The 110,853-nt window shown below is 58.4% G+C and carries 119 protein-coding genes, 4 tRNA genes and 3 pseudogenes (2 of these 126 only partly in view); 84 read left to right on the top strand and 42 right to left on the bottom strand.

Annotated features, from left to right (window positions below):
* The 5 genes from trmD to WDO70_11085 form a co-directional block, all read right to left on the bottom strand.
* Positions 1–725 carry the 5' portion of a tRNA (guanosine(37)-N1)-methyltransferase TrmD gene (trmD, locus tag WDO70_11105; GenBank protein ID MEJ0063712.1) on the bottom strand. The gene continues 22 nt to the left of window position 1, outside the view, so 725 of the gene's 747 nt are visible here — the first part of the coding sequence; it begins with the start codon at positions 723–725; its stop codon lies off the left edge, out of view.
* On the bottom strand, positions 722–1,261 hold the full coding sequence (rimM, locus tag WDO70_11100; GenBank protein ID MEJ0063711.1) for a ribosome maturation factor RimM: 540 nt from the start codon (positions 1,259–1,261) through the stop codon (positions 722–724). Before rimM ends, trmD begins: the two co-directional genes overlap by 4 nt.
* Before the next feature lie 15 nt (positions 1,262–1,276).
* Complete coding sequence (gene rpsP / locus WDO70_11095) at positions 1,277–1,708, bottom strand: 30S ribosomal protein S16 (GenBank protein ID MEJ0063710.1); 432 nt, start codon at positions 1,706–1,708, stop codon at positions 1,277–1,279.
* Positions 1,709–1,734: 26 nt separating this feature from the next.
* A complete protein-coding gene (ffh, locus tag WDO70_11090; GenBank protein ID MEJ0063709.1) occupies positions 1,735–3,090 on the bottom strand; it encodes a signal recognition particle protein in 1,356 nt (451 codons plus the stop codon).
* 179 nt (positions 3,091–3,269) lie between these two features.
* Positions 3,270–3,518, bottom strand: coding sequence for a hypothetical protein (locus WDO70_11085; protein ID MEJ0063708.1), 249 nt, complete (start codon positions 3,516–3,518; stop codon positions 3,270–3,272).
* Between the two features lie 173 nt (positions 3,519–3,691).
* On the opposite strand from WDO70_11085, the pseudogene rpmE reads away from it, so the two are divergent.
* From rpmE to WDO70_11070, 3 genes and pseudogenes are all read left to right on the top strand, one after another.
* Positions 3,692–3,901, top strand: a pseudogene (rpmE, locus tag WDO70_11080) (50S ribosomal protein L31).
* Between the two features lie 362 nt (positions 3,902–4,263).
* Positions 4,264–4,695, top strand: a complete 432-nt coding sequence (locus tag WDO70_11075) for a hypothetical protein (protein MEJ0063707.1) — start codon at positions 4,264–4,266, stop codon at positions 4,693–4,695.
* An 88-nt stretch (positions 4,696–4,783) separates the two neighbouring features.
* Positions 4,784–5,365, top strand: a complete 582-nt coding sequence (locus tag WDO70_11070; protein MEJ0063706.1) for a hypothetical protein — start codon at positions 4,784–4,786, stop codon at positions 5,363–5,365.
* A 50-nt stretch (positions 5,366–5,415) separates the two neighbouring features.
* Here the strand turns inward: WDO70_11070 and WDO70_11065 are convergent, their stop codons facing one another.
* Positions 5,416–5,868 carry a DUF1465 family protein gene (locus WDO70_11065; GenBank protein MEJ0063705.1) on the bottom strand — a complete coding sequence of 151 codons (453 nt, stop codon included), beginning with the start codon at positions 5,866–5,868 and terminating at the stop codon, positions 5,416–5,418.
* 250 nt (positions 5,869–6,118) lie between these two features.
* Between WDO70_11065 and WDO70_11060 the strand changes: the two genes are divergently transcribed.
* Positions 6,119–6,193 (top strand) — tRNA-Gln (locus WDO70_11060).
* Between the two features lie 174 nt (positions 6,194–6,367).
* Here WDO70_11060 and WDO70_11055 read toward each other — a convergent pair.
* Positions 6,368–6,856 carry a hypothetical protein gene (locus WDO70_11055; protein ID MEJ0063704.1) on the bottom strand — a complete coding sequence of 163 codons (489 nt, stop codon included), beginning with the start codon at positions 6,854–6,856 and terminating at the stop codon, positions 6,368–6,370.
* The gene (locus tag WDO70_11050; GenBank protein MEJ0063703.1) at positions 6,849–7,367 is read right to left on the bottom strand and encodes a response regulator; all 519 of its coding nucleotides are present in this window, start codon (positions 7,365–7,367) and stop codon (positions 6,849–6,851) included. Before WDO70_11050 ends, WDO70_11055 begins: the two co-directional genes overlap by 8 nt.
* A 217-nt stretch (positions 7,368–7,584) precedes the next feature.
* Between WDO70_11050 and WDO70_11045 the strand changes: the two genes are divergently transcribed.
* The 4 genes from WDO70_11045 to WDO70_11030 all read left to right on the top strand — a co-directional run bounded on the left by WDO70_11045 (position 7,585) and on the right by WDO70_11030 (position 9,677).
* Entirely contained in the window at positions 7,585–7,881 is a 297-nt protein-coding gene (locus WDO70_11045; protein ID MEJ0063702.1) for a hypothetical protein, read from the top strand.
* Between the two features lie 127 nt (positions 7,882–8,008).
* Positions 8,009–8,299 (top strand): hypothetical protein, encoded by a 291-nt coding sequence (locus WDO70_11040; GenBank protein ID MEJ0063701.1) that lies wholly within the window; start codon positions 8,009–8,011, stop codon positions 8,297–8,299.
* An 80-nt stretch (positions 8,300–8,379) separates the two neighbouring features.
* Positions 8,380–9,141 carry a hypothetical protein gene (locus tag WDO70_11035; GenBank protein MEJ0063700.1) on the top strand — a complete coding sequence of 254 codons (762 nt, stop codon included), beginning with the start codon at positions 8,380–8,382 and terminating at the stop codon, positions 9,139–9,141.
* A 209-nt stretch (positions 9,142–9,350) separates the two neighbouring features.
* Positions 9,351–9,677, top strand: coding sequence for a DUF1153 domain-containing protein (locus WDO70_11030; GenBank protein ID MEJ0063699.1), 327 nt, complete (start codon positions 9,351–9,353; stop codon positions 9,675–9,677).
* On the opposite strand, the gene ubiA is transcribed toward WDO70_11030, so the two are convergent.
* Entirely contained in the window at positions 9,678–10,373 is a 696-nt protein-coding gene (ubiA, locus tag WDO70_11025) for a 4-hydroxybenzoate octaprenyltransferase (GenBank protein ID MEJ0063698.1), read from the bottom strand.
* On the opposite strand from ubiA, the gene WDO70_11020 reads away from it, so the two are divergent.
* Together WDO70_11020 and WDO70_11015 are read left to right on the top strand one after the other, a co-directional pair.
* On the top strand, positions 10,354–10,668 hold the full coding sequence (locus WDO70_11020; GenBank protein MEJ0063697.1) for a hypothetical protein: 315 nt from the start codon (positions 10,354–10,356) through the stop codon (positions 10,666–10,668). The genes ubiA and WDO70_11020 overlap by 20 nt on opposite strands.
* Positions 10,669–10,722: 54 nt before the next feature.
* Positions 10,723–11,520, top strand: coding sequence for a glycosyltransferase family A protein (locus WDO70_11015; GenBank protein MEJ0063696.1), 798 nt, complete (start codon positions 10,723–10,725; stop codon positions 11,518–11,520).
* 146 nt (positions 11,521–11,666) lie between these two features.
* On the opposite strand, the gene WDO70_11010 is transcribed toward WDO70_11015, so the two are convergent.
* Complete coding sequence (locus WDO70_11010; protein ID MEJ0063695.1) at positions 11,667–11,981, bottom strand: hypothetical protein; 315 nt, start codon at positions 11,979–11,981, stop codon at positions 11,667–11,669.
* 76 nt (positions 11,982–12,057) lie between these two features.
* Complete coding sequence (locus WDO70_11005) at positions 12,058–12,207, bottom strand: hypothetical protein (protein MEJ0063694.1); 150 nt, start codon at positions 12,205–12,207, stop codon at positions 12,058–12,060.
* 164 nt (positions 12,208–12,371) lie between these two features.
* On the opposite strand from WDO70_11005, the gene WDO70_11000 reads away from it, so the two are divergent.
* The 26 genes and pseudogenes from WDO70_11000 (at position 12,372) to nuoN (ending at position 34,406) form a co-directional block, all read left to right on the top strand.
* A complete protein-coding gene (locus WDO70_11000) occupies positions 12,372–12,632 on the top strand; it encodes a glycosyltransferase (protein MEJ0063693.1) in 261 nt (86 codons plus the stop codon).
* Positions 12,633–12,650: 18 nt separating this feature from the next.
* The gene (locus WDO70_10995; GenBank protein ID MEJ0063692.1) at positions 12,651–12,773 is read left to right on the top strand and encodes a hypothetical protein; all 123 of its coding nucleotides are present in this window, start codon (positions 12,651–12,653) and stop codon (positions 12,771–12,773) included.
* A gap of 67 nt (positions 12,774–12,840) precedes the next feature.
* Entirely contained in the window at positions 12,841–13,275 is a 435-nt protein-coding gene (locus WDO70_10990; GenBank protein MEJ0063691.1) for a glycosyltransferase family A protein, read from the top strand.
* A 489-nt stretch (positions 13,276–13,764) separates the two neighbouring features.
* The gene (locus WDO70_10985) at positions 13,765–13,983 is read left to right on the top strand and encodes a glycosyltransferase (GenBank protein MEJ0063690.1); all 219 of its coding nucleotides are present in this window, start codon (positions 13,765–13,767) and stop codon (positions 13,981–13,983) included.
* Positions 13,984–14,671: 688 nt separating this feature from the next.
* Positions 14,672–14,962: an oligosaccharide flippase family protein gene (locus WDO70_10980; GenBank protein ID MEJ0063689.1), complete on the top strand. Its 291-nt coding sequence runs from the start codon at positions 14,672–14,674 to the stop codon at positions 14,960–14,962.
* Positions 14,959–15,690: an oligosaccharide flippase family protein gene (locus tag WDO70_10975; GenBank protein MEJ0063688.1), complete on the top strand. Its 732-nt coding sequence runs from the start codon at positions 14,959–14,961 to the stop codon at positions 15,688–15,690. Before WDO70_10980 ends, WDO70_10975 begins: the two co-directional genes overlap by 4 nt.
* Positions 15,691–16,419: 729 nt before the next feature.
* Entirely contained in the window at positions 16,420–16,674 is a 255-nt protein-coding gene (locus WDO70_10970) for a hypothetical protein (GenBank protein MEJ0063687.1), read from the top strand.
* A complete protein-coding gene (locus WDO70_10965; protein ID MEJ0063686.1) occupies positions 16,611–17,192 on the top strand; it encodes a WecB/TagA/CpsF family glycosyltransferase in 582 nt (193 codons plus the stop codon). Before WDO70_10970 ends, WDO70_10965 begins: the two co-directional genes overlap by 64 nt.
* 18 nt (positions 17,193–17,210) lie before the next feature.
* The gene (locus WDO70_10960) at positions 17,211–18,587 is read left to right on the top strand and encodes a UDP-glucose/GDP-mannose dehydrogenase family protein (GenBank protein MEJ0063685.1); all 1,377 of its coding nucleotides are present in this window, start codon (positions 17,211–17,213) and stop codon (positions 18,585–18,587) included.
* A gap of 88 nt (positions 18,588–18,675) precedes the next feature.
* A tRNA-Asp gene (locus tag WDO70_10955) sits at positions 18,676–18,752 on the top strand.
* Between the two features lie 129 nt (positions 18,753–18,881).
* Positions 18,882–19,262, top strand: a complete 381-nt coding sequence (locus WDO70_10950; protein MEJ0063684.1) for an NADH-quinone oxidoreductase subunit A — start codon at positions 18,882–18,884, stop codon at positions 19,260–19,262.
* Between the two features lie 20 nt (positions 19,263–19,282).
* Positions 19,283–19,788, top strand: a pseudogene (locus tag WDO70_10945) (NADH-quinone oxidoreductase subunit B family protein).
* A gap of 6 nt (positions 19,789–19,794) precedes the next feature.
* Complete coding sequence (locus tag WDO70_10940) at positions 19,795–20,427, top strand: hypothetical protein (GenBank protein MEJ0063683.1); 633 nt, start codon at positions 19,795–19,797, stop codon at positions 20,425–20,427.
* Positions 20,427–21,053 carry an NADH-quinone oxidoreductase subunit C gene (locus tag WDO70_10935; GenBank protein ID MEJ0063682.1) on the top strand — a complete coding sequence of 209 codons (627 nt, stop codon included), beginning with the start codon at positions 20,427–20,429 and terminating at the stop codon, positions 21,051–21,053. The genes WDO70_10940 and WDO70_10935 overlap by 1 nt, the downstream gene beginning before the upstream one ends.
* Positions 21,054–21,106: 53 nt before the next feature.
* Positions 21,107–22,256, top strand: a pseudogene (locus tag WDO70_10930) (NADH-quinone oxidoreductase subunit D).
* Positions 22,253–22,897 (top strand): hypothetical protein, encoded by a 645-nt coding sequence (locus WDO70_10925; GenBank protein ID MEJ0063681.1) that lies wholly within the window; start codon positions 22,253–22,255, stop codon positions 22,895–22,897. The pseudogene WDO70_10930 and the gene WDO70_10925 overlap by 4 nt, the downstream one beginning before the upstream one ends.
* Positions 22,894–23,490: an NADH-quinone oxidoreductase subunit NuoE gene (gene nuoE, locus WDO70_10920; protein ID MEJ0063680.1), complete on the top strand. Its 597-nt coding sequence runs from the start codon at positions 22,894–22,896 to the stop codon at positions 23,488–23,490. The genes WDO70_10925 and nuoE overlap by 4 nt, the downstream gene beginning before the upstream one ends.
* Positions 23,490–24,770: an NADH-quinone oxidoreductase subunit NuoF gene (gene nuoF / locus WDO70_10915; protein ID MEJ0063679.1), complete on the top strand. Its 1,281-nt coding sequence runs from the start codon at positions 23,490–23,492 to the stop codon at positions 24,768–24,770. The genes nuoE and nuoF overlap by 1 nt, the downstream gene beginning before the upstream one ends.
* 7 nt (positions 24,771–24,777) lie before the next feature.
* Positions 24,778–26,832, top strand: a complete 2,055-nt coding sequence (nuoG, locus tag WDO70_10910; protein ID MEJ0063678.1) for an NADH-quinone oxidoreductase subunit NuoG — start codon at positions 24,778–24,780, stop codon at positions 26,830–26,832.
* A gap of 6 nt (positions 26,833–26,838) precedes the next feature.
* Positions 26,839–27,912: an NADH-quinone oxidoreductase subunit NuoH gene (gene nuoH, locus WDO70_10905; GenBank protein MEJ0063677.1), complete on the top strand. Its 1,074-nt coding sequence runs from the start codon at positions 26,839–26,841 to the stop codon at positions 27,910–27,912.
* Between the two features lies 1 nt (position 27,913).
* Positions 27,914–28,399, top strand: coding sequence for an NADH-quinone oxidoreductase subunit NuoI (gene nuoI / locus WDO70_10900; protein ID MEJ0063676.1), 486 nt, complete (start codon positions 27,914–27,916; stop codon positions 28,397–28,399).
* A 5-nt stretch (positions 28,400–28,404) separates the two neighbouring features.
* Complete coding sequence (locus WDO70_10895; GenBank protein ID MEJ0063675.1) at positions 28,405–29,001, top strand: NADH-quinone oxidoreductase subunit J; 597 nt, start codon at positions 28,405–28,407, stop codon at positions 28,999–29,001.
* Positions 29,002–29,033: 32 nt separating this feature from the next.
* Complete coding sequence (gene nuoK, locus WDO70_10890; GenBank protein ID MEJ0063674.1) at positions 29,034–29,324, top strand: NADH-quinone oxidoreductase subunit NuoK; 291 nt, start codon at positions 29,034–29,036, stop codon at positions 29,322–29,324.
* A 5-nt stretch (positions 29,325–29,329) separates the two neighbouring features.
* A complete protein-coding gene (gene nuoL, locus WDO70_10885; GenBank protein MEJ0063673.1) occupies positions 29,330–31,306 on the top strand; it encodes an NADH-quinone oxidoreductase subunit L in 1,977 nt (658 codons plus the stop codon).
* A 137-nt stretch (positions 31,307–31,443) separates the two neighbouring features.
* On the top strand, positions 31,444–32,943 hold the full coding sequence (locus WDO70_10880; protein ID MEJ0063672.1) for an NADH-quinone oxidoreductase subunit M: 1,500 nt from the start codon (positions 31,444–31,446) through the stop codon (positions 32,941–32,943).
* A complete protein-coding gene (gene nuoN / locus WDO70_10875; protein ID MEJ0063671.1) occupies positions 32,940–34,406 on the top strand; it encodes an NADH-quinone oxidoreductase subunit NuoN in 1,467 nt (488 codons plus the stop codon). Before WDO70_10880 ends, nuoN begins: the two co-directional genes overlap by 4 nt.
* 3 nt (positions 34,407–34,409) lie before the next feature.
* On the opposite strand, the gene WDO70_10870 is transcribed toward nuoN, so the two are convergent.
* Entirely contained in the window at positions 34,410–34,679 is a 270-nt protein-coding gene (locus tag WDO70_10870) for a helix-turn-helix transcriptional regulator (protein MEJ0063670.1), read from the bottom strand.
* A 73-nt stretch (positions 34,680–34,752) separates the two neighbouring features.
* Between WDO70_10870 and WDO70_10865 the strand changes: the two genes are divergently transcribed.
* The 5 genes from WDO70_10865 to WDO70_10845 all read left to right on the top strand — a co-directional run bounded on the left by WDO70_10865 (position 34,753) and on the right by WDO70_10845 (position 38,684).
* On the top strand, positions 34,753–35,490 hold the full coding sequence (locus WDO70_10865) for a biotin--[acetyl-CoA-carboxylase] ligase (protein ID MEJ0063669.1): 738 nt from the start codon (positions 34,753–34,755) through the stop codon (positions 35,488–35,490).
* An 88-nt stretch (positions 35,491–35,578) separates the two neighbouring features.
* Positions 35,579–37,264, top strand: a complete 1,686-nt coding sequence (locus tag WDO70_10860) for a ribonuclease J (protein ID MEJ0063668.1) — start codon at positions 35,579–35,581, stop codon at positions 37,262–37,264.
* 1 nt (position 37,265) lies between these two features.
* Positions 37,266–37,853 (top strand): hypothetical protein, encoded by a 588-nt coding sequence (locus WDO70_10855; GenBank protein ID MEJ0063667.1) that lies wholly within the window; start codon positions 37,266–37,268, stop codon positions 37,851–37,853.
* A 46-nt stretch (positions 37,854–37,899) separates the two neighbouring features.
* Positions 37,900–38,448: a hypothetical protein gene (locus tag WDO70_10850; GenBank protein MEJ0063666.1), complete on the top strand. Its 549-nt coding sequence runs from the start codon at positions 37,900–37,902 to the stop codon at positions 38,446–38,448.
* A complete protein-coding gene (locus WDO70_10845) occupies positions 38,445–38,684 on the top strand; it encodes a DUF1467 family protein (GenBank protein ID MEJ0063665.1) in 240 nt (79 codons plus the stop codon). Before WDO70_10850 ends, WDO70_10845 begins: the two co-directional genes overlap by 4 nt.
* Positions 38,685–38,690: 6 nt before the next feature.
* On the opposite strand, the gene WDO70_10840 is transcribed toward WDO70_10845, so the two are convergent.
* Both WDO70_10840 and WDO70_10835 read right to left on the bottom strand, forming a co-directional pair.
* Complete coding sequence (locus WDO70_10840; protein ID MEJ0063664.1) at positions 38,691–38,951, bottom strand: type II toxin-antitoxin system RelE/ParE family toxin; 261 nt, start codon at positions 38,949–38,951, stop codon at positions 38,691–38,693.
* A gap of 2 nt (positions 38,952–38,953) precedes the next feature.
* Positions 38,954–39,175: a hypothetical protein gene (locus tag WDO70_10835; GenBank protein MEJ0063663.1), complete on the bottom strand. Its 222-nt coding sequence runs from the start codon at positions 39,173–39,175 to the stop codon at positions 38,954–38,956.
* 121 nt (positions 39,176–39,296) lie between these two features.
* Here WDO70_10835 and alaS point away from each other — a divergent pair, with 121 nt between their 5' ends.
* The gene (gene alaS, locus WDO70_10830) at positions 39,297–41,963 is read left to right on the top strand and encodes an alanine--tRNA ligase (protein ID MEJ0063662.1); all 2,667 of its coding nucleotides are present in this window, start codon (positions 39,297–39,299) and stop codon (positions 41,961–41,963) included.
* 118 nt (positions 41,964–42,081) lie between these two features.
* A complete protein-coding gene (locus WDO70_10825; protein MEJ0063661.1) occupies positions 42,082–43,347 on the top strand; it encodes a hypothetical protein in 1,266 nt (421 codons plus the stop codon).
* Positions 43,348–43,430: 83 nt separating this feature from the next.
* Here WDO70_10825 and WDO70_10820 read toward each other — a convergent pair whose 3' ends face one another.
* Positions 43,431–43,748, bottom strand: a complete 318-nt coding sequence (locus WDO70_10820; GenBank protein MEJ0063660.1) for a hypothetical protein — start codon at positions 43,746–43,748, stop codon at positions 43,431–43,433.
* A gap of 587 nt (positions 43,749–44,335) precedes the next feature.
* Here WDO70_10820 and WDO70_10815 point away from each other — a divergent pair.
* Positions 44,336–44,986: a hypothetical protein gene (locus WDO70_10815; GenBank protein MEJ0063659.1), complete on the top strand. Its 651-nt coding sequence runs from the start codon at positions 44,336–44,338 to the stop codon at positions 44,984–44,986.
* A 3-nt stretch (positions 44,987–44,989) separates the two neighbouring features.
* Here WDO70_10815 and WDO70_10810 read toward each other — a convergent pair whose 3' ends face one another.
* Genes WDO70_10810 through rfaD form a run of 4 tightly spaced genes read right to left on the bottom strand, consistent with a single transcriptional unit; the run spans position 44,990 to position 48,547 of the window.
* A complete protein-coding gene (locus WDO70_10810; GenBank protein MEJ0063658.1) occupies positions 44,990–45,694 on the bottom strand; it encodes a glutathione S-transferase family protein in 705 nt (234 codons plus the stop codon).
* Entirely contained in the window at positions 45,687–46,082 is a 396-nt protein-coding gene (locus tag WDO70_10805; protein MEJ0063657.1) for a prepilin peptidase, read from the bottom strand. The genes WDO70_10810 and WDO70_10805 overlap by 8 nt, the downstream gene beginning before the upstream one ends.
* On the bottom strand, positions 46,079–47,560 hold the full coding sequence (gene rfaE1 / locus WDO70_10800) for a D-glycero-beta-D-manno-heptose-7-phosphate kinase (protein MEJ0063656.1): 1,482 nt from the start codon (positions 47,558–47,560) through the stop codon (positions 46,079–46,081). The genes WDO70_10805 and rfaE1 overlap by 4 nt, the downstream gene beginning before the upstream one ends.
* A 3-nt stretch (positions 47,561–47,563) precedes the next feature.
* Positions 47,564–48,547: an ADP-glyceromanno-heptose 6-epimerase gene (gene rfaD, locus WDO70_10795; protein MEJ0063655.1), complete on the bottom strand. Its 984-nt coding sequence runs from the start codon at positions 48,545–48,547 to the stop codon at positions 47,564–47,566.
* A gap of 89 nt (positions 48,548–48,636) precedes the next feature.
* Here rfaD and fabD point away from each other — a divergent pair, with 89 nt between their 5' ends.
* From fabD to WDO70_10775, 4 genes are all read left to right on the top strand, one after another.
* Positions 48,637–49,578 (top strand): ACP S-malonyltransferase, encoded by a 942-nt coding sequence (fabD, locus tag WDO70_10790; protein ID MEJ0063654.1) that lies wholly within the window; start codon positions 48,637–48,639, stop codon positions 49,576–49,578.
* A 23-nt stretch (positions 49,579–49,601) separates the two neighbouring features.
* Positions 49,602–50,342 carry a 3-oxoacyl-[acyl-carrier-protein] reductase gene (fabG, locus tag WDO70_10785; protein ID MEJ0063653.1) on the top strand — a complete coding sequence of 247 codons (741 nt, stop codon included), beginning with the start codon at positions 49,602–49,604 and terminating at the stop codon, positions 50,340–50,342.
* Between the two features lie 70 nt (positions 50,343–50,412).
* Entirely contained in the window at positions 50,413–50,802 is a 390-nt protein-coding gene (locus WDO70_10780) for a hypothetical protein (GenBank protein ID MEJ0063652.1), read from the top strand.
* A 3-nt stretch (positions 50,803–50,805) separates the two neighbouring features.
* Entirely contained in the window at positions 50,806–51,429 is a 624-nt protein-coding gene (locus tag WDO70_10775) for a DNA-3-methyladenine glycosylase (GenBank protein ID MEJ0063651.1), read from the top strand.
* Here the strand turns inward: WDO70_10775 and WDO70_10770 are convergent.
* The 3 genes from WDO70_10770 to WDO70_10760 form a co-directional block, all read right to left on the bottom strand.
* Positions 51,426–52,145: an ATP-binding cassette domain-containing protein gene (locus WDO70_10770; GenBank protein MEJ0063650.1), complete on the bottom strand. Its 720-nt coding sequence runs from the start codon at positions 52,143–52,145 to the stop codon at positions 51,426–51,428. The genes WDO70_10775 and WDO70_10770 overlap by 4 nt on opposite strands.
* Positions 52,142–53,077 (bottom strand): ABC transporter permease, encoded by a 936-nt coding sequence (locus tag WDO70_10765; protein MEJ0063649.1) that lies wholly within the window; start codon positions 53,075–53,077, stop codon positions 52,142–52,144. The genes WDO70_10770 and WDO70_10765 overlap by 4 nt, the downstream gene beginning before the upstream one ends.
* Before the next feature lie 168 nt (positions 53,078–53,245).
* A complete protein-coding gene (locus WDO70_10760; GenBank protein ID MEJ0063648.1) occupies positions 53,246–54,214 on the bottom strand; it encodes a substrate-binding domain-containing protein in 969 nt (322 codons plus the stop codon).
* 119 nt (positions 54,215–54,333) lie between these two features.
* On the opposite strand from WDO70_10760, the gene WDO70_10755 reads away from it, so the two are divergent.
* From WDO70_10755 to WDO70_10725, 7 genes are all read left to right on the top strand, one after another.
* Positions 54,334–54,630: a type II toxin-antitoxin system RelE/ParE family toxin gene (locus tag WDO70_10755; protein MEJ0063647.1), complete on the top strand. Its 297-nt coding sequence runs from the start codon at positions 54,334–54,336 to the stop codon at positions 54,628–54,630.
* A 2-nt stretch (positions 54,631–54,632) separates the two neighbouring features.
* Positions 54,633–54,932 carry an addiction module antidote protein gene (locus tag WDO70_10750; GenBank protein ID MEJ0063646.1) on the top strand — a complete coding sequence of 100 codons (300 nt, stop codon included), beginning with the start codon at positions 54,633–54,635 and terminating at the stop codon, positions 54,930–54,932.
* Positions 54,933–55,174: 242 nt separating this feature from the next.
* Positions 55,175–56,518: an AarF/ABC1/UbiB kinase family protein gene (locus WDO70_10745; GenBank protein MEJ0063645.1), complete on the top strand. Its 1,344-nt coding sequence runs from the start codon at positions 55,175–55,177 to the stop codon at positions 56,516–56,518.
* An 87-nt stretch (positions 56,519–56,605) separates the two neighbouring features.
* Positions 56,606–57,745, top strand: a complete 1,140-nt coding sequence (locus WDO70_10740) for a Re/Si-specific NAD(P)(+) transhydrogenase subunit alpha (GenBank protein MEJ0063644.1) — start codon at positions 56,606–56,608, stop codon at positions 57,743–57,745.
* 9 nt (positions 57,746–57,754) lie between these two features.
* Positions 57,755–58,102, top strand: coding sequence for a hypothetical protein (locus WDO70_10735; GenBank protein MEJ0063643.1), 348 nt, complete (start codon positions 57,755–57,757; stop codon positions 58,100–58,102).
* Between the two features lie 20 nt (positions 58,103–58,122).
* Positions 58,123–58,542 (top strand): NAD(P) transhydrogenase subunit alpha, encoded by a 420-nt coding sequence (locus WDO70_10730; GenBank protein ID MEJ0063642.1) that lies wholly within the window; start codon positions 58,123–58,125, stop codon positions 58,540–58,542.
* Positions 58,543–58,561: 19 nt separating this feature from the next.
* Positions 58,562–59,959, top strand: coding sequence for an NAD(P)(+) transhydrogenase (Re/Si-specific) subunit beta (locus WDO70_10725; protein ID MEJ0063641.1), 1,398 nt, complete (start codon positions 58,562–58,564; stop codon positions 59,957–59,959).
* Positions 59,960–59,974: 15 nt separating this feature from the next.
* Here WDO70_10725 and WDO70_10720 read toward each other — a convergent pair whose 3' ends face one another.
* The 3 genes from WDO70_10720 to trpD form a co-directional block, all read right to left on the bottom strand.
* A complete protein-coding gene (locus WDO70_10720; protein ID MEJ0063640.1) occupies positions 59,975–60,544 on the bottom strand; it encodes a hypothetical protein in 570 nt (189 codons plus the stop codon).
* A 132-nt stretch (positions 60,545–60,676) separates the two neighbouring features.
* Positions 60,677–61,468, bottom strand: coding sequence for an indole-3-glycerol phosphate synthase TrpC (trpC, locus tag WDO70_10715; GenBank protein ID MEJ0063639.1), 792 nt, complete (start codon positions 61,466–61,468; stop codon positions 60,677–60,679).
* Complete coding sequence (gene trpD, locus WDO70_10710; protein MEJ0063638.1) at positions 61,468–62,481, bottom strand: anthranilate phosphoribosyltransferase; 1,014 nt, start codon at positions 62,479–62,481, stop codon at positions 61,468–61,470. Before trpD ends, trpC begins: the two co-directional genes overlap by 1 nt.
* 83 nt (positions 62,482–62,564) lie before the next feature.
* Here trpD and WDO70_10705 point away from each other — a divergent pair, with 83 nt between their 5' ends.
* Together WDO70_10705 and WDO70_10700 are read left to right on the top strand one after the other, a co-directional pair.
* Positions 62,565–63,359 (top strand): divergent polysaccharide deacetylase family protein, encoded by a 795-nt coding sequence (locus tag WDO70_10705; protein ID MEJ0063637.1) that lies wholly within the window; start codon positions 62,565–62,567, stop codon positions 63,357–63,359.
* Complete coding sequence (locus WDO70_10700) at positions 63,259–63,564, top strand: divergent polysaccharide deacetylase family protein (protein MEJ0063636.1); 306 nt, start codon at positions 63,259–63,261, stop codon at positions 63,562–63,564. The genes WDO70_10705 and WDO70_10700 overlap by 101 nt, the downstream gene beginning before the upstream one ends.
* Before the next feature lie 15 nt (positions 63,565–63,579).
* On the opposite strand, the gene WDO70_10695 is transcribed toward WDO70_10700, so the two are convergent.
* Positions 63,580–65,520, bottom strand: coding sequence for a peptidyl-prolyl cis-trans isomerase (locus WDO70_10695; GenBank protein ID MEJ0063635.1), 1,941 nt, complete (start codon positions 65,518–65,520; stop codon positions 63,580–63,582).
* Positions 65,521–65,658: 138 nt separating this feature from the next.
* Here WDO70_10695 and tpiA point away from each other — a divergent pair, with 138 nt between their 5' ends.
* From tpiA to WDO70_10680, 3 genes are all read left to right on the top strand, one after another.
* The gene (tpiA, locus tag WDO70_10690) at positions 65,659–66,405 is read left to right on the top strand and encodes a triose-phosphate isomerase (GenBank protein ID MEJ0063634.1); all 747 of its coding nucleotides are present in this window, start codon (positions 65,659–65,661) and stop codon (positions 66,403–66,405) included.
* Between the two features lie 149 nt (positions 66,406–66,554).
* Positions 66,555–66,944: a preprotein translocase subunit SecG gene (gene secG / locus WDO70_10685; GenBank protein MEJ0063633.1), complete on the top strand. Its 390-nt coding sequence runs from the start codon at positions 66,555–66,557 to the stop codon at positions 66,942–66,944.
* Positions 66,945–66,965: 21 nt separating this feature from the next.
* Complete coding sequence (locus WDO70_10680) at positions 66,966–68,594, top strand: CTP synthase (GenBank protein ID MEJ0063632.1); 1,629 nt, start codon at positions 66,966–66,968, stop codon at positions 68,592–68,594.
* 10 nt (positions 68,595–68,604) lie between these two features.
* Here the strand turns inward: WDO70_10680 and WDO70_10675 are convergent, their stop codons facing one another.
* Entirely contained in the window at positions 68,605–69,099 is a 495-nt protein-coding gene (locus tag WDO70_10675; protein ID MEJ0063631.1) for a helix-turn-helix transcriptional regulator, read from the bottom strand.
* 184 nt (positions 69,100–69,283) lie between these two features.
* On the opposite strand from WDO70_10675, the gene WDO70_10670 reads away from it, so the two are divergent.
* A complete protein-coding gene (locus WDO70_10670) occupies positions 69,284–69,685 on the top strand; it encodes a hypothetical protein (protein ID MEJ0063630.1) in 402 nt (133 codons plus the stop codon).
* A gap of 13 nt (positions 69,686–69,698) precedes the next feature.
* Here WDO70_10670 and ribA read toward each other — a convergent pair whose 3' ends face one another.
* Positions 69,699–70,280, bottom strand: a complete 582-nt coding sequence (ribA, locus tag WDO70_10665; protein ID MEJ0063629.1) for a GTP cyclohydrolase II — start codon at positions 70,278–70,280, stop codon at positions 69,699–69,701.
* Between the two features lie 8 nt (positions 70,281–70,288).
* Positions 70,289–71,242, bottom strand: coding sequence for a bifunctional diaminohydroxyphosphoribosylaminopyrimidine deaminase/5-amino-6-(5-phosphoribosylamino)uracil reductase RibD (gene ribD, locus WDO70_10660; protein MEJ0063628.1), 954 nt, complete (start codon positions 71,240–71,242; stop codon positions 70,289–70,291).
* A gap of 79 nt (positions 71,243–71,321) precedes the next feature.
* Here ribD and eno point away from each other — a divergent pair, with 79 nt between their 5' ends.
* The 8 genes from eno (at position 71,322) to WDO70_10620 (ending at position 79,986) form a co-directional block, all read left to right on the top strand.
* Positions 71,322–72,599, top strand: coding sequence for a phosphopyruvate hydratase (gene eno / locus WDO70_10655; GenBank protein ID MEJ0063627.1), 1,278 nt, complete (start codon positions 71,322–71,324; stop codon positions 72,597–72,599).
* A gap of 68 nt (positions 72,600–72,667) precedes the next feature.
* Positions 72,668–72,743, top strand: a tRNA-Phe gene (locus tag WDO70_10650).
* Between the two features lie 231 nt (positions 72,744–72,974).
* Positions 72,975–74,144 (top strand): efflux RND transporter periplasmic adaptor subunit, encoded by a 1,170-nt coding sequence (locus tag WDO70_10645; protein MEJ0063626.1) that lies wholly within the window; start codon positions 72,975–72,977, stop codon positions 74,142–74,144.
* A gap of 33 nt (positions 74,145–74,177) precedes the next feature.
* Positions 74,178–77,429 (top strand): efflux RND transporter permease subunit, encoded by a 3,252-nt coding sequence (locus WDO70_10640; protein MEJ0063625.1) that lies wholly within the window; start codon positions 74,178–74,180, stop codon positions 77,427–77,429.
* 29 nt (positions 77,430–77,458) lie between these two features.
* Entirely contained in the window at positions 77,459–77,782 is a 324-nt protein-coding gene (locus WDO70_10635) for an ETC complex I subunit (GenBank protein MEJ0063624.1), read from the top strand.
* Between the two features lie 57 nt (positions 77,783–77,839).
* A tRNA-Arg gene (locus WDO70_10630) sits at positions 77,840–77,916 on the top strand.
* A gap of 39 nt (positions 77,917–77,955) precedes the next feature.
* The gene (locus tag WDO70_10625; GenBank protein MEJ0063623.1) at positions 77,956–78,522 is read left to right on the top strand and encodes a hypothetical protein; all 567 of its coding nucleotides are present in this window, start codon (positions 77,956–77,958) and stop codon (positions 78,520–78,522) included.
* Positions 78,523–78,654: 132 nt separating this feature from the next.
* The gene (locus tag WDO70_10620; protein ID MEJ0063622.1) at positions 78,655–79,986 is read left to right on the top strand and encodes a D-alanyl-D-alanine carboxypeptidase family protein; all 1,332 of its coding nucleotides are present in this window, start codon (positions 78,655–78,657) and stop codon (positions 79,984–79,986) included.
* Position 79,987: 1 nt separating this feature from the next.
* Here WDO70_10620 and nusB read toward each other — a convergent pair whose 3' ends face one another.
* Both nusB and WDO70_10610 read right to left on the bottom strand, forming a co-directional pair.
* Entirely contained in the window at positions 79,988–80,437 is a 450-nt protein-coding gene (nusB, locus tag WDO70_10615; protein ID MEJ0063621.1) for a transcription antitermination factor NusB, read from the bottom strand.
* The gene (locus WDO70_10610) at positions 80,434–80,955 is read right to left on the bottom strand and encodes a 6,7-dimethyl-8-ribityllumazine synthase (protein MEJ0063620.1); all 522 of its coding nucleotides are present in this window, start codon (positions 80,953–80,955) and stop codon (positions 80,434–80,436) included. The genes nusB and WDO70_10610 overlap by 4 nt, the downstream gene beginning before the upstream one ends.
* Before the next feature lie 134 nt (positions 80,956–81,089).
* Here WDO70_10610 and WDO70_10605 point away from each other — a divergent pair, with 134 nt between their 5' ends.
* On the top strand, positions 81,090–82,205 hold the full coding sequence (locus WDO70_10605) for a hypothetical protein (protein MEJ0063619.1): 1,116 nt from the start codon (positions 81,090–81,092) through the stop codon (positions 82,203–82,205).
* Between the two features lie 7 nt (positions 82,206–82,212).
* Here the strand turns inward: WDO70_10605 and ribB are convergent, their stop codons facing one another.
* From ribB to WDO70_10570, 7 genes are all read right to left on the bottom strand, one after another.
* Entirely contained in the window at positions 82,213–83,325 is a 1,113-nt protein-coding gene (gene ribB, locus WDO70_10600) for a 3,4-dihydroxy-2-butanone-4-phosphate synthase (GenBank protein MEJ0063618.1), read from the bottom strand.
* On the bottom strand, positions 83,322–83,915 hold the full coding sequence (locus WDO70_10595) for a riboflavin synthase (GenBank protein MEJ0063617.1): 594 nt from the start codon (positions 83,913–83,915) through the stop codon (positions 83,322–83,324). Before WDO70_10595 ends, ribB begins: the two co-directional genes overlap by 4 nt.
* A 14-nt stretch (positions 83,916–83,929) precedes the next feature.
* Entirely contained in the window at positions 83,930–84,241 is a 312-nt protein-coding gene (locus WDO70_10590) for a HigA family addiction module antitoxin (protein ID MEJ0063616.1), read from the bottom strand.
* 10 nt (positions 84,242–84,251) lie between these two features.
* Positions 84,252–84,530 (bottom strand): type II toxin-antitoxin system RelE/ParE family toxin, encoded by a 279-nt coding sequence (locus WDO70_10585; protein ID MEJ0063615.1) that lies wholly within the window; start codon positions 84,528–84,530, stop codon positions 84,252–84,254.
* Positions 84,531–84,579: 49 nt separating this feature from the next.
* Entirely contained in the window at positions 84,580–85,038 is a 459-nt protein-coding gene (gene nrdR / locus WDO70_10580) for a transcriptional regulator NrdR (protein ID MEJ0063614.1), read from the bottom strand.
* A 15-nt stretch (positions 85,039–85,053) separates the two neighbouring features.
* The gene (gene glyA / locus WDO70_10575; protein ID MEJ0063613.1) at positions 85,054–86,376 is read right to left on the bottom strand and encodes a serine hydroxymethyltransferase; all 1,323 of its coding nucleotides are present in this window, start codon (positions 86,374–86,376) and stop codon (positions 85,054–85,056) included.
* An 88-nt stretch (positions 86,377–86,464) separates the two neighbouring features.
* Positions 86,465–86,920, bottom strand: a complete 456-nt coding sequence (locus WDO70_10570; protein ID MEJ0063612.1) for an RpiB/LacA/LacB family sugar-phosphate isomerase — start codon at positions 86,918–86,920, stop codon at positions 86,465–86,467.
* Positions 86,921–87,055: 135 nt separating this feature from the next.
* Here WDO70_10570 and tig point away from each other — a divergent pair, with 135 nt between their 5' ends.
* From tig to clpX, 5 genes are all read left to right on the top strand, one after another.
* Positions 87,056–88,423 (top strand): trigger factor, encoded by a 1,368-nt coding sequence (gene tig / locus WDO70_10565; protein ID MEJ0063611.1) that lies wholly within the window; start codon positions 87,056–87,058, stop codon positions 88,421–88,423.
* Between the two features lie 17 nt (positions 88,424–88,440).
* Entirely contained in the window at positions 88,441–88,926 is a 486-nt protein-coding gene (locus WDO70_10560) for a GNAT family N-acetyltransferase (GenBank protein ID MEJ0063610.1), read from the top strand.
* 138 nt (positions 88,927–89,064) lie between these two features.
* A complete protein-coding gene (gene clpP, locus WDO70_10555) occupies positions 89,065–89,718 on the top strand; it encodes an ATP-dependent Clp endopeptidase proteolytic subunit ClpP (GenBank protein ID MEJ0063609.1) in 654 nt (217 codons plus the stop codon).
* A 30-nt stretch (positions 89,719–89,748) separates the two neighbouring features.
* Positions 89,749–90,597: a hypothetical protein gene (locus tag WDO70_10550; protein ID MEJ0063608.1), complete on the top strand. Its 849-nt coding sequence runs from the start codon at positions 89,749–89,751 to the stop codon at positions 90,595–90,597.
* Positions 90,598–90,819: 222 nt separating this feature from the next.
* The gene (clpX, locus tag WDO70_10545; protein ID MEJ0063607.1) at positions 90,820–92,088 is read left to right on the top strand and encodes an ATP-dependent Clp protease ATP-binding subunit ClpX; all 1,269 of its coding nucleotides are present in this window, start codon (positions 90,820–90,822) and stop codon (positions 92,086–92,088) included.
* A 12-nt stretch (positions 92,089–92,100) separates the two neighbouring features.
* On the opposite strand, the gene WDO70_10540 is transcribed toward clpX, so the two are convergent.
* A complete protein-coding gene (locus tag WDO70_10540; GenBank protein ID MEJ0063606.1) occupies positions 92,101–93,414 on the bottom strand; it encodes a sigma-70 family RNA polymerase sigma factor in 1,314 nt (437 codons plus the stop codon).
* A gap of 141 nt (positions 93,415–93,555) precedes the next feature.
* A complete protein-coding gene (locus tag WDO70_10535) occupies positions 93,556–95,442 on the bottom strand; it encodes a hypothetical protein (protein ID MEJ0063605.1) in 1,887 nt (628 codons plus the stop codon).
* Positions 95,443–95,738: 296 nt separating this feature from the next.
* Here WDO70_10535 and WDO70_10530 point away from each other — a divergent pair, with 296 nt between their 5' ends.
* From WDO70_10530 to odhB, 4 genes are all read left to right on the top strand, one after another.
* Positions 95,739–98,684 carry a 2-oxoglutarate dehydrogenase E1 component gene (locus WDO70_10530; GenBank protein ID MEJ0063604.1) on the top strand — a complete coding sequence of 982 codons (2,946 nt, stop codon included), beginning with the start codon at positions 95,739–95,741 and terminating at the stop codon, positions 98,682–98,684.
* 6 nt (positions 98,685–98,690) lie between these two features.
* On the top strand, positions 98,691–99,221 hold the full coding sequence (locus tag WDO70_10525; GenBank protein ID MEJ0063603.1) for a hypothetical protein: 531 nt from the start codon (positions 98,691–98,693) through the stop codon (positions 99,219–99,221).
* 48 nt (positions 99,222–99,269) lie between these two features.
* Positions 99,270–100,352, top strand: coding sequence for a M48 family metalloprotease (locus WDO70_10520; GenBank protein ID MEJ0063602.1), 1,083 nt, complete (start codon positions 99,270–99,272; stop codon positions 100,350–100,352).
* A gap of 78 nt (positions 100,353–100,430) precedes the next feature.
* Entirely contained in the window at positions 100,431–101,651 is a 1,221-nt protein-coding gene (odhB, locus tag WDO70_10515) for a 2-oxoglutarate dehydrogenase complex dihydrolipoyllysine-residue succinyltransferase (GenBank protein ID MEJ0063601.1), read from the top strand.
* A 20-nt stretch (positions 101,652–101,671) separates the two neighbouring features.
* On the opposite strand, the gene WDO70_10510 is transcribed toward odhB, so the two are convergent.
* Positions 101,672–102,310, bottom strand: a complete 639-nt coding sequence (locus WDO70_10510; GenBank protein MEJ0063600.1) for a hypothetical protein — start codon at positions 102,308–102,310, stop codon at positions 101,672–101,674.
* A gap of 256 nt (positions 102,311–102,566) precedes the next feature.
* Between WDO70_10510 and ppdK the strand changes: the two genes are divergently transcribed.
* On the top strand, positions 102,567–105,266 hold the full coding sequence (gene ppdK, locus WDO70_10505) for a pyruvate, phosphate dikinase (GenBank protein ID MEJ0063599.1): 2,700 nt from the start codon (positions 102,567–102,569) through the stop codon (positions 105,264–105,266).
* A 202-nt stretch (positions 105,267–105,468) separates the two neighbouring features.
* Here the strand turns inward: ppdK and WDO70_10500 are convergent, their stop codons facing one another.
* On the bottom strand, positions 105,469–105,930 hold the full coding sequence (locus WDO70_10500; protein ID MEJ0063598.1) for a hypothetical protein: 462 nt from the start codon (positions 105,928–105,930) through the stop codon (positions 105,469–105,471).
* Positions 105,931–106,094: 164 nt separating this feature from the next.
* Between WDO70_10500 and WDO70_10495 the strand changes: the two genes are divergently transcribed.
* The 4 genes from WDO70_10495 to WDO70_10480 all read left to right on the top strand — a co-directional run.
* Positions 106,095–107,042, top strand: a complete 948-nt coding sequence (locus WDO70_10495; protein ID MEJ0063597.1) for a hypothetical protein — start codon at positions 106,095–106,097, stop codon at positions 107,040–107,042.
* A gap of 117 nt (positions 107,043–107,159) precedes the next feature.
* Complete coding sequence (gene efp / locus WDO70_10490) at positions 107,160–107,726, top strand: elongation factor P (GenBank protein MEJ0063596.1); 567 nt, start codon at positions 107,160–107,162, stop codon at positions 107,724–107,726.
* Between the two features lie 8 nt (positions 107,727–107,734).
* A complete protein-coding gene (locus WDO70_10485) occupies positions 107,735–108,520 on the top strand; it encodes an inositol monophosphatase family protein (protein ID MEJ0063595.1) in 786 nt (261 codons plus the stop codon).
* A gap of 113 nt (positions 108,521–108,633) precedes the next feature.
* Positions 108,634–110,853, top strand: partial view of an OmpA family protein gene (locus WDO70_10480; GenBank protein MEJ0063594.1) — the 5' portion only. 1,305 nt of this gene lie beyond the right edge of the window; 2,220 of the gene's 3,525 nt are visible here — the first part of the coding sequence; its start codon is at positions 108,634–108,636; the stop codon falls past the right edge of the window.

Below are 110,853 nucleotides of genomic sequence, written 5' to 3'. Positions count from 1 at the left end.
AAGCTTGGTTGAATGGATTGATAACGCCGCCATAGATCGGGGCGGCGATATTGCGTCAGGCGCTCGGACTCGCTCCGGCGCCAGGCGCGAATTTTCTCGTGATGGCCGGACATCAGCACGGGCGGCACGGCGCGGCCTTCCCATACCGCCGGCCGGGTATAATGCGGATATTCGAGCAATCCGTGCTCGAAGCTTTCCTCCGCCGTCGTCTCGTCATTGCCCACGACGCCGGGCAAAAGGCGGGCGCAAGCCTCGATCAAGGCCATCGCCGCGACCTCGCCGCCTGCCAGGACGAAATCGCCCAGGCTGACCTCTTCAAGATTTTCCGCTTCAATCACCCGCTCGTCCAGCCCTTCATAACGTCCGCATAATAGCATGACCGAACCGGCGGCGGCTAAATCTTTCACCATCGCCTGATCGAGCAATTTGCCGCGCGGCGACAGGTAAATCCGCCGCGCTGCCTTGCCATGACGCTCCTCGGCCCCGCGCATCGCCGCCGAAACGATATCGGGCCGCATCACCATGCCCGCGCCGCCGCCATAGGGCGCGTCATCGACGCTCTGGTGATTATCGGTCGAGAAATCGCGGATATTCACGGTATCCAGCGTCCATAATTTCTCCGCCAGCGCCTTGCCCGGCAGGCTGTGCCCGGCGGTTCCGGGAAACATTTCCGGGAACAGCGTCAGCACCGTAAAGCGCAGGGCGGGACTTGATACGTTCGTCATGCAGCCCCCTTTCCCTGGCTTTCCTGCTTCGGCGTCTCCAGCCAGTCGGCGGGCGGCGTGACCACCACGCGCCCGGCGGCGATATCAACCGTCGGCACGAAGGCGTCGCGGAACGGCAGCATCGCCGTATTGCCGCCCGTCAGCTTGATTTCAAGAAAGCTGCCCGCCCCGAAATCATGCAGCGCGATGATCGTGCCGATGGCCGCGCCCGCCGCATCCTCGACCCGAAGGCCGACAAGATCGGCGCGGTAATATTCGCGCTCTCCGGCGGGCGGCAAAGCATCGCGGTCGGTGAAAAGCTCCGCGCCGCGCATGGCCTGAGCCGCATGACGCGTATTCACGCCCTCGATCTCGGCGATGAACTCCTCGCCCATCGGCGATTTCAGCGTCACCTTCACCGGCTTGCCGTCCGCGCCGGTCAGCGCATAGGCGGCGATGGCTTCAGGATTTTCCGTAAAACTGCGCAGGCGCACCAGGCCGCGCAAGCCATGCGCGCCCGTGATTTTTCCTACGCAGATTTTACGTTGCCGATCCATCGTCTCTTTCCGCGCTTAGGCCTGAGCTTCTTCCGCCGGAGCTTCGGCGGCAGGAGCCTCGACAGGAGCGGGAGCCGGAGCAGGAGCGGCGGCGGCTTCAGCGGCGGCCTTCGCGGCTTCGGCTTCCAGCTTTACGCGTTCCTGCGCCTTGGCCTTGGGCGCGGATTTCTTGGGCGATTCCGAGAATTTCGGCTTCGGCCCCAGGCTGGCGGCGAACAGGAAGCGGGCGACGCGGTCGCTCGGCTGCGCGCCCTTGCTGATCCAATGCTTGACGCGCTCGGCGTCGAGCTTCACGCGCTCGGGATTGTCGTTCGCGAGCGTCGGGTTATAGGTGCCGATCTTCTCGATGAAGCGGCCGTCGCGCGGGCTGCGGCTGTCGGCCACGACGATGTGATAAAAGGGACGACGCTTGGCGCCGTGACGGGTCATACGCATAACGAGTGGCATTGTTGTACTCCTTCAGTGGTTGAAATTCAGTTTTTAGCTTTCCCCAGCATTTGCGGCAGATTGCGCATAAAGCCCTTCTGCCCCATTTTCTTCATCTGCTTCATCATGTCGCGCATTTGCAGATATTGTTTCACGAGACGATTCACGTCGGCGACATCCACGCCGGAACCCAAGGCGATGCGGCGGCGGCGCGAGGCGTTCAGCACGCCGACATCCCGCCGCTCGATCCTGGTCATGGAGCCGATGATCGCTTCCTGGCGCTTGAGCATGCTGTCATCGACATTGGCGCTCTTCATCTGCTCCTTGATCTTGCCGACGCCGGGCAGAAGATTGAGCATGCCGCTCATGCCGCCCATGCGGCGCATCTGCTTGAACTGCTCCGCCATATCGTCGAAATCGAAATCACCCTTTTGCAGCTTCGCGGCCAGCTTTTCTGCGGCGTCGCGATCGATGCTCTCCGCCGCCTTCTCGACCAGCGACACGACATCGCCGAGATCGAGAATCCGGTTCGCCAGGCGGTCGGGATGGAATACTTCCAGCGCATCGGTTTTTTCGCCGGTGCCGAGGAACTTGATCGGCTGCCCCGTGACCGAGCGCAGCGACAGCGCCGCGCCGCCGCGCGCATCGCCGTCGATGCGCGTCAGCACGATGCCGGTGATGCCGACATCCTCGTGGAAACGTTGCGCGACATTGACCGCGTCCTGGCCCAGCATCGCGTCGGCCACCAGCAAAACCTCTTGAGGTTTCACGCCGGCCTTGATCGCGGCGACTTCGGCCATCAGCTCGGTGTCGATGGAAAGGCGTCCGGCGGTATCGTGAATGACGATATCGAAACCCTCGCGCCGCGCGGTATCGATGGCGCGCATCGCGATTTCCTGCGGCGCTTGTCCGGCGATGATCGGCAGCGTGGCGACGCCGGTCTGTTGGCCGAGAATGGCCAACTGCTCCTGCGCCGCCGGACGGCGCGTATCGAGCGACGCCATCAAGACTTTCTTGCGTTCCTTGTCCTGCAGATGACGCGCCAGCTTGGCCGCCGTCGTGGTCTTGCCCGCGCCCTGCAAGCCGACCAGCATGATCGAAACCGGCGGCACGGCGTTGAGGTTGAGCGGAACGGATTCTTCGCCGAGCAGTTCGCGCAGGCAGTCATGGACGATCTTGACGACCTGCTGCCCCGGCGTGATCGAGCGCAGGACTTCATGCCCTATCGCGCGCTGCGTGACCTTGGCGGTGAAATCCTTGACCACCGGCAGGGCGACATCGGCCTCCAGCAGCGCGATGCGGATTTCGCGCATGACTTCGGCGACGTCGGCTTCGTTAATGCTGCCGCGTTTCGTCAGGCGCGAAAAGATATCGCCCAGTTTGCCGGTTAAATTCTCAAACATTCTCTAGCCTTAAACCACGCAAAAACGGGCCAGTGCGCGATCACGCGGACTGGCCGAGATTCCCGTTCCAGGCGAACCCGGAGACGGCAACCCTCAAAACTCGAAAGTCTTGGGATATGTCTAGTTTCTAGCGATGAACAGGGGATGGAGTCAATGACGGCGTGGGACGCCGTGGCCGATCAGCCCGCCAGCGGGTAGGTTACCTTAACCAGCGTCTCGCCGCGCTCGACATTCATCAAAACGGCGGTGTAGAGCTTCAGCCCGGCAGGCCATTGACTTTCTTGAGGCGGAACAGATAGATAGGAGACATTCTTGAGGGAAAACTGCCGTTTGTTATCATTGGCGAGGCCCTTAAGTTCGGCCCGTACGGCAACGGCGCAGCCCACTAAGCCGCCCGCGACGATCGCTAATTTGTAATTTTTGGCCATGATGCTCTCCCTCTTTTGTCTGTTTCCATACCTTGAAAGCGTTCTGAAGGAACCAGTTTAGTTAAGGGATATTAACACAGATTTCCGAAAGTATAAAACATCTGTGAGTAATTTCTTGCAAAGGATTACGGCTGTGGCCTAAAAGACTCATAAATCTAACGAGGATCAAGACTATGAAATCAGAAATTCACCCCGCTTATCATGAAATTACCGTCGTCATGACCGACGGCGTCGAATTCAAGACTCGTACCACCTGGGGCAAGCCGGGCGACACGATGCGTCTCGACATCGACCCCAAGACGCATCCGGCATGGACGGGGCAGCATCGCATGGTCGATCGCGGCGGCCAGCTGGCGAAGTTCAACAAGCGCTTTGCGGGCATCACCGCTTCCAAGGACGCGGCCAATGCCGACGAAGCTCCGGTCGCCGCCGCGGCAACAGCCGAGCCGAAAATCAAAATGACCACCGGCCCGGTGAAGAAGAAAGAAAAAAAGACGTCATAAAATCGCGATGACGCGGCGGACACATTAATGTCCGCCGTGACGGCCTGTTCCGGCAAACGATATTGCAGAGTTTTATTATGAACGATTACGCATCCGCCCATCAGGCCCAGGCTGCCGCGAACGTGGCGACAGTTACAGCGCCCTATACGGTTCCTTATGGGCGAGATCATTCTCGCATGGGCGGGGAAGATATTCATTTTCAAGAATGGAAAAATAAAAAAAGGGCTTTGGAGCATCTCCAAATGTCGGCGCGCGCCGCAGCAGGAGACGATGAAGGCGGGTCCGCCACTTTCACGCCGGCCCTTGCCAACCAGCTTATGGACTACGCCGCGCAGCAGGCAAGCTTCAGCATGCGCGCGATACCAAGCAGCGGCCAAGATCCAAGGAACCAGGAAACGATCGACGGCGAATGCGAATCTGCCGAAGCACAAACCATGACGTGCCGCGTGCTGAGCACGCTCGGCGAATTCATCAGAGCGAATCCCGCCATCATCGCCGACCAAAATTTCGCGTCGAAGGCCGTGGATTTTAGCGAAAGATTTCCCTGGCTTCTGACGACCGATTTCGTCGAGCGCAGCGAAGCGGCGGCGAATCCTCCCGAGCGCCCGGCCCCGGAGCGGGTGCGTTCGGTATTCGGCCCGAGAGCCAATGGCGGAAATCCTCGGCCTGCTTAAGGCGCTTTAAGCGCATCTTAAAATAATATGGGTCATTATTGAGCGTCGAATTTCGGCCGCGTGCGTTTATATTTGAAATAAAGCCATTATGAGCGACATCCAGCAAAAATCCATAACCCGTTTTTCGGTCGCGGCTTCCGAACACATGGCTGTGGTCGAACGCCCCTATACCGGCCCCTATGGCGAAGATTCTCACGGCCAGGAATGGATGGGTAAAATCTATGCCATCGAGTCCATGAAGATACTGGCCGCGGAAATGACGGGACGCGAGGAAGCCGGGGCGGCATGCACGCCGGCCTTGGCGAACCGGGTCTTAGGCTATGCGGCGCGGGAAGCGGAGCTGGCCTCGCGCGGCGCAAGCGGCGCGAATGCCGGCTCCCCGTCGCGCGCAAGCCCTGAAGCCAAACGTCTCATGAGCGAATCCAGCCAGGCGCGGGGATTGGTTATCAGGACTATGAACATGCTCGGAGAAATCATCGGAGCCAATCCCGCGATTATCGACGATCCGGCATTCGCGGCGAATGTCATGGCCTTCAGCGCGAAATTTCCCGACTACGTCACGCCGGGTTTCGCCGAGCGCAGCGAAGCGGCGGCGAACCGCCCGATCCCGGAGCGGGTGCGCTCGGTATTCGGGCCAAGAGCGAATGGCGGAAAGCCTCAGCCCGCTTAATCATCAAGAGCGCGCGCAATCCGGACAATAACAATGAGGCAGGACGAGGATCAGGCTAGCCGCAAGCCGAATTTGCTTTTGCTTTTTTCGGCTTCTTCATCCGCCATGCGCGAACGCACCATCTCGTCGAGGCGCTGGACGCGGCTGTATAATTTATGGCTGCGATCGAGCAGGCTGCGCAATCCCTGCGGCAATTCGTCGACAAGCTCAGGCCCGCTGGGGTCTATGCATTCATTGCCGCCCGCCAGCGCGAATTGCGGCGAGATGAACTGCTCGCGGGTAATCTCGCCCGACAAATACGCCTTCATCGCCAGCAGCCAGGTCATCACCTGAATCAGCCGGGCCGAAACCCGCGTATGCTGATAGCCGACATGCAGGCAGCCGGGAAGGTCAAGCATCCGCCGATCCGCCTGCTCGTGAAAGGCGATATAATTGCGCGCTTCCACCGTAAGGGCCATGCCCTCGGCAAACGTCTTATCGATAAGGCTTTCAGGCTTGGCCATCGTTTTCCCAAGATATTGTGTGTCATGTTTTTTGTTTTCTGGATTGGAGCCACTATGACATGGAATGCTTAAGATTGTCTTAGATGACAGCGCCATTCGTAAGAAATCCATGCCCCGAAAGCGCATTTTTCATTGAAATGCTTGCGCCAAGTCCTTGACCGGGCTAGTTTCCGCGCTTCTATGCTTCTTAGCGAAGAATGGTTAATTCATCGGTCGAATCGAGCCATAATTTGCAAAGAATCGATTCTATTGGGGCGTCGCCAAGCGGTAAGGCAACGGATTTTGATTCCGTCATTCGGAGGTTCGATCCCTCCCGCCCCAACCACGCTTCGCCCTTACGGGCTACGCGTGGCGCAGCCACCGTAGACCGTTAGGGCGAAGCAGTGGCGCTACTGCTGACTTAAAGCAGCGGATTGCAGATCATAATGATCGAAAATCCCAACATACGGCCAATCGCATTCAGGAAGAGCCTTCGCAAAGAAGCGACTAATCTTACCCCTCACCCCAGCTTCTGAATCTCTCCCATGATGGCGGCGCCGATGGATCCGCCCGTCCCCTTGATTTTATTGTTCAGCAGATGCCGGATGCTTGAAATATGCCAGGCGATGACGTCCATATTTTTCGGCGAAAGCTCGGCGAATCCGAGATTCTCGCAATGCAGATGCAAAGATTTCGCGATGGCCGAGGCGAGATCGTAACCGCTCTGCGCCGCCGCGATTTTGATCGAGAAAGCCGCGTCGATCACCGGCGCCAGCAGCACCGCATCCATCTCCGGGCTCTGCTGCAGGGCGGCATAGCTGGCTTCCAGGGCTTCGAGCCGCTGCTTGCACTCTTCGGCGAACTTGTCCGATGACTGCTGAATCGCTTGTTCGGCGTGAGCGACAGCTTCCTTCGACAATACCTGGTCGAGCGTGCCCTTGCCGATCCTATTATGCAACGAATGGTCCGGTTCATAGACTTTGACGCTATCGTCATTCTGTTCAGCCATATCGTCCTCCGGACGGTTTAGGTTTTCTCTTGCGGCGATCTCGGCCCTGGGGCGGCGGCTGGTTGCTGCGCCGCCTGTCGGGTCCGCTATATGTCGGCGTCACGACGAAGCTGCGCGGCTTCTCGATGATCGAGCGAATGCGGCGCACCAGTTGCTCGGCGGAAAAAGGCTTGATCATATATTCGTTGACACCCGCGTCGCGCGCTTCAAGCACGTAATGCGCTTCGGTGTTTCCGGTAAGCAGAATGATCGGTACGTGCGGGCAGCGGCATTGCGGCGAACGGCGGACGTAACGGATAAGATCGATGCCATCTAAATCCTTCATGCGCCAGTCGGTGATGATAAAATCGAATGAAAAGGTCGAGACGGCGTCTATCGCCTGGCGTCCGCTGTTCAATTGCGTGATGTCGCGAAACCCGAGACTCATGAGCACGTCGCGCACGAGATCGCGAATGAGCCTTTCGTCGTCGACCGTCAAAACGCGGATGTCTTTAAGGCTGTCTTGATCCATGCCGTTTTGGCCTGAGTGGCATATTTGTTAGGCATCGTGCGGGGATATTTATTGTAAAAGGCGCTGGTTAAGAAATGCTAACGGCATGGTTTTCATGCTGCGCGATCCGCGGCTCGCAACTCATGCGCGAAGCAAAGCGGCCCATTTTCACCTCGAAATTTTCACCATGGCATGATTAGGGTTATGCGCCTTCGGAAATCATGCGCTGGATGTCTTCATGCTCCATGCCCCGCAAGCGGCGTCTCCGGACTCTTTGGAAGAAGCCGCCGTCTTCATCAGCGAAAACGGCCAGCTTGTGCTTCTTTCCCAAGCTCTGAGCGCCGCGCCCAAAAGCTACGCGCTGACGGGACAAATTCTGACCATCTATGACGAATCGCATTGCCCCATGCATCAGCGCTTCACTTTGGGCGCCAGCGCCATCGAATCGCTACGGGCGGGCTATGACCTGATCGTCGCGGAAATCGAAGAGAAAAGGCCGGTGCGCATCACCGACGGCCTTCACAGGCTGCGGTAACAGAAAATGGCCAGGCAGCTTTCCGCGCAGAAACGCAAGGCGGCCTCCGAAGAAACCACCCACCCCCAAAAATCGCTATATCGGGCACCCTTTCATCCAGCGCCTATGGCGCATCGCCGCTCCGGTTTTGCTTGCGGCGACAACGGCGAATTGCGCCCATTTCAGGAAGTCCGCTCCTCCCCCCAGCCTTAGCCTCGAAGACCGTATCCTGGAGATCAATTCCGGCGCTTATGACGATCCCGACAAGCTTATCGCCGATGTCGAAAAAAAACTTTCCAAACGCGGGGCGCGACAAACCGAGGTCAATGCTATCACGACCACGCTGCGCCAGATGAAAACCCGCGCATCGGAAAATTCCGTTCTCAATAACGACCAAGCGCTTCATAATCTTTCGGTTACGCTGTCAAGTCAGTATTAGACCCTGCCGACCCTTCTTACCGCTGCGTTGCTCTATCGAGCGGGAAGCCTCTTTCGGCACTTATCGAAAAAAATTCCATCGTGCCGATATCCCCGGCATTCAAGCTCAGGCTCGATATCGCCGACAGAGGCCAATTCATTCGCCTGCATGAGTACGGCCATTGCCTAAAAGGGTTTATGCGGCCCTCATGGGAAACCGACCTTATGTATAATCGCCGCATTGAAGCGATCAGCGATACCTATTGGGGATTAATCCGCATTAAAAACGACGAAGAAGACATGGCGGAAAAACTGGAAACCATGGCTGATACGCGCGATTTTCTTATAGTCGGCTTCGGCGATACAGGCCACAATACGGGAACTTCCCTGAGGCTTCTAGCCAATGATATGAGGACAAAACCAGGTTTCGGCGCGGCAGTGAAGGCTCAAAATCGCGCCACCTTGATGAGGATGGCATCCGACTACGCCCGGCAAAGCATCGATCTGGATTATCCCATACTCGACACGCCTCTTTTCTCGCCCGCCGACGCCGAAACCCGCGATGACGGGGTTGTCGCTTACGCTCGCAGCCTGTTTCAAGGCGTCACTCTAACGGCGCCGAGAAATCTCACCGGGCGAAGCGCCGGCTTGCTCATCCGCATGAGTCGCGCCGTCGATCTGGCCTCGACTTTCGGACCCGCCAACAATCTCAGCAATGCCTTGCCACGCCTAAGATGCGAGAACGCGCAAGCCTTCTCCAGGGGCGATGAAATACTGAGCGATAGCGGCCTGCCCGCCCAAAAGGCGGCGACATGGGGCGACAGCCGGTTCCGCGTAAGCCATATCGGCGGATTATGCCTCTAGGCTGTCCCCCTTTTTAACCAAAACTACATGAATGATCGCGGCAATCCGGCCTATGCGGCATGGCGTGGAAACTCTATTTTTCCATGATTTCCGCGTAATTACGGCCAATTCGATTGTATTTGCGGCAGGATTAGTTTTTTTTTAAGCGGCTCAGGATAGGCTTAATCTTGATTTCATCACGTTGCGTATTTTTAAGGGAGCATAGTGTCATGTCTCATTTCAACGCCGCCATTCCTGCATCTGGCGAAACCGTCCGCATTGTGCGCATTTCGGAGCATAAGCGTGAACTGGGCAAGCTGCCCCCTCCCGACACCAAACGCTGGGTCATGCGCCGCAAGGCCGCTGTGGTCGCGGGCGTGCATGACGGCCTGCTGTCGGTCGAGGAAGCCTGCTCCCGCTATCAGATATCGGAAGAGGAATTCAAATCCTGGGTGCGGCTGATGGACAATCACGGCGAGCGGGCTTTGCGCGCCACGCGGCTGAAGGATTACCGCGATTCCAGAGAGATCGCCCATCAAGCGGTCGCGGCGGAGTAATCAGAAGAACTTGCCGAGCATGATCGCGGCCAGCACCAACAGGCCGAAATCGCGGCTGGAGCGGAATCTTTTCAGGCAATCCGCCGGATCGTCGATTTTCCATGCCCGCAAATGCCGCAGCAGAAAAATCGCCGCCCCGCCCAATCCCGCATAGAAACCCCAGCCTAATCCGGCGATCGCGCCCGCCGCCGCCAGCAAACCCAGGCTAAGCGCCGCGAATCCGAATAAAATCGGCCGCGACCATTTGCCGAACAACAGGGCGGTCGATTTGACGCCCGCCAGCCTGTCGTCTTCCTTGTCCTGGTGCGCGTAGATCGTATCATAGACCATCGTCCACATCACCGCGCCGAGATAGAGCGCATAGGCGGCGGGCGACAGACTGCCGGTCGCCGCCGCCCATCCCATCAGAACGCCCCAGTTGAAAATCATGCCCAGCACAAGCTGCGGCCACCAGGTGAAGCGCTTCATCAACGGGTATATCGCAATCAGCGGCAGCGATGCCATGCCGAGCCATATCGTCAGCCGCGGCAATTCCGCCAAGATCATGACAGCCGGCAAGGCCTGGAAGGCGAGAAAAGCCACCGCCTGCCAGACCGTAATCTTGCCGCTCGGCAAAGGGCGGGATTTCGTGCGATCGACCCGCGCGTCGATGTCGCGGTCCAGGATGTCGTTGATCGTGCAGCCCGCCCCCCTCATGGCGACAGCGCCCGCCCGCGAACAGCATCATCAAATCGATGTCGGGCCATCCGTCAGCCGCCAGGGCCATCGCCCACCAGGACGGCAGCAGCAGCAGCCAGGTGCCTATCGGACGATCCCACCGCGCCAGAAGCGCGTAGGGCCGCAAGGCGGACGGCATAGCGTCCAGAAGCCAGTGGCGCTGGTTGATATCGGTGTGAACCGCCGTCAAGCGGTCTCCTTCTGCTGCCAGAGCGGATTCTTGATCTTCGCCAGCATCGCGATGTGCGCGGCGATTTCTTCGGGGAAGGCCTGATATGACGAATCTCCGCATCTCCATCTGCATCCCGACTTATAAAGACCGGAGAGTCTGAGTCTGCTGCTGCGGTCGCTCGAAAGGCAGGAATTCGCCCTCAAACGCAGGCCGGAGTGGGAAGTCGTCCTCATCGATAATGATGGAGAAGGTTCGGCGCGCGCGGTCTATGAAGATTTTCTGAAGCGGGGCGCATTGAAGCTTCGCTATGTCGCGGAAGCACGGCAGGGGCTTTCGCATGTTCGCAACACGGCTATCGAAACAGTCGTAGGGCAGGCGGATTTCCTGTGCTTCATCGACGACGATGAGACGGCGAGCGAGCGTTGGCTGGACGAAATGATCACAACCCAAAGGGAAGCCAATGCAGAATGCGTGTGCGGCGCGATCCGCTACGCGATGCCGTCCGAGACGCCGGACTGGGTGCGCAAGGGGCATTTCTTCGACGCGCCGCCGATCCTGAACGACGGCAGCGAAGCCCTCTCTCGCGGCAGCAACAATATCATGATCTCCTGCAATTTCCTGCGCCGCACCGGACACCGCTTCGATCCGCGCTTTAACCATGCGGGCGGCGAGGACGAGTTCTTCCTTTATACGGCGCAGGAGAAATATGAGCTGAAAATCGCCGGCGCGGCGCGGGCCGTCGTGACGGAAAACGTCTTTCCTAACCGCGTTAACCTTGAATGGATCGTGCGCCGGAAGTTCCGCTACGGCAACACGCTGGCCCTGTGCGAACGGCTGAATCATGCGCCGTTTTCCCGGCTGCTGCTGCGCGCGGTCAAGGGAACCGGGCGGATTGCCTTGGGTTTTATCATGCTGCCTTCTTATTTTGTGCCGCATTCAAGCATGTTGGCGTAAAAGCGCTTTCCATGATCGCCTTCGGCTCGGCATGTGGGCGGGACTTTGCGGCGTAACGTATAACGCATACGCGCCTATACGCATGAAGGCAGACGGGCATATATAAAAATGAAAACAGTTCTCGTCGTTCGCTCCAATTGCCTGGGTTATTCGGAGACCTTCATCCGGAGCAGATGCTCGCCTGCAGGCGGTGGAAAGCCGTTCTCGTCGGCAATGAAAATGTGCATGGCCTGCCGCTGGACGGGCTGAACCCTCATATCGTCGAAAACTTTTTTCCCGGCAAGCTCGGCAAGCTGTTCTGGAAGATGGGCATCATGTCTCCAGGCATTGCGGCCCGGTTGAAATCGTTCTCCGCTTCCCTTGTCCATGTGCATTTCGGCATTGATGCGGTGGTGTGGTGGCCCGTTCTCCGCAAGCTTGGGCTGCCCATCGCCGTGACCCTGCATGGCTATGATATTCATACTTATCGTGAGTTCTGGGAGAGCCAGGTTTTGAAGGGCATGAGCCGGTATCCCAAGAAATTGCTCGACCTCGCCATCAGCTGGCGTCTCCTTCATTGCCGTGAGCGAAGCCGTCCGTCTCCGCGCGATAGAATTCGGGCATTCCGGCCGAGCGCATCACGGTGCGGTATATCGGCATCGATCCGAACAAATTCAGCCCTGGCACGGTCCCGGTCGCGCAACGCAAGCGCCGCATTCTCTATGTCGGCAGGATGGTGGAAAAAAAAGGCGGACAATATCTCATAGACGCGTTTTGCCCGCGTCCGCGCGGAAGTGCCTGATGCCGAATTGGTTATGGTCGGCACCGGTCCGATGATGGAATCTTTCAAGGAAGCGCGCCCGCCAGCCTGAATGTTTCCGTTGACTTTCACCGGGAGCATGTCTTCCGATGATGTCAAACGGCAATTGGACGAAGCGCGGATATTCTGTCTGCCCAGCGTTACAGCGAAGAATGGCGATGCGGAAGGATTGCCTATTGTCATTCTCGAAGCGCAGGCTTGCGGCGTGCCGGTCGTAACATCGGCAAAGGGAGGGGCTACCGAGGCATTATGCACGGTTCGACCGGTTTCGCTTTTGCCGAAAAAGATGTCGATGCGCTGGCGGGATGTCTGACGCGTCTGATAACGGACGATGTCTTGGCTGAATCCATGTCGCGCGCCGCGCCGGATTTATGCGCAGCCGTTTCGATATTGGAAATGCACGGCGGCGCTCGAGGATTATTATGACAGCATCGCGGCGGCGGGTGCGGCATGAGCATCACGGTCGTCATGGCGGCCTATAACGCCGAGCGATTTTCTGCGCGAAGCCATAGACTCGGTTATTGCCCAGACGCATAAGGGACTGGGAGCTTATCGTCGTCGATGATTGCTCGACCGACGGCACGGCCGCGATCGCCCAAGCCTATGCCGATCCGCGTATCCGCCTTTTGAAGCAAGCCAAAAACAGCGGTCCGGGCGCGGCGCGCATGGCCGGAACGGTAGCGGCATCGCACGGGCTGATTTGTTATCTCGATTCCGATGATCGCCTGACGCCGCGCGCCATGGAAGTCCTGGGCAAAGCCCTTCAACACGCGCCCGAGGCCGTGTTGGCTTATGCCGATTTCGTTCGCATAGACGCCCAAGGGCAGCGTTATGGCCTGCGCCGCTTTGTCCGGCCGTCCTGCCGTTCGTCCGGTGATATGCTGGAGCAGTCATTGCAAAAGACCCTGATTGCCGAACGGCGGCTGCGCTTTGGTGCGGCGGCAATCGGCCATTGATAGCCATTGCTGGATTGAAACCTTGCGTTGTGCGGAGGATTGGGGTTGCATGGACGATCCTGGCGGCAACCGGGCCTTTCATTTATGTGCCGAATTTTACGGCGCTCGAATATTCGGGAACTGGCTTCGGGGCTTAGCCAGCAAATCAATATTGACTTTGATAAGGTTTTGCCCAGCTTAGAGCGGGTTTTCAACGACCCGCGGATCAAGATGAGATTTTCGCCGCAGAAGTTAGGCGAGATTCGCCGCCGGCGGGAGTCTCAGATGTGGTCCTATATGGCGTCGCTTAATATACGCAAAGGGGCGTGGAAAGAATCCCTGGTCTGTTTGAAAAAATCTGTTTTGGGAAATCCGCAACAGATACCCGAGTTGGTCTTCAAATATGTTCTGACGATTGCCGACAGATTCCTGTGAATTCGCAAATTTAGTGAGAAATTCGATGTCCGTTTCCGTCATTATGCCTTGCATACAACGCCGAACGCTTCTTGCGTGAAGCTATCGATTCCGTCATTGCCCAGACGGTGCAATGATTGGGAACTCATCATCGTGGACGATGGGTCGACCGACAGTACGACAGATATTATCAAGAGCTACGCGGATCCGCGAATTCGTTTGATCCAGCAAAAGAAGGCGGGGCCGTCCGCGGCGCGCTGGGCCGGGGACGCTGGCGGCTTCTCGCGACTTGCTGAGTTTTTTCGATGCCGATGACTGTCTGTGCCCTCGCACCTTTGAGGGTCTTGCAAGAGGCGCTGGCGAAAGCGCCTCACGCCGTTCTCGCCTATGCGGATTTCGTGCGCATCAATGAGCGCGGAAGGCGATTTGGCATTCGGCGCTTTTTACGGAATCCTAACCGTCCGTCGGGAGACGTGCTTGAGAATTTTCTGACCGGGCAATCATATGCCTAAGGAGGATGCGCCTTGATCCGGCGCCATGCCGCTCTCGATACGAAATGCTGGGAGAAGAATCTGCGTTCCTCCGGCGATTGGGTTGCATGGACTCTGGTGGCCACGGCGGGCCCGTTTGTATATGTCCCGAATTTCACGGCCCTTGAATATCGTGAGCTTTCCTCCGAATCAGCCAGACGGTCAGCACCTCCTACGACAATTTCATTCCTGCCCTGGATACTGTCTATACCGATGCGCGCATAACCAAAAGATTTTCAGAAGAGCATCTCGCCGATTTACGCGCGCAGAGAATTTCGCATATATTGGTTTTTTCATCGCGTCGCTGCATGTTCGCAAGGGACTCTTCATTCAATCGTTGTCTTACATGAAAGAGTGCATAAAGGCCGCTCCGAAAAACGCTTGCTCATCTATTATCAGATACGGAATAGCCGTTGCCGACACCCTCATTTGATAGCATGGGTTTTTAATGTCCATCCGTAAAAAAATGGCGCATGGAGCGTTCTGGGCGCTGCTGGAGAAGGGCGCGCAGCAAGGATTTTCCCTTCGTTGTTTTTATCGTCATCGCGCGCATCGTCGGTCCCGAAGAGATGGGCCTGGTCAATCTGTGCTACATATACATAACATTCTGTTATTTCGTTATCATGGATATCGTCGACGGCATCGTGAACCTTCAGCTGCGCGATGATCGAAGGCTCTCGACCTTGTTCTGGACGGTGATAGCGGCCGGGATTGTGATGGCGATGCTTGGCAAGCCGCCGCCGCGCCTTATGCCGCGATCATGAATCATGCCGATCTCGAACCGCTGCTGCGGTGGTTCGCCGTAATACCGCTTCTCATCGCCGGATCGTCAGTGCCGACGGCGCTGGTCTATAAGTCCATGAATTTCAGGGTCTTTACCATTCGCACGATCATCGCCAATTTTATTGGCGGCGTGACCGGCATTGTGATGGCGGTGAAGGGCTTCGGCGCCTATGCGCTGGTGGCGCAACAGATCGTCATGTATAGCGTGACGAATGCAATCATATGGCCGGGCTGCGGCTGGCGTCCCCGCCTGATGTTCAGCCCGCGCGGATTTGCCTACCGTGCTGGCGCCCGGCATCAAGATGACGGGATCGTCTTTCGTGCAATTTTTTTGAACAGCAATCTCCCGCCTGCTGATCGGCAATTTTCTCGGCCCGGCCTCGGTCGGGCATTTCGGCATGGTCGAACGCATTCGCCAGTCGATGTACGACGTACTGATTCATCCGTTCGCGGTCGTTCTATACCCCGCTTTTTCGAACATCAAAGACGACCATCAGGAACAGAAAAAGATTCTCGGCCAGATTATCGTCGTGACAGGCACCTTGGTGTTTCCTGCCATCGCGGGAGCCGCTATTACCGCTTCGATGTATGTGCCGCTGTTTTTCGGCGAAGCATGGAAGCCGGCCATACCCGTCCTTCAGCTGCTGCTCATAACCGGAGGAACTACCCCATTCATCATCATCATGCGCGATATTCTGCGCGCGCATAATCAAACGGGGACCTACCTTCGTGTCCAGACGATCCTTGTAGCGGGAAATGTCATGTTGATGTTTTTTCTGGCCCCCCATGGGCTGGTGCCCTTATCCTGGGATTGGTCGGCATGTCGGCCCTGGCCGTGCCGATTTACATATATATAGTGGCGCGCAAGGCGTCTCTTAAGCTATGGCGTGAGTTCCGGCGTCTATGGGCTCCGCTGGCCGCGTCGGCGGCGATGCTGCTGGCGATACATTTTTTCGGGGAGTCTGATTTTCGGCCTCAAAAACCCCTGGCTGCATCTTTCGGCATCCATTCTTTTAGGGGGAGGCGTATATTTGATAACCTCCGTAGTCGTCCAATGGCAGCAAATGAAGTTTCTTTTTGCTTTCATCCAAAAGATTGCTAAACAGAAAGCGGCTCCGCCGGTATCTATAGTCGATCCTGAGTCTGCCTCTATAATTAACCCCGAAATATAGAACAGGGGATAAATTAACTTATATTAGCAATAATTTGATAAATATAGGGATATAGACCCTATAATGAAGGTAAAAGAAACCGGACTGTTAATAACTTTGCTGCAATTGCAAAAAAATATTGCAACTGCGTTCAATATGGTATAAAAAAAGCAGTCATTTGTTGAATCATCTATTTTTTACAAAGTCAACCATGATTATGAAAAAGCAGACCGACTTTTTAGGTGTTGCCCCTCAGTCTTGGTATAACGATAGAAAACGTCTGCCGATTGCTGGATGAAAAAGACCCGCAGCGTTTTATCACTTTCGTAAATCCCTTCGCATGGGCGGTGGCCAAGAAAGAGCCTCAGTATCTGTCGGCGCTCAAGCAAATGTCCGTTGTATTGCCGGACGGAGAGAGCGTGGCGAGCTTTGCCGGGTTATCAGCGGCGACAATTCATGCCAGCGCATCAGTTTCGATATGTCTTCGCTCGCCGGGCCGTTTTTTGAAACGCTGGCCCGCAACAATCATAAGCTTATGCTGATTGGCGGGCAGCCCCGCGCTGGCCGAGGAAGTCGGCAAAAAAATCTCCGGAAACTATCCCGGTCTGCAAGTCGTTGCGCGGATCATGGCTATGGCGATATAGCCCCTAAAGTGGCCGCCATCATGAACCAATCGCCGGATGCCGTCATCGTGGCCATGGGCGCTCCGCGGCAGGAAATGCTGCTTCTGGCGCTTCGTGATGCCGGATATAAAGGCGTCGCCATCACCTGCGGCGGATTTCTCAATCAATATCTGGAAAAAGAAAGCTATTATCCGAAGTGGATCGATAAACTCAATTTACGGTTCGCCTACAGGCTCTATAAAGAGCCTCGCCGCTGTGGCGCCGCTATTTTATTGATTATCAAGTATTCGTATGGCGTGCGATTAATGCCCTGGCGGCAAAGCATATCGTCGGCCTCGTGCCTGCCTTCAGACGATAGGCATGCGATAGCGGCGAAAGATGCGGGCGGGGCTTTGAGAAAAGCTTGCCGCTACAACAATTCAAACACTAAAATATGATCTCAGGGGGATATATCAATGCGTATCGTTATTCTTGGTGCCGGTTATGTGGGTCTGGTTTCCGGAGCCTGTTTCGCTGAATTCGGTGTATGGGTCTGCTGTGTCGATCCCGATGCGGGCAAGATCGAGCGGCTGAAAAAGGGCCAAATCCCGATTTATGAGCCGGGTCTCGATGATCTGGTCGCCAAGAACATGGCGGCAGGCAGGCTGGAATTCGAAACCAGCCTCTCTGACGCGATGCAGGAAGGCGCGGACGCGATCTTTATCGCCGTCGGCACGCCAAGCCGCCGCGGCGACGGTCATGCCGATCTGAGCTATGTCTATCAGGCCGCGCGCGACATCGCGGCAGTGATCGGCAAGCGGTTCACGGTCGTCGTGACCAAATCCACGGTTCCCGTCGGCACCGGCCGCGAAGTGGCGCGGATCATCCGCGAAGCCAATCCGACCGCCGATTTTGCGATGTGCTCGAATCCGGAATTCCTGCGCGAAGGCTCGGCGATCGGCGATTTCATGCGCCCCGACCGGGTCGTGATCGGCGTCGAGGACGAACGCGGCGGCGCGGTGATGCGCGCGCTATACCGGCCGTTGTATCTGCTGGAAACGCCGATCCTGCAAACCGGGCTGGAAACCTCCGAACTCACCAAATATGCGGGCAACGCTTTCCTGGCGGCCAAGATTACCTTCATCAACGAAATCGCCGATTTGTGCGAAAAAGTCGGCGCGGACGTTCAGGACGTGGCGAAGGGCATCGGCCTTGACGGGCGGATCGGGCGTAAATTTCTCCATGCCGGTCCCGGCTATGGCGGTTCATGCTTTCCGAAGGATACCAAGGCATTGGTCAAGACGGCGCAGGATTTCGGCGCGCCGATCTCGATCATCGAAGCCGTCGTGGAGGCCAATGAAAACCGCAAGCGCGGCATGGCCGGACGGGTTATCGCGGCCTGCGGCGGCGATGTGAAGGGGAAAACCGTCGCCGTGCTGGGCGTGACCTTCAAGCCCAATACCGACGATATGCGCGATAGCGTCGCCCTCAACCTGATCCCGGATTTACAGGCCGCGGGCGCTGTCATTAAGGCTTACGATCCTGTCGGCATGAAGGAAGCGGCCAAGCTGCTGCCAGACGTGAACTGGGCGCAGGATACTTATGACGCGTTGGCCGGCGCTCATGCGGCGGTGATCCTGACCGAATGGAACGAGTTCCGCGCGCTGGACTTTGCCCGCGTGCGCGAACTGATGGCTGAATCCCTGCTGGTCGATTTCCGCAATGTCTATAATCCCGTGGAAGTTGCCGAATCCGGATTCCAGTATGTTTCCATAGGGCGGATAAGCCAGCCACAGGCGATTATCCAGGCGAATTCCGACCGCGAACATCAAAGACGCGCGGTCGCCGTCTAATTTCGCGACCCCGCGCTGCGATAGGCATTTGACACCGGCCTGGGTTTTGCCCTATCACAGCGCAACCTTATACCTAATTAAGCCCTGCGCGGGCGTAGCTCAGTTGGTTAGAGCGCCGGCCTGTCACGCCGGAGGTCGCGGGTTCAAGTCCCGTCGCTCGCGCCATTTATTTCAAGAAAAAGCCCATCTTTGAGGGAAGCTCGGCGGGGCCGCTTACCGCTTGATTTTCTTAATCAAAAGGCTCAATTTGCGGCTGCTGGCGCAGAAATCACGCGCCGTATGCAGGTATCGTCGATGTCGCCCATTGTTTCTCCCGATCTGGCCGCTTCTTATTTTCCGGTGTTGCTGTTTATCGGCATCGCCATCGTGGTCGCGTGCACGGCGGTCGGCTTGTCATTCATTCTCGGCGCGCATAAGCCCGACAGCGAAAAAAATTCGGCCTATGAATGCGGCTTCGCTCCATTTTCCGATGCCCGCCGTCGTTTCGACGTGCGGTTCTATCTGGTTTCGATTCTGTTCATCATCTTCGATCTTGAAATAGCGTTTCTGTTTCCGTGGGCGATTACGCTGGGCGCTATTGGCTGGTTCGGATTCGGTTCGATGGTGCTGTTCCTGGCCGTGCTGACGGTCGGTTTTATCTATGAATGGAAGAAAGGGGCGCTGGAATGGGAATAATCGCGCCTGCCGTGCCGTTGATGCCGAATGACGTCGCCCGGCAAATCGGCGAGAAAGTCCAGGACAAGGGCTTCGTGCTCGCGAAGATCGACGATCTGCTCACATGGGCGCGCACCGGCTCGATGTGGCCGATGACGTTCGGCCTCGCCTGCTGCGGCGTAGAGATGATCCATGTCTATATGAGCCGCTACGACCTCGATCGTTTCGGCATGATGCCGCGCGCCTCGCCGCGCCAGTCGGACGTGATGATCGTCGCCGGCACTCTATGCAACAAAATGGCGCCTGCCTTGCGCAAGGTATATGATCAGATGCCGGAGCCGCGCTGGGTTATCTCGATGGGGCAGCTGCGCCAATGGCGGCGGTTATTACCATTATTCCTATTCCGTGGTGCGGGGGCTGCGACCGGATCGTGCCGGTGGATATCTATGTTCCAGGCTGCCCTCCGACCGCGGAAGCCCTGCTTTACGGCATCATGCAGTTGCACCGGAAAATCAGGCGCGGCAACCGCGTCATCCAGAGAGGGTAGACGCTTATGCTTCCTGAACTTAACGACCGGGTAAAGACCGCCGCTAAGACTATCGAAAAGGCGATGCTCGATATGCATGCCGATGATCTCGGCATTCACGTCAACACGCTGATCAGCACCGTAGCGGCGATAACGGCGGAAGCGGCGTTGCGCGCCACGATCCCCGAAGGCGAGCTTTACAGCAAGCGCGGCGTGATTTTCTCCGGACAAGTCAACGGCATTATCTGCGAAGAAAAAGGCGGCAATATTCTCGATTACATTCTCTTCACGGGCAAAAAAGTCGGGCTGTCCGAGCATAAATTTCCCAACATCGACGATATTTTTCGCGCCGCCGTCATCGGAATCGACAAAAACCAGTTGCCCGTATTGTCAATCCCGATGGAGCACCGCCCTAATTTCTGGGCCATGGCGGGCGCCGCCTATGCGCGCGACAAGATACTGGAAATCTATCGCAGGAACCGGCTTTCTTCCGGCGAGGCGGTGCTGGCCATGACCTTGGTCTTATGCCGCATTCTGACCGTCACCAAGGATACCCTGGCGCCGGAGATCGCTTTCCGATTGGCTCTGGAAACCCTGATCGGCGTCGCGAAACTGCATCCGATCGCGGTCGAGGACTTCGAGCAGATGGCGCAGCAATGATGGCGGAATATACTCAATTGCCGGACGAGGCAGCGATCCGCAGTATTCTCGGGAGCGCCGTGCTGGCGTCCGGCGTCGAACTCGGCGAGCTTGCCGTAACGGTCGGACGCGACCGCATTGCCGAGGTGCTGCGCGCATTGAAAGACGATCCTGCGACCCGATTCACCATGCTGATCGATATTTGCGGCGCCGATTATCCGGCGCGTCCCGAGCGTTTCGAGGTCGTCTATCATTTGTTGAGCCTGTCGAAAAATCTGCGCATCAGGATCAAGCTGACGGCGAGCGAGGCGACGTCCGTGCCGAGCGTAACGAGCGTCTATAGCGCCGCCGGCTGGTTCGAGCGCGAGTGCTGGGATTTGTTCGGCGTGGTTTTCACCGGCCATCCCGATCTGCGCCGCATTCTTACGGATTACGGCTTCGATGGGCATCCGATGCGCAAGGATTTTCCGCTTACCGGCTATACCGAGGTGCGCTATGACAACGACCAGAAGCGCGTCGTCTATGAGCCGGTCAAGCTGGCGCAGGATTTCCGCAATTTCGATTTCATGAGTCCCTGGGAAGGCATGACGAACGTGCTGTTGCCTGGGGATGAAAAAGCCGCACCGCAAGCGAAGGCGGAGAAATAATGAAGATCAGCCCCGAACAGCCCGCCGAAGGCAAGCGCCAAGTGCCGTTCACGATGAATTTCGGGCCGCAGCATCCGGCGGCGCACGGCGTGCTGCGCCTGATCCTGGAAATGGACGGCGAGGTGGTAGAGCGCGCCGATCCGCATATCGGTTTCCTGCATCGCGGCACCGAGAAGCTGATCGAGCACAAGACCTATCTCCAGGCTTTACCCTATTTCGACCGCCTCGATTACGTGTCGCCGATGTGCCAGGAGCATGCGTTCGCTTTGGCCATCGAGAAACTGCTCGGCATCGAAGCGCCGCCGCGTGGCCAGTATATCCGCGTGCTGTTCTCGGAAATCACCCGCATCCTCAACCATCTTTTAAACATTACCACTTTCGCCATCGATGTCGGCGCGGTGACGCCTTCGCTGTGGGGCTTCGAGCAGCGCGAAGAGCTGATGGAATTTTACGAGCGCGTGTCTGGCGCAAGAATGCATGCCAACTATTTCCGGCCCGGCGGCGTGCATCAGGATATGCCTGACGGCATGACCGACGATATCTGGGCCTGGACCGAGCGTTTTCCCAAATTCTGCAACGATCTCGAAAATCTTCTGACCAATAACCGCATCTTCAAGCAGCGCACCATCGATATCGGCGTGGTGACGAAGGAGCAGGCGCTCGACTGGGGTTTCACCGGGCCGATGCTGCGCGCCAGCAATGTCGCCTGGGATTTGCGCAAGGCGCAGCCTTATGACGTGTATGACAAGATGGATTTCGACGTGCCGGTGGGGGCTGACGGGCGATTGCTATGCCCGCTATCTGGTGCGCGTGGAAGAAATGCGGCAGTCGCTTAAAATCATGCGCCAATGCCTCACGGAAATTCCGTCCGGCCCGGTCATGACCGAAAACCGCAAGATCGCGCCGCCGCCGCGCGCGGAGATGAAAAGCTCGATGGAGTCGCTGATCCATCACTTCAAGCTTTATACCGAAGGCTATCACGTTCCCGCAGGCGAAACTTATACGGCGGTGGAAGCGCCGAAGGGCGAATTCGGCGTCTATCTGGTGGCAGACGGCACCAACCGGCCCTACCGCTGCAAAATCCGCTCGCCCGGCTTCCCCCATCTGCAAGGCGCGGAATTCATGTGTCCCGGCACCATGCTGGCCGACACCGTGGCCATCGTCGGCAGCATGGATATCGTGTTCGGGGAGATTGATCGATGAAAAATGATATCGTCACCGAAGAGATGCGTTCCATACTTGATTTGTTTCAGATCGGGAGCAAGATAGTTTTCGACAGGCCGCGTCAACGGGACGTGCATCCGGTAAGAAAAAGTGTGGAGTATGTCGTCGTGGGCCAGATGCTAGGTGGGGCGGACAGGCTTGCGATTTCATTTTTATCGACTGGAAAATTCAATCGTTTCATGCATGGCAATCGGTTTGAGCCGCTGTCTGAAGGGAGCGGTATCGATACGCGCATGACGCCTTCCGACGACGAGCGGCACGCGGTCTATCGCAGCCTGGAAGAATGCCGGGAAGACCAGCCCCGCCGCACCGGCAACATTCTGACGGGTCAGAATGCGGTGAATGGGGACGCGCAGTCTTTTCGTATGACGGGACAATCTATCGTCACGCGGCGAAATCTGTTTGTGTGCGATACCTATTATATTAGTGAAACAAGCCTATGCCTTAATGTTCCTGAAGGTGGCCAGCCTGTTTTGGCTCCCGCGTATGAGCTTCTTACACCCACCGCCGCGCATTTGTTTATGAGCGCCGATCCGATGCGGCATGTGAACCGGATTGTGCGTGGGGAATATCAGTTCTATCCCGGATGGGATAGGCCGATGGGAGGCCTGAGCCTATGACCGGCTATCCTCAACCCTCTGATTTCGCCTTCACGCCCGAGAATATCGAACGGGCGCGGAAGATCATCGCCAAATATCCAGAAACCCGGCAGCAGAGCGCGGTCATCCCGCTGCTCGAACTGGCGCAGCGCCAGCATGACAATTGGCTGCCGCTCGCGGCGATGAATTACGTCGCCGACATGCTTTCGGTGCCGCGCGTAAAAATCTACGAAGTCGCCAGCTTCTACACGATGTTCAACCGCCAGCCCGTCGGCAAGAATTTCATCCAGGTTTGCACCACGACGCCTTGCTGGCTGCGCGGCTCGGACGACATCAAGCGCGTCTGCCGGGAGAAGCTCGGCGTCGGCCTCAACGAAATGACGGCGGATGGCAAATTTACGGTGGTCGAGGTCGAATGCCTCGGCGCCTGCGTCAACGCGCCGATGGTGCAGGTCAACGATGATTTCTACGAAGACCTGGACGCGGCGCGGATGGAAAAGCTGATCGACGATCTCGCGGCGGGCAGAAAACCGGAAGCAGGCTCCATGACCGGGCGGCGCGGCAGCTGCGCGCAGACCGGCCCGACGAGTTTGAAGGACAGGAAGGCATCGTAATGCTCGACGATAAAGACCGCATCTTCACCAATCTCTACGGCTTCGAGCCATGGCAGCTCGACGGCGCGAAGGCGCGCGGCGTATGGAACGGCACCGCGGCGCTGATCGGCTTGGGCCGCGACAAGATCATCGAAGAGATAAAAGCTTCCTGCCTGCGCGGACGGGGAGGGGCCGGTTTCCCGACCGGCATGAAATGGTCGTTCATGCCTAAGGAGTCGAAGGACGGCAGGCCGAATTATCTTGTGGTCAATGCCGATGAATCCGAACCGGGCACCTGCAAAGACCGCGATATTCTGCGCTATGAGCCGCATCGTTTGCTCGAAGGCATGCTGATCGCCGGGTTCGCGATGAATGCGCACACGTCTTACATATATATTCGCGGCGAATTCTATAACGAAGCCTTGCATGTTCAGCAGGCCATCGACGAAGCCTACGCCGCCGGTCTGCTCGGCAAGAACGCCGCCGGTTCCGGCTGGGACATGGATATCTATCTGCATCGCGGGGCGGGCGCGTATATCTGCGGCGAAGAGACCGCGCTGCTCGAAAGCCTGGAAGGCAAAAAGGGCTATCCGCGCAACAAGCCGCCGTTCCCGGCGGGCGCGGGGCTATATGCCTGCCCGACGACGGTCAATAATGTGGAAACCATCGCGGTCGTGCCGGAAATTCTGCATCGCGGCGGCGCATGGTTCGCGGGCATCGGCCGCGCCAACAATACCGGTACCAAGGTTTTCTGCATTTCGGGCCACGTCAACCAGCCCTGCAACGTCGAAGAAGCGATGGGCATCCCGCTCAAGGAATTGATCGAAAAACATGCGGGCGGCGTGCGCGGCGGGTGGCACAATCTTCTGGCCATCATTCCGGGCGGATCATCGACGCCGCTATTGCCACGCGAGATTTGCGATACCGTGCTGATGGATTTCGACAGCCTGAAAGCCGTCAAATCCGGCCTCGGCACGGCGGGCGTAATCGTCATGGATCAATCGACCGACATTATCTACGCCATCGCGCGCCTCAGCCGCTTTTACATGCATGAAAGCTGCGGCCAATGCACGCCGTGCCGCGAGGGCACCGGCTGGCTTTACCGCATGATGCAGCGCATGGTGCGCGGTCAGGCGAAGGTGGAAGAAATCGACAGGCTGCTCGAAGTCACGCGCCAGATCGAGGGCCATACCATCTGCGCCCATGGCGACGCGGCGGGCTGGCCGATCCAGGGACTGATCCGCCATTTCCGCCCGGTGATGGAAGAGCGCATCATGCAATACCGCAAGCAGGCGGCGTGAGGACGAGATGCCTAAGCTAACCATAGACGGCACGGAAATCGAAGTCGCGGGCGGCACCAGCGTCCTGCAGGCCTGCGAGCAATTGGGCATCGAAGTGCCGCGCTTTTGCTATCACGACCGGCTGAGCGTCCCGGCGAATTGCCGCATGTGCCTGGTTGAAGTCGAGAAAGCGCCCAAGCCGGTGGCGAGCTGCGCCATGCCATGCGCCGACGGCATGATCGTCAAAACGACGACCGATCTGGTCAAGCGCGCGCGGCAGAATGTCATGGCGATGCTGCTGATCAATCATCCGCTGGATTGCCCGATCTGCGACCAGGGCGGCGAATGCGACTTGCAGGATCAAGCCGTCGGCTACGGCTTCGACCACAGCACATACAATGAAGAAAAGCGCGCGGTGACGGATAAAGACCTCGGCCCGCTGGTCGAAACCCATATGACCCGCTGCATCCAATGCACGCGCTGCATCCGGTTCTGCGACGAGATCGCGGGCGTATCGGAACTCGGCGGCTTCGAGCGCAGCGAGCATCTCGAAATCGGCACTTATGTCAAACGCGCGATCACGTCGGAACTGTCCGGCAATCTGATCGACGTGTGCCCGGTCGGCGCGCTGACCAACAAGCCTTATGCTTTCCGCGCCCGTCCGTGGGAATTGCAGACCACCGAGAGCATCGACGTGATGGACGCCGTCGGCAGCAATATCCGCATCGACGCGCGCGGCAACGAAGTCATGCGCATTCTGCCGCGCCTGAACGAAGATGTGAACGAGGAATGGATCGACGACAAAACCCGTTTCGCCTGCGACGGCCTGACCAGGCAGCGTCTCGACCGGCCCTATGTGCGCCGCGACGGCAAATTACAGCCCGTCACCTGGGACGAGGCGCTGGCCGCGATCGCGGAAAAACTGCGCGGCCTGTCCGGGCAGAAAGTCGCCGCCATCGCGGGCGACCTCGCCGATTGCGACAGCATGTTCGCGCTGAAGGATTTGATGGCGGGCATCGGCTCGCCGCATCTCGATTGCCGCCAGGACGGGGCGACTTATGACGTAACCCAGCGCGCCGGCTATGTCATGAATAGCGGCATCGCGGGCATCGATGACTCGGATTGCATCCTGTTGGTCGGCACCGATCCTCGCCACGAAGCGGCTATCGTCAATGCGCGTATTCGCAAACGCTGGCTGGCGGGCGGGCTGCGCGTCGGCGTCATCGGCCCCAAGCTCGACCTGACCTATCCCTATCAGCATCTTGGCGATGGCGCTCTGGCTCTCGGCGACCTGCTGGACGGAAAGAACGCCTTCGCGGCGATACTGGCGGCGGCGAAGCGTCCCATGCTGATTGCAGGAGCCGGACTGCTGGCCCGTGCCGACGGGGCGGCGATGCAAATCCTGCTCAGCAATGCGGCGGCGAAATTCAATATGATGCGCCCGGACTGGAACGGCTTTAACGTCCTGCAAAACGCGGCGTCGCGCGTCGGCGGCTTGGATATGGGCTTCCTGCCGCAAGGTGGCATGGCGACCAATCAAATTCTCGCGGCGGCGGAACAGGGCAGTATCGAAGTGCTGTATCTGCTCGGCGCCGACGAAATCGACATGTCGAAGCTGGGCAAGACCTTCGTGATCTATCAGGGGCATCACGGCGATCGCGGCGCACATCGCGCCGACATTATCCTGCCGGGAGCCGCCTATACCGAAAAGACAGCGCTCTACGTCAATACCGAAGGCAGGCCGCAATTGGCGCGCCAGGCCGTGTTCCCGCCCGGTGAAGCCAAGGAAGACTGGAAAATCATCCGCGCTTTGTCGGAGGCCGTCGGCAAAAAGCTGCCTTACGACTCTCACCATGAATTGCAGCGGCGCATGATGTCCAAGATTCCCCATTGGCAAAAACTGGACATGGTGATGCCCGCGCCATGGGGGAATTTCGGCCGGGAAGGGGAGGTCGGCTCTTCGCCTTTTGCTCTGCCGGTAAAAAATTTCTATCTGACCAACGCCATCTGCCGCGCCTCGCCGACGATGGCGAAATGCGTCGAGGAAATCCTGTCGCCCGCGACAGCCGAAGCGGCGGAGTGAGGCGACATGATCGAACTCCTCACCCCTTATACCCCGGCATTCCTGCTGCCGTTCCTGCCCTACGCGATCATGATCGCCGCCATCCTGGTCATCGTCGTCTTGGTGCTGCTCGGCGTGGCCTATCTCACGTATGCCGAGCGCAAGGTCATGGCCTCGATGCAGCTGCGCCGGGGGCCGAATGTCGTCGGGCCGTTCGGCCTGCTGCAGCCGATTGCCGACGGCATCAAACTGCTCGGCAAGGAGACGATCATCCCAACCGGCGCCGACGCCGTTCTGTTCATCGGCGCGCCGATACTGACATTCTTCCTGGCGCTGTCGTCATGGGCGGTCATTCCTTTCGACGCCAAGCTGGTCTTGGCCGATATCAATGTCGGCATCCTGTATCTGCTGGCGATTTCGTCGCTCGGCGTCTATGGCATCGTGATCGCCGGATGGTCGTCCAATTCCAAATACGCGTTTCTGGGCGGGCTTCGCTCGGCGGCGCAGATGGTGTCCTACGAAGTTTCCATCGGCCTCGTCATCATCACCGTGCTGCTCTGCGCCGGGTCGCTCAATCTGAGCCATATCGTCGAGGCGCAGAAAGACGGATGGTACGCGTTCAAGCTGTTCGCGCCGGCGGGCTGGCCGGTCGGCGTTCCGCTGCTGCTGCCGATGGCAGTGATATTTTTCATCTCCGGACTGGCGGAAACTAACCGTCATCCTTTCGATCTACCCGAAGGAGAGTCGGAACTGGTCGGCGGGTTCAATACCGAATATTCGTCGATGAGTTTCGCGCTGTTCTTCCTTGGCGAATACGCCAATATGATCCTGATGAGCGCGACGACATCCATCCTGTTCCTGGGCGGATGGCTGCCTCCGTTCGGACTGGATCTGGGCTATTTCAACTGCTTGTGGTTCGTGGCGAAAATTTGCTTCATTTTATTCCTGTTCCTGTGGATGCGCGTCGCATTGCCGCGCTACCGCTACGATCAGTTAATGCGCATCGGCTGGAAATTCTTCCTGCCGCTGTCCCTGGTTTGGGTCGTTGTTGTGGCCGGATTTTTGCTGGCCACGGGCCAGCTGCCGGGTAACGGAGGATAGCATGGCGCTGCTCGAAGGTTCGAAACGGCTGTTTCTGGTGGAAATCCTGCGCGGCTTGGCGCTGACTTTTTCCTATCTGTTCAAAAAGCGCGTGACGATCAACTATCCCTACGAAAAAGGCCCGATAGGCCCGCGTTTTCGCGGCGAGCATGCGCTGCGCCGCTATGCCAACGGCGAGGAACGCTGCATCGCCTGCAAATTATGCGAAGCGGTTTGCCCCGCGCTCGCCATCACCATCGAAGCCGAGCCGCGCGACGACGGCAGCCGCCGCACCACGCGCTACGACATCGACATGGTCAAATGCATCTATTGCGGCCTGTGCCAGGAAGCGTGCCCGGTCGATGCCATCGTCGAAGGCCCGAATTTCGAGTTCGCCGCCGAGACGCGCGGCGAGCTTCTCTATAACAAGCAAAAACTCTTGGATAACGGCGACAAATGGGAGGCGGAAATCGCCGCCAATCTCGCCGCCGACGCGCCGTACAGGTAAAACCGATGCTCCAGACCCTGCTGTTTTATGTTTTTTCCGGCGTGCTGCTGACCAGCGGGCTGATGGTTGTCGCGTCGCGCAATCCCGTCCACGCGGTGCTGTTCCTGATCCTGTGTTTCTTCAATGTCGCGGGGCTATTCCTGCTGATCGGCGCGGAATTCCTGGCGATGATTTTGGTCATTATTTATGTCGGCGCGGTTGCGGTTCTGTTCCTGTTCGTCGTCATGATGCTCGATATCAATTTCGTCGAGCTACGGCGCGGTTTCGTGCGGTATTTGCCCGCCGGTCTGGCGGTGGCGGGAATTTTCGGCGCCGAACTGGCCTTCTTCGGCCTTACGGCGAAGATCGCCCCGCACGCGGCCGAAGCCGTCGCGCCCGTTGCCGATAATACGCGCGCCATCGGCATGGTGCTGTATACCGATTATGTCTATCCGTTCGAGGTTTCCGGGCTGATCCTGCTGGTGGCCATGATCGGCGCGATCGTGCTGACCTTGCGCCATAAGACCGATCTGAAACGGCAAAATCCCCGGCAGCAGCTCGATGTGAAGCGCGGGGATGTCGTCCGGCTGACTAAGGTCGCGAATGGCGGGGGGGTAGAATGACCGAATTTCTTCAAGCGCCCCTGACCGCGAATATGTATCTGGTCGTCGCCGCGCTGCTGTTCACCATCGGCGTGTTCGGCATTTTCATCAACCGCAAGAACGTCATCATCCTTCTGATGTCGATCGAATTGATCCTGCTCGCGGTCAATATCAATTTCGTCGCGTTCTCGGCGTTTCTGCATAATATCGCGGGGCAGGTCTTCACGATGTTCATCCTGACCGTGGCCGCCGCCGAGGCCGCCATCGGCCTCGCCATTCTCGTGGTCTATTTCCGCAATCGCGGCACCATCGCCGTCGAAGACATCAACCAGATGAGGGGCTGACAAGCATGCCTGCCTGGATCGATTTAGCCGCCGTATTCCCGCCGCTTCTGGCCGCGGCGATTGTGGGCCTGTTCACGCGCAAGATCGGCGACCGCGCCGCGCAGGTCATTACCTGCGCCGCCGTGCTGTTCTCCGCCATATGCAGCGTCTTGATATTCAAGGACGTGGCGCTCGCGGGCCATGCCCGCACGATCCATCTGATGGATTGGATCAGTTCCGGAGACTTTAAGGCCGGATGGGATTTGCGGATCGACACGCTGACCGCCGTGATGCTGGTGGTGGTCAATGGCGTATCGTCGATGGTGCATATCTACTCCGTCGGCTATATGAGCCACGACAAGAGCGTCCCGCGCTTCATGGCCTATCTCAGCCTGTTCACTTTTTTCATGCTGATGCTGGTGACGGCGGATAATTTCCTGCAGATGTTCTTTGGCTGGGAAGGCGTCGGCCTCGCTTCCTATCTGTTGATTAATTTCTGGTATGAGAAAGACAGCGCCAACCGCGCCGCCATGAAGGCTTTTATCGTCAACCGTGTCGGCGATTTCGGCTTCGCGCTCGGCATCATGCTGTGCTTCGCGCTGTATAACAGCATTCAGTTCGACGCGGTTTTCACGGCCGCCGGGGAAGCGGTCCCGGGGATTTTCCATCTGTTCGGTCATGAGATAACTTCGCTGGAAGCCGTATGCCTGCTGCTGTTTATTGGCGCGATGGGCAAATCGGCGCAGCTCGGTCTTCACACATGGCTGCCGGACGCGATGGAAGGGCCGACGCCCGTTTCCGCGCTGATCCACGCCGCGACGATGGTCACGGCGGGCGTGTTCATGGTCGCGCGCCTCTCGCCCTTGTTCGAGCTTGCGCCGCTGGCGCGCGACGTGGTGTGCCTGACCGGCGCGCTGACGGCCATCGTCGCCGCGACGATCGGCATGACGCAATTCGATATCAAGCGCGTCATCGCCTATTCGACCATGAGCCAGCTTGGCTATATGTTCTTCGCGCTCGGCGTCTCGGCTTATTCCGCCGCCATATTCCATCTGATGACGCACGCCTTCTTCAAGGCGCTGCTGTTCCTCGGCGCGGGCTCGGTCATTCACGCCATGTCCGGCGAGCAGGACATGCGCAAGATGGGCGGCATCTGGAAGAAAATCCCGATGACCTACGCCCTGATGTGGATCGGATCGCTGGCGCTGGCTGGCATCGGCTTCGAGCATGTATTCGGCTTCGCGGGCTTCTATTCCAAAGACGCGATCCTGGAATCGGCCTGGGCGGCGGGAAGATTCACCGGTTCTAAATTCGGCCACCTGGCCTATTGGCTTGGCATCGTCACCGCCTTCCTGACGGCGTTCTATTCCTGGCGTTTGCTGCTGCTGACATTCCACGGCCGGCCGCGCGCGGATCATCACACGATGGAGCATGTACATGAATCGCCGCTGGTGATGCTGCTGCCGCTGCTGCCGCTCGCCATCGGATCGGTCGTCGCGGGTTATTTCGGCTACCATTGGTTTGTCGGCGAAGGACAGGGGGAATTCTGGGGCAAAGCCCTGCTTGTGCTGCCGGAGCATAATGCCGAAGAGATCATGCATGAATCCGGCAAGCATGTGCCGCATATCGTGACCCTGCTGCCTCTTCTCGCCGCGCTGTCGGGGATCGGGCTGGCCTATGTCGCTTATCTCGCAGCGCCGGGACTGCCCGCCAAATTCGCTCGCGCGATGGGCGGCCTCTATCGCCTCGTCTTCAACAAATACTATATCGACGAGCTATATGATTTCCTGTTCGTCCGCACGGCGAGGCGCTATGGCGAGGCGCTGTGGCGCTGGGGCGACGATAAGGTGATCGACGGTTTCGGGCCTAACGGCATCGCCGCGCTCGCGCAACGCCTTGCCGCCCGCGCCAGCGCGATGCAAACCGGCTATGTCTATCACTACGCCTTCGCCATGGTCATCGGCGTCGCGGCCTTCATGTCCTGGTTCTGGGGAAGGGGATAAGGGATGCCTGAAAAGATTCAGAATGTGGCATGTTGGTGCAGTGAGGTGCCCCTCTCCCCGGAGGGGAGATGGGTGTCAAGCCGCACTGCCTGTCCCAATTCTGCATTATCCAGTCCTGTACCACCCGGCATCCCATCATGACCGCTTTTCCCATCCTCTCCGTCATGACCTTCCTGCCGCTGCTTGGCGCGCTGGGGATATTCCTGTTCGTGCGCGGGCCGGAAGAGAGCAGCGCCCGCCCGGCGCGGATGATTGCGTTCGTTATCTCATTGATCGCATTCGCGCTGTCGGTCGTGATGCTGGCCGGATTTAACCCGCAAGATACCGGATTCCAGTTCGTCGAGCGCGCCGCCTGGATGCCGCAATTCGGGATTTCCTATTTCCTGGGCGTGGACGGCATATCCGCCTGGTTCGTGCTGATGTCCACCTTCATCGCGCCGATATGCATCCTGTCGGCCTTCGGCGGCATCACCAAGCGCACCAAGGAATTCATGATCGCGATGCTGATCCTGGAGACCATGCTGCTCGGCATGTTCACGGCGCTCGACCTGATCCTGTTCTTCGTGTTCTTCGAGGCCGTCCTGATCCCGATGTTCCTGATCGTCGGCATATGGGGCGGGTCGGGCCGGGTTTACGCCGCCTATAAATTCTTCCTCTATACTTTCACCGGCTCGGTGCTGATGCTGATCGCCTTCATCACCATGGCGATTCATGCCGGAACAACCGACATGACGGTGATGATCCATAACGGCTTTCCGATGCCGATGGCGGGCTGGCTGTGGCTGGCCTGCTTCCTCGGCTTCGCGGTCAAGACGCCCATGTGGCCGTTCCATACCTGGCTGCCTTACGCCCACGTCGAGGCGCCCACGGCGGGATCGGTGGTTCTGGCCAGCGTGCTGCTGAAAATGGGCGGCTACGGGCTGATCCGCATCTGCCTGCAGATGTTTCCGCAGGCGAGCCATTATTATCTGCCGCTCGTACTGCTGATGAGCGTCATCGCGATCATCTATGCGTCGCTGGTGGCATTGGCGCAGAGCGATCTCAAGAAACTGATCGCCTATTCTTCGGTCGCGCATATGGGCTATGTGACGCTGGGCATTTTCCTCGGCAATACGCAAGGGCTGGAAGGCGCGATGTATGTCATGCTCTCGCACACTTTGGTGTCCGGAGCGCTGTTCCTATGCGTCGGCGTGGTTTATGACCGGCTGCATACCCGCGAGATTGCGCGCTATGGCGGGCTGGCGAACAATATGCCGCGTTACGCGCTGTTCTTCCTGTTCTTCGCTTTCGCCTCCATAGGTCTGCCCGGCACCAGCGGCTTTATCGGCGAGTTTCTCAGCGTGCAGGGCGCATTCCTGCATGACGGCCGCGTGGCGGCGTTCGCCGCGCTCGGCACCATTCTCGGCGCGGCCTATATGCTCTGGCTTTGCCGCCGGATTTTCTACGGGCCGTCGGTTCACGCCGATGCCGCCGCGATGACCGACCTGACGCCGCGCGAATATATGATCCTGCTGCCGCTGGCCGCGCTGATCCTGTGGATGGGCGTCAATCCCGCGCCGTTCAAGGACGTGATGGCGCCGGCGATTACGAAACTTATTGCCGAGTACCAGGAAAAAACCGCTGAGGCCGCGCCATGAATATTTCGATGGATCTCGTGACGGTCATGCCGGAATTATGGCTCGCCGGGCTTGCGATGCTGCTGCTCCTCATTGGGGTCTTCGGCGGCGACCGGCTGACGCAGCCGCTGACTCTGGCCGCGATCGCGGGGCTTGCTTTCGCCGCGCTCGGCATCGCGCTGTTTTCGATTTCGCCCGCGGTATCCGCGCAGCCGCCGATACCGGCTTTCGGCGGCATGTTCGTCAATGACGCATTCTCGCGTTTTGCCAAGCTTCTGTCGCTGGGCGCGTCGGCGCTCGCATTGGCCATGGCGCTGCCTTACCTCAAAGCGCGGAAGATCGCGCATTTCGAGTATCCGGTCCTGGCGCTGTTCGCCACGCTCGGCATGATGCTGATGGTTTCGGCGAACGATCTGCTGGCGCTTTATGTCGGCCTGGAATTGCAGAGCCTCAGCCTTTACGTGCTGGCGGCGTTCCAGCGCGACGAACAGAAATCCAGCGAAGCCGGGTTGAAATATTTCGTCCTCGGCGCGCTTTCGTCCGGCCTGCTGCTGTTCGGCGCGTCATGGCTCTATGGCCTGTCCGGCACCACGAATTTCATCCAGCTGAAGGATTTCTTTTCTGCCGAAGCGGCTTCGCCCGGCGCGCTGGTCGCCCTGATTTTCGTCATGGCGGGACTTGCTTTCAAGATTGCCGCCGTGCCGTTTCATATGTGGGCGCCGGACGTTTACGAGGGCGCGCCCACGCCCGTGACCGGATTCTTTGCCTCGGCGCCCAAAGTGGCGGCGATGGCGCTGCTAATCCGCGTTCTGTTCGTGCCGATGCAGGGCATGATCCATGAATGGCAGCAAATCCTCATTTTCGCCGCGCTCGCGTCGATGATGATCGGCGGTTTCGCGGCCATCGTGCAAACCAATATCAAGCGCCTTATGGCCTATAGCGCCATCGGCCATGCCGGTTATGTGCTGGCGGGCCTCGCGGCGGGCAGCGAGGAAGGCATTCAGGCCGCGCTGGTTTATCTTTCGATCTATGTCCTGAACACGCTTGGCGCGTTCGCGGTGATCCTGGCGATGCGGCGCGGCGGCGCGATGGTCGAAACCCTCGCCGATCTCGCGGGCCTGTCGCGCTCCAGGCCATTGCTGGCCTTAGCGATGACGGTTTTCATGTTCTCGCTGGCGGGCGTGCCGCCGCTGGCGGGATTCTTCGGTAAATTCTATGTCTTCATGGCGGCGGTTCATGCCGGGCTTTATGCCGTCGCTATCATCGGCGTGCTGACCAGCGCGGTCGCGGCCTATTATTATCTCAAAATCGTCAAGCTGATGTATTTCGACGATAGCCGCCAGCAGGATATCGATCCGGTGCCGGAACTCGGCTTGCGCGCCGTCGTGACGGTCGCGGCGCTGGCAATGGTGCTGTTCACGCTGATGCCTTCGCCGATTATCGACGGCGCGCATAGCGCGGCGGCGGGTCTGTTCGGTCGTTGATGCCTATTTTCTATGGAGCTCGAAACGTCCGGCGCTCGTGATGGAATATTTTCTGCGCGGGAGGCTAAGCCCCGGTTCGAGAGGCATCTCTCTCGACGAAACGAGGCGATCTTCCTCCATTCGATTGAGATCGACATAAATAACCCCTAGCTGTAAACGCAGACCGGGGGATTGCTCGGATGCTTTGATAATATCGCGACCGAACATTTCTTGCTGGGCCGCGTCCAGAATGGACAATATGCGCAATCTGGTGGGGCTTTCTTTTTCTTGCATAAATGACCTTTATAATCGCTAGTAATACATGCCGAATGTACTCCCTAAGAAAAGAAAGTAAAAGCGCCTTTCAATGCTCTCCTTCCGCATCACCCATAAACCAACCACCGGCAGCACCAACGACGACGTTTTGGCATCTGCGGAATCTGGCGAAGCCGAAGGTCTGGTCATCACCGCCGCGACGCAAACCGGCGGACGGGGCAGGCGGGGGCGAAGCTGGTTTTCGCCGCCGGGCAATCTATACGCTTCGCTGCTTTTGCGCCCGGACGGTACGATAGATGCCGGGCTGTATAACTTCGTCGCGTCGCTTGCGATAGCGGCAGCGCTGCGGCGCTATCTCGATCCCGCCCGCGTACGGCTGAAATGGCCGAACGATGTCCTGGTGGATGGCGCGAAAATATCGGGTATCATCCTGGAAAGCGCGGGAACAGCGCTTGTCGTCGGTTTTGGCGTCAATATCGCCGCGCATCCCGATCCCGCCGAGACGCGCTATCCGGCGACGTCGCTCGCGGCGCTCGGGTTCGATCCGGCGCGCATGACGCCTGCCGTGGTCCTGGATACGATCCTTGAGGAATTCAGCCGCTATCATGGCATGCTCCATGCCGAAGGTTTCAGCATTTTGCATGATGCCTGGATGGCCCAGGCAACCGGCATAGGCGAGAATATGGTCGTCAAAATGCCGGATCGCGACATTGCGGGCCGGTTCATGACGATCGACGAACAGGGCCGTTTGCTCTTGGAACAGCCAGGGGGTATGGTGCTGACTATTGCCGCGGGAGATGTATTCTTCATGCGCTCCGGAGAGAACTGATCGGCTGTCGATGCGGGCTTATGCCGCGCGGGCTGAAGATTATTTATGAACGAAATCGGAACAACATCACACAGGATATGAAAACCCAATGAACAAGCCCAGAAAAGATATGTACCGCCCGCCCGATGACGCGGTGTGGTTCCTGCCGCTCGGCGGCTCCGGCGAGATCGGGATGAATCTCAATCTCTATGGCACCAAGGGCAAATGGCTCATGGTCGATTGCGGCGTCACTTTCGGCGACGAATCCACGCCCGGCATCGAAGTCATCATGCCGGATATCGGCTTCATCGCCGAGCGCAAGCACGATCTGGTCGCTATCGTCATCACGCACGGTCACGAAGACCATATCGGCGCCCTGGAACATCTATGGGGGCAGCTGCAATGCCCCATCTACGCGACGCCCTTCACCGCCAATCTCATCCGCACGAAAATAGCGGAGCGGAATATTCCCGGAAAAATCCGCATCATCGAAATACCGCTGGGCGGAAAATTCTCGCTCGGGCCGTTCTCGGTCGAATTCATCAGCGTGACGCACTCGGTGCCGGAATCCAACATGCTGGCGATTGCGACGCCGAACGGTACGGTGCTGCATACCGGCGACTGGAAATTCGATCCGGAGCCTCTTGTCGGAAAAGTCACCGACGAGGAAAGGCTGCGCGAGCTTGGCCGCGAAGGCGTCATGGCGATGATCGGCGATTCCACCAACGCGCTGGTGGCGGGCCATACGGCCTCGGAAGCCGATGTCCAGAAAGGCTTCAAGGAACTGTTCGGAGGTTTGCCCCAGCGCATCGTCGTCACCTGCTTCGCCAGCAACATCGCCCGCGTCAAGAGTGCGGTCGCGGCGGCGCGGCATCATCACCGCGAGGTCGGTTTGGTGGGGCGCTCCTTATGGCGCAATACCGAGATCGCCGAGGAATGCGGCTATCTGCCGGAATTTCCGATGTTGCTCAGCGAACATGACGCCGGATTCATGCCGCGGCACAAGGTCGTCTATGTCTGCACCGGCAGCCAGGGCGAAGTGCGCTCGGCGCTGGCGCGGCTCGCGGTTGGCGATCATGCCGAATTGGTGCTGGAGAAAGGCGATACGGTCGTGTTTTCCTCGCGCGACATTCCCGGCAACGAAAAGGCCATCGGTCGCGTGCAGAACGCGCTGATCGAGCTTGGCGTGCAGGTCATCACCGCCGATCAATGCGAGTCCATTATTCACGCTTCCGGCCATGCCTGCCGTGATGAGCTGGCGCAGCTGTATCAATGGGTGCGTCCAAATCTGGCCGTGCCGGTGCATGGCGAAATCCGGCACCAGACCGAACATGCCGCGCTCGCCAAATCGTGCCAGGTGCCGAACACGATCATTCCTTCCAATGGGCAGATCATCCGGCTCGGCCCCGGCATCGCCGAAGTCGTGGGCGAAGTGCCCTACGGCCAGTGGGGCCTGGACGGCAGGGCGCTGCGGCCTTTAGGGCATCGCACCGTCAAGGATCGCAAGAAGATCGGCATTTCCGGCGCGGCGGTCGCGACCGTCGTGCTCGACAAGGGCGGGCGGCTCCTGAAAGAGCCTCAGTTGAGCCTGCTCGGAATCGTCGACGATCATGAGATGAAGTCGATCTGCGGAGAGGCGGCGGCGGCCATCGCCGACGCTATCGAAAACATGCAGAAATCCGCGCGCGCCGACGATCAAGCCGTCATTAAAACATCCGGCCAGGCGCTGCGCCGGTTCCTGAACGAACGGCAAGGCAAGAAGCCAACGACAGAGGTGCATGTGGTCAGGATTTAGGATGGAGCTATCCTATCGTGAGATATTGGGCGGCTTGTCCGCCGCGATTATCGTCGCAGCCAACATTCCTTATTTCGTGGGAATATTCCAGCGGCGGTTCGAACCTCATGTCTTTTCATGGCTCGTCTGGGGGATCAATGCCGGAGTCGTCTGTGCCGGGCAGTATGTCTCCGGGGGCGGGCCGGGATCGTGGACCTCGGGATTTTACGCTGTTATAGGAATCCTGATCGCCTTGCTCGGCCTGAAATACGGAGAAAAACATATCACGCGCGGCGACTGGATCACCTTGGCTGTCGCCTTCGCCGCGATGCCTTTGTGGTGGATCACGAAAGACCCGCTCTGGTCGGTGATCTTGGTAACGCTCATCGATGTCGTGATCTTTTACCCGACGCTGCGGAAATCTTGGAACCGGCCGTTCCATGAGAGCTTGTTGATGTGCGCCCCGGCGGCGGTCAGCAACTTGCTGTCCCTGGGGGCGCTGGAGGTTTTGAATCTCACGACGGTATTCTCTCCCATGATAATGGCCGTGGCCAACGGCGCCTGCGCCTGGGCCATTTTGCATCGCCGCCGCATCGTCGCGAGAGCCTGAAATGGATTTGGGCCATAAAGAAATATTGGGAGGCTTATCCATTGCTTTGGCTATCGGCCCCGCGATCTTTTATTATACCCGCATATTCAGGCGTCTGGTCGAGCCTCATGCCATTTCCTGGTTCATATGGGCCTTGACGATGGGCATCACCTGGGCGGCGCAATATGTTTCCGGCGGCGGCGCGGGTTCATGGTCTTCGGGATTTTACGCCCTTAGCAATTTATGCGTCGCTATACTGGGCGTGAAATATGGAAAGAGAAATATCACCCGTGGCGACTGGCTTACGCTTGCGGTCGCATGCATGGCCTTGCCGCTCTGGTGGGCGACCAAAGACCCGTTTTGGTCGATCGTTCTCATTACCTCTATCGATATCCTGGGATTTTATCCGACGCTTCGGAAAAGCTGGTTCCGGCCTTTTCATGAAAGCCTGATGATCTTCATACCGCCCGTGTTCGTCTATATCCTGGCGGTCTTCGCGCTGGAGGCCGTCAATCCGACCACGGCGCTCATGCCCGTGGCGATGATCCTGGCTCATACCGCCGGAGCGGGGATTATCATCTATCGCCGCCGCGTCGTTCCGAGAGAGGCCGCATGAACATCGTCTCGGGCGTCACATTATTCGTCATCATCTGGTGGCCGGTGTTCTTCTGCCTGCTGTCCGTCGGTCTGAAACAGCCCGAAAAGGGCGAGGGTGTCGAAGGCCAGATGCCCGGCGCGCCGGAAAATCCCGACCTCAAGCGCAAGGCGTTGTGGACGACGGCCATCAGCGCGGTTCTGTGGCTTCTGGTCTATGCCGTGGTCAAGGCGGACGTATTTTCGTTCAGGGATTGAGAAAGCTCAATCGTAAATATCTTTGCGATGCCTGATGCCGTTGATGATAACCGTATTGGTCTCGACCTCAATGCGATAGACGACGCGATAATCCCCAACGCGCATCCGCCTGTTTCCCTGCATGTTGAATCGAAGCGGTTTGCCAAAGGCGATGGGATCATGCACCAGCCGCTCCTCAATCGCTTTCTGAATACGAAGCCTCATGGTTTTGGGAAGCGCCGGAATATCCGTTTCAGTAACCTGATCACGGTATTTGATCGTAAACACTTTTACCGCCAAGCGTCTTCATGAGACACCAGCTTTTTAGATGTAGCCTCGCGCGCTTTGGCAAGCGCAGAAAGAGCTATGTCTTCGCGCAGTTCCAGGGCTTCGAGAACCAGTTCTTTGGTAAGACCAGCGATGGTTTTTCCCTCGACGGCGGCGATCTTTGCCAAAATAGAGCGCCATTGCGGCTCTAATGTTAGATTAATGCGGGGATTGGTTGTGGGCATGTTTGTTCCTCCTAGGCTGAGTGTAACACTTTTGCGTCACCAAATCACGCTATAAATTGCTGCCTTTGCGTTTCTGTTTTTTATAGATAAACTAACCGTAATCGCAATGGGTTAATGGGCCATGAAAACACTCGCCGATATACGATCCACCTTCCTGCGCTATTTCGAGCGGCAGGGGCATACGCTGGTCGAATCCAGCCCGCTGGTGCCGCGCAACGACCCGACCTTGATGTTCGTCAATTCGGGCATGGTGCAGTTCAAGAATGTCTTCACCGGCAACGAAAAGCGCCCCTATACCCGCGCGACATCGACTCAGAAATCCGTCCGCGCCGGCGGCAAGCATAACGATCTGGAGAATGTCGGCTATACCGCGAGGCATCACACATTTTTCGAGATGCTCGGCAATTTCTCGTTCGGCGATTATTTCAAGGAAGAGGCCATCGCATTCGCCTGGGAACTGGTGACGAAGGAATTCGGCCTGAAGCCCGACAATCTGCTGGTCACCGTCTATCACGAAGACGAGGAGGCCGCTAAAATCTGGAAGAAGGTTGCGGGCTTCGGCGACGACAAGATCATCCGCATCAAGACCGACGCGAATTTCTGGCGCATGGGCGATCTCGGCCCGTGCGGGCCTTGCTCGGAAATCTTTATCGACCAGGGGCCACAGCTGCAAGGCGGCCCTCCCGGCAGCCTGGACGAAGACGGCGACCGCTTCCTGGAATTCTGGAACCTGGTCTTCATGCAGTTCGAGGAACTGCCCGGCGGCAAGCGTATTAACTTGCCCAAGCCGTCTGTCGATACCGGCATGGGGCTGGAGCGCATGACCGCGATCATGCAGGGCGTGCATTCCAATTACGATATCGATCTGTTCCGCGATCTCATCGGCCTGACTTCATCCATGGTGAAGACCGATCCCGCCGGAGAGCATAAGGCGTCTTTCCGCGTCATCGCCGACCATGTGCGCGCCAGCTCCTTCCTGATCGCCGACGGCGTGATGCCGAGCAATGAGGGGCGCGGCTATGTCCTGCGCCGGATCATGCGGCGTGGCATGCGTCACGCGCATATTCTTGGGGCCAAGGAGCCGCTGCTTTATCGGCTGGTGCCGGAACTGGTGAAGCTGATGGGCGCGGCTTATCCCGAACTGGGGCGGGCGCAGGAACTCATCACCGCGACGCTGAAACTGGAAGAAAACCGATTTAAGCAGCTTTTGGATCGCGGACTTAAACTGTTAGATGAAGAGATTGGCAAAATAAATAATAAAAACAATGAATTGTCCGGAGAAGTTGCGTTTAAGCTTTATGATACCTACGGCTTCCCGCTCGACCTGACGCAGGATGTCCTGCGCGCGCGGGATATCAAGGTGGATACATCTGGCTTTGAGTCCGCGATGGCCAAGCAAAAAGCGGCCGCGCGCGAGGCATGGGCCGGGTCGGGCGAAACCGGAACGGCCAAACTATGGTTCGATCTCAAAGAGGAAACCGGCGCGACAGAGTTTCTCGGCTATAGCGCCGAGGCGGCTCAGGGCGTGATTCAGGCCATTATCAAAGACGGCGAGCGGGTCAAAGAGGCCAAAACGGGCGATAAAGTGCAAATCATCGTCAATCAGACGCCTTTTTACGGTGAATCCGGCGGCCAGGTGGGCGATACCGGCCAATTCACCACGGCACAAGGCGCTGTAGCCGCGATTACCGACACGCAAAAGGAGCTTGGCGCGCTTTGGGTTCACTATGCGGAAATATCCGACGGCATATTCAAGGCTGGCGACAGCGTGACCATGCTGGTGGACAGCCAGCGCCGCGATGCCATTCGCGCCAACCATTCCGCGACGCATTTGCTGCATGAGGCGTTGCGCCGTCATGTGGGAACGCATGTGACGCAAAAAGGCTCGATGGTCGCGCCGGAGCGGCTTCGTTTCGATATCAGCCAGCCGACGCCCATCGCCGCCAACGATTTGGCCATAGTGGAGGCCGAGGTTAATCAGCGCATCCGCAGGAACAGCGAAGTAACGACCCAGCTCATGACCCCGGACGAAGCCGTGGCCGAAGGCGCGATGGCGCTATTCGGCGAGAAATACGGCGACGAGGTGCGCGTCGTGTCCATGGGCGGCCAGGATGAGGAAGGGCGAAAGGCTTTTTCCATCGAACTTTGCGGCGGCACGCATGTGCGGCGCACCGGCGATATCGGCCTGCTGAAGATCGTCGGCGAAAGCGCGGTCGCGGCGGGCGTCCGTCGCATCGAGGCGCTGACCGGGCAGGGGGCGCTCGCCTACATGGCCGAGCAGGAACAACGGCTGCAGCAGACGGCGGCGGCGCTCAAAGCATCGCCCGCCGAGGTGCTGGATCGCGTCGTCTCTCTGGTCGAGGAACGCAAGAAGCTGGAGCGCGAAGTCGCCGAACTGCGGCGGCAAGTTGCGCTCGGCGGAGGCGGCGGCGCGGCGGCGCAGGATGCGCCTAAGGAAATCGGCGGCATCAAATTCGTTTCCCGCGTTCTCGCCGATCTTCCGGCCAAGGACTTGAAGCCGATGGCCGATCAGTTGAAGCAGCAACTGTCGTCCGGCGTCGTGACGCTGATTTCCGGCTATGAGGGCAAGGTTTCCCTGGTTGTCGCGGTGACGCCCGACCTGACGGACAAAATCAGCGCGGTCGATCTGGTGCGCGCCGGAGCCGAGGCCGTCGGTGGAAAAGGCGGCGGCGGCCGCCCCGATATGGCGCAGGCGGGCGGCACGGATATCGCCGCCATGCCGCAAGCGGTCGCGGCTATCGAAGCGGCTTTGGCGGCGCGCGGCTAAAAAAGCCTTTGCTCCGCGGCGTTATGGTGAATGCGCCGTTAATGCGAATAGCGAAATACACATTCCCTTCATGCCCCTATGGTAAACTCGCGGAATATTCCATTCGGGGGCAGGCCCTATGAGCCAATACCGCAATAAAATGGGGCGCGATAAGCACCCGCCCAAGCCCATTACGCCTGCCGAATTGTCCGCGAAATTGGGCGCGGCGCAGATGGACATAGTCAGGGGAGCGGAGCGCGAGCGAGGCGGCGTTTCCAAGATCATGGCTCTTATAGAAACCGCCATGAATGCGGGCAGCCTGGATCAGCGCGGCCAGAGCATGGAAATCCTGGCGCAGATGGCGGGCAGCGACCATTCGAAATATGCCGATAAATTTCTCGAACTGGCCGGCAAAGGCCGGGATGATCAGGAAAGCCCCAGGGCGCGGATAGCGGCCATGAACGCGGCGGCGGCGGTTATCGGCCTCGCGCCGCGAGAGGCGGGAACGGTGCTGCGCGATTTCGCCAGTCCGGGCCTCAAAGACAGCAGCCCAGAAGTCCAGACTGCGGCGGTAAAAATTCTTGGAGCGGTCGTCGATCGTGGTCAAATCGATTATAGCCGTTCCGTCATTCCGCTGCTGACCGGCACGGTCGCGGCAGACGGCGACGGCGCTGCCGAGGCAAAAGAAGCAGCCCTGAATGTGGGAAGCGCCCTGATCCAGAAATATTCCCGCAATACACCCTATGCCGATTCCATGCTGGAGCTTGCGGCGGAAGGATTTAAATCCGGCCGCGAGGAGGCGCGCATGGCCGCCGCCAAGCTTGTAGGAAATGTTGGCTATTCTCACCCGCAGAAGGCGGAACAAGCCATGGGCGCGCTCGAGTCCTTCCAGGATACGGAGACAATCGACCGTGTGCGCATGTCCATCGCGGGAGAATTCGCGCAGACGGCAAGAAATCAGCCGGGTCTTGAAGAACGGGCCGTGGCCAATATCGAAAAAAGCATCGACGGCGGTTCAGAAAAAGGCGGAACGTACGAAATCGGCGCGGCCGTGAAGGGCTTGCAGTATGTTGCGCAGCACTATCCCGGCCAGGCATCAAGAGTGGTCGGTATCGCCGAGAAGATCATCAATGATGAAGATGTGCATACGCGCATCGCGGCCACGATTGCCTTGGGGTTTATCATCGGCAATGCGGACGGCAAAACCCCCGGCGGTTCAAAAGAACGCGCGCGCGATATCGTGAATGGCAGGCTGGAAACCGAACAGAATCCGCAGGTCAGAGCGCGCCTCGTCAGCGCCGTCGAAGGCGCATATAAAGTTCAGAATACCGTGAGCGACGGATCGGCCAGGTCCAGCCCGAGATCGGGAAGCGGGTTCGGCAATCGATTGCAGTTGCGCCGATAGCGGCATCTCCATTAGAAAATCGTCGAAAAGAAAAAGGCCCGGACAATCTCCGGGCCTCCCCTTTTGTCGATATCCGCTGCCCCTTAACCGTCGCGCCCATTGTGCTTCTTGCGGAAGATTGCCCGGTCTTCCCGATGCTCGGCGCGGCGCAGGCGATGTTTCTCGCCGGGCGTGACCTTGCCGTCGCTGACGATGTGCTCTTTGCGCTTGTCGAGCGCCTCATCGCGGCGTTCAAGCCCTTTCTCTTCGCCGGGGGTCAGCGCGCCGCTTTCCACGCCCTTTTCGATCCGGCGATCTTGCCCCGCTTCATGCCGCTGATATCGTTTGCCGCCTTCGGCCAGCGCCGGGGTTGCCGTCAGCGCCAAGGCCACGCCTAAACAGGCGAATTGTGCCAATTTCATTGTTATGTCTCCGTTATAGATGAGTCCGTTATCGGACTGTCGGAAATCATACGGATGGATTGTGAAATTTCTATGACCGCTTCTGAAAATCTCTTGGTAAACAGGAGTTTACCTAACGACGTGGTACCAGCGCGATCCGCTCGCTTCCATTATAGAGAAATTACTTTCGCGTTTATGCTGTATGATCATTTTCATAGCAGTGTGATTTAAGGTTAAGAGGATTAGGAATGCAGATTAAGCAGCGCCTCGCGCAATTTATCAGCGCCGGAATTTTATTGGCGGCTGCGGTGGGCTGTGATTCCGAGAAGACGCCGACGCTTCCGTCGTGGATCGGGCCGATATCCCGATCTGCGGCCCCGCCGCCTCCGTCTCCGCCTCCGCAAAATCCTGTCCCGGCACCGCTATTATGCAATCCCACGGGCCAGCCTTGGAGTAAGAAATTCGGGCCCGATATTCCATCCACCAGAGATAAAGCGTATGACGTGTATATCCCCGCGCGTTTCTGCCCCATCGGCGGCAAGTATGATTTGATTGCGCATTTTTTCGGCGCGGTTCCGAACCAACACCGGAATATGGAAAACGCCAATATGAATGCCATTGTCGTGAGCGTGAATCTCGGCATCGCTTCCGATAAATACGCGACGGCTTTCAATCCGCCCCATGCCTTCGACGCGCTGTTGAACCAGACGCAAGAAATTATCGATGAGGGTTTGGCAAAAACCAGTCGCCCGGCCGCGCAATTGAACCGGATCGCGCTTGAATCATGGAGCGCGGGATTCCAGGGTGTGAGCGCGGTCATCATGAATCCCGGCGATCATGCGTCGCAGATCGATGCGGTGTTGCTCGCGGACGGCCTTCATACGCTTTTCAAGAACGGCATTCCCCGTAAGATAAACACGAATAATATGGACAAATGGGTCGCGCTTGCCGAGGCGGCGGAAAACGGGGGGATACTGTTCGGCGTCACCCATTCTTCGATCTTTCCGGAGAAATTTATCGGCACGACCGAAACCGCCGAATACATCCTGCAGAAAACGGGCGTCCCCAAAGGGCCGCCTGGACCGCCCGGTCCCGGCAAGATGCGGAGCCTGTATGAAGCGCATCGTGGCGATTTTCACGTCAAGGGGTTTTACGGGCAAGATCCTAAAGACCATATCGCCCAGATCGTCCATATGGGCGAGACGCTCTATCCTTATCTCCGCGTGCGCTGGCAGAAACAGCCCGCCCCCACTCCGTAAATCTTACTGCGGATAAAATTTCCGCCGCATCCGGTCCATATAGCCCATGAGATTGGGATGCTTGCGGATTTCGTCCTGAACCGGCGACGGGAAAGGCTCGATGGCAAAGCCGATCAGGAACGGATAGGCCGTGGCGTCGACCGAAGTCGGCTGCTCGCCCATGAAGAACTTCTTATCGCCGAGAAATGTCGAGGCCGCCTTGATGTCGGCCTTGCCGAAAGCGGCGATTTCATCGGGGCCATGGCGGCCCGTGCCCTGATAATACAGCGCGGCGCGCATTCTTTTCTGCATCTTGCCGAAGGTCCAGTTGCGTATCAGGACGGGCATGTCGGAGAAAAAGGTTTTGCGCACGATCGGCCAGTTCTTCTCGTCGTCCCAGCGGTTCTGCAACATGATGAAATAGGTGCGCTCCTCCAGCATTCTGGCGAAGGCATGAGCGGTCGCGCGCTCTTCGGCGCTCAATCCCTGGTCGAGATCGCGCCCGGTTTTCTTTTCGAGATGCTGGCGGATGATTTCGGAATCCGCGACCCGCGCGCCGTCCTCGTCCTCGATGAACGGCAGCTTGCCCTTCGGGCCGACCTTGGGATTGGATGTCGGCACGATTTCATAGGGAAGCTCGAGCATCTTCAGCATGACTTCGGTCTTCATGCAGAACGGGCTGGCGTTGGGCAGCCCGAAAGCGGAGGGGAACTGATAGAGCTTAATCATGGGAGCCCTTTTTCTCGAGACGCATGGTCATGTCGGTCGCCGCGCCGACGATCATGATGACAACCACAGGCAATATAAACCAATTACCCCATAAAATAGTAAATGCCAAGGCGCAGGAGAGGGCCACGGCCAGCTCGATAGTAGGGTAGCGCGGGCTGATTCTCGCGCCGCAATGGCGGCATTTTCCCTTATTCGCCAGATATGAGCCTATCGGAACCAGATCGCGAGCCCCGAGAACGGCATGGCATGACGGACAGCTCGAGCGCGGCGCGACTATTGAAATCCCGCGCGGCAGGCGGTAGCTCAAGGCCGTGACGAAGCTGCCCAGGATCGCACCAACGATGAAGCCGGTGAGGGCGGCGGCGAGGAGGGGAAGGGAGTCAATCACCCGCTCGCCGTTTTGCTCATCCGGTCGATGGTCGAGGTCGTGCTGTGTCCGGCGACCAGATCGACGAGATGAAGCTCTCCGCCCCAGCCCTGGACCAAGTCCCAGCCGACGACTTGCTCCGGCCTGTAGTCGGAGCCTTTGACCATCACCGTCGGGCGCAGCGCCTTGATGAGCTCATAGGGCGTGTCCTCGGCGAAGATCACGATCATATCGACATCGCTCAACGCCGAAAGCACGGCGGCGCGCATCTGCTCGTTTTGCACCGGCCGATGTTCGCCCTTCAGTTTCTTGACGGATGAATCGGCGTTGAGGCCGACGATCAGCCGGTCGCAGCGCGCGCGCGCCTGCCTGATCGAGGCGAGATGGCCGGGATGGAGCAGGTCGAAGCAGCCATTGGTAAAGCCGACTTTCAAGCCCTGCATGCGCCATTTCTCGGCCTGGGCGCAGGCTTCGGGCAGGCTCATCAGCTTATTGTGAATGCTGTCCCGGCTCATGCCGTTGTCTTCCTGCATTTCGCTCAGCAGATCGTCGACCGTGACCGTCGCGGTGCCGACCTTGCCGACGACGATGGAGCCCGCGAGGTTGGCGAGATAGGCGGCGTCCGGCAGCGGCGCGCCTGCCGCCATTGCCATCGCCATCGCCGCGACGACCGTGTCGCCCGCGCCGGATACGTCGAATACTTCCCGCGCCGTGCCGTGGATATGGACGGCGGGCTGATCCTTGGTCACGAGGCAAACGCCGTCGCCGCCCAGTTTCGCCAGCACGCATTCGATATTATAGGCGGTGATCAGCACGCGCGCCGCCTGTTCGGCCTGCGCCACCGTCTTGATCGCGCTGACCCCCGTCGCTTCGGTCAGTTCCTTGCGGTTGGGCGTGATCATGAACGCGCCGCGATAGCGCGAGAAATCGCGTCCCTTGGGATCGATCACCACGCGCTTGCCCTGTTTCTGGGCGAGTTCGATGACGCGCGGAACCATGGTTTCCGTCAGCACGCCTTTCGCATAGTCCGACAGGATGACGATGCTTGCGCCCGGCAGCGCGGCAGTCACGTGGAGCATGATCTGCTCCTCGAGTTCCGGAGAGACCGATTTGCCGTCTTCGCGGTCGGCGCGCAGCAATTGCTGGCTGCCGGCGATACAGCGGATTTTCAGCGTGGTCGGGCGCGAGGGGTCGGTCAGGATCGTCGGCGTCACGCCGTGCAGCGTCGCGAATTGTTCGGCGAGATCATAACTGGCCTGGTCTTTTCCGGCGATGCCGATGACATCGACCTGCGCGCCGAGCGCGGCGAGATTGCGGACGACGTTGCCCGCGCCGCCGGGCATCATCAATTCGCGGTCGATGCGCAGCACCGGAATCGGGGCCTCGGGCGAAATGCGCTCGACCCTGCCATAGACGAAGCGGTCGAGCATAAGATCGCCGAGCACCAGAACGCGCTGGCCGGAGAATTTTTCCAGAATGGGAGGCAGGTTCTGGCTCATGGGTTAAACATACTGATCGGGTTGCATCATATAATCCTGCACGTAACGCCGGATGCCTTCTTCCAGGCTGGTCATATGGCTCACATCGTAACCGGCTCCGGCCAGTTTATCCATTTTCGCCTGGGTAAAATACTGGTATTTTTCACGCAAAGTTTCCGGCATGTCGCGGTAGGTCAGCATAGGCTCCCTGCCTGCCGCGCGATAGACGGCGGCGCCCAGATCGGCAAAGCTCCGCGCCTGGCCCGTGCCGACATTGAACAGGCCATTCACGCGCGGATTCTGCCGCAGCCACAGCATGACATTGATGACGTCGCCGACCCATATGAAATCGCGCAGTTGCCCGCCATCCTGGTAATCGGGCCGGTGCGATTTGAACAAGGGAAAACTCTCACCGCGCTGGGCGAACGGAAATACCTGATGCACGACCGAACGCATATTGTCCTTATGGTATTCATTGGGACCATAGACGTTGAAGAATTTAAGCCCGACATATTGCGTCGGCCTGCTCCTGATATCGCGCTGGCCCACGATCCAGCGGTCGAACAGATGCTTGCTCCAGCCATAGAGATTGAGTGGCCGGAGCCGCGCCAGATAATCGGGATCGTCGCTGTCGTCGAATTCCGCCGATCCGTCGCCGTAAGTCGCCGCGGACGAGGCGTAGATGAAACTCACATGATGCTCGGTGCACCATTGCCATAAATCCTTGCTCAGGCGGAAATTGTTCTTGATAATCTCGTCGCCGTCGGTGGCCGTGGTCGCGGAAATCGCGCCGAGATGATAGATCATGGTGATATGATGCTTGTGTTTTTCCAGGAACGCGGGCAAATCCTCGGGACGCACGCAATCTTCCAGGCTGCGTTTGGCGATGTTGCGCCATTTGTCGCCGGTGCCGAGCCAATCGCTGATGACGACATGCTCGCCCGCGGCTTCTAAAGCCGCCGCGAGGTTGGAACCTATAAATCCGGCGCCGCCGGTCACGATGATCATTCGATTCTCCTTGATGGGCCTCCAATACACAATCTTGACTTCGTTTTGGCAAGCGGCTTGAGTACGGCCCTGTTTTGAAAGGTTTTATGATGCAACGCGCACTTGTGTTTCCCGGCCAGGGCAGTCAGGCCGTCGGCATGGGCAAAGCTCTGGCGGATGCCTTTCCCGTCGCCCGTGAAGTGTTTCAGGAAGTCGATGACAGCCTGAACCAAAAATTGAGCCAGATCATGTGGGACGGCGCGGAATCCGATTTGCGCCTGACCGAAAACGCTCAACCTGCGCTCATGGCGGTCAGCATGGCCGTTATCCGCGTTTTGGCCGTCGAGGCGAATTTTCAGCTTCCGGCGGCGGCTAAATTCGTCGCGGGGCATAGTCTGGGCGAATATTCGGCCTTGTGCGCCGCCGGTTCGTTCACGCTTGCCGATGCGGCGCGATTGTTGAAACAGCGCGGGCAGGCGATGCAGGCGGCGGTTCCGGTTGGAATCGGCGGCATGGCGGCGCTGCTTGGCGTCGATCTGCCGCAGGCCGAAGAAATTGCCGCCGCCGCCGCCGGAGACGAAGTTTGCGCCGCGGCCAATGATAACGCGCCCGGCCAGGTCGTGATCAGCGGCCATATGACGGCGATCGACCGCGCCATGGTGATTGCCGCCGACAAGGGCTTCAAGCGCAGCGTCAAACTGCCGGTCAGCGCGCCTTTTCACTGCTCGCTGATGCAGCCCGCGGCGGAAGTCATGGAAGCGGCGCTCGGCAAGGTGACGATCCGCCCGCCTGCCGTGCCGCTGGTCGCCAACGTGACCGCCGCCGCCGTCGCCGAACCGGAGCAAATCCGCAAATCGCTGGTCGAACAGGTAACGGGAGCCGTGCGCTGGCGCGAATCCATGCTTTACCTTAAAGAGCAGGGCGTGGAGCAGATCGTCGAATGCGGCGCTGGATCGGTGCTGGCCGGGCTTATGAAACGGATCGACAAGGACGTTACGGCGATGTCGCTGCATACGCCGCAGGATATCGAAGCTTTTTTGAAAACGGTTTAATGCGAAAGACAGGGGAAAAATCAATGTTCGATCTTACGGGAAAAAACGCGCTGGTGACCGGCGCTTCGGGCGGGCTAGGCCAGGTAATCGCCAGGGATTTGCATAAGCAGGGCGCGCGCGTCGTTTTGTCCGGCACGAAAGTGGCGGCGCTCGAGGCCCTGCAGGCCGAACTCGGCGAGCGCAGCTTCGTGGCGACCGCCAATCTCGGTGATCCTGAAGGCCCGGCGCAATTGCTGAAGGATGCCGAGGCGAAACTGGGCGCGGGCGTCGATATTCTCGTCAACAATGCCGGACTGACCCGCGACGGCCTTGCCTTGCGCATGAAGGACGAGGATTGGCAGGCGGTGCTTGATATCAACCTCACGGCGGCATTCCGCCTGATTCGGGGCGCGATGCGGGGCATGATGTCCCGCCGCTGGGGCCGCGTCATCAACATCACCTCCATCGTCGGCGTGACCGGCAATGGCGGACAGGCGAATTATGCGGCATCCAAGGCCGGCTTGATCGGCATGAGCAAGTCTCTGGCGCAGGAAATGGCGCCGCGCGGCATCACCGTGAATTGCGTCGCGCCGGGATTTATCCAGACCGCCATGACCGACGTCCTGGCGGACGAGCAGAAACAGAAGCTTCTGACGGTCATTCCGCTTGGACGGATGGGCGCGCCTTCCGACATTTCCGCCGCCTGCGTCTATCTCGCCAGCGACGAGGCCGCGTATGTCACCGGACAGACCTTGCATGTCAATGGCGGCATGGCGATGATTTGAAAAATCTTTTCATTTATGGTTAAATATGGCCTGGGTAAAACGCCCTGGCTTTCGCGATGAGGCAACACCGATGAAGATGATCTTACTATCGATAGCGGCGCTTATTTTATGGTTGCCGGCGGAGGCGCAGGCCGCGGCTGTGAAATACGAACCCGACGTCGTCACGCTGTCTGGAATGCTGGATCTCGAAGAGATTAAGGAACAAGGCCTGCCGGTCACTATTTTTTACCTGAAACTTGATCGTCCCGTGGATATCGAATTCGATCCGAAGAACGAGGCGAACAGGGGAGAAACAGGCATCATGAAAATCCAATTGAATATCAAGGGCGATGAAATCATCAGTCTCGTCAAGGCGAACAGGGATATGCCCGCGCAAGCCATCGGAACATTGAGACACGCCCGCACGTCGCGCGAACATACGCCTGTCGTCATGACGGTCGATCGCCTGCAAGTGCAGTAGCCATTGCCGGATTTCCTCGACGCCGAACGCCATCTTGCCAAGGCCGATCCCGTCATGCGGCGGCTCATCCGCCAGCACGGCTCCTGCACGCTCATCGCCGACAGCAAGCGCCAGCCTTATGAAAGCCTGGTGCGCGCCGTGGCGCATCAGCAATTGCACGGCAAGGCGGCGGCGGCCATCCTGGCCCGTTTCATGGCGCTGTATCCGGGGCGCTTTCCGAAGCCGGAAGCCGTGCTGGCGACGAAAACCGACAAGCTCCGCGCCTGCGGCTTTTCATTGTCGAAGATCGCCGCGATCCGCGATATCGCCGAGCATACGCTGTCCGGCGTGGTGCCGACTTTAGCCAAGGCTAGAAAGCTATCCGACGACGAGATCATCGAGCGCCTGACGCAAATCCGCGGCGTGGGGCGCTGGACGGTCGAGATGCTGCTGATGTTTCATCTGGGACGCCCCGACGTTCTGCCGGTCGATGATTTCGGCGTCCGCAACGGTTTCCGCATTGCCTATAAGCTCGACGCCATGCCGAAGCCGCGCGCGCTCATGGAATTCGGCGCGCGCTGGCGGCCCCATGCGACGGTGGCGAGCTGGTATCTGTGGCGCGCGGCGGATTTATCCAAGAAATCTTAGCTGACCATCATTTCGATGGTTTTACTCAAACTGGTTTCCGCCGCCGGAAGGTCCGAGGCGATCAGGCCATGCTTGACGATCACGATCCTGTCGGCCACGGCAAAAACATCATTGAGGCGATGACTGACCAGAATGACGGTGCGGCCATGATCACGCTGACCACGGATCAAATCGAGAACCTCGCCGACTTCGCGGGCGGCAAGCGCTGCCGTCGGCTCGTCCAGCAGCAAAATCTGCGGATCGAAGATGGCGGCGCGCGCGATGGCAACCGCCTGCTGCTGGCCGCCGGAAAGCAATTGCACCGGCATGCCGAAATCGGGGATTTGAATGCCGAGACTGTCAAGCTCGGTGCGTGCGATGTGCTCCATGCGCCGCCGGTCGAGAAAGCCGGTGAAGGGCGCGTATATTTCCCTGCCCATGAAAATATTGCTGACGATATCCTGCTGCCCCGCGAGGGCCAGGTCCTGGAACACCATCTCGATGCCTGCGGCGCGGCGCTCGTGAGGGGATAATCCGGTAATGTCGGCGCCGTTCAGCATGACATGTCCCTGATCGGGCGCGTACAGGCCCGCGATGACTTTCAGCAGCGTGGATTTGCCCGCGCCGTTATCGCCGACCAGCGCCGTGACCTTGCCCGGCTCGAAATCGATCGTCAGGCCGTGCAGGACGCCCGCGCCGCCGAAGGATTTCGCGATGTCTTTGAGGGCCAGCGTCATGAGCGCGCCCCGCTGCGCCGCAGGAAGGCCGAGGCCAACAGCACCAGCCCCACGAACAAAATCTGGTAGAACGTGCCGATGGCAAGCAGGTTCAGCCCGTTCTGCAGCACGCCAAGGCATAATACGCCGATGAAAGTTCCGGCGATGGTCGCGCGCCCGCCGAACAAATTCGCGCCGCCCAGAATGACGGCGGTGATGGCGGCCAGCTCATAGTTCTGCCCTGCCGTGGGATCGCCGGAATTGGTGCGGGCCATGAAAATGAATCCGGCAAGACCCGACAGCGCGCCCGCCAGCCCGTAAATCCTGAGCCGCAAATTCCTGACGGGAATACCGGTCGCCTTGGCCGCCTGATCATTGTCGCCGAGAATGAGCGTATGAATGCCGAATCTCGTGTAATTCAAAAGATAAATGCAAATCAGCGCAGCAACCGCCAAAAATAGAACCGGCGTGCTAACGCCCAGCAACGTCTTCTGGCCGATGGCCGTCATCGCGTCGGAAAGCCCGTAAACCGGCATGCCGTCGGAAACAATATAGGCCGAGGCCCGCACGACGCTGAACATGCCAAGGGTCACGATAAAGCTCGGCGCGCCGGTAATGTCGATCAGCCAGCCATTGATGAAGCCGCAGACCGCGCCGACCGAGATCGCCAGCAAAATCGCGAGCAGGGGAGGCAAATCGAAATTCTGCGCGCATTTCGCGGTGATGACTCCGGCGAGCGCCATTATCGCCGCCGTCGACAAGTCTATGCCGCCGCTGGCGATGACGAAGGTCGCGCCCAGCGCCATGAGTCCGATAACCGCGCTGGCCGTCAGGATGTTGTTGACGTTCGAGAACGACAGGAAATAGGGCGACAAAAAACCGAAACCCGCGAGCAGGACGATCAGGAATACCGCCGCTTGCAGGAGATAGGCTTTGCCAGGGTATTTTGTCATTCCAAATCGCTTCGCTGTCCTAGCCGTCATTCCCGACGGCCTTGGCCGCCTTCGGGCGGGCAAGGCCGAGCGGGAATCCCGTTTTTCTTGTTTGGAAAAAGAAAAACCAAACGGGATTCCCGCTCGCCGCTGCGCGGCGTCGGGAATGACGGCTGCGCGGGATGCGCTCTACCGAACATATTGCAGCAGGGGATCAGTCCCGGATTCCATGAACTGCCTGGTCAAAACGGGCGTCGGCGTGATTTCAAGTTGCTCGGTGGGTTCGCCTTTAACGGCGGCGACGGCTTTCTCCACGCTGCGCTTGCCGATAAGATAGGGAAGCTGGGCGACCGTCGCCGTGAGCTTGCCCTCCATGACGGCCCGGCGCGCATCCGCGACGCCGTCGACCCCGATCACGCTGATTTGGTCTGTTTTGCCCGCTACGCGCAATGCCTCCGCGGCTCCCAGCGCCATCATATCGTTGGCGGCGTAGATGACATTGAGGCCCGGCTCGCGCTGCAAGATGTCGGTCGTGACATTCATTGCCTTAAGCCGGTCCCAATCCGCCGATATGGAGGCTATGACTTTGGCTTGGGGGAGAACCTTCCTGACTTCGTCGGTAAAGCCATCCGCGCGCTTGCGCGCTGGAATGCTGCCGGCTACACCTTCGAGCACGAAAATTTTCGCGGTCGGCGCGCCTGCGATCGTTTTGAGATAATCCGCCGCGTTCTTGCCGATCTGATAGTTATCCGAACCGACTGAAAAAGCGAGGTGAACGCCCGCCTTGTCGGCCTCGGCGATGGAGATGCTGGAATCCATGTCGGCAACGATGATGCCGCGCGCGGCGGCTTCCTTCACGCATTCGATTCCCACCGAGGTTGTGACGGCGGAAATCGCCAGAAATTTCGGCTGCCGCGCCAGCACTGCCTGACATAGATTCAATTGCTCTTCCGCCGCGCTGTCGCTGGACAACTGATGAACGCTGGCCGAAATGCCTTGTGCTTTCGCTGTCTCGTTGATTCCGTCCACGACCGCTTGCCAATAGGGATTGCCGCGTGCCTTGAGTATGAAGATATACTCGCCCGTCTCTTCGGCTGTGGCTGCTCCAGCAGGGAGCGCCGCGATCATCGCCAGCACCAAAAACGCTACTTTTTTCATCGGAAATTTTCCCGTGGCTGCCATAATCGGACAGATTGTAGCGGATCGGCGCTCGCGGCCAAGCGGTTTTTCCGGCCATGATGCATCTTGACAAACTGTAGTTGATAGGATACAGTGCCATGATCGAGGTTCGCAAAACAACTGCTTTTGCCGCATGGATGGCAAAACTGCGCGATGATCGCGCTAGAGCCAGGATTGCAGCCAGGATCGACCGGCTGGCTTCCGGAAATCCCGGCGATGTCGAGCCGGTAGGAAACGGGGTGAGTGAAATGCGCATTCACCATGGCCCCGGTTATCGCGTGTATTTCATTCAGCGTGGACGGACGCTGATCGTACTGCTGTGCGGCGGTGACAAAAAGACGCAGGCTAACGACATCAAGGCCGCGAAAATGCTCGCGGCCAATTTGGAGAATTAAACATGACTAAAAAAATATCGAAATCGAAAACAACGCCGTATGACTCCGCTGAATATCTCGACAGCGATGAGGCAATCAACGCCTACATGGAAGAGGCATTGGAAACGGACGATCCGGCTTTTATCGCGCAGGCGCTTGGCACCATTGCGCGCGCGCGCGGCATGTCGAAAGTCGCGAAGCAATCCGGCCTGTCCCGCGAAAGCCTTTACAAGGCATTGAGCGCGGACGGCAACCCGGAATTCGGCACCGTCATGCGCGTCATGCAGGCGCTGGGATTGAAATTGTCGGTTAAGGCGCAATGATTTGGGAAATTTCCCTTGATTTTATCCGGCGATCATGCTATTGACCATCCCAGGGGTCTTCGCGCCCGAAATCCGCCGGATTATGCATCTTGGCGGATTTTTTGTTGCCGTAAATCGACAAAACTCAATTTTTCAAAACAGGAGGCGGGAGTCGCGATTTTTCGATGCTTTCCGGGCGCGCCTCCCATTGCGCATAAAATTGGGTTTGGCTCCCATGCGAAACCTGCTCTAACTATTGCGCTATGCCCAAAGAAAACAACACCCTCTCCAAGCGCGTCAGACGCTATGCCAAGGTAACGACCAGCATGGCGGGGGTAGGGGCGCGGCTTGCGGGCGAGAAATATCTCGGCGTGAAGACCGAACGCAAGAAGCTCGCCGCTGATTTGCGCGCGGCGCTCGGCGGCCTTAAGGGGCCGATGATGAAAGTGGCGCAGATGCTCGCCACCATTCCCGACGCGGTGCCGGCGGAATATGCCGCCGAGCTGGCGCAGCTGCAGGCCGACGCGCCGTCGATGGGCTGGCCGTTCGTCAAGCGGCGCATGGCGGCGGAGCTTGGCCCGGACTGGGAAAAGAAATTCAAGAGCTTCTCGCGCACCGCCTTTGCCGCCGCTTCGCTTGGGCAGGTGCATGCCGCCGAGACTCCGGACGGACGGCAGGTGGTCTGCAAGCTGCAATATCCCGACATGGCGTCGGCGGTCGCGGCGGATTTGCGGCAGTTGAAAATCGTGATGGCGATTTTCGAGCGTTACGACCGCGCCGTTTCGACCGGCGAAGTGCAAAAGGAAATCGCCGACCGTCTGCGCGAGGAACTGGATTACGGCCTTGAGGCCAAGCATATCAAGCTATACCGGACGATGCTGGACGATATCGGTGGCGTGGAAGTTCCGGAAACCGTCGATAAACTGTCGACGGCGCGCCTGCTGACCATGACGCGGCTCGACGGAATGCGTTTTGCCGACGTCCTGGATCGCGGCCAGAAAGACCGCAACGCGATCGCCACGCATTTGTTCCAGGCCTGGTATGTGCCCTTCTACCATTATGGGATCATTCACGGCGACCCGCATATGGGCAATTATACCATCCGCAAGGACAATGGCGTCAATCTGCTCGATTTCGGCTGCGTCCGCATATTTCCGCCAAGCCTGGTCGATGGCGTGATCCGGCTCTATCACGCGCTGGCGAACGGCAGCCATGACGAGGCGGTATCGGCCTATGAAGCATGGGGATTCAAAAATCCTTCCAAGGCGCTGGTCGAAATTCTCAATATCTGGGCGAAATTCGTCTATGCGCCCATTTTGGAAGATCGCACGCGCCAGATCGCCGAAACCAATACCGGCCTCTATGGCCGCGAAGTCGCCCATAAGGTGCATCATGAGTTGCGCAAGCTTGGCGGCGTGACGGTGCCGCGCGAATTCGTGTTCATGGATCGCGCCGCCGTCGGCCTTGGTTCTGTGTTCTTGCGGCTTGATGCGTCGGTCAATTGGTACAGGCTGTTCCGGGGTCTGACCGAGGATTTCGATCTGGGCAAGCTTACGAGAAACCAAGACAAGTTGCTGAAAAAGCAGGGCCTGAAGTCGCCGTCATAACCGCTTCACAAGCCGTTTAAACTGGGGCAGTATCAACTCCCCGATCATCGATTCTGTTCCAGAGTCAGCCCAGAGCCAGTACTGCCAATGAAAATCGCCGTCCTTAAAGAGCGCCGCCCCTTTGAATGCCGGGTCGCGGCAACGCCGGAAACAGTCAAGAAATTCATCGGACTCGGCTATGCCGTCGCCGTCGAATCCGGCGCGGGCGCCGAAGCATCCTATCCCGACCAGGCATACAAAGACGTGGGCGCGCAGATCCGCGATGGCGCGACGGCCGCCGCGGATGCCGATATCGTGCTGAAAGTGCAAAGGCCGATGACCTCGACCGAGGGGGTGGACGAGATCGCCGGGCTGAAACAGGGCGCGATCCTGATCGCCATGCTCAATCCCCATGCCGCCAAGGCGGAATTGCCGCTCTATGCCCAGCGCGGCGTGTCGGCGCTCGCCATGGAGCTGGTGCCGCGTATCACGCGGGCGCAAAGCATGGACGTGCTGTCCTCGCAATCCAATCTCGCGGGTTACAAGGCGGTGCTGGACGCCGCGGCGGAATTCGGACGCGCCTTTCCGATGATGATGACGGCGGCGGGAACCATTCCTCCGGCGCGCGTCATGGTGATGGGCGCCGGTGTCGCCGGATTGCAGGCGATTGCCACCGCTAAACGGCTGGGCGCCATCGTTTCGGCGACCGATGTCCGTCTCGCCGCCAAGGAGCAAGTGGAAAGCCTGGGCGCGACTTTTGTCGTGGCCGAAAGCGAAGAGCTCAAACAAGCCGAGACTTCAGGCGGTTACGCCAAGGAAATGAGCGATGACTTTAAGCAAAAGCAGGCCGCGCTCATCGCCGAAACCATCAAGAAGCAGGATGTCGTCATCTGTACGGCGCTGATTCCCGGACGTCCCGCGCCTTTGCTGGTTTCCGAGCCGATGGCGCGCAGCATGAAGCCCGGTTCGGTGATCGTCGATCTCGCGGTCGAGCAGGGGGGCAATTGCGCGCTCAGCAAGCCCGGCGAAATTGTCGATGTTTCCGGCGTCAAGATCGTCGGCCATCGTAATGTGCCGAGCCGCATCCCGGTCGATGCCTCCGCGCTGTACGCGCGCAATATCTACAACTTCATCGCCGCCTATCATGACAAGGAAAGCGGCAGCCTGAAACTCAATCCCGAAGACGAAATCGTCAAAGCAATGCTGCTCACGCATGACGGGCGCGTCGTGCATCCGCAGTTTTCGTAGGAGGCCCGTATGCTGGATAACAAAACTGAAAAAAAACTTGGCCAATGGGTGACAAGTCTGGCCATCACGGTTATAGGCTGCGCGGCGGCCCTCCTGTTATTCACGTTTTCTTTTTTGGATAGCCAGATACAAATGGCCGCGCTGCAGGCACGCGTCGAGACGGCGGAATCCCGCCTGGATAACATGCGCAGCGTGGAAAACCATTTGCTCCAGCGGCTTTATCGTATGGGCGCGCCCAAGGAAGCGGTTGCCACCCTTCCATCCGGGACGGTTCCGAATGCAGTCCCCGTAGTTCCGGTTGAGCCAACTGTTCCCCCCACCGTTCCCAATGCCGCTGACGGCTCGAAAGCAGAATAAGCGCGCCAAGGAGTGTCAAGATGACCATCGAAAATTACGTCAATGACGTCCAAAGATTAGCCGAAGAGCAGGAGCAACTGGCCAAATTCTCCAGGGCGCTCGCGGAGCGGTCGCACGATCTGGTGGCGCAGGTCGGCAGCAGCGGCGGCGGACACGGAGACTTCTTTATCCTCGGCCTCACGGTGTTCGTACTCGCCTGCTTCGTGGGCTATTATGTCGTATGGCGCGTGACCCCGGCCTTGCATTCGCCGCTCATGGCGGTCACGAACGCGGTATCGTCGGTCATCATCGTCGGCGCGCTGATCGCGGCGGGATCGGAAAAAATCACGGCGTCGAGCTGGCTGGGGCTTGCGGGAATCGTTCTCGCGTCGGTCAATATTTTCGGCGGATTTATCGTCACGCAGCGCATGCTGCAAATGTACAAGAAAAAATCGAAATAGGTCGCAGGGGGAATATCTAATGTCCGGTTTGGTCGCCTTCGCCTACCTCGTTTCCGCCATATGCTTCATCATGGCGCTGCGCGGGCTTTCGTCGCCGGACACGGCGCGTCAGGGCAATATGTTCGGCATCGCCGGCATGGGGCTGGCCGTGGTCACGACCATGCTGCAGTTCGTCGCCGCGCCCGCCTGGATCGTCGTCCTGGCCGCGATTGCCGTCGGCGGCGGCATAGGCGCGTATATCGCCAAGAAAATCCCGATGACGGCTTTGCCGCAGCTGGTGGCCGGATTCCATTCGCTGGTCGGCCTTGCGGCGGTTCTGGTGGCATCCGCGGCCTATCTTTCGCCTGACGATTACGGCATCGCCGAGGGCGGCCATATCCGTACCGGCAGCCTGGTCGAAATGGGCCTGGGCGTCGCCATCGGCGCGATCACTTTCACCGGCTCCATCGTCGCCTTCGCCAAGCTGCAGGGGCTGCTTTCCGGCAAGCCGCTGCGCTTTCCGTTTCAGCACCAGGTCAATCTTCTTCTCGGCATTTTCGCCGTCTTCCTGATCCTGTGGCTGATGCTTAGCGAATCCGGCCTTGCCTTCGCCCTGATCATCGCGGTGACGCTGGCTCTTGGGTTCCTGCTCATCCTGCCTATCGGCGGCGCGGATATGCCGGTCGTCATCTCGATGCTGAACAGCTATTCGGGGTGGGCGGCGGCGGGCATCGGCTTCACGCTGCAAAACAACCTGCTGATCATCACCGGCGCGCTGGTGGGCGCTTCGGGCGCGATCCTGAGCTACATCATGTGCAAGGGCATGAACCGTTCAATCTTTAACGTCATTCTCGGCGGCTTCGGCGGCGATTCCGGCGCGGCGGCGGCAGGCGGCCCGGTTGGCGACCGCAACGTCAAGACCGGTTCGGCGGAAGACGCGGCCTTCGTCCTCAAGAACGCTTCCAGCGTGATTATCGTTCCCGGGTACGGCATGGCCGTCGCGCAAGCCCAGCATGCTTTGCGCGAAATGGCCGACTATCTCAAGAAAGAAGGCGTGCAGGTGCGCTACGCCATCCATCCGGTGGCGGGCCGCATGCCGGGGCATATGAACGTGCTGCTGGCCGAAGCCAACGTGCCGTATGAGGATGTGCTGGAGCTTGAGGAAATCAACCGCGATTTCGGCATGACTGACGTGGCTTTCGTCATCGGCGCCAACGACGTGACCAATCCCGCCGCGAAGACCGATCCGAAATCGCCGATCTACGGCATGCCGATCCTGGACGTGGAGAAGGCGAGAACCGTCCTGTTCATCAAGCGGTCGATGGCGTCGGGCTATGCGGGCGTCGAGAACGAGCTATTCTATCGCGACAATACGATGATGCTGTTCGGCGACGCCAAGAAGATGTGCGAGCAGATCGTCAAGGCGCTGGAACATTAAGCCCCAGGCCGCATGCTAGCTGTTAGACAGAACCAGCAGCGGGTTTCTCCTGCCGATGCCGGCGGCGGGGCTTACAGGTTCCGGCGCGAAAGCCGAATTATCGGCTACCGTGAAAATATGAAGAAGATTTAATCTGACATCAGGAGATGGATTGGAAGTGTCGAAGACTTCGTTCATGGCCATTCTGGTCACGAATTCCAGCGTGCTGTCTGAAAATTGGGTAATTTGATTATTCCATTTTCCGCCCACGAAGGCGCGCACTTCGTCATGATCCTTAATGGCTTCGACGGCAGCCCGCGCAGCGTCTTGTTCCACGCCTTGAAGAACTAGGACGTTCACGATGGCGCTGGCGAGCCTGGGGACGGGCTTATGGCTGCATGGACCCTCTGCCGAACGATAAATGCCAACATGGCTCGTATCGCTGCTGCCAAGCTTCGGCCTGCCTTCGCGCGCGCCGATATACATGAACGCTTGGCCCTCGTCGTAATAAACCTTCGGCGTTCCCGGCGTCTGCTCCGGAGCACGCATCAATTGCTGCTGAATCAATGTGGGCTGAATGGGAGCAATATCGGCAATCCATGTCATGAGCTTTATAATCCCAATCGGTGTGTGCGGTTCCGTAACATGCGGCCAAAAACAGCGTTATCCACTCAATATTGGCAACTTGTTGCCGTCTTTTAATGGGTAAACCCGAGATCGGCAAGGACAATAATTTAGTTAACGGTTGCCCAAAATGCTTCGCGTCGCCGCGACCAAATCGGGCTGCTTGAGCAGATGCTCGCCGATCAGGAAGCATTTGGCGCCGTATTCCGCCATATCCATCAGGTCGTCATGGCCGCGCAGGCCGCTTTCGCTGACGATCAGGCGGCCTGGAGGAACGAGCGGCGCGAGCGCGCGCGTCGTGCCGAGATGGATCTCCAGATTCTTCAAATTCCGGTTGTTGATGCCGATGATTCCGGAAAGCAGCGGCAGGGCGCGGTCGAGCTCTTCCCGGTCATGCACTTCGATCAATATATCCAGGCCGTAATGAATGGCGGCATCGTGCAATTCCAGCGCATGCTTATCCGTCAGCGCCGCCATGATGAGAAGCACGCAATCGCCGCCGAGCGCCCTGGTCTCGGCGATCTGATAGGGATCGATGATGAAATCCTTGCGCAAGATTGGCAGTCCCGCGTCCGAGGCGGCGGAGATATCCTCGTCGCGTCCCTGAAAATAAGGCCGGTCGGTCAAGACTGAAAGACAGGCCGCACCGCCTTCCTTATAGGCCAAAGCAATGGCGGCCGGATCGAAATCCGGCCTTATCGGCCCCGCCGACGGCGAGGCGCGTTTCATTTCGGCGATCAGGCCGAATTGATCATGCTTAATCTTATCGGTAAGCGCTGCGGCAAAACCCCGGGTCGGAGGCATTCTGGCGATGATCGCCTCGACCATGGATAGAGGCACCGCGCGCTTGCAGGCGGCGACATGCTCGCGTTTGACGGTGGATATTTCCTGTAATAAATCGGACATTACGGCTTCTCGTTCGTAATCGCCACAAGCGCCTCAAGCGCCGCGCGGGCGCGGCCATCGGCAACGGAATCTTTTGCCGCCGCTATGCCTTCGCGCATATTGGCGGCGCGTCCGGCAATGACCAGCGCGGCAGCGGCATTGACTACCACGATGTCGTGAAAAACGCCAGGCGTTCCCTGCAAAAATTTCATGATTGTTGCCGCATTGACGGCGGCATCGCCGCCCTTCAATTGCTCCGGTTCGTTAAGCTGCAAGCCATATTCGGCGGGATCGATGGTGAAGGAAGTCATCTCGCCGCCATTCATATCGACACCCTCGGTTAGCGCCATCGTGCTGATTTCGTCAAGCCCGTCGCGGCCATGGACGATCCAGGCCCGGCCGCTGCCGAGCAGATGCAATGTTTCGGCCATCGGCCGGAGCCAGTCGCGGCTATAAACTCCGATCAATTGCCGCCGGGGGCTAGCCGGGTTGGCAAGAGGTCCGGCGAGATTGAAGATCGTCCGGCGGCCAAGCTCGCGCCGTACCGCCGAAACGTGGCGCATGGCCGGATGATAAAAAGGAGCGAACAGAAAGCATATATTGGTTTCCAGCAAGGCGCGGCGCGACAGTTCGGGCGCGGCATCGATTTTGACGCCCAGGGCTTCCAGCACGTCCGCCGAACCCGACCGGCTCGATACGGCGCGATTGCCGTGCTTGGCGACCGGCACGCCGCATCCCGCCACCACGAAGCCCACGGCGGTCGAGATATTCGGCGTCTGGCCGCCATCGCCTCCCGTGCCGCACACATCGATGGTTTCTCCCGGCACGGCGAACGACGCGGCATGGCGGCGCAACGAACGCGCCAAACCGACAAGTTCGCCAGCACTTTCGCCGCGTTCGGCCAGCATGATCAGGAATCGGCCTATATCGGCGGCTTCCGCCTGGCCGTCCAATATGGCGTCAAAAGCCGCTTCCGCTGCCGCCATCGGAAGAGAGCCGTTCTTTGCCTGGATGAGATAGTCGTGAAAGTTCATGGGAAGGGTTTACACGTTGAACCTAAACAATCTAACGATTATCGTCTGAGCAGTCTATTTCGTCATCATGATGGATGCGCCCCATGTCTAACTGGCCTAAAGGAATCGATCCGGGTCTTGTCCTGACCTGCATATTCGTGGGATTCCTCCTTTACTGGTTTCTTCCGACCAATCACGCCCGGGTTCTGCCTCCGCGCGTCGTGACGAAACCCCATGCCGATTATGACGATGTGGATGAGATCGATGAGTCCATGACGGATAAGCCTGCGGCTTCACCGGCGGGCGATTCCTCGCGCTCCTGGGTTCCTTTCGCGCCATCGCAGCCTTCCGTGCCGGAAGTCGACCAGCCACAGAAAATATCCCCGCAGCAGCGCGAAAAGCGCAGCGAGCTTGCGCCCGGCCAATTGCCGCGCATCGCCGTCGTGATCGACGATCTGGGCTTGAACGAGCGCGCGACTAAAGCGGCGATCGCGTTGCCCGCCGCCGTGACGCTGAGCTTTCTGCCTTATGGCGAGCATGCGACGGCGCTGGCCGGGGCGGCGAGGGCGCAAGGGCACGAATTATTGCTGCATATGCCGATGCAGCCCGTCGGCCATGACGATCCGGGGCCGGGCGCTCTCACCGTCGATCTCAAGGAAGATGAAATCGCCGCGCGGGTGCGCAAAGCTTTCGAAGCCATACCGGAAGCGATCGGCGTCAATAACCATATGGGCAGCCGCTTTAACCGCGAATGGAGAAAAGCTCGCGCCGGTGATGCGGGAAGTCAAGGCGCGGCATCTGTTTTTCCTCGATTCCAAGACATCGCCGCATTCGGTCGCGGTCGAGGCCGCTTCGGCAGCCGGCGTGCCGGCGCTGGCGCGGGACATTTTTCTCGATGACACGGTCACGGAAGCCGAGGTTCAGCGCGAGCTTGCCCGGGCCGAGGCCGTCGCCAAACAGCATGGGTCGGCGATTGCCATCGGGCATCCGCATCCTTCTACTTTGAAAGTTCTAACGGCCTGGCTGGCGGCGCTGCAGGGCAGGGGATTCCGCCTTGTCCCGCTCGCCGCCTTGCTGCCGGACGGGAAGGGCGCGGCGCAGTAGTAACTTAATATCCGCTCACTGCTCGCTATTCTCCGCCGAGGCGCTCACGCTATCGAGCACGATGTCATTGACATGGACGTTGAATTTCTGCCGGAGCATCGATTCAAATTGATGCAGAATGTCGGCCCGCCATGTCTTCACGATGCTGGTCTTCAGCTTGGTTTGGGCGCCGATATTCTTATCGGGATTAAAGGCTTTGAAGCCGATAAGGCGCACGATGTAATGCGCTTTGTCGTCGGCTCCCACGGCGACGCCGTCCGATTTCAACGAAAACACGGATTGCCGGATCGATTTCGGCAAGCCTTTATCGAAATCGCCGAGTATCGACATGGGGTCGCCCTGCCGTCCGGTCACGCCATGCCGCGCGCTGAGTTCGGCGAAAGCGTTAGGCTTTTGTTCCCATAGGGAGGCGATCTCTCCTGCTTCCAGGGCGGCTGCCTGAGTTTGCTGGTCGGCGCGCCACGCGGCGGCGACCTTGTCCTTGATCTCGGCGAAGGGCCGGAGATGCGAAGCCATGATCTTGTCGACATGGACGACGAGGAAATTGCCCTTCCGGTCGTCGAGCATCGCGCTGCTCTCGCCTTCGTTCAAGGCGAAGGCGTTTTTCAGCACAAGGTCGGCGGGGGAGGGAATTTCGGCATTTTTGCCATCGGCGGTTTTGCCCGTCGCGGCGATCGCGGAAAATTTCGCGACGGGAAGTTTGAACTCGTCGCCGATGTCTTCGAGGCTCCTGGCGCCGCCCAGCGCGTCGTCGATTTTATTGGCCATGATCTGGATTTCCTCCGCCCCGCGCTCGCGCTGGATTTTTTCGCGGAGCTTGTCCTTGATGTCGTTCAAGACGGGCTTATAGGGCGGCTTGATCCTGGCGAGCTGTATGACGTGCCAGCCGAAATCGCTTTTGACCGGCCCGATGATATCGCCGGCTTCGGCGGTAAAGACGTTCGTGTACAAGGCGGGAATAATGCTTTGCTCGGTCTGGTCTTCGAGAGTTGCGGTGGCCAGCTCTATTTTGTCGGCGGCCTTTTTCAGGTCTTTGGCCGACCTGGCCGCTTCCGCCAGTTTGCTGGCTTTAGTCTCGTCTCCCACAACGACCTGGACAAGGTCGCGGCGTTCTCCGAGGACGAACTCGCCCTGGCGGGCTTCAAAGGCGGCGGCAATATCCTGGTCGCTGACGCGGATGTTTTTGCTCACGTCGTCGATGAAGACTTTCAGCACGCTGATATCCCGGTATTCGGGCGCGGTAAACGGTTCGGCATGGCTTTCATGGAATTGCTGCAAAACCTCGTCATCTGGCACGGCAGGCGCGGGCATGGCGTCATGGGCAAGCCGGAGAACTTGCGTGAGCCGTTCCTGGCCGCGAGCCGCGAGCACTTGTTGGGTAAGCGTTTGAGGCGGCGAGGAGGCCAGCGCGAAGATGCCCGTCGTCAGGGTGCGCTGCGCGCTATCGCGCATATAGTCGATGAACTCCGCCTCGTTCATATGAAGCTGCGCAATGGCCTTGCGAAGCCTGTCATGATCGAATTTGCCGTCCGCCGTTCGCAGTTCGGGCTGATCGGCCAGCTGCTTGATGATCGTCGGGGCGTCGAATTGCAGGCCAAACTCGGCGGCGACCCGGCCGAACAGCCTGAAAAAGATCATATCCTGGAGCGCCTTGTCCATAAAACCAAGCTGTCTGGCGATTTCCAGCGTGAAGTCGGGGCCTGCTTTCTGCTGCGCCATCTCGAATTTGCGTTGAAATTCCATATTGAGCATTTGGACGGTAATTTTTTCTCCGGTGCAAAGCGCGGCGCTGGAGCCGAAAAAGAAATTGAAAGGAATATAGATGCCGCCAATGCAGGCCACGATTCGCTGCGCGGGGTTGCCCCGGAACATGTCGCCGACGCCCCAAATGGAGAAACTGAGGGCTAAAAATAGGAGCAAGAGCTTAATCACCCAGGTTTGGGCAGCGCCCCGCATCGTTCTCAACATAGAAAAGACCCTTGTTTAGTTTTCGTTAAAGATTTTTGCCCAAACTGCGCAAACATGTTAAGAGCTACCCCGTCTTGGACCATCTTGAAAAGCATCCCGCAACCGCTTTAACCGAACATATGCCCAATGTCACGTCGTCGTAAGCTTATCGCCGGAAACTGGAAAATGCACGGAAGACTAACTTCCGGCCTTTCCCTTGCCAATGACTTAGTGCAACGGACGCGCACGCAACGCAATGTCGGCACCGATATCGTCGTTTGCCCGCCTTATACGCTGCTCTGGTCGATTGCGGAAGTGCTGAGCGAATCGCCCATTAAGCTTGGGGCGCAGGACTGCCATCCTGAAAATCATGGCGCCTATACGGGCGATATCAGCGCCGCCATGCTCGTCGATATGGGATGCCGTTACGTCATTCTCGGCCATTCCGAGCGGCGCATAGCCCATCATGAAGACTCGGCGCTCATCGCGCGTAAAGTGGCTGCCGCGCAACAGGCGGGGTTATTCGTGATTCTATGCGTAGGCGAAAGCAAAGAAGAATATGATGGCCGCAAAACCCTTCAGGCCGTCGAAACCCAGTTGCGCGCTTCATTGCCGCAGAAATTCACGACGGCTAATATCGCCATCGCTTATGAGCCGATATGGGCTATCGGCACCGGCATCACGCCGGATGTGGCGGAAGTGGAAAAAGTTCATCAGCATATCCGCAAAGTTCTCGCGCCCGTGGGAGAAGCCGTGCAGGTCATCTATGGCGGCTCGGTTACCCCCCAATTGGCGCAGGGCTATCTGGGTTCGGCGGAAATCGACGGATTCCTGATCGGCTCGGTCAGCCTGAACGCCGACGGCTTCTGGGCGGTATGCGAAAAAACGCAGTAGCCTCCTCTCCCGGACGCCCCCGCAACTCTTGAGTTGCGATGAATATAGCCTCGTGCTAACACACTATTCCGTGGACAATACGGGACCCCAAATCAATCAAAACACTGAATCGGCCGCGGCTGCGGCATGGAAGCGATAGGGCTTAGATTATGGAAAATGTGATTTTGGCGATTCATCTTCTGGTCGCGCTGGTGATGATCCTGCTTATCCTGATTCAGCGCCCGGCGCAGGATGGCGGCGGCTTGATGGGCAGCGGCGGGACGATGGGCGGGGTTTTCACCGCGCGCGGCGGCGCCAATGCGCTGACCAAGACGACGGCGGTTCTCGCAACCATTTTCATTCTTACCAGCCTGACCCTTACTTTTATGGCCAGCCGGCATCATGGCGCGGCAAGCGATGGCCAGACCGGTCTCATTCAGTCGATCATGAAAAAAGAAGAGCCTCAGGCATCTTCGGATAAAGCGGCCCCTGCTGCAACGCCACAGCAGCAAAAGCCCGCCGAAACTCCCTCGGCTCCGGCCGTGCCGATGGCGCAATAATTTCAGCAGGTTTATATAGGCGTGACACGCTTTATTTTCATTACCGGCGGCGTTGTTTCCTCGTTAGGGAAGGGAATCGCGGCCTCCGCGCTCGGCGCGCTGCTGCAGGCGCGTGGCTATAAGGTCCGGCTGCGCAAACTCGACCCTTATTTGAATGTCGATCCCGGCACCATGTCGCCGACGCAGCATGGCGAAGTCTATGTCACCGACGACGGCGCGGAGACCGACCTCGATCTCGGGCATTACGAGCGTTTTACCGGCGTGGCGACGCGGCAAAGCGATAACGTCACCACGGGACGGATTTATTCCACGGTCATCGCCAAAGAGCGCCGGGGGGATTATCTCGGCGCGACGGTGCAGGTCATTCCGCACGTTACCGACGCGATCAAGGAATTCGTCCGCGCCGATCTCGACGGCGAGGATTTCGTGGTATGCGAAATCGGCGGCACGGTCGGCGACATCGAAAGCCTGCCTTTCCTTGAGGCTATCCGCCAACTCGGCAACGAACTTGGCAAAGAGCAGGCGCTGTTCATCCATGTTACCTTGCTGCCTTATATCGGTACTGCGGGCGAGTTAAAGACCAAGCCGACGCAGCATTCGGTCAAGGAACTGCTCAGTGTCGGCATTCAGCCCGATATCCTGCTGTGCCGGGCCGATCGCGAGATTCCCACGGGCGAGCGCCGCAAGATCGCATCGTTCTGCAACGTGAAGCAGGAGCGGGTCATTCCCGCGCTCGATGTCAGCACGATCTATGAAGTGCCGTTGAGCTATCACGCCGAAGGATTCGACCGTGAAGTACTGAACTATTTCGGGTTGGACGCCGCCAAGTCTCCTGATCTTTCGCGGTGGGAGAAAATCCTCCATCGCCTGCGCGAGCCGGAAGGCACGGTGACCATTGCCGTGGTCGGCAAATACACAGCATTGCTCGACAGCTATAAGTCGCTGGCCGAGGCGCTGCTCCATGGCGGGATCGCGAACAATGTGCGGGTCAAGCTGAAATGGCTGGAAGCGGATATTTTCGAGGCCGACGACACGACCCAGCGTCTTGAAGGCGTCCATGGCATCCTGGTTCCCGGCGGTTTCGGCGAACGCGGCACCGAAGGAAAAATCCGGGCCGCGAAATTCGCCCGCGAGCGGAAAATTCCTTATTTCGGCATCTGTTTCGGGATGCAAATGGCCGTGATCGAGGCCGCCCGCAATCTCGGTGGGATCAAAAGCGCTTCGTCATCCGAATTCGGCGCGCATGAAAATCCGGTGATCGGCCTGATGACCGAATGGCTGCGCGGCAACCAATTGGAGCAGCGCGCGACGGGCGGCGATCTGGGCGGCACCATGCGTCTCGGCGCTTATCCGTGCCATTTGTCACAAGGCAGCATGGTGCGGGATATTTACGGCACGGCGGATATCAGCGAGCGCCATCGCCACCGTTACGAGGTCAATATCAATTACCGCAAGCAGCTGGAGCAGGCCGGCGTCGTATTTTCCGGCCTGTCACCCGACGGCCAATTGCCGGAAATCATCGAGCGCAACGACCATCCGTGGTTCGTCGGCGTGCAATTCCATCCGGAACTGAAATCCAAGCCCTTCGCGCCGCATCCGCTCTTCGCGTCCTTCGTTAAGGCGGCGATGGCGCAGAGCAGGCTGGTTTAGCGGCGATTGCCTACCGCTTCTTCTTCATGAACTGTTCGAATTTGGCGGCCACCACGCCGCGGATGTAATCTTCGGACGCGGTTTCGTCATGGTCGAGCTCATAGTCCTGGATGTGCCGACCGGTGGCGGCATAGACGGCCATGACGATCTCGGGATTGCGTCTGATCTTATTTCTTTCGGCGTGTTCCCTGGTGATGCGCAATACGGGATCGAGCGCGGCGACGGCGTCCATCACCCTCTCGGCCTCGGGCGATGACGCCCGCCCTTTCTTCGCTTCGTCGGGAATGAACTCCTGAAGGCTGTATCGGGCCTTCGCGCGGGTGCGGCCTTTGGTATGGATGACCGGCTCGTTCAGGAAGTCGTCGGACAACTCCCATAAATGGCAGCCGAGTATCTTCGCCAGTTTTTTCGCGCGATCGACCGTCAGGCGGCTTCTGCCGCCTTCCAGGTTGCTATAGCTGGGCTGGGTCAATCTGAGCCTGTCGGCAATTTCGAGCTGGCTCATTGCCGACCCTTTTGCGCACGTCGGCAAGATTGTTGGGATATGAGTCTTTGGGTGGATTTGGCATAGCCAGAAAATATTCGCATTTGCTTCATTCGCATAATCGGAAATACTTATTGATTAATATAAGTTGATATTATATAAAAGTGTGGGCCGCCTGAAACTTAGATTCTACAAGATGGTGCTTATGTCCGGCAGAAAAACACTCGAACCAATCGAAGCAGATGCGGCCTTGACCCTCCGCGAGCTTTGCCTTGTCTTGGGCTTCATGGCCGTGGCCTCGAAAGAGGGCGAATTGCCGCATGATAAAGCTCAATCGGCGCTTAAACTCGCGAACTTCATGGAAGAGTTCTGCCTCATTCATAACAAAACCCCGAGCCGCACCGACTTCGATGACCTTGCTCCGCGTGACGATAAATTCGCCGTTCACAGCCGCATGGCTGCCGCAATCGCTACCGCGATGAAACAAGGGGGCGAATGCAATCCATCCGACCTGTTGGCCATGGGTTTCGCTCGCACCGATATTGATCGATGCTGGAATATGGCCCGCGCCTTGGCGCAGGTGATGCTCAACTGGACGGACGCATAAGTCGTGCGCGGCGTCAGCCTTCCATATGCTTCATCTTCTGTTTCTTGGCATCGATATAGGGGGCGTTATGAGGATTTTGTGCCGTCCATAGCGACACGCGCTCCACCACCTCGATGCGATTGGTTTGCATGGCTTCTATTTTCGCCGGATTATTCGTCATCAGCCTGATTTTCCCGATGCCGAAATGACGCAGGATTTCGGCGGCGATATCATAATTCCGCATGTCGGCTGCATAGCCGAGCGCTACGTTGGCGCGCACGGTATCGAAGCCCTGTTCCTGCAATGCGTAGGCGCGAATTTTATTCCCAAGACCGATGCCGCGCCCCTCCTGATGCCGCAGATAGATCAGAATGCCGTTTCCGGATTCCGCGATCATGCGCATCGCGACATGCAGCTGCGACTGGCAGTCGCAGCGCTTGGAGCCGAAAACGTCCCCCGTCGTGCATATCGAATGGATTCGGGCGAGCGGCGTTTCCTCCAGTTTCCCCATGGTAAGCGCCGGATGTTCCACGCCGTTCTCGTCGGTGAACACATGTATGGTGAAATTGCCGTATTGGTTGGGCAATTGCGCATTGGAGAGATAAGTGGCGGTCATGAATAATCCTAATCCGGCAGCATATTGTCGAGAACGAATTCGTTCCGGTCGAAGGGAACTTCAAGCTTTTCATTGAGGGCGGCTTCAACGCGATCTTCGGTTCCCTGATGAATCCCGACCCCGAGATTCCATAACCCGCGATCAAGAACGGCCTGGCTCAATTCCAGGCCCGCTTCGACCAGGATATCCTGCGCGCCGTCCGCATACAACTTCTCGAACATTTGCTCGATGTCGTCGAAAATCATGACGCGGAACCCTCGCGCCGTGGCGGCATCTATATAACCGGCATCCACGCGCCGCCGCCGGTCAGCGATGGCGAGGATGCGGGTCTTGTCCGGATGATCCGCGACATGACGGACGGTGAAGAGGGGCCTATCGGCTAAAATCGTGCCGCTGCCCGTTACGATCGCGTCGGCTTTCTTGCGCAGACGGTGCGCCAGCCGCAGCGAAGCTGGCGAGGTAAACGTCTTCTGTCCCGGCGGCGGTATCATCGATCCATGAGCATCGAAAGCGCGCTTCACGGTAATCCACGGTCTTTTATAAAGGACGGACGTGGCGAACGCGGCGATAAGCTGCCGGCAGGCCGCTTCGGCGATGCCGGTGACGACATGAATGCCCCGTTCGCGCAGCCATGCCGCGCCGCCGCTGGCGATTGGATTGGGATCGCTCGCGCCTATAGCAATATTTTTGATGCCCGTAGCGGCGATTGCTGCGGTGCATGGCGGCGTGCGGCCAAAATGATTGCAAGGCTCCAGCGTCACAGCCAGAGTATGGACCTGATCCAAAATGCCCTGCTCGCGGCACAGGCAAAGCAGGGCGGCCTCGGCATGCTCCTCGCCCGCTTTTTGGTGAGCCGCGACGGCGATGATCTCTCCCGCCGCATTCAGAGCGGTCGCGCCCACGGGCGGGTTGGGAACGGTCGTGCCCAGATACCGCCGCGCCTCAGCGCAGGCCCGCAACATGGCATTTGTCAAAACGGGTTCGGTGAGATATGACACTGGCGCTACAACGCTAAAAACTGTCCGTTAGGGAGTTCATTGTATGTCCGCCATCATCGAAGTGAAAGCCAGGGAAATTCTCGACAGCCGGGGCAATCCCACCATCGAGGTCGATGTGGAGCTGGAAACCGGCGCCATGGGCCGCGCGGCGGTGCCTTCCGGAGCGTCGACAGGCGCGCATGAGGCGGTCGAGCTGCGCGACAACGATAAGGCGCGCTATATGGGCAAGGGCGTGCTGAAAGCCGTTGCTTCCGTCCAGGGCGAAATCGCGGACGCGGTGCTCGGCATGGAAGCCGTCGCGCAACTGGCGGTTGACCAGACGCTTATCGATCTCGACGGCACGCCGAACAAGGCCCGGCTGGGCGCGAACGCGATTCTGGGCGTGAGCCTCGCCGTCGCCAAAGCGGCGGCGGAGGAATCCGGCCTGCCGCTCTATCGCTATGTCGGCGGCGCGGCGGCATCGCTGCTGCCGGTGCCGATGATGAATATCATCAATGGCGGCGCTCATGCCGATAACCCTATCGACATCCAGGAATTCATGGTGCTGCCGGTCGGCGCGGCCAATGTCGCCGACGCCATCCGCATGGGCGCGGAAATTTTCCATACACTCAAGAAGCTGCTGAAAGACGCCGGGCACAATACGGCGGTAGGCGACGAGGGCGGTTTCGCGCCCAATCTGGCGTCGAGCGCCGAAGCCTTGGAATTCATCGTCAAGGCGGTAGAAAAATCCGGCTACAAGACGGGGAAGGATATCGTGCTGGCGCTTGACGTCGCCGCGACCGAATTCTTCAAGGACGGCAAATATCATCTGCACGGCGAAGGCAAAGTGCTCAGCCCCGAGCAGATGGTTGGCTATTATCAAGACCTATGCGCTAAATTCCCCATCGTCTCCATTGAGGACGGCATGTCCGAGGACGATTTCGCGGGCTGGAAAATGCTGACGGATGCTTTGGGCGGAAAAGTACAACTGGTCGGCGACGATCTTTTCGTCACCAATCCGGTGCGGCTCAAGGACGGCATTGAAGGCGGCCTTGCCAACGCCATCCTGATCAAGGTCAATCAGATCGGCACTTTGTCCGAAACTCTGGAAGCGGTCGAGATGGCGCATAAGGCAGGCTATCGCGCCGTCATGTCGCATCGTTCGGGCGAGACCGAGGATTCGACCATCGCCGACCTTGCCGTCGCCACCAATTGCGGCCAGATCAAGACCGGGTCGCTGTCGCGCTCCGACCGTCTGGCAAAATATAACCAGCTTATCCGCATCGAGGAGCAGCTTGGCGGCCAGGCGCGCTATATCGGCCGGGCGGCGCTGGCGCGGTGATTTCTGCCACGCTGGACAAGCAACCGATTGTTTCATATACACAAGCGTCTTAGCCATTCCCGTCATATGCCCAGGTAGCTCAGTCGGTAGAGCAGGGGACTGAAAATCCCCGTGTCGGCGGTTCGATTCCGTCCCTGGGCACCACCGGTTTTTCTTAGCGAGCTTAGAAAAACCGAGTGTCCGCCATAGCTTCGTGTGGTGAAGCGAGGCGGTATCGGCATAGTGATCAGCACTCCTGAAATGTCCCTCCGGTTACCTCATGGAAAGCGCAAAATTCGCGGCTGAGTGCATTTTTTCGTGACCAGCCCTCGTCACTGTGCCAATAGATAATCCTGGTTCAGTTGCGGCGCACGCTCAGTCGCCACGGAGAAATCCATGCTCAAGAAAATTATCGTCGCTTTGGTGGTTCTGACTTTGGCCGGTGTTATCGGCCAGAGAATTTTTTCATCCAATGCTCCCGGCGGCGGCCATGGCATGATGGGCGGCCCCATGCCCGTGAACGTCGCCGCGGTCATCGAGAAAGACGCGCAGGAATTCAAGGAATATTCCGGCCGCCTGACCAGCGTCGATTATGCGGAGGTTCGCCCGCGCGTTACCGGCACCATCGAACAGATTCATTTCCAGGATGGCGCTTTCGTCAAGAAAGGCGATCTGCTGTTCACTATCGATCAGCGCCCGTTCGTCGCCGAGATCGAGCGCGCCGAAGCGGCGCTGGCGTCGGCGGAAGCGCAGGCCGGATTCTCCAAGAAGGATTTCGAGCGCGTGGCCGCGCTGGTGAAAGACGATTTCATCACCAAGCGCGATTACGACACGCGGCGTAACGCGGCGAACGTCACGGCGGCGGAAGTGCAGGCCGCGAAGGCCGCGCTCCATACCGCCAGGCTCAATCTCGAATACACGGAAATCCGCGCGCCGATCGACGGGCGGGCGGGGCGCGCCGAAATCACCGTCGGCAATCTGGTGCAGGCGGGACTGCCTACCGCGCCGCTGCTGACCAAAATCGTATCGACGACGCCGATCTACGCCGATTTCGACATGGATGAGGCCGCCTATCTTTCCTATGTCCAGGCGCAAACCACCGCCAACGACAAGGCGCAGGAAATTCCGGTCTATATCGGCCTCGCGGGAGAGAAGGGCGCGCCGCATAAGGGGTCTATCAAGACTTTCGACAACCAGCTCGATCCCGGATCGGGAACGATACGGGTGCGCGCCATCCTGGATAATCCCGACGGCAGCCTGATTCCGGGCATGTTCGCGAAAGTCAGGATCGCCCTGCCGCGCATCGGTCCCGTGACATTGATCATCGACCGCGCCATCGGCACCGATCAGGACAGGAAATTCGTTTATGTCGTCGGCGCGGACAATGTAGCCAACTACCGCGAGATTGCGCTCGGCGGCATGGCCGACGGGCTGCGCATCGTCAATTCCGGCCTGAAGGCGGGCGAGAAAATCGTCGTCAGCGGCCTGCAGCGCGTCATGCCGGGCGCGCCGATCCTGCCGCAGGATGAACCGATGGAGGCGAGCGTCGCCGCTGCCCAGCCTTAAAGGCTCGGATAGAAGGCCGCCTGGCACCATGTCATGAACATCTCTAAATTCTTTATCGACCGGCCGATTTTCGCCGCGGTTCTATCGGTGCTGATCCTCATCGGCGGAATCATCGCGATCCCGCTGCTGCCGATTTCGGAATATCCCGAAGTCGTGCCGCCGTCGGTCGTCGTCCAGGCGCAATATCCCGGCGCCAATCCCGAGGTTATCGCCGACACCGTCGCCGCGCCGCTGGAAGAGCAAATCAACGGCATCGAGAATATGCTTTATCTGTCGTCGCAGGGCACGTCGGACGGCGTCATGAAACTGACGGTGACGTTCAAGCTCGGCACCGATCCCGATCTTGCGCAGCAAATGGTGCAGAACCGCGTGTCGCAAGCCTTGCCGCGTCTGCCCGATATCGTGCGGCAATTGGGCGTGGTCGTCCTCAAAAGCTCGCCCGACCTGACGATGGTCGTGCATTTGCTGTCGCCCGACAAGCGCTATGACGAGCTTTATATCCGCAATTACGGTCTTCTGAACGTCAAGGACCGCCTGGCGCGGATCAGCGGCGTGGGGCAAGTGGCGCTGTTCGGCTCCGGCGATTACGCGATGCGGGTCTGGCTCGATCCGGAAAAAATCGCGGCGCGCAACCTGACGGCGAACGATGTCGTCAATGCCATGCGCGAGCAGAATGTCCAGGTGGCTGCCGGACAGATCGGGGCTTCGCCGATGCCGGTCGGCGTCGATACGCAGTTGCTGGTCAACACTCAGGGGCGGCTGCAAAACGAGGAAGAATTCGGCAACATCATCATCAAGTCGGCGGACGGCGCGGTCACGCGGCTTAAGGACGTGGCGCGGATCGAGCTCGGCGCGTCGTCTTATGCGCTGCGTTCGCTGCTCAACAACAAGCCCGCCGTGGCGATCCCGATTTTCCAGGCGCCAGGCTCGAACGCGATCAAGATTTCAGACGACGTGCGCGCCACGATGGATGAGTTGAAGCAGAATTTCCCCGCCGGACTCGATTACAGCATCGTCTACGACCCCACGGTTTTCGTGCGCGATTCCATCAAGGCGGTGATCGAGACGCTGTTCGAGGCGATTGCGCTGGTCGTCCTGGTCGTCATTGTTTTTCTGCAGACCTGGCGGGCGTCGGTCATTCCGCTGCTCGCGGTGCCGATCTCGATCATCGGCACCTTCGCCGCATTGCTGATGCTGGGATTTTCGATCAATGCGCTATCGCTGTTCGGGCTGGTGCTGGCGATCGGCATCGTGGTCGATGACGCCATCGTCGTCGTGGAAAATGTCGAGCGGAATATCGAGCACGGTCTATCGCCGCGCGATGCGACCTATCAGGCGATGCGCGAGGTCAGCGGCCCGATCATCGCCATCGCGCTCACTCTATGCGCGGTTTTCGTGCCGATTGCGTTCATCAGCGGCCTGACCGGACAGTTTTACAAGCAATTCGCGCTGACGATCGCGATTTCCACCGTCATCTCGGCCTTCAACTCACTGACGCTCAGCCCGGCGCTGGCCGCCATTCTGCTCAGAGGGAAAGACCAGCCCAAGGATTGGTTCAGCCGGTTCATCGACGGGGTGTTCGGCTGGTTCTTCCACGGATTCAATAATCTTTTCCGACGCGCTTCCGAAAGTTATTCCAGGGATGTCAGTAGCATTCTCCGGCATCGCGGCGTGGCGATTGCCGCCTATCTGGCGTTGATCGGCACGGCATGGTTCCTCTTTCAGGCGGTTCCCGGCGAATATATTCCGGCGCAGGACAAGCAATATCTGATCGGCATCGCTCAGTTGCCGGAAGGCGCGACGCTCGACCGCACCGAAAAGGTGATAAGGCAAATGTCCGAGATCGGACTCAATGAGCCTGGCGTGGAAAATTCGGTCGCGTTTCCCGGCTTTTCGATTCACGGATTCAGCAACAGCTCCAATGCCGGGATCGTGTTTCTTCCGTTGAAGCCGTTCGATGAGCGCCCGTCGCCCGGCTGGTTCGATCGCGCGCTGGCCTTTCTGCATCTTAGAGATTTGCCGCCGGATTTGTCGGCCAAGTCCATTGCCGGCAGCATGATGATGAAACTGGGAGCGATCAAGGACGCTTTCGTCTTCGTCCTGCCGCCGCCGCCTGTCATGGGCCTCGGCACCGCGGGGGGATTCAAATTGCAAATCGAGGATCGCATCGACGCCGGAAACCAGGAATTGGCTAAGATCGTCAATGCCGTACTCGGGAAAGCGCGCGCGACGCCGGAGCTTGCCCAGGTTTTTTCCGGCTATGAAATCAACGTGCCGCAGCTTCACGTCGATCTGGACCGCACCAAGGCCAAGCAGTTGGGCGTGGGGGTAGGGGACGTATTCTCCACGATGCAGACTTATCTTGGATCAATATATGTGAATGATTTCAATAAATTCGGTCGTACCTTTCAGGTCATCGCTCAGGCCGACGCGCCGTTCCGCGCCCACGCCGAAGATATCGCCAATTTGAAAGTCCGCAATGTCGACGGCCAGATGATTCCGCTCGGCAGCATGGTCACCGTGCGCCACAGCTTCGGCCCCGAGCGGGCGGCGCGCTATAACGGCTATCGCACGGCTGACATCAATGCCGATGCCGGTCCCGGCGTATCGGCGGGCCAGGCTCAAGAGGCCATGGAGAAAATCCTGTTTGAAACCCTGCCCAAAGGCATGTCTTACGAATGGACGGATTTGAAATATCAGCAAATCCTGGCGGGCAATACGGCGTTTCTGGTGTTTCCGCTCTGCGTGCTGCTCGCCTTCATGGTGCTGGCGGCGCAGTATGAGAGCTTGAGTCTGCCGCTCGCTGTCATCCTGATCGTGCCGATGTGCCTGTTCTGCGCGATGGTGGGAGTCTGGCTGGATCGCACCACGAACAACATCTTCACTCAGATCGGGCTTTTCGTGCTGATAGGACTCGCGTGTAAAAACGCGATTCTGATCGTCGAATTCGCGCGCGAACTGGAAATTCAGGGACGCACGCCTTTCGAGGCCGCGGTGGAATCCTGCCGTCTGCGGCTGCGGCCCATTTTGATGACGTCCTTCGCCTTCATCATGGGCGTCATTCCGCTGGTGATTTCCACCGGCGCGGGGGCCGAAATGCGCCATGCGATGGGCGTGGCGGTGTTTTCCGGCATGCTCGGCGTCACCTTCTTCGGTCTGTTCCTGACGCCGGTATTCTATGTCACGATCCGGAAACTGTCGGGCGGAAAGCTCCATATGGCGGGCACCCATTCATGGGAAACCCTGCAAAATGAGCATGGCGAAGCGCCGGAAAAGCGTTTATAAATTCCCGGTCAATCATCGGGGCTATTTCCATGCAAGTCCGTATCTATCAGCCGTCGAAATCGGCGATGCAGTCGGGGCGCGGCAAAACCAAATTCATCTGGCTGATCGAGCCGGTGCTGCCGACGCCGCGCGGGCCTGAGCCGGTCATGGGCTGGACCAGCGCGGGCGATACCCTGTCGGAACTGCGCAACCAGCTGCGCTTCGCCACGAAGGAAGAAGCCGTCGCTTTTGCCTTAAAACGGGGCTGGAAATGCGACATCGAGGCGCTGGAATGCCGCCGGATCAAGCCGCGCAATTATCTCGACAATTTCCGCTATATCCGTCCGCAGGATGAGGAACGGCAGACGAAATAGGCGCCGTGAACGCGATCTTAAGAAAGAAGACGGAAAACCATTAAGCCAGTTATCGACGACCCCGTAGCTCAACTGGATAGAGCACCTGCCTTCTAAGCAGGATGTTGCGTGTTCGAGTCACGCCGGGGTCGCCAATACGGACGTTTAAGCGTCGTCTGACAGGAGGCATGCGAATGTCTATAAGCGCCAGAAAGACTGCTCTCTTACGATTGAGAGAGAAACACATCGGTTTGTGGACAGGGGTATATTTCGGCGGCGTGATGGCTGTTTTTTCTTTTCTTCAAAGCGGCGAGATAATTGCCCCTCTCGTTGGTGGCGTTATTACAGGTGCATTGTTTGGCGGCTGCATGTCCTGGCTGAATTCTAGAGAAAAAAAACGCCTCAAATTAAAAGGGTTCAATGTCGAATGTACGAATCCTATTCAGGATAGGGAAGTGCTGATCTCGGATACACAAGCCATAGCGTTCATGACATGTAAAGACGCTATAGGTTCGCTTAGAAAAGCCCAAATTATAAGTGCGGATGCTTCCTCTGGTCGCATTGAGGCGAGAGTTAGCGCAACATGGCGAAGCTGGGGAGAGAAAATAACAATAATTGTCGCACCAGCAGAAAATGCAACAAACATTAAAATCAGAAGCGCTCCAATACTCACAACCACGATGGTCGATTATGGCAAGGGCGCAGAGAATGTTGAGACATTGCTGCGAGCGATATGTAAACGTATAAAAGAAATAGCTTGAAAACAGCTTTCGTTAAAATAAATTACACTGGCCCCCCCATTAACCAATATCCCCGCCGTGAAACTATTTAAGCGTTATTGGGAATCCCGCCTTTGGTGGTATTTTGCCGGATAGATCATCCCGGGGAATAAAATGGCGATTACTGATATTTTTGACAAGGCGACCAATTGGGTCTGCGGGCACACGCGGCAATTGACCGCGATGGGCGTAATGACCGCGAGCGCTCTTTATGCGCCAACCGCGCGCGCCGGAGACGGGCCGAAAGCTTCCATCGTCATCGAGACCAAGTCCGGTCGCGTTCTGCACGCGGAAAATCCCGACGAGCTGCGCCATCCCGCCTCGACCGCGAAGCTGATGACGCTTTATCTGACCTTTGAAGCGATTCACAGTAACAAGCTGACGATGGAGCAGCCGCTCACGGTTTCCGCCGCGGCGGAAGCCGCCGGAGAAGGCGGCGCGTTCGACATCAAGCTCAAGAAAGACCAGACGATTTCGGTGCGCGACGCTATCTTAGCCGAGATCGTGCATTCCGGCTGCGATGCCGCCGTCGTATTGGCGGAGGCCGTCGGCGGCAGCGAGAAAAATTTCGCAAGCATGATGACCGCCAAAGCCAAGAAAATCGGCATGAGCGAAAACACGGTCTTCCGCAATGCTTCCGGCTTGCCCGATCCCAAGCAGAAGACGACGGCGCGGAGCATGGCCATTTTGATGAGCCGCCTGATCGCCGATTTTCCGGAAGAATATAAGCTCTTTCAGACGCCCTCGGCGGTTATCAACGGCCATTCCTACGCCAATCACGTCAATCTGATGACGAAGGAACATTACGAGGGCATGGATGGCGGCAAGACCGGCTATGTCGACGCCTCCGGTCATAATCTGGTGGCCTCGGCAGAACGCTGTGACGAGGCTAAGCATTGCGTGCGCCTCGTCGGCGTCGTGTTCGGGGAATCCAAGGTCAATCGCGATACGAAAATGCGGACAATTCTCGATAAGGGATTCGCGAACGTCTCCATGCTGCCCGATACGCCTGTCGTCGCCAGGATCGGCGACGCGACGCCTGCCGTAACGCCGAAAGCGGTGGCTCCGGTTGTCGTGGTGACGGCCCCGGCGCCGGCATCGCATGAGCCCATTATTATCAAACCCGGAAAAGTCGTCCGCGAAGCGGATATCGGCGCTCCCGTCCTGACGCGCATCGGCGACGCGCAATGCGTCGAAAATCCAGGAAAATATCCGCGCATTTACATAGACGCCAAGGGAGAGCTTGCGATCGGCTGCGGCAAGGATCGTAATGCCAAGCCCGAGGATCAAATCGAGGCGGGCAATCCCGCCGATATCGGTTTGGTGAAATGCGCGACGAGCGGCGATGTTCCCAAGCGCGCCTTCGTAGGCGGGCACCTCTCGATTATCTGCGGCGCGCCGGACAAGCTGCGGACGAATTTGAAGGCCGCCGCGCCCGCGCCGTAAATCACGCGCCGCGCAAAATCTTCGCCACCTTATCCAGCACCGCATTGACGAGGCCGGGTTCCTTACCGCCGAAGAAGGCGTGCGCCACGTCCACATAATCGGTCATCAGAATCGCGGCGGGCGTCGCGCCGTCATGCAGCAACTCGGCGACCCCGGCGCGCAGCACGGCGCGCAGCACGGAGTCGAGCCGCGCCAACGGCCATTCCGGGCTTAGGGATTTCGTCAGGATTTCATCGATATCGGCGCGGCGCTCCTGCGCCGTGCGCACGATAGCGGCCAGTACTGCTCCATCCGGCGCGGCGACGTCGCCGCCGCCATCGTCGAGGTGAAGCCCTTCATGCCGTTCCTGGCCGTACTCCATTTGATAAAGCGCCTGCACGGCGGCAAGACGCGCCGCACGGCGCGCACCGCTCGCGGATGGCGGAGCTTTCTCCGCTTTAACTTCGTTCACGATTTTGCCACCCATCGCCGCTTAGGCATCAGGCGGAAATGTTGCTTAATCTCGATCATGCGCAGGCACGCCGCCGCCGCTGCGCCGCCGCGATTGTGGCCATCGACCGTGGCTCGGGCGAGAGCTTGCTCATGGCTGTCGACGGTGAGGATGCCGTTGCCGATCGCCAGCACCGATCGCAGCGCCAGTTCCTGCAGGCCGCGCGCGCTTCCGTTGCCGACGATCTCGTCATGGCGCGTCTCGCCCTTGATGACGCAGCCCAGCGCGATATAGCCGTCGAACCGCCGCCGTATCGGATCGTAATCCAGCGCCTTGACCGCGAAATTGATCGCCGCGGGAATCTCCAGCGATCCCGGCACCTCCAGCCTGTCGTAACTCGCCTCGTTGGCGTCCAGAACTTCCTGCGCGCCCGCGAATAAATGATCGGAAATATCTTCGTAAAACCGCGCCTCGACGATCAGCAGATGCGGCTTGTTATCGAATTTGAATTGCGGGGGAGGGGATTTGGATGTTTGCATGACTAAAGAACTATAGGGCTTTTCAAAATACGGCAAGAGAATGGACGAAAATTTAATGCTTTCAAAATGTTCTATGTTACCATTTTGCATATAGTATTGGAGCGTTGGCATTATCTCATTGATAGGAAAGGAAAATGTCGCTCGACAATCATGCAGGGCTGCAAACAGAGATTCCATGGGCGGCGTTCAAGAATTATGTCTGCGCGCCCTATGACAACAATTCCTCCCTGCGCGCCTCCATGGAAAAATGGGTCGATGCGCTCCAGGATCGGAAAAAGGGCGGCGAAAATCTCGATCTTTCGCACCACACCATCACCCACCAAAACGGCTACAGCTTTAAGGCCTTTGCCCTGAATGAGCAGATGTTTTTCAGCCATGATCCGGCCGTGTTGACTCTGCCGCGCGGACGCGATCCCGCCAATCCTGACGATAGGTCCGACAGGCTGATCGGAGTTCTTCTTCATGATTCCAGTCATGAGGATCAGGCGTGGCGTCCCATTCACCAGAATGGGCTTGAGGATATTGATGCCGGCAGAGGCGCACAGAAATACAAGGGCGCCGTCGCGGCACAGCCTTACCGCGACCCCGTCATCGACGAGCATATCAGCAATCTTGCGGCGCGAGGCCTGCTGGAAGGCGGAGAACGAAAGAATTTAGTGTCGGAGATCAGAGTGGCGCGGACTGAGCCGCAGGGAGCAGGACTGCACAGCGATTGCGGACCCATTTCTCTCAGCCCTTCGGCCACAGAACCTTGCTGGAACAGAGTGTTCATTCATGGATTAAAAAACTCTAGCACGACCTACGCTATCGATAAAAACCTGGATAATAAATCTAAAAGCAAGGCCGAGGTGCCCTTGCCAGCAGGAATGATCACCAGTCATATTCAGGCCTTGTTGAGTGAGGGTGATTGGAAAAAGATGATAGACGGAAATCCCCACCTCAAACAAGGTGCCGTGCATCGTGCGGTCGGCGATGAAGACGGACGAACAGTCGTTATCGTATACGACAAGAATACCCCATCGAATACAACAGTTGCCAGTCCTTGGACTATTAAGGTCAGCGGGTACTGTCAGGGAATCTTTGCCGAGAACAAAAAAACTAAAATCTATAAAACAACACTAAGCAGAGCGGCTTTTCCCCTTGCCGAGAAACAGCCTGCCGCTGAACCTCATGCATATAATCTTCCCCTGGCCGATGGCGTAAATATAAACCGCGAAATACATCGAAAGAACCCAGCGCCGACGATTTAACCGGCGGTTATGCTTCAATTCCGCGCTGCGCGACGATATTAAGGCCGAAGGCGTCAAGCCCGACGATGGTCTTGGCCGTATTCGACAGCAGGATCATATCCCTGATTCCGAGATCAAGCAAAATCTGCGCGCCGACGCCGTAATCGCGCAGAACCGACAGCGGCACGCCGCCCTGAAGGCGCTGTTCGAGACGCACGGAAAGGCTGGTCGGCTGGGCCTCGCGCAGCAGAACCACCACGCCGCGGCCCGCCGCGCCGATCATCCGCATCGCCGCCTGCAATTCTCCGCCGCGCCCATGGCTATGGTCGCCCAGAACGTCGTCGATGACGTTCAGCGCGTGCATCCGTACCATGACCGGCCCCGGCGCGCTCAGATCGCCTTTCACCAGCGCGATGTGTTCGGCGTAGGCGGCCTTGTTGACATAGACATGCATCGTGAAATCGCCGCCATGGACGCTATGCAGCGTCGTGGTCAGCTTGCGCTCGATGATGGTTTCGGTGCGGCGGCGATGGGCGATCAGGTCGGAAACCGTGCCGAGCTTCAGTCCGTGAAACTGCGCCATCTGCGCCAGATCGGGCAGCCGCGCCATGGTGCCGTCGTCATTCATGATTTCGCAGATGACGGCGGCGGGGGTTAGTCCGGCGAGACGCGCGATATCGACCGAGCCTTCGGTCTGTCCCGCGCGCACCAGAACGCCGCCGTCGCGCGCCACCAGCGGAAATACATGGCCGGGCGTGACGATATGCTGCGGGCCGGCGCCGGGAGCTATGGCGGTCTGGATCGTAAGGGCGCGGTCGGCAGCCGAAATACCCGTGGTGACGCCTTCACGCGCCTCGATGGATACCGTGAAGGCGGTTTGAAAGCGCGTGCCGTTTTGCTGCGCCATCATCGGCAGACCGAGCCGCTCGACCTGGCCGCGCTCGAGCGCGAGGCAAATCAGGCCGCGCCCGTGCTTGGCCATGAAATTGATCGCTTCCGGCGTGGCGAATTGCGCCGGAATGACCAGATCGCCCTCATTCTCGCGGTCTTCGTCGTCGGCGAGGATGAACATGCGCCCGGCCCGCGCCTCGGCGATGACCTCTTCCGACGTAGAAATGAAGCGGCGCAGATCGTCGATCATATTGGGGCGCGCCCGATCATGCGCGCCAGATAGCGCGCCATCAGGTCGATTTCCAGATTCACCCGGTCGCCGGGCCGTAGCGCCCCGAAATTCGTGCATGTTTGCGTGTGCGGTATGATGTTGATGCCGAAGCTGTCATTTAGCACATCATTGACCGTCAGCGATACCCCGTCCAGCGCCACCGACCCTTTGGGCGCGATGAATGTCATCAGTTCCTGAGGCGGGCGAAGGACAAAACGCGCCGATCCGCCTTCGGCCTTGCGTTCCAGGATTTCCGCGACGCCGTCGATATGGCCGGAAACCATATGGCCGCCCAATTCGTCGCCGGCGCGCAGCGGGCGTTCGAGATTGATTGTCGTGCCGGGCCGCCACGTACCCAGCGTAGTTTTGGCGATAGTCTCCGCCGAAGCCTGAACCTTGAACCGCCCGCCCTCGATCTCGATGGCTGTCAGGCATATTCCATTACAGGCAATCGACGCGCCGATCTCCATATCCGCGAGCGGCAGCTTCGTGGCGATCGTCAGCGTGCGGTCGGCGGTGTCTTCAATCGCCGCGACTTCGCCCAGGTCTTTGATGATGCCGGTGAACATGATTCATGATGCCGTTATTCAGCCGTCGCCCAGGCATCATGAGCATGGAGTAAGCTGGTTTGCTTGCGAATGATCGCGGCTTTTTTCTTTTCGACGCTCAATAGATCGTAATCGCTTTGCAGCCCAAGCCATAACCGGGCAGAAGCGCCCGTAGCGCGAGCCAGACGCAGAGCGATTTCGGCGGTGATGTCGCGCTTGCCGCTCAGGAGTTCGCTGATTCGTCCCGTCGAAAGCCCCGTGGCGCGAGCAAGATGAACGGCTTTAAGACCGGCGGGTTCAAGATATTCCTTGCGCAGGATTTCTCCCGGATGGGTGAGTTTGGGCATTTGTGCGTCCCTAGTGATAGTCGACGAATTCTATTTCCATTGTCTCGGCGCCGTTCCATACGAAACAAATTCGCCACTTATCGTTCACGCGCACGCTATGCTGGCCTTTTCTGTCGCCTTTCAGCGGCTCCGGCTTCATGCCCGGAAAAACCTGCAGGTCGTGCAAGGAGGTCATTCGGGCCACGATGCGCAGCCTGTTATGCGCCCGCTGCGCGACATCAGGCGGAATTCCTTTGGCGCTTTCAGCCCGAAAAAGCTTCTCCGTCCGGACATCCCTGAATTTTCTCACTAAATACTCCCATATTGGGAGTTGTTTGTCAAGCTTGAAATCACGCGCCTCAAACCTTCCCGCGCTTCAAGCTATCGACGAATTCGTTGAAGTCGCCGGGGCTGCGGAAATCGCGGTAGACCGAGGCGTAGCGGACATAGGCGACGTGATCGAGCGTGAGCAGGGTTTCCATCACCAGCTCGCCGATCTTTTTGGTGGAGACTTCGTTCTCGCCGAGCGATTCGAGCTGCCGCACCACGCTGTTGACCACGTGTTCCAGCCGTTCTTCATCGACCGGGCGCTTGCGCAGCGCGATCTTCATCGAGCGCACGAGCTTGTCGCGCTCGAAGGCCTTTTTCTCGCCGTTGCTCTTGAGAACCGTGAGTTCGCGCAGCTGCACCCGCTCGAATGTCGTGAAGCGCGCGCCGCAACTGGAACAAAAACGCCGCCGCCTGATGGATGAGCCGTCGTCGGTCGGTCGGCTGTCCTTAACCTGGGTATCGTCGAAGCCGCAGAATGGACATTTCATTTTAAGCCCAAATTTTTACATATCCGGATAGATGGGATATTTGCGGCACAGATCCAAAACTTCGGCATAGACTTTTTTCTCGGTCGTGCCGTTATCGTCGGGATTTCGGGTCAGGCCGTCCAGAACATCGGCGATCAATTCGCCGACCCTGAAGAATTCGGCGACGCCGAAGCCGCGCGTCGTGCCCGCCGGGCTGCCGAGGCGAATGCCCGAAGTCGTCGCGGGAGGCAGCGGATCGAACGGAATGCCGTTCTTGTTGCAGGTGATGCCTGCATGCTCAAGCGACGTAGTGCTGATTTTGCCGTTCAGGTTTTTCTTGCGCAGATCGACCAGGATCAGATGGCTGTCGGTGCCGCCGGAAACCAGATCCAGCCCCGCCTTGGTCAGCGCCGCGCCCATCGCCTGGGCGTTTTCGATCACCGAGCGGGCATATTGGCTGAAAGCCGGATGCAGCGCTTCGCCGAACGCGACGGCCTTGGCGGCGATGACATGCATCAGCGGCCCGCCCTGCAAGCCGGGGAAAACGGCGGAATTGATTTTCTTGCCGAGATCGGCGTCCATCGACAGCACCATGCCGCCGCGCGGCCCGCGCAACGTCTTGTGCGTCGTCGTCGTCACGATATGGGCGTACATCAGTGGGCTGGGATAGGCGTTCCCGGCGACCAGGCCGGCGAAATGCGCCATGTCCACCATGAAAAAGGCGCCGACTTCGTCGGCGATTTGCCGGAACGCAGCGAAATCGATGGTGCGCGGATAAGCCGAGCCGCCCGCGATGATGAGTTTCGGCTTATGCTCGCGGGCGAGCTTGGCCACTTCGTCCATGTCGATGCGGTGATCGTCGGGACGCACGCCGTATTGCACGGCGTTAAACCATTTGCCCGACTGGCTGACCGATGCGCCATGGGTCAAATGGCCTCCTGCCGCCAGCGACATGCCCATGACCGTGTCGCCGGGCTTCAGCAGCGCCATGAACACCGCCTGATTGGCCTGCGCGCCGGAGTGCGGCTGGACGTTGGCGTAGTTGCAGCTGAACAGCTTGCAGGCCCGGTCGATGGCGAGCTGTTCCGCGATATCCACCTGTTCGCAGCCATTGTAATAGCGCTTGCCCGGATAGCCCTCGGCGTATTTGTTGGTCAGCACCGATCCCTGCGCTTCGAGAACCGCGCGCGAGACGATGTTTTCCGACGCGATCAGTTCGATCTGATTCTGCTGGCGGGCGAGCTCGCCGCGAACGGAGGCGAACACTTCCGGATCGGCCTCGGACAGCGGCGCTTTGAAAAAATCCTTCACGCCGGGAAATTCCTGATGCTGCACGCGGACATTCGTGGGGGTAGCCATTCCGATAAACTCCAAAAACAGGTTAGCTCGATTCACGCCATACTAATGCGGCTGCCCGGCAAAACCAATGGCGGGAGCTAAAGATTTCCTATAATCCACCCAAACCGCGCAATCTTGTTTCCCGGACGGCATAGCGCCCGCCCAGAAACTCGGTATTCAAAAAAGTTTCGAGGCAGTCGAACGCCACTTCCTTGCCGATGATATGGGCTCCCAGAGCCATGACATTCGCGTTATTATGCTCGCGGGCCATCCTGGCCGTCGTCGCATCATGCACCACGGCGGCAATGATGCTGGCATACCGATTGGCGACCATGGCGATTCCGTTGCCGGTGCCGCAGATCAAAACGCCCAGGGCAGGGGGAGCGTCACCGGAAAAGGCCCGCGCCATTTTGATCGCGTAATCGATTGAATCGCAACGATCTTCGCTGCTTGTGCCCAAATCGATGACTTGGTGGCCCAACTCCCTGGCCTTGGCGACCAGCAGTTCTTTAAGCGGAAAGCCGCGATGGTCGGCGGCGAAGGCGACGGTCTTACTGGTGGGCATCACGATCCTCTATGGTTTCCCGGCAGCAATAGCCGAAACGCCGCAGAATATCCAAGGCTTTTGCAACGGCTTGCATTGCCCGGAAACTTGGCCTATTTCGGTGGTTCATTATTCATATCCAGGGAAACAAGGCACATGACGCAGGTTCAGGAACTCGCATCGCAAGGCTTAAAGCGCGAGTTTAAGATTACGGTTGAATCCTCTGAAATTGAAAAGAATTTAGAGGAACGCTTGGTCCAAATCGGCAAAACCGTCAAATTGGACGGTTTTCGCCCCGGCAAGGTGCCGATGCCCGTCTTGCGTAAGCGCTATGGCGAAGCGGCGCGGGGAGAGGTGATCGAGAAAACCGTCAATGAGACGGCGGATAAGCTCATCAGCGAGCGCAGCCTGCGCCCCGCCATGCGTCCGAAGATCGAAATCGAGGACATCGATGCGAGCAAGCCTCTGGTTTATACCATGGCATTCGAGGTTCTGCCCGAGGTCAAGCTGACCGACGGGAAAAAAATCAGTCTGGAAAAGCTAACGGTTTCCGTGCCCGACAGCGAGGTCGAGACCATGCTTACGCGCATGGCCAAGGGCGCGCGCGGGCCGGAATCCCTGGCCGAGCCGCGTCCGGCGCAGACGGGCGACGTTCTGCTGATCGATTTCGAGGGCAGCTCCGAGGGCAAGCCGCATCCGGGGATGGCGGGCAAAAATCATCGCCTCGAGCTCGGCTCGAAATCCTTTATCGAAGGTTTCGAGGAGCAGCTTGCCGGACGGTCGAAAGGGGACGAAGTCACGGTCAAGGTGACATTCCCGGCCGCCTATCACGCCGCCGAACTCGCCGGAAAACCGGCGGAATTCAAGGTCACGGTCAAGGACATCATGGCCCATGCGCCGCTGACGCTCGATGACGAGCTGGCCAAGGAAATCGGCTTCGACAGCATCGACGCGCTGCGCTCCAAGATACGCGAAAGAATGCAGGCGGATTACGGCCAGATGACGCGCGACATCATGAAGCGTCAACTGCTCGACAGCCTTGCCGATATCTACGACTTCGCCGTGCCGGAAAGCATGGTCGAGGCGGAGTTCAAGGCTATCTGGAGCCAGCTGGAGGAAGAGCGCGAGCGTGGCACGGTCGCCGCGGAAGACGCGGCCAAGAGCGACGAAGAGCTTAAGGCCGAATACCAGGAAATCGCCGAACGCCGGGTGCGCCTCGGCTTGGTCTTGTCCGAAGTCGGCAAGCAGCAGAATATCAAGATCGAGCCGACGGAGCTGCGCGAGGCGCTAATTGCCGAAACCCGCAATTATCCCGGACAGGAAAAGCAGGTCTTCGATTATTTCACGAATACGCCGGGCGCTCTCGACCGTCTGCGCGCGCCGCTGCTCGAAGACAAAGCCGTCGACTACATGATCTCGCAGGCTTCCGTAACGGAAAAGCAGGTAACTCCCGAGGAACTGCGCGCCGCCCCGGACAAGCTTGACGAGAAGAAGCCGAAGAAGGGCAAAAAGAAGGTGGCGTAGCCGCCGACGACGTGACGATGATTAAACGCCTGACGGTCGATGATATCGAGGCTTTCCACGAATTGCGCGAGGAAGCCATAGCGTTGTATCCCGAATCTTTCGGTAGCCCTGAGGAAGAAGAAGGCGGAGAAGCGCGCGATGCCGCCTATCGGCGCTGGCTGAACGGTGAGATATTGGGCGCTTTCGAGGACGGCAATCTGGTCGGCGCCACAGGGTTTTATATACCCGCCGACGAGAAAGTGCAGAGTCATGGGCAGATATTCACCGTCTATGTCCGCGCTGCTTATCGAAAAAAGGGCATCGGCGACCGGCTGCTTAAAAGCATTCTTGATCTTGCCAAAAGCCGCGTCGACCAGGTGCGTCTTCGCGTCGTTCATACGGCTAAAGACGCGATTAAAACATATCTGCGCAACGGTTTTGAAATTTACGGCACTGAATCGCGTGCTGTTTCCATAGGCAATATTCATTATGACGAAATACTTATGGAGAAGAAATTAAAATGACGGGCAGGATAGGAATGAAAAGCAAATGGCAGGTAATGCGGGAATGACTGGGTAAGGAGGCAAAAATGTGCCATCTTGCCCTCCGCCGCGCTTCGTCCTAATCTAGGATTCTGAACCCTTGAAGGAGCTTGTCCGCTTATGCCTATCATCGAACGCGATCCCGTCGCCCAATATTACAATCAGCTTGTGCCGATGGTCGTCGAGCAAACCGCGCGCGGCGAGCGGGCGTATGACATCTATTCGCGGCTTCTCAAGGAGCGGATTATCTTCCTGCAGGGCCAGGTAGAAGACCATATATCGGGCCTGATCTGCGCCCAGCTTCTGTTCCTGGAATCGGAAAATCCGGCCAAGGAAATCTCGCTGTACATCAACTCGCCCGGCGGCATCGTCACCAGCGGCATGGCGATGTACGACACCATGCAATATATCAAGTCGCCGGTATCCACGGTATGCGTCGGGCAGGCGTGCTCGATGGGATCGCTGCTGCTTGCCGCGGGCGAGAAGGGCAAGCGTTTCTCCCTGCCCAACAGCCGGATCATGATTCACCAGCCTTCGGGCGGCGCGCAGGGTCAGGCAACCGATATCGAAATCCAGGCGCGCGAGATTCTCAAGCTGCGCGAACGGCTCAACCAGATCTACGTCAAGCACACCGGGCAAAAAGTCGACGTCATCGCATTGGCCGTCGAGCGCGACAACTTCATGTCCGCCGAGGAAGCCAAGACTTTCGGCCTCATCGATCAAGTGGTCGAGAAGCGCCCCGGCGGCGCCGAGCCGGAAGCGAAAGCCGCTTAATACGCTTGCTATTCCCCTAAAGAGGCGGTCATGCGGCGTCACGCGATCATGATCCGAATGGCCTGCGCTTCGCTGCTGCTTGCGGCGGGGTTGCTGCTGCCTGTCTTATCTTATTCCGTTGCCGCGGCATCTGAAACCGAGACCGGCAATGGCGTTCAAGAAGACGTCTCAGGGCTGATTGACGAGCTTGTGATCGCGTCCGGCCTGGATGTGAGTCTGAATGAGGCGGTCGATCTTCTGAAAGAAGGCGCGGCGAAAAATAAAAATACCCTTTCAGCGTTAGGACGGTCGCGCTTCGATGAAACCATGGCGGAGAAATTCGCCATGCCGAGAATCATGGCGTTGCTCAAGGATTCTCTTTACGGGAATAAGGATAAAGAGAAGCTTCAGGCCGCCCTGGACTGGTTCCGCAGCGATGTCGGCCGCAAAATCATCGATGCCGAAAAATATCTGTCGACTCCGGAAGGCCGCAAAAGAAGGGAACATTATCTGGCTTACGAGCCGGTATATCCCACCAGCGCCGACCGCCTCACGTTATTATACGAACTGGACCGGCTGAGCGGATCGTCCGAATTTGCGCAGCAAATGCTCAATGAGATACAGGCGGCTTTTTCCAGCAATATGGCTTTCTACAGGCCGGGGCAGGCGCGGCAGGACAAGATCGCCGCGACCACCGCCGATGCCAAAAGCAGGGTCAAGCAAAGAGGCATATTGACGATGACCCTGATGTATCACGAAATTTCAGACGAGGAACTGGCGCAGGGCGTGGCCTTTATGAGAACCGATGCAGGGCAGTATTGGAAAGATGCGGGCCTGCGGGCTATGAAGATCGTCCAGATAGATTTGAACAAAAAATACCTTGAAATGATAATGGAGTAGACCCATCTGATATAGATACCTCTCGCGTTATTGCACTGCAACCTCTAGGCGTTGACGAATACGAAGGCAGGTTTTTCTCGTATGGCAGCCAAAAGCTTCCCTGGTGACGGATTGTTTTCTTTAACAAACCTGTAACCAATTCCCGGCTAGGCTTGCCATATGGACAGACGGCTTTTGACTGGCTATCGTTCAGGGGAAGTTTAGGAGAAACAGGCACCCATCATGACCAAGTCGGCAGGCACGGACTCAAAGAATACGCTCTATTGCTCTTTCTGCGGCAAAAGCCAGCACGAAGTGCGCAAGCTCATTGCCGGGCCAACGGTATTCATCTGCGATGAATGCGTCGAGCTATGCATGGACATCATCCGCGAGGAGAGCAAGACCACGCTGGTCAAATCCCGCGACGGCGTGCCTTCTCCACGGGATATCAAGCAGGTGCTGGATGATTATGTCATCGGCCAGGATCACGCCAAGCGCGTGCTGTCGGTCGCGGTGCATAACCACTATAAGCGCCTGGCGCATGGCGCGAAGCAAGCTGACGTGGAATTGGCGAAATCCAATATTCTGCTGGTCGGACCGACCGGCAGCGGCAAGACGCTGCTGGCGCAAACCTTGGCCCGAATCATCGACGTGCCGTTCACGATGGCCGATGCCACGACTCTGACCGAGGCGGGCTATGTCGGCGAAGATGTCGAGAATATCATCCTGAAGCTGCTTCAGGCCGCCGATTATAATGTCGAACGCGCCCAGCGCGGCATCGTCTATATCGACGAAGTCGATAAAATCAGCCGCAAGTCCGATAATCCCTCGATCACGCGCGACGTGTCGGGCGAAGGCGTGCAGCAGGCCCTGCTGAAAATCATGGAAGGCACGGTCGCTTCCGTGCCGCCACAGGGCGGGCGCAAGCATCCGCAGCAGGAGTTCCTGCAGGTCGATACCACCAACATCCTGTTCATCTGCGGCGGTGCGTTCGCCGGGCTGGAGAAAATCATCTCCCAGCGCGGGCGCGGCTCATCCATCGGCTTCGGCGCCGACGTGCGCGGGCCGGAAGAGCGCCGCACCGGAGAGCTTTTGCAACAAACGGAACCGGACGATCTGCTGAAATTCGGACTGATCCCAGAATTCATCGGACGGCTGCCCGTCATCGCGACATTGGGCGATCTCGACGAAGCGGCGCTGGTCGATATCCTGACCAAGCCCAAGAATGCCATCGTCAAGCAGTATCAGCGCTTGTTCGAGATGGAAGATGTGCAGCTTGAAGTCACCGCCGACGCTTTGTCCGGCATCGCGCAGAAGGCTATAGCCCGCAAAACAGGGGCGCGCGGTCTTCGCTCGATCATGGAGCAAATTCTGCTTGAGCCTATGTTCGATATTCCCGGCCAGGAAGATGTCGAGAAAGTCATCGTCAACCGGGAAGTCGTCGAAGGCAAAGCCAAGCCGGTTTTCGTCCACGGGTCGGCGCGCGCCAAGGGCGCGGGCGCGACGGCTTAATAAGCTTCTTAATTAAGCAATCTTTGCTTCGGGCGCCGGTCGTTTCGGCGCATGGGAAGTCGTTGGTTTGGTAGGGCCGGTCGGGAACAATTCCGCGCTCGCCGGTTCGTGCTTGGCGATGATACGAAGCTTCTCTTTCCCACGGCTTTCGATCTGGCGAATTCTTTCCCGCGAAAGCTCATAGACGTCACCGATTTCTTGGAACGTGTACCCTTCGCCTTTATTGTCGAACCCAAACCGTTTGAGGATAACCCTTTTATCTATGCCATCCAATTTTTCCAGCACCCTCCGGGCGAGTTCGGCCCTTTGTTTTTCCTCTATGCCCGCATCGGGAGGCGATTTGTCGGACGCAAGCATGTCCCCGAAGCTTATGCTGTCCTTCTCGCCAACGGGGGCATCCAAGCTTAAAGGCTCGCCGATAGTAAGATAACGAAACTTGGCGACCTCTTCTGGTTTCATTTTCAATTTCGCCGCGACATCTTCATCCGTGGGGTCTACGCCCGTTTGATTGAACATGCTCCGTTCGGCTTCCTTGATTTTTTTAAATTTTTCCAGCGCATGCACCGGGTGGCGGATCGTTCTGCCGGTATTGTCGGCTCCCCGGCTGATATAATGCCTGATCCACCATGTGACATAGGTGGAAATCCTGTTGCCTAGCGTATGATCGAATACCTCGATGCCCTTGATCAGCCCGAGATTTCCGTCCTGGACACGGTCTATCAACGGCACGCTGGTCCGCCTGTATTTCTTCGCCACGCTGATCACCAGCCTGAGATTGCTCTTGACCATTTTGTCCTTGGCGGCATTTCTCTCGCGTTGCGCCTGGCGTAGCGCGGAAGAAGGCTTCAGTGCGGCAACCTCGTCCAAATCCTTATCCGCCGGCCTGAATGTGCCCAGTATCAGATCGGCCAATTGATCTTTTTTCTCTTCCAAAGCGGTAATGGTGGATCTCAGAGGTTTTTTTCCTGCCTGCCGTTCAAGATTCTTCAGGTGAACATCTAGTTTTGAAACAAGTCCCGCAGCATGTTCTATTTCTTCGGGGCTGCGGAATTTGCCGATGTCTTCATCGTCATCCGATTCATGGTCGGTTTCTTTTGGCACGTTGCTTTGAACAATGGTGCTGTAGAAATATTGAAGATTTTCGGCGCCTTCCGGCGTTGCCAAAATCTCTTTGACGACGTTCTTCCGTCCGTCGTGGATGCTCTGGGCAAGCTCCGACTCCGCTTCCCGAGTCAACAGATTGGCCTCCGCGTGGATTTCTTTTATATACGCCGACAAGGCGTCCGACGACGCGCGATATTCTTCCGATATGGCCTGCTTCGGCATATTTATGATCCTGGAGCTATATATTGAGTAACAAAATATCCAACAATGAGAGCATTATGCCGATTTTAGCATCGGCTGCAAATGCCGAAATAGTTTCACGCTAAGATTACCGCCATGGGTTGCCGTTGAATGGCGGGGCTATTACCCTGCTTGCAGAATTTGATTATGTTTGACGCGGCCCGCCGGGCGGCTCGGCGCATGAAGCCTGTTTTTGTCATGTTGAACGGGCTTATGAGGACGCGCCTTGCCGGTATCGCTCGTGACGGATACCGCATCTTCCCGAGGCACGACCAGAAGTTCCGAAGCGGCCAGAAGGCTAACCAGAGAACTCCGAAGAACAAACGGCACTTCGGGAAGCGTCCCAGTCTCCGTTATGTTCCGCGCCTTTAATAACGCAGGAGTCGTATGCTGGCTTGCTCCAGATTCTTTGTCGTTTCTTTGCGTTTCAGAACCGGCTGCTGGCACGGGAAGTGAGACAATTCTGGGAGCCTTATCGGCAATTTCCTGAATTTGCTGAGGAGATTCCCAGAACGGCTGCGCCGCCGGCACACTAGCCGGTTCGGCTTTCTGCTGCGCGGCGGCCATGGCAACAAATGAGCCCCGAAGAGCGAAATCCGGCATTTCATCGGCAGGGCTGACCGGCATGACGGTTGCGGCATTCGCACCGGCAGATGGGGAACTATAATATTCTGGAACGCCCCGCAGGATTGCATCGGCGGCTTCGTGGACGGTGTCCATATAGTTCAGAATTTCATCGACGGATTCACGGGCGGCATCTACATAGAGACCCCGTACGCTTGATTGCGCGGCGCGCGCATACTTGCGAACCTCATTGGCTTGTTCCGGGCGATCCTTGGCTATCACAGTCAAATGCTTCAACGCGGCTTGGCGAACATCCGCGTCGATATCGTGAAGGGCAGTTTTCGCAACCACCCGTATCAACGTCGCGTTAACAGCGGCCTTCCGGTTTTTGGCGAGGACCGCGCCCGTTTCCTGGGTGGCTGCCCGGACTTCCCAATCCTTGTCTTCCATTGTCTTGTATAGGAGTGAGCTTATCTGCGTGCCGAATGAAGGGCATTTCTCGGCCATAACCGCGAGGACGCGTTGGGCATCAAGGCGAATATCCGCGTCCCTAGAAATCGCGGCAGATTCCACGATATCAAAAACGATCTGAGCATGATCGGGACGTCTTTCGAGAGCGGCTCCAAGCACCTGACGAGCGGCGGCGCGAACATGCCTGTCTTCTTCCTTGATGGCGCGCCTGGCAAAGACCCGAACCATGGATTCAGTGGCGGCTTGAGGGGCATTCGCCAGCGTGACTGCAAGAGCTTGCATGAAAAGTTCAGGCTGCTTGCATGGATGATCCATGACGACATCGACCAGCATGGCGGCCTCGCGCGGCGAAGCGTTGTTCCCTATGGCGCCAAGTATTCGCAGCGCAGACGAACGAATGGATTTGTCGGCGTCCCCTACAGCAGCGCCTATAAGCGGCGCGGCAATATACCGGCTAACGGGATAATGAAGTCGCCCATCATCCGGGCCCAGGCCGCTGAGATTCTCCAAAACCTGCAGGGAGGCTTGGCGTATATGCATGTTCTTCTGCTGGTTGGTGCCATCTACCGCCAAGTCTTCGGCAGCGTAGCCGTTCGAGGGGCTAAGGGTTTGAGGGCATTTCCTGGAGACCACTTCCAAGCATTGATATGCTGCGATGCAGGTATCCTCATCGAGAGGATTGCGAACGATAGCTTTCATGCCATTCACATGATCGCTCGTGATGAGATCGGGTCGAACCTCCGCGACGTTCGTAAAAATACGCAGCGCCTCCATGCGCACGAGCCGGGGAAGTCCTCTACCCCCTTTCCCTGATACGCTATCTCTGGCGATATTGACGACATCCCGGACAAACGCTTCGTCGACAGTGCCGGAAGCGAGGGCGGTTTTACTCATATCATGGAGAAGGTCGACCTGTTCCCGAGTCGAGCGTTTTTTAAGAGTGTCTAAAATGACATGTCCGCCAGCAGCTTGCATGGGTCTGACCTCAAAAATACGAATGCAGGATATAACGATTCATCGAAATAATAATAGAAATTATAACAATAATTGGGTTTTTAATATCAAAAAATTCATAGAATTAGTTTCTATTGGAATTAGGGAACATAACCACTCTCGATCAAGCGTTCAGGTCACAATCTGTGGTAGCGGAGCCGTTCAGGTTAACCCTTAAACAACGCTACCAAAATCTACTGAAAGGTCTATCTTGTTGACCCATGAGGCCGGTTTTTCTATGGGCCTTTGGGAACAGTCAAAATCCACCGGATACAACCATGAACCTGCCGCAAACTTCATTCCTCACCGGCGCGAACGCCGGTTTTGTCGCCGAGCTTTATGCCCGCTATCGCCAAAATCCATCGGCGGTGGACCCAAGCTGGACGGCGTTCTTTAACGAATTGAATGATGACGAGCGCTCTATACTGAACGATATGCGGGGCGCTTCATGGGCGCCCGCCGCGACGGCCACGATCGTCGGCAACGGAGCCATCGACGACGGCAAGCCGTCGAAGCCCCTTTCCGCCAAAGCGGACAAAGCCCCGCAGACTCCTGCTGCCACTGCCGCCACGCCGTCCTTCGAGCAATTGAAGCAAGCAACGCTCGACAGCATCCGCGCCATCCGGCTCGTGCATGTTCATCGCGTGCGCGGCCATCTGGCGGCCACGCTTGACCCGCTGGGCCTTATGCAACGCGAGCCTCAGCCGGAGCTCGACCCCCGCACCTATGGCTTTGCCGAAGCCGACATGGATCGCCCGATTTTCATCGACGGGCTTCTGGGCATGGAGAAGGCTAGCATCCGCCAGATCATGGCCGTGCTGCAAACCGCCTATTGCGGAACGATCGGCGTCGAATTCGCCCATATCCAGAGCCCGGCGGAAAAAGCCTGGCTGCAATCGCGCATCGAAGGCAGCGCAGCCGCGGGGATCGATAAGGCCGCCAAAAAGAAATTGCTGGAGCGCCTGACGGCGGGCGAGGGATTCGAGAGATTCCTGCAAATTAAATTTACTGGCGTGAAGCGTTTCGGCCTCGAAGGCGGCGAAACCATGATTCCGGCCCTGGAGACGATGATCGAGCGCGGTGCCGCGCTGGGGCTGAAGGAAGTCGTGATCGGCATGGCGCATCGCGGACGGCTGAACGTCCTCACCAACATCCTGCGCAAGCCTTTTACCGCCATGTTCGCGGAGTTCCAGGGTACGCCGTCTTCCCCGACCAGCGTCCAGGGTTCCGGCGACGTGAAATACCATCTCGGCACCTCGACCGACCGCGAATTCGGCGGCAAGATGGTGCATCTGACCATGAACGCCAATCCTTCGCATCTGGAATGGGTCGATCCCATCGTCGTCGGACGGGTGCGCGCCAAACAGCAGCAATATTCCGGCAGCCACAGAACGTCGGACGACGCACGCGATCAGGTCGTGGCGCTATTAATCCATGGCGACGCCGCGTTCGCGGGGCAGGGGGTCATCGCCGAAACGCTGATGCTGTCCGAGTTGCTGGGATATCGCACCGGAGGCACGCTGCATTTCGTCATCAATAACCAGGTCGGCTTCACGACCAGCCCGCAATATGCCCGCTCCGGCGTTTATTGCACCGACGTCGCCAAGATGATCCAGGCGCCAATTTTCCACGTCAATGGCGACGATGTCGAAGCCGTGGCGCGCTGCGCGCAATGGGCGATGGAATACCGCCAGCAATTCCATCGCGATGTCGTCATCGACATGGTCTGCTATCGCCGCCACGGCCATAACGAAGGCGACGAGCCGGCCTTTACCCAGCCGCTGATGTATGCCGCGATCAAGCAGCAGCCGACGACCCGCGAAGTCTACGGCAAAAAACTGGTGGCAGAAGGCAGCTTCTCCGAGGCCGAGGTCGAGGAGATCAACCGCGCTTTCCTCGCCCAGCTGGAGCAGGATTTCCAGGCCGCCAGCGGCTATAAGCCCAACAAGGCCGACTGGCTCGAAGGCAAATGGCTCGGCCTCGAAGCCGCCGGCCAGGAAGACGGCGGCACGGGCGTCGCGCCTGAATTATTGCGCGAAGTCGGCCTCGCCTTGGCCAAAGTCCCGGAAAATTTCAATATCAATCCCAAGATCGCCAAGCAGCTCGAAGCCAAGAAAGCCATGATCGAAACCGGCGAGGGCGTCGACTGGGCGACGGCGGAGGCGTTGGCTTTCGGCACGTTGCTGGCGGAAGATACGCCCGTGCGCCTTTCCGGGCAGGATGTCGGGCGCGGCACATTCTCGCAGCGCCATGCGACTCTCTACGATCAGACCAATGAAAATCGCTACCGGCCTTTGTCGAACATCCGCCCGGATCAGGCGACGTTCGAGGTGCATGACAGCCCCTTGTCCGAAGCGGCGGTGCTGGGGTTCGATTACGGCTTCTCGCTGGCCGAGCCTCATGCCCTGGTTTGCTGGGAGGCGCAGTTCGGCGATTTCGTCAATACCGCGCAGGTCATCATCGACCAGTTCATCGCCTCGTCGGAATCGAAATGGCTGCGCATGTCGGGCATTACGATGCTGCTGCCGCACGGCCATGAAGGGCAGGGGCCCGAGCATAGCTCATGCCGCGTCGAGCGTTTCCTGCAATTATGCGCCGAAGACAATCTCCAAGTGGCGAATTGCACGACGCCCGCGAATTATTTCCACGCCTTGCGCCGCCAGATACGCCGCAAGTTCCGCAAGCCGCTTATCCTCGCCACGCCGAAATCCCTGCTTCGGCATAAGTCATGCGTCTCCAAACTGGCGGATTTTGGGCCGGGCACGGCTTTCCGGCAGGTTATCGGCGAGACGGCGGCGAATTTGCGTCCCGACGCCAAAATCCGCCGCGCCGTGATCTGCAGCGGCAAGGTCTATTACGATCTGCTCGAAGCGCGGGAGAAGCAGGGCCTTGACGATGTGGCGATCCTGCGGCTCGAACAGTTCTATCCTTTCCCGCACAAGCTGCTCGCCAAAGAACTGTCGCGTTACCTTAACGCCGAAATCATCTGGTGCCAGGAAGAGCCGGAAAATCAGGGCGCCTGGACTTTCGTTGATCGCCGCATCGAAGCCGTGCTCACCGAATTGCGCGGCAAGACCAAGCGTCCGGGCTATATCGGCCGTCCCGCGGCAGCCGCGCCCGCCACCGGCTCGCTCAAGCGCCATACCAAGGAGCAGGAAGAGCTGATCGCGGCGGCGCTCGGCATGGAGCAAAAGGCCGTCGGCGTAAAAGCCGTGGCGGGGTAGAAACCTATGGCCAAAACAAGAAGACACACCAAATTGCTTGCGGCCCATGAGATCATCAAGGCGGGCCGCGCGCCGAGCCATGTGGAATTGTGGAAGGCGGAGGGCGTTTCGGTGGAGGACTTGTTCCGCCTCGTGGATTGGTCGCTGACCAAGTCGCTCAACGCTTCCCAACTGGCTGTCCAAGACGATTTTGCCGTGGCGCTCGCGGGCTGCGAGACGATAAAAAATCTATGGTGGCTCGATCTCGCGGGTAATTCCGGCATCGCGCGCGATGGCGTGCGCGCCATTGCCGAAGGCGTGCAACAAGGCCGCCTGCCTAAGCTCGAATGGATGAATCTAATCGGCACGGAATATGATGCGACGCCCTATATCGACGGAAGCTATTGGCGAATGACACGAAATGCCGAGAGCCTCACGGAAGAATTCGGCGCTCAAGCATGGATGATGCTTGGCTCGCGCCAGCCGGAACTGTCGGGGCGGGAGCCGCTTCGGCCGCTGGAGCGGCGTTTGCCTCCCGACCGATTTAAGTTCGGTTAACCAAAACTTCCGGATTATTTTTGCCGTGGAGCGTGATATGCATGCTCCATGCATCGCCATCGAACAGTCCGCATCGATACGCCCGGGGATGTCGCCAGCCTGGTCGCGCATGGGGGCATGCAAGCCGCCATCATGACGGCCGTCGCCGTCTATGCGGCTTCGCCGATAGAAACGACTGCGGCGCTGCTGGTTTCCGTTCTGTCGTATTATTTCTCTCCCTTCGGCGATAAAGAGCCGGAATCGTCGGCTTCTCCATCCGCGACAGACAAAGAAAAAAAGACTGGTTCCGATCATCTCGCTGAAACCCAGCGCGAGCTTTCCGGGTTTAGGCATTTATACTCGACAGCTTTAGGCGTTAAAAAGAAGCCCGCCCTGATTATCGAGGATAACGATATCAACGGCCCCGCCGAAGCTGATATCGACATGGAGCAAAAGCCGTCCGTTATCCGGATTACGACCTCCCTGCTGAACGTATTAAATGTCAAGGAAAAGGGTGTCGTGGTAGCTCATGAAGTCGCTCATTTGGCCGCCAAGCACGAATACAAACGCGCCGCCCTGGTGATGCTCGGATCGACGGCAACCGCGAACGCCGCGATCGATCTCTATGCCAATCTCTTCAACTCCAAGGGGATTGTTGCGCTTGGCGTGGGAGCGGTCGGTTTTTATCTCGTTGCCGGAGCGGCCAATAACAATTTCATCACCATGCAGGATGCAAGGCGCTTCGTGAAACATATAAAACATGTCGCTTTGCCGTCATCGATGGCCTTGGCTACCGGAACGGGTTTGATGATGAAGGTACCGGGATCGGGCAAAGCACTGGCGGTATCGGCGCTGGTCTATAGCGCCACCAAACTTTTCGACGCCAGCTTTTCAAGATCCGCTGAACGGCAGGCGGACCGGATCGCGGGCGAGGTCAGCAAAGAGCCATGGTCGCTATCCTCCGCATTGCTGAAAATGCGTCAGCATAACGACCAAATCAGCCGCGAACGCGGAGGCAAGAAGCGCTCCGGAATCCTTCACGCCTTCAAAAGAGCTAAAGAAATCATATTCGCCACCCATCCGGGAGAGGACCGGCGAAGCCGCCATTTGGGCAAAATCGCCGCGCGGCTCGATGTTCCCGGCCCCGATTAATAAGGAATATTCCCGCTTTCGCCCGGACGACGGAATTGTTAGACTGAGTCGATCCTTAATCCTTCCAAAGATATCATCATGACCACGCAAATCCTCGTTCCGACCATGGGCGAATCCGTCACCGAAGCCACCGTCGCCAAATGGCTGAAAAATGTCGGCGATGCCGTAAAGGCCGACGAACCTCTGGTCGAGCTGGAAACCGATAAGGTGACGCTTGAAGTGAATGCCGCAAAAGCAGGCGTTATCACGGAAATCAAGGCTCCGGCTGGCAGCAATGTCGGCGTCGGGGCGCTTCTCGGAATCATCGATGAAAGCGCGTCCGCCTCAGCCGACGCGGCCAAGCCCGCGCCTGTCGCCGCCGCCGCTGCGCCTGCCCCGGCTGTATCGGCGGCTCCTACCGCTCCCGTCCTCATGCCCGCCGCGCGCAAGCTGGCCGATGAAAAAGGCGTCGATCCCGCGCAAGTGGCGGGAACGGGCCGCGATGGCCGCATTCTGAAAGAGGATGTCGCCGCTTATGCGCCGCCTTCCGCTCCGGCAGCGAAGGCAGCGCCTCCGGCCGCCAAAGCGCCTGCCGCGCCGTCCGGGCCGCGCTCGCGCGCCGATCTTGAGGAACGCGTCCGCATGACGCGTCTGCGCCAGCGCATCGCCGAACGCCTCAAAGAGGCGCAGAACACCGCCGCGATGCTCACGACATTCAACGAAATCGACATGAGCAACGTCATCGCGCTGCGCAACCAGCATAAGGAAAGCTTCGAGAAGAAGCACGGCGTGAAGCTGGGCTTCATGAGCTTCTTCATCAAGGCATGCATCGTCGCGCTCAAGGAATTGCCCGCGGTCAATGCCGAAATCGACGGCGAAGACCTGGTCTACAAGAATTACTACGATATCGGCGTCGCGGTCGGCACGCCGCAAGGACTGGTGGTTCCGGTCGTACGCGACGCGGACAAGCTAAGCTTCGCGGGGGTGGAAAAAACCATCGGCGAGCTTGGCGGCAAGGCCCGCGACGGCAAGCTGAGCATTCCCGAACTGACCGGCGGCACTTTCACCATCACCAATGGCGGCATCTATGGCTCGCTGATGAGCACGCCGATTTTGAATCCGCCGCAATCCGGCATTCTGGGGATGCATGCTACCAAGGAACGTCCCATCGCCGTCAACGGCAAGGTTGAAATCCGGCCAATGATGTATGTCGCGCTATCCTACGATCATCGCGTCATCGACGGCCGCGAAGCCGTGACCTTCCTCGTCCGCGTCAAGGATTGCATCGAAAATCCGGAACGTATTTTGCTGGATGTATAAGACAAACCGTCCCCGACGGTTCAGTAATTCAGGCGCATCTTAACGATAATGCCGCTGAACGAGGGGTTGATCCCGGCGCATATACTCTCGTTGCTAAAAACGGGAATGCCGGTTCCTGTCCCTGTCGGCATGACTTCTTTGGAATTTTTATCGACTCTATAAAACGGCGGTTCATACGCGTCGGGATTGACGCCTCGCGCGCTCCCCGGCGACGAAGCCCTGCGCTTCGCATAGGAAAAAGGCTCATCCGGCCTGCGCAGCCTGGGATCGTTCGCGAGCCATGCCGGAGAATTGTTCTGGTTGTTCTGCCTCTGCAGCATCATGCGAGCGGCCATGCCCATGCCGCCATGTAAATCCATCCCCAAAGCATGCAGGTCATTCTTGAGCGGCGGAACAGGTTTCTCCAGCGCGACGTCCGGCTGCTCAATTGCAACCGGCGGGGCGTCGATTCTGACGGCCTGAATGCGTCTTATGGCGCGGAGAGGCGGGAGTATCCCGGCTCTGGCGCTGCGCTTCATGCCGGAGGACACGGTCCCGACCGGCGCGCGGCTCTGCTGCGAAAGAGAAGGCTTATTATCCGGTGCGACTGCAGAATCGGCGGGAGGGGATATTTCTGCTTCGATGATCGGCCCGTCGCTGTCCGAAATGCTTGGTGGCATCACAGGGCTTTTCGATGGAAATGAAGAGGTCGCCGACGTCAGCAGCGAAGCCGCCGCTAGCGAATATAAGCTTATATGGCCCTTCGACATGCCGTCATACCTGCGCCAAGGGTCAAATTCCCTGCGGCACATATATATAAAATGCAGTTCGATGGCAAGCGATCCTCCCGGCATGAGACGGCGTTAATTTCTTCTCTCGCTTTGGCTTCCTGGTTAGGTTAATGCTCGATTATACCGTCCTAGGGGGGAGTGGAATATGACTGCGACGCAGTGGGTTTACGGCTTCGGCGACAGTAAGGCTGAAGGCAACGCGTCCATGAAAAACCTGCTGGGCGGGAAGGGGGCGGGCCTCGCCGAAATGTCCAATCTGGGACTGCCGGTGCCTCCGGGATTTACGATCACCACCGAAGCTTGCGCTTATTACGACGCGCACCACCAACATTATCCGGCCGATCTGGAACGTCAGGCTGCCGAGGCGCTGAAGAAAGTCGAAGCCCTCGTCGGCGCGAAATTCGGCGACGCGGAGAACCCGCTTCTGGTTTCGGTGCGCTCTGGCGCGCGCGTATCGATGCCGGGCATGATGGACACCGTCCTCAATCTCGGACTCAATAGCCAGACGGTCGAAGGCATGGCGCGGAAGAGCGGCGACGCCCGCTTTGCCTATGACAGTTATCGCCGTTTTATCCAGATGTACGGCAATGTCGTTCTCGACGTCCCTCATTACAAATTCGAGGAAGTGCTGGATGACGTGAAGCTCGCCAAGGGATTGCGCCAGGATACGGAGATGCAGGCCGATCATTGGCGGGAAGTCATCGAAGGCTATCTCGCGGTCGTCGAGAAGAATCTGGGCAAGCCTTTCCCGCAGGATGCCGGAGAGCAGTTGTGGGGCGCTATCGGCGCGGTGTTCGGCTCATGGATGAATCAGCGCGCGATAACCTATCGCAAGCTGAATGATATTCCCAGCGATTGGGGCACGGCGGTGAACGTCCAGGCGATGGTGTTCGGCAACATGGGCATGGACTGCTGCACCGGCGTCGCTTTCACCCGCAATCCTTCTACCGGCGAAAATGCATTCTATGGCGAATATCTGGTCAACGCGCAGGGCGAGGATGTCGTCGCGGGAATCCGCACGCCGCAGCAGATCACGATCAAGGGCAAGCAGGAGCAAGGCATCGCCGAACCGGCCATGGAAGAAATCATGCCCTATGTTTTCGCCCAGCTCGATCATGTCCGTCGCAAGCTCGAAGCGCATTATTGCGACATGCAGGACATCGAATTCACCGTGCAACAGGGCAAGCTTTATATGCTGCAAACCCGCAGCGGCAAGCGCACGGCGGCGGCGGCGCTCAAGATCGCCGCCGACATGGTGCAGGAAGGGCTGATCGACAAGGAAATGGCGTTGCTCCGCCTCGATCCGCATGCGCTGAATCAGCTTTTGCATCCCACGCTCGACCCCAAGGCGAAGCGCGTCGTTTTGACGAAGGGCTTGCCTGCGTCGCCGGGCGCGGCCTCCGGCAAGATCGTCCTCGATGCCGACACGGCGGAGAAATGGGCGGCAAAGGGCGAAGCGGTGATTCTGTGCCGAATCGAAACCAGCCCCGAAGATATTCACGGCATGCATGCGGCGCGGGCGATCCTGACCACGCGCGGCGGCATGACCAGCCATGCGGCGGTCGTGGCGCGCGGCATGGGGCGCGCATGCGTCGCCGGAGCGGGCGCGATCCGCATCGACGAGAAAAACGGCACGATGACGATCGGCGCGCATGTCCTGAAACAGGGCGACGACATCACCGTCGACGGCGCATCGGGCGAGGTGATGCTGGGCGCGGTGCCGACGGTGCAGCCGGAACTGTCGGATGATTTCGCCACGATCATGGGATGGGCGGATGACGTGCGGCGGCTCAAGGTGCGCGCTAACGCTGAAACGCCGCTCGACGCGCAAACCGCGCGGCAATTCGGCGCGGAAGGGATCGGGCTTTGCCGTACCGAGCATATGTTCTTCGACGAAAGCCGTATTTCCGCCATGCGCGCGATGATCGTCGCCGATGACGAGGCGGGACGCCGCGACGCGCTCGCCATCCTGGAGCCGATGCAGCGCGACGATTTCGTCGAACTGTTCACGATCATGGCCGGGCTGCCCGTAACCATCCGTCTGCTCGATCCGCCGCTGCATGAATTTTTGCCGAAGTCGGATGCGGAAATCGATGCCGTGGCCAAAGCTTCCGGCGTCGATCCGGCGCGGGTGCGGGCGCGGGCTTTGCAGCTGCATGAATCTAATCCGATGCTCGGGCATCGCGGCTGCCGTCTCGGCATCACTTATCCGGAAATATACGCCATGCAGGCCCGGGCAATCGTCGCGGCGGCTCTCGACGTGCAGGAAAAGCTCGGAACCGCGCCGCTGGTGGAAATCATGCTGCCGCTGATCATGGATCGCAAGGAATTCGATATTCTCAAAACCGTCATCGATCAGGCAGCGGCGGAAGCGATGGAAGATTCCGGCGCGCATATCGATTATCTCGTCGGCACGATGATCGAATTGCCGCGCGCGGCCCTGCGGGCGGGCGACATCGCTCAAAGCGCGCAATTCTTCAGCTTCGGCACCAACGACCTGACGCAAACGGCGTTCGGCATCAGCCGCGACGACGCGGGGTTGTTTCTAGGCGACTATATAGGGCAGGGGATCATGGAGAATGATCCCTTCGTCACCATCGACCAGGACGGCGTGGGCGAGCTTATCAAGATCGCTTTCGAGCGTGGGCGCGCGGTGCGACACGACCTCAAAACCGGCATCTGCGGCGAACATGGCGGCGATCCGGCATCGGTCAAATTCTGCCACGCGGTCGGGTTGGATTATGTGTCCTGTTCGCCTTATCGCGTGCCGATTGCCCGGCTGGCGGCGGCGCAGGCCATGCTCTCCGAATTGGCGAAAAAGGAAATGCAGCGCAGCGCGGCTTAGGATTTAGACTCAATTACGGTTTCTTCGGCTCGTACTGGAAACCCCAGCCTTGACGGGTCGCCGGTTCAGGCCGTCGTGGCTGAATTCCCCAAGGAGAATCCACCAGCGGAAAGGCCGGTTCGCTCGCCGGCGCCGGATGAACGGTAGGATCTGGCTGCGTAGTTTTTTGCGTCTTATCTACACTCATAAATATATCCTTCCGTTATCCTAAATTTTTATCCGCTGGTTTTTCCGTCTGCGCGGTTGCTTCTGGCCTAGACGGCTGGGGCGATTCCATTGCGAAGCGGTAAGTTTGCCCCGCGCCCTCGATGAATCGCAAAGCCTTGACGACCGTTCTCCTTGGAGCTACCTGGACTTTCAACGCCTCGTCGAATTTGGCCCTCATATCCGGAATTTGAAGAATAACCTTCGGCGTTTTCTGGAAAATATAACCGATCAGGGCAACGGCGTTTGTCTGCCTGTCAGTAGGCGGCAATGAAGCAAGCGACCCGGTCGCGGCAACCAGCAACTTATCGACAATCGATTTGCCTGTTTTTTCCAAATACTCGATATCGCCGCCCGGCATCCGATGCATCGCCTTGTCCAGAGCGGCGATGTCGCCGGCACGGGGTTGAGGAGTGGCAAGAAATTGCTTGGCGGCGTTCCGGAAAGTGACTTCGGTCATGAGATTATATCCCCGCGTTTAATGTAATGATCGCCCCTGATACTAACGAATTTTCCTGAAAGTAAAACATCATATGCGCCGTACATCCGCGCGTTAACCATGAATGACGCATATACTTTCATGAATCTCTTCTATAATGCGAAGCGTATAGGAGAAAAATAACCATGTCCGTCAAAGAATATGTCGAGCAGATAGACAAGGCGATCCAAGCCGAGGATTACCCGGTTTTGAACGATGCCATTCCTCAATTGACGCGATGGATCCATGAACAGGATCATCCCCGCTATATCGAGTTTTTGAATGTCGTCTCGGTATGCCTGAGTCGCTCCCCGGACCAAGCGCATAAAAAGACGGCCATGGACGGTTTCGAAAGCTCGACGCGTCAAATGATCGACCGGCTGACGCAGAAAGGAGAAATCGGCTATATCGACTCGCTGAACGATATCTCCGAACGCCTCGCCGCATCGCCCAGAGACGAACACAAAATGCTGGCTATACAGGGGTTCATAACCGCGGCGACGTATGCGCCTGAAGCTTTGAAAATGCAGGCTTCGCAACGGGCCGCGCGCAGCATTAGCGCCGTTTTGAAGTCTGCCATCGCCGACGACGATCCTGAATTGCTATGCGATATGGTCATAACTCTGGGCACGTGGTGCGAGCGAGGAGTTGAGTGTCATGCCTACGCTGAACCTCTGTTAGAGGGCACCGATCATCTCATGCAATCGAACGCGGCAACTCCGATGGCCGGCATGTTGTATAAAGTCAAAGCGCTGGAAGGCTTTGATTCGGCGATCCAGCATTTTCCCAAAGGTTCGGCGCTTGAACAATCGGCGGTGGAAAAGCTGATAGAGCATTCCAAGAACATTCTGGCTGGCACTTCGCCCGGATCGGAACTTGGAAGAAAAGCCATCATGTCTCTTAGCGCTCATGCCCACCGCTTGCCTGAACCCGAGCGGCAGGTCGAGGTCGCGCAATTCGCGCATGACCGCGCTTTGCTCAGCGGAGATGCTAACCTTCAAAGGATGACGGCTTTCGAGCTCCAATACCTCGCGCCGCAAAAGCCTCCATCGCGCCCGGGCGGCGGCAGCCCGCCGCAATCGCATCCGTCCTGATACCGGAAATCAAGCCCGTCAGTTGACAAATATCCGGAAAACGTCAACAACAAGGCGGAATTCCCATGCTTTCAGGGCATGTTCCGCAATCCGTATTTACATCATTGGACGTCGAAAATGCAGGTTAATGCCAATACGCTACGCAAGGGCCATGTCGTCGATTACAACAACAAATTATGGGTCGTCATCAAATCCGAGATCATGATCCCCGGCAAGGGCAACGCCATCGTGCAGGTCGAGATGAAAGACATCCGCACCGGCACGAAGACCGACATCCGCTACCGGACGCAGGAAACAGTCGAGCGCGTGCAGGTGAGCGAACAGGACATGCAATTTCTGTACGCCGAGGGCGACATGTTCACCTTCATGGACCAGGCCAATTTCGAGCAGATGACCATCCCGCGCGACGTCATCGGCCAGCCCGCGGTGTTTTTGCAGGACGGCATGATTTGTTCGGTGAAGAGCTTCGAGGGCGCGCCGCTATCCGTCGAGCTGCCGCCGAACGTCGCGCTCAGGATCGTTGAAGCCGACCCGGTCGTGAAAGGGCAAACGGCGTCTTCTTCCTATAAGCCCGCCATCCTCGAAAACGGCGAGCGCGTCATGGTGCCGCCCTTCATCGAGGCCGGAACCAAAATCGTCGTCAACACCGTTGACGGTTCGTACGTCGAACGCGCAAGAGATTAGGACATATCGTGGCTATCCGCAGCGCATTGATTACCGTCATGGTTCGCGCGGTCGAAAAGGCCGCGAAAGGGCTTAAACGCGATTTCGGTGAAGTCGAGCATCTTCAGGTATCGCGCAAGGGGCCGGCCGATTTCGTTTCCGCCGCCGATTTGCGCGCGCAAGAGGTGCTGCGCTCGGAACTTGCCAGAGCGCGTCCCGAATTCGGCTTCATCATGGAAGAGGGCGACGAAAAGCAGACCGACAAGCCCTGGCGATGGATCATCGACCCGCTCGACGGCACGACCAATTTCCTGCATGGCGTGCCGCATTGGGCGATTTCTCTCGCCGCCGCCGAGGGCGACAAGATCATGGCCGGTATCGTCTATAACCCGATCAGCGATGAAATGTTCTGGGCGGAACGAGGCATGGGCGCCTACAGCAATTCCCGCAGGCTGCGCGTGTCTCAACGCAGCGATTTAAGCGAATGTTTAATTGCGACCGGTATCCCATTCAAAGGACACGAAATTCCAGGATTCTTCAATCAACTTGTAAGCGTTTCATCGCAAGTGGCTGGAATCAGGAGATTTGGGGCGGCTTCGCTGGATCTGGCTTACGTGGCGGCCGGAAAGTTCGACGGCTACTGGGAAGACGGCATAAAGATTTGGGATATCGCGGCGGGCATGCTGCTCGTCATGGAGGCGGGCGGCAGAGTAAGCCCGCTCACGCCGAATACAGATCCGCTAACCGGCGGGACGATCTTCGTCAGCAATCAAGGCATTCACGAACCCCTGCTCGGCACGCTGCGCAGTGCGTGAAGTATGTCGCACTTTTTCATTATATCCCATTGAACCCTTTTGATTTTCTTGCCATGAAGAACGGACGGCATATAGTCTGAATCGTTTTATAAACAGGGCCGGTAGAAGCTTCCATGTTCTCATACGGAACATTGCGATGGGGATTATTCTCGGTTGCCGCGCTGGCGGCGACGATCGGGCCCGCGTCTGCTCAAAATATGGCTCCTGGAGATATCCGTCCGCCGCGGGCATCGAAACAAGACGCATTGGTTGTCGTTCAGCCCTTGCGGCCTCCGGTATTGCCGGGCGTGCGCCGCATGGGGCCCGAAGCCGTCAAGGCGGCGCTTTCGACAGTGCATATACGCGATCCGAAGCCGGTAGCGCGTCCTTTATTCAGCGCTCCCAGCGCCACGGCGGCGGCTTCAGCGGCGCTTGCCGCTCCCGCGCCCGAGAATACAGCCCCGTTAGTAACCGTAAGCAGCCCCTGCGTCGATAAAGCCGTGCCATGGGTCAGGCGCTGCGTCGATGCCGGTTATCCCGCCGAGTTCACCGGCGACATTCACGGCGAAACCCGTGTCAAATGCGGCTCGGGGGAACTGCAGGACGTATGGCTTGCCAATACGTGCGGTCCCGCTGTTACGGCTGCCGCCGAAGCTCAGAAAATCTTCCAGCCCGTTTCCTTGACCAATCGAATCCCAGCCGCTGCGCCGACGAAAATTAAAGCAGCGGCGGCCGCGCCGGTTGAGCCTGCGCCTCATGCCATCAAGACAAAAGCGCCGGAAGCTGTCGTGCCGCCGCCTTCTGCTTCATCCGGAGATTCCGTCACGGTAGCAACTGCCGATGCCTCCTGCGGCGCTGCCGTTAAAACGGCGACGATTATCTCTCCGACCCAGGATTTATGCGCCAAAGGCTCGCCGAGCCAGGTTACGGGCGAAGGGCCTTGGAATTGGACATGCGCCGATACTCAGGCCCGCCTGGTATCATGCACGGTGAATTTGCCGGTGCTGGCCGAATGCGGCACGGCTAACAACATGGCCTTGCCGAGCGCGCCGACCATCGCGCTATGCAATGCCGGAACGCCGGGGACGGTTCTTGGCAGCGGGCCGTGGCGCTGGATCTGCGATGGCGGCGATGGCGGCACCAGCGTGCAATGCATGGCTCTCGTCGGAGAAAAGCAAGCGATGGTTTCCGAACCGTCCGCTTCACCGGTCATATCTCAGAAAACAGAAGAGCCGGTAAGCTTTGCGAGAAGCGAAGCAGCGCCGGCCACCGATCCCGCGAAAAATGCTGTAAACGAAGCCAAAGAAGCGGAAGCGGCGAAAGCTAAAGAGGCAGAAGCGGCCAAGATTAAAGAAATCGAGGAAGCTAAAGCCCAAGAGACTGAGGCCGCTAAAGTTAAAGAAGCCGAAGAGAGCAGGATCAAAGAGGCGGAAACGGTCAAGGCCAAAGAAAAGGCCGACAAAGAAGCCGCGGTTGCTGCAGCCGCCGCGCCAATTGCGCCAACGGTATTACCCGCCATTAACGGCGCATGCGGCGAAGTCTCGAATGTCGCGGTATCGGAAATTCCGGCCAGTCATTTTTGCGCATCCGGGCTGCCGGGCGAGATTAATGGGCGGGGCCCCTGGAATTGGCAGTGCGCGGGCGTCAATGGCGGCGTCTCTATTTCATGCAACGCACCCTATTTGATTCAGCCCATAGCGCCGCCAGCCTATGAGCAAATTGCAGCTGCATTGCTGGCGACCCGGCAAAAAGCCACGCCAACAGCCACGGCGGAAACGGTCACATCGCCTGAAACGAAAATCGCCGCGTCCTCCGCATCATCGTCTCCCGCGCAAGAAAAAGGCGTTTTTGCCTCGATGATGTCCTGGATCGCCTGGGAAGAATCGGATGCAAAGCCCCCGGCGCAAGAGCAAGCGCCCGCTTCTAATCCGGCTGTAGCTTCGCACGATACCGGATTAACGCCGCCAAAGCTCAAGATTATTGCCGCCCATACTCCGGCGCAACCGATACCCGCGCCGCCGGAACAGCCGGCGTTTATTCTTCCGCTTCTCGCCAAATGGACGATGCCGGAGATCGTTGCAGCCAGCGCGCCGCAGCCATCGTCCCCTCCGCCCGCTCCTGAACCCGCTCCTGTCATGGCGGCATTGCCCGCACGTCAGCCGGATCAGGACGAAGCGCCTTTGACGCCTTCATCGACGCCGGTTGAAGAAAAACCCGCTCTCGCCACTTTCCTGTCCATGGTGGCGTTATCGCCAAAACCTGCCTTGGCCGTCGCGGAACCTGCCATCGAAGAACCGAAGCCCGAACTTGTCGCCGAGGCCGTAGTTTCACCGGCTGCGCCGAAGAAATCCATT

The organism is Alphaproteobacteria bacterium (assembly GCA_037200005.1).
GTDB lineage: Bacteria > Pseudomonadota > Alphaproteobacteria > UBA9219 > RFNS01 > JBBCGY01.
The sequence above is the reverse complement of the archived record's forward strand: the minus strand, read 5'-3'. Positions and strand labels throughout refer to the sequence as shown.

What these genes read in the sequence shown, in the direction of transcription:
- nrdR (MEJ0063614.1), bottom strand. Translation starts at nt 85,038, where the DNA reads ATGAAATGTCCATTCTGCGGCTTCGACGATACCCAGGTTAAGGACAGC.
- WDO70_11050 (MEJ0063703.1), bottom strand. Translation starts at nt 7,367, where the DNA reads ATGGATCAAGACAGCCTTAAAGACATCCGCGTTTTGACGGTCGACGAC.
- odhB (MEJ0063601.1), top strand. Translation starts at nt 100,431, where the DNA reads ATGACCACGCAAATCCTCGTTCCGACCATGGGCGAATCCGTCACCGAA.
- WDO70_10500 (MEJ0063598.1), bottom strand. Translation starts at nt 105,930, where the DNA reads ATGACCGAAGTCACTTTCCGGAACGCCGCCAAGCAATTTCTTGCCACT.
- trpD (MEJ0063638.1), bottom strand. Translation starts at nt 62,481, where the DNA reads ATGAACTTTCACGACTATCTCATCCAGGCAAAGAACGGCTCTCTTCCG.
- WDO70_10720 (MEJ0063640.1), bottom strand. Translation starts at nt 60,544, where the DNA reads ATGACATGGATTGCCGATATTGCTCCCATTCAGCCCACATTGATTCAG.
- trpC (MEJ0063639.1), bottom strand. Translation starts at nt 61,468, where the DNA reads ATGTCCGATTTATTACAGGAAATATCCACCGTCAAACGCGAGCATGTC.
- WDO70_10835 (MEJ0063663.1), bottom strand. Translation starts at nt 39,175, where the DNA reads ATGCCCACAACCAATCCCCGCATTAATCTAACATTAGAGCCGCAATGG.
- WDO70_10730 (MEJ0063642.1), top strand. Translation starts at nt 58,123, where the DNA reads ATGACCATCGAAAATTACGTCAATGACGTCCAAAGATTAGCCGAAGAG.
- WDO70_11085 (MEJ0063708.1), bottom strand. Translation starts at nt 3,518, where the DNA reads ATGGCCAAAAATTACAAATTAGCGATCGTCGCGGGCGGCTTAGTGGGC.
- WDO70_10960 (MEJ0063685.1), top strand. Translation starts at nt 17,211, where the DNA reads ATGCGTATCGTTATTCTTGGTGCCGGTTATGTGGGTCTGGTTTCCGGA.
- WDO70_10520 (MEJ0063602.1), top strand. Translation starts at nt 99,270, where the DNA reads ATGCATCGCCATCGAACAGTCCGCATCGATACGCCCGGGGATGTCGCC.
- WDO70_10725 (MEJ0063641.1), top strand. Translation starts at nt 58,562, where the DNA reads ATGTCCGGTTTGGTCGCCTTCGCCTACCTCGTTTCCGCCATATGCTTC.
- WDO70_10965 (MEJ0063686.1), top strand. Translation starts at nt 16,611, where the DNA reads ATGTCTTCGCTCGCCGGGCCGTTTTTTGAAACGCTGGCCCGCAACAAT.
- WDO70_10810 (MEJ0063658.1), bottom strand. Translation starts at nt 45,694, where the DNA reads ATGATTAAGCTCTATCAGTTCCCCTCCGCTTTCGGGCTGCCCAACGCC.
- WDO70_11070 (MEJ0063706.1), top strand. Translation starts at nt 4,784, where the DNA reads ATGAGCGACATCCAGCAAAAATCCATAACCCGTTTTTCGGTCGCGGCT.
- WDO70_10675 (MEJ0063631.1), bottom strand. Translation starts at nt 69,099, where the DNA reads ATGAGCCAGCTCGAAATTGCCGACAGGCTCAGATTGACCCAGCCCAGC.
- WDO70_11055 (MEJ0063704.1), bottom strand. Translation starts at nt 6,856, where the DNA reads ATGGCTGAACAGAATGACGATAGCGTCAAAGTCTATGAACCGGACCAT.
- fabG (MEJ0063653.1), top strand. Translation starts at nt 49,602, where the DNA reads ATGTTCGATCTTACGGGAAAAAACGCGCTGGTGACCGGCGCTTCGGGC.
- clpP (MEJ0063609.1), top strand. Translation starts at nt 89,065, where the DNA reads ATGCCTATCATCGAACGCGATCCCGTCGCCCAATATTACAATCAGCTT.
- nuoF (MEJ0063679.1), top strand. Translation starts at nt 23,490, where the DNA reads ATGCTCGACGATAAAGACCGCATCTTCACCAATCTCTACGGCTTCGAG.
- rfaE1 (MEJ0063656.1), bottom strand. Translation starts at nt 47,560, where the DNA reads ATGAGCCAGAACCTGCCTCCCATTCTGGAAAAATTCTCCGGCCAGCGC.
- ribB (MEJ0063618.1), bottom strand. Translation starts at nt 83,325, where the DNA reads ATGATCGACGATCTGCGCCGCTTCATTTCTACGTCGGAAGAGGTCATC.
- tig (MEJ0063611.1), top strand. Translation starts at nt 87,056, where the DNA reads ATGACGCAGGTTCAGGAACTCGCATCGCAAGGCTTAAAGCGCGAGTTT.
- nuoL (MEJ0063673.1), top strand. Translation starts at nt 29,330, where the DNA reads ATGCCTGCCTGGATCGATTTAGCCGCCGTATTCCCGCCGCTTCTGGCC.
- nuoN (MEJ0063671.1), top strand. Translation starts at nt 32,940, where the DNA reads ATGAATATTTCGATGGATCTCGTGACGGTCATGCCGGAATTATGGCTC.
- WDO70_10620 (MEJ0063622.1), top strand. Translation starts at nt 78,655, where the DNA reads ATGGCGATTACTGATATTTTTGACAAGGCGACCAATTGGGTCTGCGGG.
- WDO70_10770 (MEJ0063650.1), bottom strand. Translation starts at nt 52,145, where the DNA reads ATGACGCTGGCCCTCAAAGACATCGCGAAATCCTTCGGCGGCGCGGGC.
- WDO70_10755 (MEJ0063647.1), top strand. Translation starts at nt 54,334, where the DNA reads ATGATCGAGGTTCGCAAAACAACTGCTTTTGCCGCATGGATGGCAAAA.
- WDO70_10995 (MEJ0063692.1), top strand. Translation starts at nt 12,651, where the DNA reads ATGTCTTGGCTGAATCCATGTCGCGCGCCGCGCCGGATTTATGCGCAG.
- nuoG (MEJ0063678.1), top strand. Translation starts at nt 24,778, where the DNA reads ATGCCTAAGCTAACCATAGACGGCACGGAAATCGAAGTCGCGGGCGGC.
- WDO70_10925 (MEJ0063681.1), top strand. Translation starts at nt 22,253, where the DNA reads ATGAAAAATGATATCGTCACCGAAGAGATGCGTTCCATACTTGATTTG.
- WDO70_10950 (MEJ0063684.1), top strand. Translation starts at nt 18,882, where the DNA reads ATGTCGCCCATTGTTTCTCCCGATCTGGCCGCTTCTTATTTTCCGGTG.
- clpX (MEJ0063607.1), top strand. Translation starts at nt 90,820, where the DNA reads ATGACCAAGTCGGCAGGCACGGACTCAAAGAATACGCTCTATTGCTCT.
- WDO70_10625 (MEJ0063623.1), top strand. Translation starts at nt 77,956, where the DNA reads ATGTCTATAAGCGCCAGAAAGACTGCTCTCTTACGATTGAGAGAGAAA.
- WDO70_10535 (MEJ0063605.1), bottom strand. Translation starts at nt 95,442, where the DNA reads ATGCAAGCTGCTGGCGGACATGTCATTTTAGACACTCTTAAAAAACGC.
- efp (MEJ0063596.1), top strand. Translation starts at nt 107,160, where the DNA reads ATGCAGGTTAATGCCAATACGCTACGCAAGGGCCATGTCGTCGATTAC.
- WDO70_10605 (MEJ0063619.1), top strand. Translation starts at nt 81,090, where the DNA reads ATGTCGCTCGACAATCATGCAGGGCTGCAAACAGAGATTCCATGGGCG.
- WDO70_10645 (MEJ0063626.1), top strand. Translation starts at nt 72,975, where the DNA reads ATGCTCAAGAAAATTATCGTCGCTTTGGTGGTTCTGACTTTGGCCGGT.
- eno (MEJ0063627.1), top strand. Translation starts at nt 71,322, where the DNA reads ATGTCCGCCATCATCGAAGTGAAAGCCAGGGAAATTCTCGACAGCCGG.
- WDO70_11010 (MEJ0063695.1), bottom strand. Translation starts at nt 11,981, where the DNA reads ATGAATATCATAGCCATGCAGGGTCACGGCGATGGGCAGCCCAAGCTT.
- WDO70_10880 (MEJ0063672.1), top strand. Translation starts at nt 31,444, where the DNA reads ATGACCGCTTTTCCCATCCTCTCCGTCATGACCTTCCTGCCGCTGCTT.
- WDO70_10860 (MEJ0063668.1), top strand. Translation starts at nt 35,579, where the DNA reads ATGAACAAGCCCAGAAAAGATATGTACCGCCCGCCCGATGACGCGGTG.
- glyA (MEJ0063613.1), bottom strand. Translation starts at nt 86,376, where the DNA reads ATGGCTACCCCCACGAATGTCCGCGTGCAGCATCAGGAATTTCCCGGC.
- WDO70_10525 (MEJ0063603.1), top strand. Translation starts at nt 98,691, where the DNA reads ATGGCCAAAACAAGAAGACACACCAAATTGCTTGCGGCCCATGAGATC.
- secG (MEJ0063633.1), top strand. Translation starts at nt 66,555, where the DNA reads ATGGAAAATGTGATTTTGGCGATTCATCTTCTGGTCGCGCTGGTGATG.
- WDO70_10780 (MEJ0063652.1), top strand. Translation starts at nt 50,413, where the DNA reads ATGAAGATGATCTTACTATCGATAGCGGCGCTTATTTTATGGTTGCCG.
- WDO70_10550 (MEJ0063608.1), top strand. Translation starts at nt 89,749, where the DNA reads ATGCGGCGTCACGCGATCATGATCCGAATGGCCTGCGCTTCGCTGCTG.
- WDO70_11065 (MEJ0063705.1), bottom strand. Translation starts at nt 5,868, where the DNA reads ATGGCCAAGCCTGAAAGCCTTATCGATAAGACGTTTGCCGAGGGCATG.
- WDO70_10530 (MEJ0063604.1), top strand. Translation starts at nt 95,739, where the DNA reads ATGAACCTGCCGCAAACTTCATTCCTCACCGGCGCGAACGCCGGTTTT.
- WDO70_11045 (MEJ0063702.1), top strand. Translation starts at nt 7,585, where the DNA reads ATGCTCCATGCCCCGCAAGCGGCGTCTCCGGACTCTTTGGAAGAAGCC.
- ribA (MEJ0063629.1), bottom strand. Translation starts at nt 70,280, where the DNA reads ATGACCGCCACTTATCTCTCCAATGCGCAATTGCCCAACCAATACGGC.
- WDO70_10940 (MEJ0063683.1), top strand. Translation starts at nt 19,795, where the DNA reads ATGCTTCCTGAACTTAACGACCGGGTAAAGACCGCCGCTAAGACTATC.
- WDO70_10610 (MEJ0063620.1), bottom strand. Translation starts at nt 80,955, where the DNA reads ATGCAAACATCCAAATCCCCTCCCCCGCAATTCAAATTCGATAACAAG.
- WDO70_10640 (MEJ0063625.1), top strand. Translation starts at nt 74,178, where the DNA reads ATGAACATCTCTAAATTCTTTATCGACCGGCCGATTTTCGCCGCGGTT.
- WDO70_10745 (MEJ0063645.1), top strand. Translation starts at nt 55,175, where the DNA reads ATGCCCAAAGAAAACAACACCCTCTCCAAGCGCGTCAGACGCTATGCC.
- WDO70_10865 (MEJ0063669.1), top strand. Translation starts at nt 34,753, where the DNA reads ATGCTCTCCTTCCGCATCACCCATAAACCAACCACCGGCAGCACCAAC.
- WDO70_10975 (MEJ0063688.1), top strand. Translation starts at nt 14,959, where the DNA reads ATGAATCATGCCGATCTCGAACCGCTGCTGCGGTGGTTCGCCGTAATA.
- WDO70_10635 (MEJ0063624.1), top strand. Translation starts at nt 77,459, where the DNA reads ATGCAAGTCCGTATCTATCAGCCGTCGAAATCGGCGATGCAGTCGGGG.
- WDO70_10935 (MEJ0063682.1), top strand. Translation starts at nt 20,427, where the DNA reads ATGGCGGAATATACTCAATTGCCGGACGAGGCAGCGATCCGCAGTATT.
- WDO70_11000 (MEJ0063693.1), top strand. Translation starts at nt 12,372, where the DNA reads ATGTTTCCGTTGACTTTCACCGGGAGCATGTCTTCCGATGATGTCAAA.
- WDO70_10540 (MEJ0063606.1), bottom strand. Translation starts at nt 93,414, where the DNA reads ATGCCGAAGCAGGCCATATCGGAAGAATATCGCGCGTCGTCGGACGCC.
- ppdK (MEJ0063599.1), top strand. Translation starts at nt 102,567, where the DNA reads ATGACTGCGACGCAGTGGGTTTACGGCTTCGGCGACAGTAAGGCTGAA.
- nuoH (MEJ0063677.1), top strand. Translation starts at nt 26,839, where the DNA reads ATGATCGAACTCCTCACCCCTTATACCCCGGCATTCCTGCTGCCGTTC.
- WDO70_10570 (MEJ0063612.1), bottom strand. Translation starts at nt 86,920, where the DNA reads ATGCCCACCAGTAAGACCGTCGCCTTCGCCGCCGACCATCGCGGCTTT.
- nuoK (MEJ0063674.1), top strand. Translation starts at nt 29,034, where the DNA reads ATGTATCTGGTCGTCGCCGCGCTGCTGTTCACCATCGGCGTGTTCGGC.
- WDO70_10845 (MEJ0063665.1), top strand. Translation starts at nt 38,445, where the DNA reads ATGAACATCGTCTCGGGCGTCACATTATTCGTCATCATCTGGTGGCCG.
- WDO70_10495 (MEJ0063597.1), top strand. Translation starts at nt 106,095, where the DNA reads ATGTCCGTCAAAGAATATGTCGAGCAGATAGACAAGGCGATCCAAGCC.
- WDO70_10510 (MEJ0063600.1), bottom strand. Translation starts at nt 102,310, where the DNA reads ATGCCACCAAGCATTTCGGACAGCGACGGGCCGATCATCGAAGCAGAA.
- ubiA (MEJ0063698.1), bottom strand. Translation starts at nt 10,373, where the DNA reads ATGAGGGGGGCGGGCTGCACGATCAACGACATCCTGGACCGCGACATC.
- WDO70_10590 (MEJ0063616.1), bottom strand. Translation starts at nt 84,241, where the DNA reads ATGCCCAAACTCACCCATCCGGGAGAAATCCTGCGCAAGGAATATCTT.
- WDO70_10595 (MEJ0063617.1), bottom strand. Translation starts at nt 83,915, where the DNA reads ATGTTCACCGGCATCATCAAAGACCTGGGCGAAGTCGCGGCGATTGAA.
- WDO70_10760 (MEJ0063648.1), bottom strand. Translation starts at nt 54,214, where the DNA reads ATGAAAAAAGTAGCGTTTTTGGTGCTGGCGATGATCGCGGCGCTCCCT.
- WDO70_10735 (MEJ0063643.1), top strand. Translation starts at nt 57,755, where the DNA reads ATGCTGGATAACAAAACTGAAAAAAAACTTGGCCAATGGGTGACAAGT.
- tpiA (MEJ0063634.1), top strand. Translation starts at nt 65,659, where the DNA reads ATGTCACGTCGTCGTAAGCTTATCGCCGGAAACTGGAAAATGCACGGA.
- WDO70_10815 (MEJ0063659.1), top strand. Translation starts at nt 44,336, where the DNA reads ATGAATGCCATTGTCGTGAGCGTGAATCTCGGCATCGCTTCCGATAAA.
- fabD (MEJ0063654.1), top strand. Translation starts at nt 48,637, where the DNA reads ATGCAACGCGCACTTGTGTTTCCCGGCCAGGGCAGTCAGGCCGTCGGC.
- rimM (MEJ0063711.1), bottom strand. Translation starts at nt 1,261, where the DNA reads ATGGATCGGCAACGTAAAATCTGCGTAGGAAAAATCACGGGCGCGCAT.
- WDO70_10750 (MEJ0063646.1), top strand. Translation starts at nt 54,633, where the DNA reads ATGACTAAAAAAATATCGAAATCGAAAACAACGCCGTATGACTCCGCT.
- alaS (MEJ0063662.1), top strand. Translation starts at nt 39,297, where the DNA reads ATGAAAACACTCGCCGATATACGATCCACCTTCCTGCGCTATTTCGAG.
- WDO70_11075 (MEJ0063707.1), top strand. Translation starts at nt 4,264, where the DNA reads ATGTCGGCGCGCGCCGCAGCAGGAGACGATGAAGGCGGGTCCGCCACT.
- WDO70_11030 (MEJ0063699.1), top strand. Translation starts at nt 9,351, where the DNA reads ATGTCTCATTTCAACGCCGCCATTCCTGCATCTGGCGAAACCGTCCGC.
- WDO70_10695 (MEJ0063635.1), bottom strand. Translation starts at nt 65,520, where the DNA reads ATGCGGGGCGCTGCCCAAACCTGGGTGATTAAGCTCTTGCTCCTATTT.
- WDO70_10705 (MEJ0063637.1), top strand. Translation starts at nt 62,565, where the DNA reads ATGTCTAACTGGCCTAAAGGAATCGATCCGGGTCTTGTCCTGACCTGC.
- WDO70_10870 (MEJ0063670.1), bottom strand. Translation starts at nt 34,679, where the DNA reads ATGCAAGAAAAAGAAAGCCCCACCAGATTGCGCATATTGTCCATTCTG.
- rpsP (MEJ0063710.1), bottom strand. Translation starts at nt 1,708, where the DNA reads ATGCCACTCGTTATGCGTATGACCCGTCACGGCGCCAAGCGTCGTCCC.
- ffh (MEJ0063709.1), bottom strand. Translation starts at nt 3,090, where the DNA reads ATGTTTGAGAATTTAACCGGCAAACTGGGCGATATCTTTTCGCGCCTG.
- WDO70_10895 (MEJ0063675.1), top strand. Translation starts at nt 28,405, where the DNA reads ATGCTCCAGACCCTGCTGTTTTATGTTTTTTCCGGCGTGCTGCTGACC.
- ribD (MEJ0063628.1), bottom strand. Translation starts at nt 71,242, where the DNA reads ATGTTGCGGGCCTGCGCTGAGGCGCGGCGGTATCTGGGCACGACCGTT.
- WDO70_10980 (MEJ0063689.1), top strand. Translation starts at nt 14,672, where the DNA reads ATGGAGCGTTCTGGGCGCTGCTGGAGAAGGGCGCGCAGCAAGGATTTT.
- WDO70_10820 (MEJ0063660.1), bottom strand. Translation starts at nt 43,748, where the DNA reads ATGAAATTGGCACAATTCGCCTGTTTAGGCGTGGCCTTGGCGCTGACG.
- nuoE (MEJ0063680.1), top strand. Translation starts at nt 22,894, where the DNA reads ATGACCGGCTATCCTCAACCCTCTGATTTCGCCTTCACGCCCGAGAAT.
- nuoI (MEJ0063676.1), top strand. Translation starts at nt 27,914, where the DNA reads ATGGCGCTGCTCGAAGGTTCGAAACGGCTGTTTCTGGTGGAAATCCTG.
- WDO70_10740 (MEJ0063644.1), top strand. Translation starts at nt 56,606, where the DNA reads ATGAAAATCGCCGTCCTTAAAGAGCGCCGCCCCTTTGAATGCCGGGTC.
- WDO70_10560 (MEJ0063610.1), top strand. Translation starts at nt 88,441, where the DNA reads ATGATTAAACGCCTGACGGTCGATGATATCGAGGCTTTCCACGAATTG.
- WDO70_10825 (MEJ0063661.1), top strand. Translation starts at nt 42,082, where the DNA reads ATGAGCCAATACCGCAATAAAATGGGGCGCGATAAGCACCCGCCCAAG.
- WDO70_10855 (MEJ0063667.1), top strand. Translation starts at nt 37,266, where the DNA reads ATGGAGCTATCCTATCGTGAGATATTGGGCGGCTTGTCCGCCGCGATT.
- rfaD (MEJ0063655.1), bottom strand. Translation starts at nt 48,547, where the DNA reads ATGATCATCGTGACCGGCGGCGCCGGATTTATAGGTTCCAACCTCGCG.
- WDO70_10765 (MEJ0063649.1), bottom strand. Translation starts at nt 53,077, where the DNA reads ATGACAAAATACCCTGGCAAAGCCTATCTCCTGCAAGCGGCGGTATTC.
- WDO70_10670 (MEJ0063630.1), top strand. Translation starts at nt 69,284, where the DNA reads ATGTCCGGCAGAAAAACACTCGAACCAATCGAAGCAGATGCGGCCTTG.